Annotated in this window: 104 protein-coding genes and 4 tRNA genes (2 of these 108 only partly in view); 58 read left to right on the top strand and 50 right to left on the bottom strand. The window is 54.5% G+C overall.

The annotated features are described in order from the left end of the window. Nucleotides 1-235: the 3' portion of a hypothetical protein gene (locus tag UF64_RS11555; RefSeq protein ID WP_044828691.1), read on the top strand. It extends 764 nt beyond the left edge of the window; 235 of the gene's 999 nt are visible here — the last part of the coding sequence; its start codon lies beyond the left edge, outside the window; the stop codon is at nt 233-235. Nucleotides 236-291: 56 nt separating this feature from the next. Here UF64_RS11555 and UF64_RS11550 read toward each other — a convergent pair whose 3' ends face one another. Continuing rightward, nucleotides 292-1,173, bottom strand: a complete 882-nt coding sequence (locus UF64_RS11550; RefSeq protein ID WP_044828690.1) for a GNAT family N-acetyltransferase — start codon at nt 1,171-1,173, stop codon at nt 292-294. A gap of 380 nt (nt 1,174-1,553) precedes the next feature. Between UF64_RS11550 and UF64_RS11545 the strand changes: the two genes are divergently transcribed. Further along, nucleotides 1,554-2,717, top strand: coding sequence for an alpha-hydroxy acid oxidase (locus UF64_RS11545; protein ID WP_044828689.1), 1,164 nt, complete (start codon nt 1,554-1,556; stop codon nt 2,715-2,717). Nucleotides 2,718-2,884: 167 nt separating this feature from the next. Here UF64_RS11545 and rpsI read toward each other — a convergent pair whose 3' ends face one another. From rpsI to UF64_RS11515, 5 genes are all read right to left on the bottom strand, one after another. After that, on the bottom strand, nt 2,885-3,373 hold the full coding sequence (gene rpsI, locus UF64_RS11540) for a 30S ribosomal protein S9 (protein WP_044828688.1): 489 nt from the start codon (nt 3,371-3,373) through the stop codon (nt 2,885-2,887). Beyond that, on the bottom strand, nt 3,373-3,840 hold the full coding sequence (rplM, locus tag UF64_RS11535; protein WP_008890948.1) for a 50S ribosomal protein L13: 468 nt from the start codon (nt 3,838-3,840) through the stop codon (nt 3,373-3,375). Before rplM ends, rpsI begins: the two co-directional genes overlap by 1 nt. A 155-nt stretch (nt 3,841-3,995) precedes the next feature. Continuing rightward, on the bottom strand, nt 3,996-4,436 hold the full coding sequence (locus UF64_RS11530) for a PaaI family thioesterase (RefSeq protein WP_044828687.1): 441 nt from the start codon (nt 4,434-4,436) through the stop codon (nt 3,996-3,998). 134 nt (nt 4,437-4,570) lie between these two features. Further along, nucleotides 4,571-4,858 carry a hypothetical protein gene (locus tag UF64_RS11525; protein ID WP_044828686.1) on the bottom strand — a complete coding sequence of 96 codons (288 nt, stop codon included), beginning with the start codon at nt 4,856-4,858 and terminating at the stop codon, nt 4,571-4,573. A gap of 251 nt (nt 4,859-5,109) precedes the next feature. Next, nucleotides 5,110-6,081: a hypothetical protein gene (locus UF64_RS11515; RefSeq protein WP_044828684.1), complete on the bottom strand. Its 972-nt coding sequence runs from the start codon at nt 6,079-6,081 to the stop codon at nt 5,110-5,112. A gap of 431 nt (nt 6,082-6,512) precedes the next feature. On the opposite strand from UF64_RS11515, the gene UF64_RS11510 reads away from it, so the two are divergent. The 3 genes from UF64_RS11510 (at nt 6,513) to UF64_RS11500 (ending at nt 10,242) form a co-directional block, all read left to right on the top strand. Further along, entirely contained in the window at nt 6,513-7,307 is a 795-nt protein-coding gene (locus UF64_RS11510; protein WP_044828683.1) for an enoyl-CoA hydratase, read from the top strand. A 96-nt stretch (nt 7,308-7,403) separates the two neighbouring features. Continuing rightward, on the top strand, nt 7,404-8,033 hold the full coding sequence (locus UF64_RS11505; RefSeq protein ID WP_044828682.1) for a LysE family translocator: 630 nt from the start codon (nt 7,404-7,406) through the stop codon (nt 8,031-8,033). A 238-nt stretch (nt 8,034-8,271) separates the two neighbouring features. Beyond that, nucleotides 8,272-10,242: a methyl-accepting chemotaxis protein gene (locus UF64_RS11500; protein WP_044828681.1), complete on the top strand. Its 1,971-nt coding sequence runs from the start codon at nt 8,272-8,274 to the stop codon at nt 10,240-10,242. Between the two features lie 79 nt (nt 10,243-10,321). Here UF64_RS11500 and UF64_RS11495 read toward each other — a convergent pair whose 3' ends face one another. Then, complete coding sequence (locus UF64_RS11495) at nt 10,322-11,200, bottom strand: sulfite oxidase heme-binding subunit YedZ (protein WP_044828680.1); 879 nt, start codon at nt 11,198-11,200, stop codon at nt 10,322-10,324. 213 nt (nt 11,201-11,413) lie between these two features. Between UF64_RS11495 and UF64_RS11490 the strand changes: the two genes are divergently transcribed. Beyond that, complete coding sequence (locus UF64_RS11490; protein ID WP_044828679.1) at nt 11,414-11,836, top strand: CoA-binding protein; 423 nt, start codon at nt 11,414-11,416, stop codon at nt 11,834-11,836. Nucleotides 11,837-11,916: 80 nt separating this feature from the next. Here the strand turns inward: UF64_RS11490 and UF64_RS11485 are convergent, their stop codons facing one another. Next, nucleotides 11,917-12,570, bottom strand: coding sequence for a hypothetical protein (locus UF64_RS11485; RefSeq protein WP_044828678.1), 654 nt, complete (start codon nt 12,568-12,570; stop codon nt 11,917-11,919). Between the two features lie 170 nt (nt 12,571-12,740). Next, nucleotides 12,741-13,637 (bottom strand): OmpA family protein, encoded by an 897-nt coding sequence (locus UF64_RS11480; RefSeq protein ID WP_044828677.1) that lies wholly within the window; start codon nt 13,635-13,637, stop codon nt 12,741-12,743. Nucleotides 13,638-13,863: 226 nt separating this feature from the next. Between UF64_RS11480 and UF64_RS11475 the strand changes: the two genes are divergently transcribed. From UF64_RS11475 to UF64_RS11465, 3 genes are all read left to right on the top strand, one after another. After that, nucleotides 13,864-14,847, top strand: coding sequence for a mechanosensitive ion channel family protein (locus tag UF64_RS11475; RefSeq protein WP_044828676.1), 984 nt, complete (start codon nt 13,864-13,866; stop codon nt 14,845-14,847). A 190-nt stretch (nt 14,848-15,037) separates the two neighbouring features. After that, nucleotides 15,038-15,619 carry a DJ-1/PfpI family protein gene (locus UF64_RS11470; RefSeq protein WP_044828675.1) on the top strand — a complete coding sequence of 194 codons (582 nt, stop codon included), beginning with the start codon at nt 15,038-15,040 and terminating at the stop codon, nt 15,617-15,619. Nucleotides 15,620-15,737: 118 nt separating this feature from the next. After that, nucleotides 15,738-16,052, top strand: coding sequence for a ribbon-helix-helix domain-containing protein (locus tag UF64_RS11465; protein WP_044828674.1), 315 nt, complete (start codon nt 15,738-15,740; stop codon nt 16,050-16,052). A gap of 36 nt (nt 16,053-16,088) precedes the next feature. On the opposite strand, the gene UF64_RS11460 is transcribed toward UF64_RS11465, so the two are convergent. From UF64_RS11460 to pyk, 3 genes are all read right to left on the bottom strand, one after another. After that, nucleotides 16,089-17,072 (bottom strand): hypothetical protein, encoded by a 984-nt coding sequence (locus UF64_RS11460; RefSeq protein ID WP_044828673.1) that lies wholly within the window; start codon nt 17,070-17,072, stop codon nt 16,089-16,091. Between the two features lie 5 nt (nt 17,073-17,077). Then, nucleotides 17,078-18,595, bottom strand: a complete 1,518-nt coding sequence (locus UF64_RS11455) for a DUF2336 domain-containing protein (protein ID WP_235285038.1) — start codon at nt 18,593-18,595, stop codon at nt 17,078-17,080. 375 nt (nt 18,596-18,970) lie between these two features. After that, nucleotides 18,971-20,392 carry a pyruvate kinase gene (pyk, locus tag UF64_RS11450; protein ID WP_044828671.1) on the bottom strand — a complete coding sequence of 474 codons (1,422 nt, stop codon included), beginning with the start codon at nt 20,390-20,392 and terminating at the stop codon, nt 18,971-18,973. 286 nt (nt 20,393-20,678) lie between these two features. On the opposite strand from pyk, the gene UF64_RS11445 reads away from it, so the two are divergent. The 12 genes from UF64_RS11445 (at nt 20,679) to UF64_RS11385 (ending at nt 30,140) form a co-directional block, all read left to right on the top strand. Then, nucleotides 20,679-21,152, top strand: a complete 474-nt coding sequence (locus UF64_RS11445; RefSeq protein ID WP_044828670.1) for a dCMP deaminase family protein — start codon at nt 20,679-20,681, stop codon at nt 21,150-21,152. 285 nt (nt 21,153-21,437) lie between these two features. Beyond that, entirely contained in the window at nt 21,438-21,932 is a 495-nt protein-coding gene (locus UF64_RS11440; protein ID WP_044828669.1) for a response regulator, read from the top strand. Then, nucleotides 21,929-22,483: a hypothetical protein gene (locus UF64_RS11435; RefSeq protein ID WP_044828668.1), complete on the top strand. Its 555-nt coding sequence runs from the start codon at nt 21,929-21,931 to the stop codon at nt 22,481-22,483. The genes UF64_RS11440 and UF64_RS11435 overlap by 4 nt, the downstream gene beginning before the upstream one ends. A 283-nt stretch (nt 22,484-22,766) precedes the next feature. Continuing rightward, a tRNA-Asp gene (locus UF64_RS11425) sits at nt 22,767-22,843 on the top strand. Nucleotides 22,844-23,087: 244 nt separating this feature from the next. Continuing rightward, a tRNA-Asp gene (locus UF64_RS11420) sits at nt 23,088-23,164 on the top strand. A 186-nt stretch (nt 23,165-23,350) separates the two neighbouring features. After that, nucleotides 23,351-23,427: transfer RNA gene (locus tag UF64_RS11415), tRNA-Asp, on the top strand. Between the two features lie 409 nt (nt 23,428-23,836). Continuing rightward, entirely contained in the window at nt 23,837-25,426 is a 1,590-nt protein-coding gene (locus UF64_RS11410; protein ID WP_044828666.1) for an ABC transporter substrate-binding protein, read from the top strand. Between the two features lie 26 nt (nt 25,427-25,452). Continuing rightward, on the top strand, nt 25,453-26,520 hold the full coding sequence (locus UF64_RS11405; protein ID WP_082049713.1) for an ABC transporter permease: 1,068 nt from the start codon (nt 25,453-25,455) through the stop codon (nt 26,518-26,520). Nucleotides 26,521-26,522: 2 nt separating this feature from the next. Then, complete coding sequence (gene nikC / locus UF64_RS11400; RefSeq protein ID WP_044828665.1) at nt 26,523-27,455, top strand: nickel transporter permease; 933 nt, start codon at nt 26,523-26,525, stop codon at nt 27,453-27,455. 2 nt (nt 27,456-27,457) lie between these two features. After that, complete coding sequence (locus UF64_RS11395; protein ID WP_044828664.1) at nt 27,458-28,300, top strand: ABC transporter ATP-binding protein; 843 nt, start codon at nt 27,458-27,460, stop codon at nt 28,298-28,300. An 11-nt stretch (nt 28,301-28,311) separates the two neighbouring features. Next, nucleotides 28,312-29,076: an ABC transporter ATP-binding protein gene (locus tag UF64_RS11390; protein ID WP_044828663.1), complete on the top strand. Its 765-nt coding sequence runs from the start codon at nt 28,312-28,314 to the stop codon at nt 29,074-29,076. Between the two features lie 11 nt (nt 29,077-29,087). Further along, entirely contained in the window at nt 29,088-30,140 is a 1,053-nt protein-coding gene (locus UF64_RS11385; RefSeq protein WP_052657601.1) for a dipeptidase, read from the top strand. A gap of 11 nt (nt 30,141-30,151) precedes the next feature. Here UF64_RS11385 and UF64_RS11380 read toward each other — a convergent pair whose 3' ends face one another. Beyond that, a complete protein-coding gene (locus UF64_RS11380) occupies nt 30,152-31,186 on the bottom strand; it encodes an AraC family transcriptional regulator (RefSeq protein WP_052657599.1) in 1,035 nt (344 codons plus the stop codon). Between the two features lie 356 nt (nt 31,187-31,542). On the opposite strand from UF64_RS11380, the gene UF64_RS11375 reads away from it, so the two are divergent. Next, nucleotides 31,543-33,471, top strand: coding sequence for a primary-amine oxidase (locus UF64_RS11375; protein WP_044828662.1), 1,929 nt, complete (start codon nt 31,543-31,545; stop codon nt 33,469-33,471). A gap of 29 nt (nt 33,472-33,500) precedes the next feature. Then, nucleotides 33,501-34,277 carry a sulfite exporter TauE/SafE family protein gene (locus UF64_RS11370; RefSeq protein ID WP_044828661.1) on the top strand — a complete coding sequence of 259 codons (777 nt, stop codon included), beginning with the start codon at nt 33,501-33,503 and terminating at the stop codon, nt 34,275-34,277. Here the strand turns inward: UF64_RS11370 and UF64_RS11365 are convergent. Then, nucleotides 34,274-34,693, bottom strand: a complete 420-nt coding sequence (locus UF64_RS11365) for a hypothetical protein (protein WP_082049712.1) — start codon at nt 34,691-34,693, stop codon at nt 34,274-34,276. The two genes, UF64_RS11370 and UF64_RS11365, sit on opposite strands and share 4 nt — an antisense overlap. A 30-nt stretch (nt 34,694-34,723) precedes the next feature. Further along, nucleotides 34,724-35,149 carry an acyl-CoA thioesterase gene (locus UF64_RS11360; protein ID WP_044828659.1) on the bottom strand — a complete coding sequence of 142 codons (426 nt, stop codon included), beginning with the start codon at nt 35,147-35,149 and terminating at the stop codon, nt 34,724-34,726. Nucleotides 35,150-35,444: 295 nt separating this feature from the next. On the opposite strand from UF64_RS11360, the gene parE reads away from it, so the two are divergent. Continuing rightward, nucleotides 35,445-37,427, top strand: coding sequence for a DNA topoisomerase IV subunit B (gene parE, locus UF64_RS11355; protein ID WP_044828658.1), 1,983 nt, complete (start codon nt 35,445-35,447; stop codon nt 37,425-37,427). Nucleotides 37,428-37,606: 179 nt separating this feature from the next. Further along, on the top strand, nt 37,607-38,206 hold the full coding sequence (locus tag UF64_RS11350) for a hypothetical protein (protein WP_152630677.1): 600 nt from the start codon (nt 37,607-37,609) through the stop codon (nt 38,204-38,206). Here the strand turns inward: UF64_RS11350 and UF64_RS11345 are convergent. Together UF64_RS11345 and UF64_RS11340 are read right to left on the bottom strand one after the other, a co-directional pair. Then, the gene (locus UF64_RS11345; protein WP_044828656.1) at nt 38,203-38,964 is read right to left on the bottom strand and encodes an alpha/beta fold hydrolase; all 762 of its coding nucleotides are present in this window, start codon (nt 38,962-38,964) and stop codon (nt 38,203-38,205) included. The two genes, UF64_RS11350 and UF64_RS11345, sit on opposite strands and share 4 nt — an antisense overlap. Further along, nucleotides 38,961-39,521, bottom strand: a complete 561-nt coding sequence (locus UF64_RS11340) for a hydrolase (protein ID WP_052657597.1) — start codon at nt 39,519-39,521, stop codon at nt 38,961-38,963. Before UF64_RS11340 ends, UF64_RS11345 begins: the two co-directional genes overlap by 4 nt. A 211-nt stretch (nt 39,522-39,732) precedes the next feature. Here UF64_RS11340 and UF64_RS11335 point away from each other — a divergent pair, with 211 nt between their 5' ends. Next, entirely contained in the window at nt 39,733-41,580 is a 1,848-nt protein-coding gene (locus tag UF64_RS11335; RefSeq protein WP_052657595.1) for a DEAD/DEAH box helicase, read from the top strand. A gap of 81 nt (nt 41,581-41,661) precedes the next feature. On the opposite strand, the gene UF64_RS11325 is transcribed toward UF64_RS11335, so the two are convergent. Further along, nucleotides 41,662-42,108, bottom strand: coding sequence for an Rrf2 family transcriptional regulator (locus tag UF64_RS11325; protein ID WP_008891472.1), 447 nt, complete (start codon nt 42,106-42,108; stop codon nt 41,662-41,664). A 4-nt stretch (nt 42,109-42,112) separates the two neighbouring features. After that, the gene (locus UF64_RS11320) at nt 42,113-42,613 is read right to left on the bottom strand and encodes a GNAT family N-acetyltransferase (protein WP_044828654.1); all 501 of its coding nucleotides are present in this window, start codon (nt 42,611-42,613) and stop codon (nt 42,113-42,115) included. Between the two features lie 514 nt (nt 42,614-43,127). Here UF64_RS11320 and UF64_RS11315 point away from each other — a divergent pair. After that, a complete protein-coding gene (locus tag UF64_RS11315) occupies nt 43,128-43,607 on the top strand; it encodes an Lrp/AsnC family transcriptional regulator (RefSeq protein WP_044828653.1) in 480 nt (159 codons plus the stop codon). 114 nt (nt 43,608-43,721) lie between these two features. On the opposite strand, the gene UF64_RS11310 is transcribed toward UF64_RS11315, so the two are convergent. Beyond that, the gene (locus tag UF64_RS11310) at nt 43,722-45,059 is read right to left on the bottom strand and encodes an MATE family efflux transporter (RefSeq protein ID WP_044828652.1); all 1,338 of its coding nucleotides are present in this window, start codon (nt 45,057-45,059) and stop codon (nt 43,722-43,724) included. Between the two features lie 538 nt (nt 45,060-45,597). Here UF64_RS11310 and UF64_RS11305 point away from each other — a divergent pair. The 4 genes from UF64_RS11305 (at nt 45,598) to UF64_RS11290 (ending at nt 52,288) form a co-directional block, all read left to right on the top strand. Continuing rightward, on the top strand, nt 45,598-46,296 hold the full coding sequence (locus UF64_RS11305) for an alpha/beta hydrolase (protein WP_044828651.1): 699 nt from the start codon (nt 45,598-45,600) through the stop codon (nt 46,294-46,296). Nucleotides 46,297-46,612: 316 nt separating this feature from the next. Beyond that, nucleotides 46,613-48,313 carry a methyl-accepting chemotaxis protein gene (locus tag UF64_RS11300; RefSeq protein ID WP_044828650.1) on the top strand — a complete coding sequence of 567 codons (1,701 nt, stop codon included), beginning with the start codon at nt 46,613-46,615 and terminating at the stop codon, nt 48,311-48,313. Between the two features lie 332 nt (nt 48,314-48,645). Then, nucleotides 48,646-50,346, top strand: a complete 1,701-nt coding sequence (locus tag UF64_RS21075; protein WP_044828649.1) for a methyl-accepting chemotaxis protein — start codon at nt 48,646-48,648, stop codon at nt 50,344-50,346. Between the two features lie 133 nt (nt 50,347-50,479). Then, the gene (locus UF64_RS11290) at nt 50,480-52,288 is read left to right on the top strand and encodes a methyl-accepting chemotaxis protein (protein WP_235285037.1); all 1,809 of its coding nucleotides are present in this window, start codon (nt 50,480-50,482) and stop codon (nt 52,286-52,288) included. 99 nt (nt 52,289-52,387) lie between these two features. On the opposite strand, the gene UF64_RS11285 is transcribed toward UF64_RS11290, so the two are convergent. The 8 genes from UF64_RS11285 to UF64_RS11255 form a co-directional block, all read right to left on the bottom strand. After that, on the bottom strand, nt 52,388-52,966 hold the full coding sequence (locus tag UF64_RS11285; protein WP_052657594.1) for a YceI family protein: 579 nt from the start codon (nt 52,964-52,966) through the stop codon (nt 52,388-52,390). 1 nt (nt 52,967) lies between these two features. Further along, on the bottom strand, nt 52,968-53,522 hold the full coding sequence (locus UF64_RS11280; RefSeq protein ID WP_044828647.1) for a cytochrome b: 555 nt from the start codon (nt 53,520-53,522) through the stop codon (nt 52,968-52,970). Between the two features lie 126 nt (nt 53,523-53,648). Further along, nucleotides 53,649-54,242, bottom strand: coding sequence for a YceI family protein (locus UF64_RS11275; protein ID WP_052657592.1), 594 nt, complete (start codon nt 54,240-54,242; stop codon nt 53,649-53,651). 1 nt (nt 54,243) lies between these two features. After that, nucleotides 54,244-54,459: a hypothetical protein gene (locus tag UF64_RS20900; protein WP_052657590.1), complete on the bottom strand. Its 216-nt coding sequence runs from the start codon at nt 54,457-54,459 to the stop codon at nt 54,244-54,246. 95 nt (nt 54,460-54,554) lie between these two features. Then, nucleotides 54,555-55,004 (bottom strand): DUF2155 domain-containing protein, encoded by a 450-nt coding sequence (locus UF64_RS11270; RefSeq protein ID WP_052657588.1) that lies wholly within the window; start codon nt 55,002-55,004, stop codon nt 54,555-54,557. Nucleotides 55,005-55,012: 8 nt separating this feature from the next. Next, entirely contained in the window at nt 55,013-55,264 is a 252-nt protein-coding gene (locus UF64_RS11265) for a hypothetical protein (protein WP_044828644.1), read from the bottom strand. 149 nt (nt 55,265-55,413) lie between these two features. Beyond that, nucleotides 55,414-55,866: an outer membrane lipid asymmetry maintenance protein MlaD gene (gene mlaD, locus UF64_RS11260; protein ID WP_044828643.1), complete on the bottom strand. Its 453-nt coding sequence runs from the start codon at nt 55,864-55,866 to the stop codon at nt 55,414-55,416. A gap of 441 nt (nt 55,867-56,307) precedes the next feature. Next, nucleotides 56,308-56,670 carry an NADH:ubiquinone oxidoreductase subunit NDUFA12 gene (locus UF64_RS11255; RefSeq protein WP_044828642.1) on the bottom strand — a complete coding sequence of 121 codons (363 nt, stop codon included), beginning with the start codon at nt 56,668-56,670 and terminating at the stop codon, nt 56,308-56,310. A 918-nt stretch (nt 56,671-57,588) separates the two neighbouring features. On the opposite strand from UF64_RS11255, the gene UF64_RS11250 reads away from it, so the two are divergent. From UF64_RS11250 to UF64_RS11240, 3 genes are all read left to right on the top strand, one after another. Beyond that, the gene (locus UF64_RS11250) at nt 57,589-61,299 is read left to right on the top strand and encodes a vitamin B12-dependent ribonucleotide reductase (protein WP_044828641.1); all 3,711 of its coding nucleotides are present in this window, start codon (nt 57,589-57,591) and stop codon (nt 61,297-61,299) included. Between the two features lie 170 nt (nt 61,300-61,469). Then, nucleotides 61,470-61,561 (top strand) — tRNA-Ile (locus UF64_RS11245). A gap of 265 nt (nt 61,562-61,826) precedes the next feature. Continuing rightward, nucleotides 61,827-62,402, top strand: coding sequence for an isochorismatase family protein (locus UF64_RS11240; RefSeq protein ID WP_044828640.1), 576 nt, complete (start codon nt 61,827-61,829; stop codon nt 62,400-62,402). Nucleotides 62,403-62,837: 435 nt separating this feature from the next. Here UF64_RS11240 and UF64_RS11235 read toward each other — a convergent pair whose 3' ends face one another. Beyond that, the gene (locus UF64_RS11235) at nt 62,838-63,893 is read right to left on the bottom strand and encodes a helix-turn-helix domain-containing protein (protein WP_044828639.1); all 1,056 of its coding nucleotides are present in this window, start codon (nt 63,891-63,893) and stop codon (nt 62,838-62,840) included. Between the two features lie 309 nt (nt 63,894-64,202). Here UF64_RS11235 and UF64_RS11230 point away from each other — a divergent pair, with 309 nt between their 5' ends. Both UF64_RS11230 and UF64_RS11225 read left to right on the top strand, forming a co-directional pair. Further along, on the top strand, nt 64,203-65,030 hold the full coding sequence (locus tag UF64_RS11230; protein WP_044828638.1) for a class III extradiol ring-cleavage dioxygenase: 828 nt from the start codon (nt 64,203-64,205) through the stop codon (nt 65,028-65,030). A 46-nt stretch (nt 65,031-65,076) separates the two neighbouring features. Continuing rightward, nucleotides 65,077-65,499, top strand: a complete 423-nt coding sequence (locus tag UF64_RS11225) for a secondary thiamine-phosphate synthase enzyme YjbQ (protein ID WP_044828637.1) — start codon at nt 65,077-65,079, stop codon at nt 65,497-65,499. A 17-nt stretch (nt 65,500-65,516) separates the two neighbouring features. Here UF64_RS11225 and UF64_RS11220 read toward each other — a convergent pair whose 3' ends face one another. From UF64_RS11220 to UF64_RS11210, 3 genes are all read right to left on the bottom strand, one after another. Next, entirely contained in the window at nt 65,517-66,137 is a 621-nt protein-coding gene (locus UF64_RS11220) for a TetR/AcrR family transcriptional regulator (RefSeq protein WP_044828989.1), read from the bottom strand. A gap of 63 nt (nt 66,138-66,200) precedes the next feature. Continuing rightward, nucleotides 66,201-67,895, bottom strand: coding sequence for a phosphoethanolamine transferase (locus UF64_RS11215; RefSeq protein ID WP_044828988.1), 1,695 nt, complete (start codon nt 67,893-67,895; stop codon nt 66,201-66,203). A 94-nt stretch (nt 67,896-67,989) separates the two neighbouring features. After that, nucleotides 67,990-68,883, bottom strand: a complete 894-nt coding sequence (locus tag UF64_RS11210) for a DMT family transporter (protein WP_044828636.1) — start codon at nt 68,881-68,883, stop codon at nt 67,990-67,992. 270 nt (nt 68,884-69,153) lie between these two features. Here UF64_RS11210 and UF64_RS11205 point away from each other — a divergent pair, with 270 nt between their 5' ends. Then, complete coding sequence (locus tag UF64_RS11205) at nt 69,154-69,618, top strand: RidA family protein (RefSeq protein WP_044828635.1); 465 nt, start codon at nt 69,154-69,156, stop codon at nt 69,616-69,618. Between the two features lie 66 nt (nt 69,619-69,684). On the opposite strand, the gene UF64_RS11200 is transcribed toward UF64_RS11205, so the two are convergent. Next, nucleotides 69,685-70,539 (bottom strand): LysR family transcriptional regulator, encoded by an 855-nt coding sequence (locus tag UF64_RS11200; protein ID WP_044828987.1) that lies wholly within the window; start codon nt 70,537-70,539, stop codon nt 69,685-69,687. Nucleotides 70,540-70,665: 126 nt separating this feature from the next. On the opposite strand from UF64_RS11200, the gene UF64_RS11195 reads away from it, so the two are divergent. Both UF64_RS11195 and UF64_RS11190 read left to right on the top strand, forming a co-directional pair. Continuing rightward, nucleotides 70,666-71,286, top strand: coding sequence for a LysE family translocator (locus UF64_RS11195; RefSeq protein WP_044828634.1), 621 nt, complete (start codon nt 70,666-70,668; stop codon nt 71,284-71,286). Between the two features lie 69 nt (nt 71,287-71,355). Further along, entirely contained in the window at nt 71,356-72,264 is a 909-nt protein-coding gene (locus UF64_RS11190; RefSeq protein ID WP_044828633.1) for an NAD-dependent epimerase/dehydratase family protein, read from the top strand. 19 nt (nt 72,265-72,283) lie between these two features. On the opposite strand, the gene UF64_RS11185 is transcribed toward UF64_RS11190, so the two are convergent. Further along, complete coding sequence (locus UF64_RS11185) at nt 72,284-72,610, bottom strand: multidrug efflux SMR transporter (RefSeq protein WP_044828632.1); 327 nt, start codon at nt 72,608-72,610, stop codon at nt 72,284-72,286. Between the two features lie 252 nt (nt 72,611-72,862). Between UF64_RS11185 and UF64_RS11180 the strand changes: the two genes are divergently transcribed. Continuing rightward, nucleotides 72,863-74,053 carry an FAD-dependent oxidoreductase gene (locus tag UF64_RS11180; protein WP_044828631.1) on the top strand — a complete coding sequence of 397 codons (1,191 nt, stop codon included), beginning with the start codon at nt 72,863-72,865 and terminating at the stop codon, nt 74,051-74,053. Between the two features lie 2 nt (nt 74,054-74,055). Here UF64_RS11180 and UF64_RS11175 read toward each other — a convergent pair whose 3' ends face one another. The 3 genes from UF64_RS11175 to UF64_RS11165 form a co-directional block, all read right to left on the bottom strand. Beyond that, nucleotides 74,056-74,961, bottom strand: coding sequence for a DUF6615 family protein (locus UF64_RS11175; RefSeq protein WP_008891442.1), 906 nt, complete (start codon nt 74,959-74,961; stop codon nt 74,056-74,058). 259 nt (nt 74,962-75,220) lie between these two features. Further along, nucleotides 75,221-76,621 (bottom strand): ATP-binding protein, encoded by a 1,401-nt coding sequence (locus tag UF64_RS11170; protein WP_235285035.1) that lies wholly within the window; start codon nt 76,619-76,621, stop codon nt 75,221-75,223. Next, entirely contained in the window at nt 76,618-77,277 is a 660-nt protein-coding gene (locus tag UF64_RS11165; protein ID WP_044828629.1) for a response regulator transcription factor, read from the bottom strand. Before UF64_RS11165 ends, UF64_RS11170 begins: the two co-directional genes overlap by 4 nt. Before the next feature lie 190 nt (nt 77,278-77,467). On the opposite strand from UF64_RS11165, the gene UF64_RS11160 reads away from it, so the two are divergent. Both UF64_RS11160 and UF64_RS11155 read left to right on the top strand, forming a co-directional pair. Next, on the top strand, nt 77,468-77,770 hold the full coding sequence (locus UF64_RS11160) for a PepSY domain-containing protein (protein WP_044828628.1): 303 nt from the start codon (nt 77,468-77,470) through the stop codon (nt 77,768-77,770). Between the two features lie 144 nt (nt 77,771-77,914). Then, nucleotides 77,915-78,448 (top strand): cytochrome b/b6 domain-containing protein, encoded by a 534-nt coding sequence (locus UF64_RS11155; protein WP_044828627.1) that lies wholly within the window; start codon nt 77,915-77,917, stop codon nt 78,446-78,448. A gap of 178 nt (nt 78,449-78,626) precedes the next feature. Here UF64_RS11155 and UF64_RS11150 read toward each other — a convergent pair whose 3' ends face one another. The 5 genes from UF64_RS11150 to UF64_RS20175 all read right to left on the bottom strand — a co-directional run bounded on the left by UF64_RS11150 (nt 78,627) and on the right by UF64_RS20175 (nt 83,987). Continuing rightward, a complete protein-coding gene (locus UF64_RS11150) occupies nt 78,627-79,196 on the bottom strand; it encodes a sugar O-acetyltransferase (protein ID WP_044828986.1) in 570 nt (189 codons plus the stop codon). A 39-nt stretch (nt 79,197-79,235) separates the two neighbouring features. Further along, nucleotides 79,236-80,279: a patatin-like phospholipase family protein gene (locus UF64_RS11145; protein WP_044828626.1), complete on the bottom strand. Its 1,044-nt coding sequence runs from the start codon at nt 80,277-80,279 to the stop codon at nt 79,236-79,238. 108 nt (nt 80,280-80,387) lie between these two features. Beyond that, nucleotides 80,388-81,314 carry a hypothetical protein gene (locus tag UF64_RS11140; RefSeq protein ID WP_044828625.1) on the bottom strand — a complete coding sequence of 309 codons (927 nt, stop codon included), beginning with the start codon at nt 81,312-81,314 and terminating at the stop codon, nt 80,388-80,390. A gap of 131 nt (nt 81,315-81,445) precedes the next feature. Next, nucleotides 81,446-82,579 (bottom strand): LysR family transcriptional regulator, encoded by a 1,134-nt coding sequence (locus UF64_RS11135; protein ID WP_044828624.1) that lies wholly within the window; start codon nt 82,577-82,579, stop codon nt 81,446-81,448. Between the two features lie 229 nt (nt 82,580-82,808). After that, on the bottom strand, nt 82,809-83,987 hold the full coding sequence (locus UF64_RS20175) for a DUF3472 domain-containing protein (protein WP_152630676.1): 1,179 nt from the start codon (nt 83,985-83,987) through the stop codon (nt 82,809-82,811). A 379-nt stretch (nt 83,988-84,366) separates the two neighbouring features. Between UF64_RS20175 and UF64_RS11125 the strand changes: the two genes are divergently transcribed. Continuing rightward, the gene (locus UF64_RS11125; RefSeq protein ID WP_044828622.1) at nt 84,367-84,645 is read left to right on the top strand and encodes a CopG family ribbon-helix-helix protein; all 279 of its coding nucleotides are present in this window, start codon (nt 84,367-84,369) and stop codon (nt 84,643-84,645) included. Next, entirely contained in the window at nt 84,633-84,926 is a 294-nt protein-coding gene (locus UF64_RS11120) for a type II toxin-antitoxin system RelE/ParE family toxin (RefSeq protein WP_044828621.1), read from the top strand. Before UF64_RS11125 ends, UF64_RS11120 begins: the two co-directional genes overlap by 13 nt. A 47-nt stretch (nt 84,927-84,973) precedes the next feature. Here the strand turns inward: UF64_RS11120 and UF64_RS11115 are convergent, their stop codons facing one another. After that, nucleotides 84,974-85,927: a LysR family transcriptional regulator gene (locus UF64_RS11115; protein ID WP_044828620.1), complete on the bottom strand. Its 954-nt coding sequence runs from the start codon at nt 85,925-85,927 to the stop codon at nt 84,974-84,976. 154 nt (nt 85,928-86,081) lie between these two features. On the opposite strand from UF64_RS11115, the gene speB reads away from it, so the two are divergent. The 4 genes from speB (at nt 86,082) to UF64_RS11095 (ending at nt 89,806) form a co-directional block, all read left to right on the top strand. After that, a complete protein-coding gene (speB, locus tag UF64_RS11110) occupies nt 86,082-87,098 on the top strand; it encodes an agmatinase (RefSeq protein WP_200892671.1) in 1,017 nt (338 codons plus the stop codon). A gap of 84 nt (nt 87,099-87,182) precedes the next feature. After that, nucleotides 87,183-88,160 (top strand): ABC transporter substrate-binding protein, encoded by a 978-nt coding sequence (locus UF64_RS11105; protein ID WP_044828619.1) that lies wholly within the window; start codon nt 87,183-87,185, stop codon nt 88,158-88,160. A gap of 36 nt (nt 88,161-88,196) precedes the next feature. Beyond that, complete coding sequence (locus UF64_RS11100; RefSeq protein WP_044828618.1) at nt 88,197-88,991, top strand: ABC transporter permease; 795 nt, start codon at nt 88,197-88,199, stop codon at nt 88,989-88,991. A gap of 14 nt (nt 88,992-89,005) precedes the next feature. Next, nucleotides 89,006-89,806, top strand: coding sequence for an ABC transporter ATP-binding protein (locus UF64_RS11095; protein WP_044828617.1), 801 nt, complete (start codon nt 89,006-89,008; stop codon nt 89,804-89,806). A 219-nt stretch (nt 89,807-90,025) separates the two neighbouring features. Here the strand turns inward: UF64_RS11095 and UF64_RS11090 are convergent, their stop codons facing one another. Genes UF64_RS11090 through UF64_RS11080 form a run of 3 tightly spaced genes read right to left on the bottom strand, consistent with a single transcriptional unit; the run spans nt 90,026 to nt 98,359 of the window. After that, nucleotides 90,026-90,433: a hypothetical protein gene (locus UF64_RS11090; protein WP_052657586.1), complete on the bottom strand. Its 408-nt coding sequence runs from the start codon at nt 90,431-90,433 to the stop codon at nt 90,026-90,028. Then, nucleotides 90,430-96,498, bottom strand: coding sequence for a DUF637 domain-containing protein (locus UF64_RS11085; RefSeq protein WP_044828616.1), 6,069 nt, complete (start codon nt 96,496-96,498; stop codon nt 90,430-90,432). Before UF64_RS11085 ends, UF64_RS11090 begins: the two co-directional genes overlap by 4 nt. A 22-nt stretch (nt 96,499-96,520) precedes the next feature. Next, the gene (locus UF64_RS11080) at nt 96,521-98,359 is read right to left on the bottom strand and encodes a ShlB/FhaC/HecB family hemolysin secretion/activation protein (protein ID WP_082049711.1); all 1,839 of its coding nucleotides are present in this window, start codon (nt 98,357-98,359) and stop codon (nt 96,521-96,523) included. A gap of 733 nt (nt 98,360-99,092) precedes the next feature. Between UF64_RS11080 and UF64_RS11075 the strand changes: the two genes are divergently transcribed. The 7 genes from UF64_RS11075 (at nt 99,093) to UF64_RS11045 (ending at nt 106,213) form a co-directional block, all read left to right on the top strand. Beyond that, on the top strand, nt 99,093-102,173 hold the full coding sequence (locus tag UF64_RS11075) for an FAD-binding and (Fe-S)-binding domain-containing protein (protein ID WP_052657585.1): 3,081 nt from the start codon (nt 99,093-99,095) through the stop codon (nt 102,171-102,173). A 111-nt stretch (nt 102,174-102,284) separates the two neighbouring features. Next, nucleotides 102,285-102,698: a hypothetical protein gene (locus UF64_RS11070; RefSeq protein WP_152630675.1), complete on the top strand. Its 414-nt coding sequence runs from the start codon at nt 102,285-102,287 to the stop codon at nt 102,696-102,698. Nucleotides 102,699-103,374: 676 nt separating this feature from the next. Beyond that, nucleotides 103,375-103,605: a type II toxin-antitoxin system VapB family antitoxin gene (gene vapB, locus UF64_RS11060; RefSeq protein ID WP_033067331.1), complete on the top strand. Its 231-nt coding sequence runs from the start codon at nt 103,375-103,377 to the stop codon at nt 103,603-103,605. Further along, the gene (vapC, locus tag UF64_RS11055) at nt 103,605-104,003 is read left to right on the top strand and encodes a tRNA(fMet)-specific endonuclease VapC (RefSeq protein ID WP_044828612.1); all 399 of its coding nucleotides are present in this window, start codon (nt 103,605-103,607) and stop codon (nt 104,001-104,003) included. Before vapB ends, vapC begins: the two co-directional genes overlap by 1 nt. Nucleotides 104,004-104,128: 125 nt before the next feature. Then, nucleotides 104,129-104,257, top strand: coding sequence for a hypothetical protein (locus tag UF64_RS21070; protein ID WP_255353099.1), 129 nt, complete (start codon nt 104,129-104,131; stop codon nt 104,255-104,257). A 171-nt stretch (nt 104,258-104,428) separates the two neighbouring features. Next, entirely contained in the window at nt 104,429-104,953 is a 525-nt protein-coding gene (locus UF64_RS11050; RefSeq protein ID WP_152630674.1) for a hypothetical protein, read from the top strand. Nucleotides 104,954-105,004: 51 nt separating this feature from the next. Beyond that, a complete protein-coding gene (locus UF64_RS11045) occupies nt 105,005-106,213 on the top strand; it encodes a hypothetical protein (RefSeq protein ID WP_044828610.1) in 1,209 nt (402 codons plus the stop codon). Between the two features lie 38 nt (nt 106,214-106,251). On the opposite strand, the gene UF64_RS11040 is transcribed toward UF64_RS11045, so the two are convergent. After that, nucleotides 106,252-107,127: a LysR family transcriptional regulator gene (locus UF64_RS11040; RefSeq protein ID WP_044828609.1), complete on the bottom strand. Its 876-nt coding sequence runs from the start codon at nt 107,125-107,127 to the stop codon at nt 106,252-106,254. Between the two features lie 133 nt (nt 107,128-107,260). Between UF64_RS11040 and UF64_RS11035 the strand changes: the two genes are divergently transcribed. Continuing rightward, on the top strand, nt 107,261-108,568 hold the full coding sequence (locus UF64_RS11035; protein WP_044828608.1) for an aspartate aminotransferase family protein: 1,308 nt from the start codon (nt 107,261-107,263) through the stop codon (nt 108,566-108,568). Nucleotides 108,569-108,812: 244 nt separating this feature from the next. Here the strand turns inward: UF64_RS11035 and UF64_RS11030 are convergent, their stop codons facing one another. The 3 genes from UF64_RS11030 to UF64_RS11020 form a co-directional block, all read right to left on the bottom strand. Next, nucleotides 108,813-109,937: a metallophosphoesterase gene (locus UF64_RS11030; protein WP_152630673.1), complete on the bottom strand. Its 1,125-nt coding sequence runs from the start codon at nt 109,935-109,937 to the stop codon at nt 108,813-108,815. Between the two features lie 182 nt (nt 109,938-110,119). Next, nucleotides 110,120-111,601 carry an LA2681 family HEPN domain-containing protein gene (locus tag UF64_RS11025; protein WP_044828607.1) on the bottom strand — a complete coding sequence of 494 codons (1,482 nt, stop codon included), beginning with the start codon at nt 111,599-111,601 and terminating at the stop codon, nt 110,120-110,122. Between the two features lie 223 nt (nt 111,602-111,824). Next, on the bottom strand, nt 111,825-112,034 hold the full coding sequence (locus UF64_RS11020; protein ID WP_044828981.1) for a hypothetical protein: 210 nt from the start codon (nt 112,032-112,034) through the stop codon (nt 111,825-111,827). A 288-nt stretch (nt 112,035-112,322) separates the two neighbouring features. On the opposite strand from UF64_RS11020, the gene UF64_RS11015 reads away from it, so the two are divergent. Both UF64_RS11015 and rbbA read left to right on the top strand, forming a co-directional pair. Further along, complete coding sequence (locus UF64_RS11015; RefSeq protein WP_044828980.1) at nt 112,323-113,333, top strand: HlyD family secretion protein; 1,011 nt, start codon at nt 112,323-112,325, stop codon at nt 113,331-113,333. Between the two features lie 11 nt (nt 113,334-113,344). Further along, nucleotides 113,345-115,343, top strand: the 5' portion of a protein-coding gene (gene rbbA, locus UF64_RS11010; protein WP_044828606.1) for a ribosome-associated ATPase/putative transporter RbbA. The gene runs 770 nt beyond the window's last position; only the first 1,999 of its 2,769 coding nucleotides appear in the window; it begins with the start codon at nt 113,345-113,347; its stop codon lies beyond the right edge, outside the window.

The raw sequence follows: 115,343 nt of genomic DNA, 5'->3' as shown, positions 1-115,343 counted from the left end.
CAATCAAGAACCAAACAAATACAGTGTCCTCAGCCGGCAACAGGCCGACGACCTCATTCAACCCCACAAGGAAGGCAACAACTGGGTGGCTGAGACTTTTCTGGGAAGAAAGAACCTCTTCCCGGAACGGCCCAAGCAAGAGCACATACCCTACCCGGGATTGTCGAAAGAAACCGCTGTTCAAACAATGGGTATGCTCATCATGGCGCTCAAAAAGAATGAAAAATCATCCTGAGATGCCTGAAATTCGGAGCCTGAAAAGATCATGACCCCGAATTTCAGTTCGCACGCTTAACTCGCCACCCTCATATCCTGCTTCAAAAGCGCCAACCGATAACGCCCGACCTTCTCAAACCCCAGCGCCTCATAGGCCTTGGCGGCCGCCTCACTATCCGTTGACAGGATCGCGCGTTTAACGCCCCTTGCCCGCACAGCCAAAAGGGTTTTGGCAACAAGGATGCGGGCGTAGCCGTTTGAGCGTTCTTCGGGCGGGGTCCAGACCGGGCCGACTTGGACCATATCGGGCAAGGTTGCGTTAAAGCCCGAAAGCGACACCGCTTTGCCATCAACGATCAGGCCCCACATCGTCCGTGCGTCCAGGGCGCGCACAAGCCTTGAGGCGATTTTGCTATCAAGGCTTGGCGTGTCTTCCGCCCCCAATGCCTCGATCTCATAGGCACGCAACCAGCGAAGCAACGTGTTGCGTTCGATTTTTTCGGCATCGACCATCTGAAAATCGTCGGCCCGGGCATTTTGCGGCACAATCAGTTTGGCAAGATCAAGCTCGTAAAGCACGTCCGATGCATTGATCGCATAGGACGCGTCTGCCAGGCCTAGCTGAGCCAGCATATCCTGTGCCGGGTCGGCATCGCCAAACACCCCCGCTACCGGTTTGAGCGGATCGGCAACAAACGCCTCTGTCAGGGCGTTCGGAATGCTTGGTTGATCACCAGCCTCGACAAAGACATTACCATTGCCAAATTGCGCAATGATCGCGCTGATGCTGCCATCATTGGCGACTTCCCCGAACCAGTGCCCAGAAAGCGGATGACGGCGTCGTTCGATACCGGCAGTTCGCAGGTTCCCGCGCAGCACCATGCAGGTCGCTGCATGGTTGGCAAGGAATGCGTTTGCGGCATCAAAATCGGCGTCGTGCAGCTTTCTGTACTGCATATCGGGGGTCCCTTTCCTTGGGCTTCAGGTAATTGCCAACCTTCCGAATTGGCATAAAAAAAGACCGCTCCATTAGCGGCCCTTCACATATCGCAAGGTAATCCAACAGAGGTTCAAACGTTTATGTTTTGAAAGCTCGTCGCATCGTTCCAACCATCGGATCACACCTTGAATTTTGAAATTATCGTCTCAATGCTTTGTTATTAGCACACCCGTTCGAATTTGCGATCCTTCTTTTTAAAATTCTTTGCCACCAACATCGTCGCTCAGATTCCGGCATATAAAAACCGCAAGTCAGAAGCTGATTTTCAATTCGGTTTGCGATAACCTCCGAAACTGGTATTACCATTACCAAGCGTATCTTATTCGGAGTTAACCTCATGCCAGTGATTACCTGCGTCGAAGACCTGAAACGTATCTATAAACGGCGCACACCGCGCATGTTTTACGATTACGCAGAATCCGGAAGCTGGACCGAGCAGACATTCCGTGAAAACACCACCGACTTTCAGGACATTCATCTGCGTCAGCGTGTCGCAATCGACATGGACGGGCGCACCACCAAAAGCCAGATGATCGGCCAGGATGTCTCGATGCCTGTCGCCCTTGCCCCGGTCGGTCTGACCGGCATGCAATGTGCTGACGGCGAGATCAAGGCCGCCCGTGCGGCTGAAAAGTTTGGCGTTCCCTATACGCTGTCGACCATGTCGATCTGCTCGATCGAAGATGTCGCCGAAAACACATCCACGCCTTTCTGGCTGCAGGTCTATACGCTCAAAGACGATGACTTCATGAAGCGCCTGTTTGACCGCGCCAAGGCCGCCAAATGTTCGGCTGCGGTCATCACGGTAGACCTTCAAATGCTTGGACAGCGCCACAAGGATCTGAAGAACGGCCTCTCCGCCCCGCCCAAGCTGACGGTCAAATCAGTGACCAACATGATGACAAAGGTGCAATGGGGCCTTGGCATGCTGGGCACCAAGCGCCGCTTCTTTGGCAATATCGTCGGCCACGCCAAAGGGGTTGCCGACGCATCATCGCTGACCACCTGGACGGCCGAAGCATTCGACGTATCCCTTGATTGGGACCGCATTCGCGAATTCCGCAAGATGTGGGACGGCCCGCTGATCATCAAGGGGATCATTGATCCGCGCGATGCCCTGGAAGCACTTAATGTCGGTGCCGATGCCATCATCGTTTCCAACCATGGTGGTCGCCAGCTTGACGGCGCCCTGTCATCCATCCGGGCATTACCGGCGATCATGGATGCGGTTGGCGACAAGATCGAAGTCCATCTTGATAGTGGCATCCGTTCTGGTCAGGACGTGCTGAAAGCCTTGGCAATGGGCGCCAAGGGCACCTATATCGGCCGCGCTTATGTCTACGGCCTGGGCGCGATGGGTGAAGCTGGTGTCACCAAGTCGCTGGAGATCATTCAAAAGGAACTGGAAGTCTCCATGGCGCTTTGCGGGCGGACGGACGTTACCAAGCTTGATCGTGACATCCTGATGATCCCGCGCGATTTCTCGGACCGCTGGCAGTAACACCATCCAAACGGTTCGCCTTCCTGCACAAAACAAAAGCGGCGTCCTTCGTTTTGAAGACGCCGCTTTTTTTGTTGCCTTGAAAGACAAACCCGTAAAAAGAAAAAGCGCCACCCGAAGGTGACGCTTTTCCAAACAGTATCGCGAGCCTGTTGCCCGAAAACGACTTAACGTTTCGAGAACTGGAAGCTACGACGAGCTTTGGCGCGACCGTATTTTTTACGTTCAACTGCACGCGAGTCACGGGTGAGGAACCCACCAGCTTTGAGTGACGGACGCAGTGCCGGCTCGAACATGGTCAGCGCACGGGAGATACCGTGACGAACGGCACCGGCCTGACCGGAAAGACCGCCACCGGAAACGGTGCAAACTACGTCGAACTGATCTTTACGATCGGTTGCGCCGAACGGCTGGTTGATCACCATGCGCAGAACCGGACGTGCGAAGTAGTCTTCGAACTCACGGCCATTGACGGTGACTTTGCCCGAGCCCGGCTTGATCCAGACGCGTGCAATTGCGTTCTTTCGACGGCCGGTTGCATAGGAACGGCCCTGTGCGTCGATCTTCGGCTCCGGCAGGGTGCCTTCTGCAGCTGCAGCAACTTCGCCGCCCTGTGCCAGATCCTTGAGATCTTCAAGAGTTTTGGTGTCGGCCATTATTTGCCACTCCGCTTATTCTTTTCGTTCATAGCCGCTACGTCGAGGACTTCCGGCTTCTGAGCTTCGTGCGGATGCTCGGTACCAGCATAGACGTGCAGTTTGGAAAGAACCTGGCTGCGCAGCGGGCCACGGCTCATCATACGCTCAACAGCTTTGATGATAACGCGTTCCGGATGCTCACCGTTCAGGAGCTTGTCCATGGTACGTTCTTTGATGCCGCCCGGGTAACCGGTGTGCCAGTAGAACTTCTTGTTCTGAAGTTTACGGCCAGTCAGTTTGACTTTTTCGGCATTGACGATGACGATGTGATCGCCACAGTCCATGTGCGGGGTAAACATAGCTTTGTGTTTACCACGAAGACGGTTGGCAACAACGGCTGCAAGGCGGCCAAGGACGACGTCTTCTGCGTCGACCACGAACCATTTGCGCTCGATGTCGCTCGGTGTCGCAGTGAAGGTTTTCATTATTTCTATACTCGAAAACTGGGTTCCACGGAGGGATTGCTCCCTCGTTGAAAGTCGGCGCATTATGCCAGCATCCAACAGGAAAACAACAGGAATATTTCATTGTAAATCAATGACTTATTTTGCACGGTATTATTTTACCACACAATATTGCATTATTTTTCGGCCGGCGGCATGGCATAGGTCCCGATCACATGCGCACACAGGCTGTCATCAACTGCGGATCGAATATGGCATTCCGCAATCAAAAGCCGCCTGCCCGCCTTAAGGATTTTGGCCTCTGCAATCAGATCGCCCGGCTTCGCCCCGGACAGGAAATGCACTGTTGCCTCGGTGGTCACCGCCAGATCGGCCTTGGGTACCACAAGCCACGCCACGGCATAAAGCGCAATATCCGCCAGTGCAAAGATCGCAGGCCCGGTCACGACATTGCCCGGCCGCAGATAACGTTCCTTGAACGGCAACCGTAGAACGGCAGTGTCTTCAGACAGGCTTTCGGTGATCACTCCCATATCGCCGACAAATGGCACCTTCTCGCGCATGATGGCGTCAAAATCGGCCGGCGTCACACCGGTTGGCGTTGCGGAATTGTTCATGGCTTGGTTGGCCTCCCTCTGATGCTGCTTGGTGCAGCATCTATTGTTTCAGAAAGACAGCCTGACATAACGTTTACGTTAACGTCAATAATTTGCGCATGCGCCGCGTGGCAAACGGCACCACCTACCCGCCCCTAGCGGGTCACAATTCCAGCCACATCGGTATAGATCGCCACCACCACACACAGGATAACAATCGCCGCAATCGCAGTTGCCCCGATCCCCGGCAGGTTTTCCTTCATCCACTCAGTGATGGAGATGCGCGGTGTATCATCAGTCGGGCGTTTGAACCGCGCACGGACGGGCCCGCGCGACAGATCTCGCACAGGTTTGTCGACTTCATCATTGGATGCCCAGTGATGGCGATTTTCGGGTAGGTAAACAGGCTGGCGGTCTTCCTGACCGGTTTCGTCATACGTCATGGCGATTTCACAGCGTCATTCGCTGGCTCCTGCAACAGGGTGATTTTCACGTCACCATGATCCCGACCTGCTTTATGCAATGCCGCGATCCTGGCGCCCCCGCCTTGGATAAACTCGCTCTGACGTCCCCAAGCCTTGTCATTCTTGTCATGCAACGTGCAAGCCTGCTCTGGCCAAGCCGTCACATGATTGATTGCCTTCGTATTATGTGGGGATTAAGGCAATCGTTCGGCAAGAGTTTGACATCTGCCTTAACGGCCAAGGATTGCTGAAAACTCGTTAAAGGTCAGTACCAGCACATACCCGACCGCAACAGCCGCAATCATATAGGCCGCCAACCGTGCGATCATCTTGTTCCAGCTCAGTGGCTCGCCGGCTTCCTTGCGCGCCTTGGCCGACTTCCCGCCTGATTTTCCCTGCTTTTGCAAATGCGCCCTGCGCTTGGCATCCAGATCTTCGCGGATTGCCCAATCAGACTCGCTATCGGGCAGATTGATCCGCGATGTACGCACCTCGGCTTCCTTAAGGTCATCTACCCGGCCACTAATATCGTTCTGACCGCCATGGCCGTCTTGCGCACCCTCCTTGCCCTGAGCAACATCAAGCAAGGTTTTCCCGCCATTGAGGCTTTCGACATATTCCTCATAGGCGCTGCGTTCTTCGGCAATGGCGGCTTTCTGGGCTGCGGCATGGGCCGCCGGATCCTGCGCTCGATTGGTCTGAAGCGCGTTCGACGCCGCAGTTGACGTGCCCGCAGCCTGCCCGTCCTCGGGCAGGAACATCGACATCAGTCCACCACCGGCATTCTGGCCATAGACATAACGACGTGGATTGGCCTTGGCCGCCGCCACGGCGCGTTCCTGCTTGGCTTCGGCAAGCTTGTCGTTACGGAGCGACATTGTCGGCTTTGGCCCGGTCATGGCTGGCGGGCGAAGATCAGCCTCGATCACCGGATCGGGGTTTTCATCGCCGTCTTCGTCATCGGGATTTTTTTTGAGCTTGGGCATCAGAAAGGCCGGGATATCAAAGCCGTTCTTGAGAAGACGCGCACGCGCATCTGCGCGATATCTTTCAAGATCGCGCTCCATCATGTCCTTGCTGTCAAAACGCTTGATTGGCGTTTCGCGCACAGGCCTTGTCAGCTTGGCGGCTTCCCGGACTTTACGGGTCGAAACAAAGCGACCCGGTGCTTGTCCGCGCCGACGCGGTAAGTTCTCACTCATCCACAACCACTTGCCGAATACTTGTTATCAATCAGGCATAGAAACCAGGAAATTCGGCACATCTCCAGGGTCCAAACTCATTCACATAATCGTCCCGGTCTCCCGGATTTGTGCGGATATGCGGAGCGAAATCGCTGGAAGATCTACATCTTTCAAGATTTCGCGACAAAATAGCCCGTGCATATCCGGGAGATCCGAAGGACAACTGCTATGAGAGAAAGCCTCTGCGTCAAATTCCTTGGTCGGGGATCACCCCGATCTGCGTGCTTTTCCTTGCTTTTTCTCTCAGTTCAGTTACCGGGTCGGTTATGTGAATGAGTTTGGACCCTTGGGTTTTATTTTTAACCCATTACGTGCAATTCTACTACGATCTACCGTGTTTTAAAAATCAAAAAAACATCACGTTCATACAGTCAGCCGGGAGGAACACGATGACTGATGCCGCAACCGATACCCCGCTTGTCACCCGCACCGATCATGACGGGGTCGCCACCCTTACGATGAACAATCCCAAGCGCCGCAACGCGCTTTCCGGGGCGATGATGGCGGCCCTTCAGGACGCCTTTGATCGCATCGCCAATGAAAGTAATGTCCGTTGTGTCATCCTTGCGGCAGAAGGACCTGTCTTTTGTGCTGGCCATGACCTTAAGGAAATGAGCGGCATCACCGAATGTGATCAGCATGCCAGCCTGTTTAATCAATGCAGCGACCTGATGATGACGATTGTCAGCCTCCCACAGCCGGTGATTGCCCGCGTGCGCGGCATGGCGACGGCGGCTGGATGTCAGTTGGTCGCAAGTTGCGATCTGGCGGTTGCTGCTGACACGGCCAAGTTCGCAACACCCGGGGTCAATATCGGCCTGTTCTGTTCCACACCGATGGTAGCACTAAGTCGCAACATCGCGCGCAAGCACGCCATGCGCATGCTCCTGACCGGTGATCCGATCAATGCCGATAACGCCTTTGCCATGGGGCTGGTGTCCGACGTGGTGTCGGATGACGATCTTGTAGATCACACCAATACACTGGCGGCCGGAATTGCTGCACGATCTGGCATGACCGTCCGTCTTGGCAAGCAGGCCTTCTATAAGCAGGTCGAAATGCCGCTGTCACAGGCCTATTCCTATGCGTCTGATGTCATGACGGCAAATATGCAAAAGCATGACGCCCGCGAAGGGATCGGCGCCTTTGTCGAAAAACGTCATCCAAGCTGGCGCCACGAATAATCTACCCCATATCAGGCGCATTACCTTATGATGGTATATGCAAACGCCCCGGAATGACGCCTTCCGGGGTCAATACCGTGTTTTGGAGACCGACCCATGTCGTTTGAAATCTGGCTTGCCTTTGCTTTTGCCTGCGCTGTTGTTCTGGCCATCCCCGGCCCGACCATCATGCTTGTCGTAAGCTATGCACTCGGCAAGGGAAAACAAACCGCATGGGCGACAGTTCCGGGCGTTGCGTTGGGTGATCTGACGGCGATGACGATTTCACTTGCCGGGGCCGGTGCACTTTTAGCCGCTTCGGCAGAGGCCTTTACAGTCCTCAAACTCGGTGGGGCTGCCTATCTGATCTATCTCGGGATCAAAATGTGGCGCGAAAAGCCCGAAGCCCTGCATGACAACCCGGATGCCAAACGCAACCGCCCGTCACGCATGTTCATTCAGGCCTATATCGTGACTGCGCTGAACCCCAAGGGCATTGTCTTCTTCATCGCCTTTGTCCCGCAGTTCGTCACTGCCGGCGATCCTTTGCTGCCGCAGTTCATCATCATGACTGCGACCTTTGTCATCCTGGCTGCGATCAATGTCGCGATCTGGGCAGTAATGGCCAGCGCCCTGCGCGAACGGTTCCGCCATCCATCGGCCCTGCGCCGCCTGACCCGCGTCGGTGGCGGCGTCATGATCGGGGCTGGCTTGCTGACCGCGCTTACCCGCCGCGCTGCCGCCTGAGTAACAATCCCTCTCGGCCGATTTCCCCAAGACATCAAAACTTGCGGACAGCAAAGTTTCCGCAAGTTTTGATGATCATTTATTATTACATGTTCACGTTATAATCTGTAAATACCAGCACTTTCACGTATTCACATAACTATATATTTGAGTTTAGATAATCCCTGCAAGTTTATGGAAGACCGAATATTTACAGCTCTTCTAAAAACACAAAATGGACAGGCGGGGAAATCTGGACATGTTGAAATCTCTGAAAATTGGGCCGCGACTAAGTGCCGCCATGATCTTCATAACCTTTGCAACCGCACTGGTTATCGGACTTATCAATCTTTCCATTGAACGCGATATTGTTGCCGGCGCGGAACAACGCGAACTGCGCGCCAATTTCGAACAGTTGCGAAGTGCGCTCGACATGGAGGCCGCCCGTGCCCTTGCCATGGCAGACTTTGCTGCAACCATCCCCGCCGCCCAGAAAGCTATGGCCGATGATGACCGTGACACGCTGGCCGATATCTTTGGCCCCGGATTTGCCGAACTCAAAGAAAACCACGGCGTGCGCCAATTCCAGTTCCACAAGGCTCCCGCCATCTCGTTCCTGCGGGTTCACAACCTTGAGAAATTCGGCGATGATCTGTCTTCGTTCCGCAAGACGGTTGTTGAAACCAATGAAACGCGAAAACCGATAAGCGGCCTTGAAGTCGGGGTTGCCGGTCTTGGCATGCGCGGTGTCACACCGGTTTTCAATGGTGGCACCCATGTCGGATCGGTCGAATTCGGCCTGTCCTTCGGCCCAGCCTTCTTTGAAAACTTCAAGATGCGCTCCAACACCGATGCCGCGCTGCTGATCGACCGTGACGGCACCTATGAGGTTTTTGCCTCTACCTTCCCGGAAGGCTTCCTTGATATCAGTGCACCGGAACTGGCCGCGGCACGTAGCGGTGAACAGATCCTTGCTCCCAAGGATGCCAATGGCATCGAACTGGCTTTGATGGCCCGGCCTATTGCGGATTTCAGCGGCCAGAACCTTGGCATTGTGGTCATGGGGATTGATCGCAGTTTCTTCGCAACAGCACTAAATGACGCCACCACGCTGTCACTGGGCGTGAGCATCGTGACCCTGCTTGTTGCGCTTTTGATCGCCTTTGGCGTTAACCGGTCGATCTCTCATCCGATACGGGCCATGACCCAGGCGATGAACAAAATCGCCGGTGGCGCGCTGGAAACCGAAGTCCCCGCCAAGGACAAGAAGGACGAAATCGGCGAGATGGCCAGTGCTGTCGTCATTTTCCAAACCAACGCGCTACGCATGAAAAGTCTTGAGGCCGAACAGGCTGAAATGCGCAAGAGAAACGAGGAAGAGAAAAAGGCGCTGGGTCGCAAGCTTGCCAATGATTTTGAAAACACAGTCGGTACCATCATCGACGGCCTTGAGAGCGCCGCCCGCGACATGGATGACGCGTCACGCATCATGTCCGGCACCGCCGAAGAAACCACCCAGCAGGCAAAGATCGGCATGAACGCGGCACAGAACGCTTCGAACAACGTGGCAACTGTCGCCGCCTCGTCCGAGGAACTGTCCGCCTCGATCACGGAAATCAGCCGTCAGGCCAACCATTCCAGTGACGTGGCCGCCAATGTCTCAAACAAGGCCACAAGCACACGTGAAACGGTCGATGGCCTTGTAGAGGCATCTGCACGCATTGGCGATGTGATTGCGCTGATCAACGACATCGCGGCCCAGACCAACCTTCTGGCGCTAAATGCCACGATCGAAGCCGCCCGCGCGGGCGAAGCAGGCAAGGGCTTTGCCGTTGTCGCCAACGAGGTCAAGAACCTCGCCTCGCAAACCAGTCGCGCAACACAGGAAATCTCCGAGCAGATCGAAAGCATCCAGAACGCGACCAAGCTGTCCTCGACCGCGATCAACGAAATCACCGACATTGTCGGCGAACTCAATGAAAGTGCATCGGCGATTGCCGCAGCAGTGGAGGAACAAGGCGCGGCGACCCAGGAAATTTCGGGCAGTGTTGAAAATGCCTCTATCGGAACGAATGGCGTGACCGAAAGCATCAGCCTGGTCAGTGCGGCTGCCGTCCGGTCGACTGAAAGTGCCAATACGGTTCTGAAATCGGCCAATGAACTGATGGACTATTCGGTCAATCTCCGTCGCGAGACCAATAACTTCCTCAACAAGATCCGCACGGAATAATCAATACTCGCGGTCCACTGTCCCTGATCCGACGGTGGACCGCGTTTTATCGAGTGCGGCTGATATCTGATGGCCTTGCCTAACGCGAAGACGCACCGGCAGCCATTTTCTGTCCGCCAACAACCCGCGCAATCAAGCTCCGCACTGGTTTATCGCGCCCAAACTGGGCAATCACCCCGATCATGAGCCCGGCCAGCAACACATTCCATGCCGGGCGGAGCGGCCACATCCATTCCAGATTGGCCGCTACCACGCGATCAGCTGGAATACCCGTTGCCAAGGCGTACCACGCATATTCGATCCCGGCTGTCGCCAACCCGGCGAGTACCGCAATTGACAGCAAGGTCGTGCTCGACCGCAGCGACCAGCCCCGCCAATGGGCAAAGCGATAGAGCATCAGCCCGACAAACATTCCGGCCATCAGGGTGGCTTCGCTGACATCGATTTTTGACTGCAAAAAGAAATGCACCACGCCAAGCACGGCAATCGGATAGACCAGCTTGTGCAGGCGCACCCATTTTGCCCCCAAACGGCGCATGGCCGATTTGGTCGAGGTCGCTGTCAAAACCGCCAACCCGACCACGGCAACGAACCCGATTGTCAGGTAAATCCGCAAAACGATCTCGCTGGCGATACGGACAACATCAAGGTTCTGGCTGATGGCATAAAGCCCGAAATGGATCATCACATAACAAAATGCCGCAACCCCGATCTGCCGACGGACCTGCACAAGTTTTGAAAACCGTGTGATGCGGCGAAGCGGTGTCACCAGAAGCGTGATCAGCAAAATGCGGATCGTCCATTCACCGCTTTCAAGAATGGCTTCCTTGACCGGTATGGTCGCCCCACCCTGCGCAATCACCGGCCATAGCAAAACAATGCCCGGCACCAGAAGGGCGACAAAGACGATAAGCTTGAAAAACGAAAACCGTCCGGATGGATCAAGCCAAGGATACATTCAAACCAAACCAGTGTGCTGTCAGCGATCCCCTAGTCAAACCGCATCTGAGGACCAGCGTCACCTAAAATGCCTTCAACTTTCCGCGAGTGGCTTACCACTCTTGTCCGGCGTACCATCTGATGACGCATATCAAAGTTGCAGGACGCACCAGACAATATAACATTCCAACAACAATCATACGTATCGATCACCGAAAGCGGATGAAACCGAATGGCTGAATTTCAAAATCCCACAGATCCGGATATCAAAACCCTGCTGGATACCACAAAAACCATTGCCCTTGTCGGTGCAAGCCCCAAGCCGGAACGCCCGTCCAACCGGGTGATGAAGTTCCTGCTTGATCACGGTTACACGGTTATTCCGGTCAATCCCGGTCAGGCGGGCGGCACCATTCACGGCCAGACGGTGGTCGCCGATCTTTCCGAGATTTCGGTGCCCGTCGATATGGTCGATATCTTCCGCAACAGCGAGGATGCGGCGGGTGTCGTCGATGATGCGATTGCCATTGGCGCCAAATCGGTCTGGATGCAGCTTGGCGTGATTAATCCTGATGCCTGTGCCAAGGCCGTTGCCAACGGGATGACTGCGGTCATGGACCGTTGCCCGGCGATTGAATTGCCGCGCCTGTCCTAAATCCCGGTCGATTGAACCAGAAACTAAAAAAGGCACCGGATGATCCGGTGCCTTTTTAAATTCGATATCCTGAAACGTGTTTAGCCGCGGCGGCACTGCGCCATCAGATCCGGGACAAGTCCCTGATTGCCCATAAAGATCGGCTGCACGGCACTGGTCACAGTGTAGGCCGTAGTGTGTTCTTCAACAAGCGCGTCAAAGTGACCCGCCGTTTCAAGCACCAGCGACATCACGCCGTCCGGCTTGATACGAAGGGCAGCAAAGCCGTTGGCATATTCGGTACGTGCGCATTCATGACCAAGGATGGTGTCGAACCGCTCGACCAGCGCATAGCGCGGGTTTTCAACCAGGTCGTCACGCGATTCAACCTTGGTCGGCTTCACACCGATTTTCGGGACATATTTCGCGAAATTCGCCTGGGACTGAACGATATAGCCATCCGGGAAATAAACCGCGACATCTTCGGCAAGAAGGATTCGGTCACCGATGACCGCACCGGAACGCAGAAGTTCTTTGATACGCTTGCCCGGAATTTCGCCAGAGAACGCGTTGAAGCGCAGGGTTTTGCCATCACCACGCAGGTCTGCAAAATAACGCTCGAACGGAACGATAGGAGTTTTGTCTGCCGCACGCGCGGTCGGCAAGAAGGCGGTGGTCATTACCGCCAGTGTCGCAACTGCAAGAGCAACGCCCCCCGAGCGCTGCGAAAAGACCGACTTGATGGCCTTCAGCATATGTCCCCGCCTCTCACTTACATCAGGATTACAATCCAGAGATTATTCACATTAATCCCAAATTCAACACCTGTTTCCGCGAAAAATCGCCGGATGGTCAAAACCACATATAAAAACAACGAGGTGGCATAATGCCACCTCGTTGCCAAAGATTTCGTAAATGTCGGTGATTAGTCGACAGAAATCGTCACACGACGGTTACGCGGCTCGCGAACACCATCCGGAGTCGGGATCAGAAGATCGCCTTCACCAACGGCATCGCTTTCAATCATGTCACCTTTAACGCCACGACCGGTCAGCTCACCAAGGGCAGCTGCTGCACGACGCTCGGACAGGCCAAGGTTATAGGCAGCCGAACCCGAGGAGTCGGTGTGACCAACAACGGTGATGTCACCCATCGAGGTTGCCCACTGCTCAGCAGCGGCATCAAGAACACGCTCGGAAACCGGGGTGATTGCAACACTGTCGAAATCGAAGAAGATGGTGAACAGACGCGGCTCAGCAGCAGCAACAGGTGCCGGTGCAGCCGGCTCAACAGCGCGGAGTTCTGCCATTGCAGCTTCGAAGTCTTTCCAGCACTGGCTGATCAGCTCGGTCTGCCAGCCTTCTTCGCTTTCCTCAACCCAGCAGTCAAAGCGGGCCTGAGCAACAGCGGCGGTTGCCGGTTTCTCTTCACGTTTGCCATCGTCCAGAAGTGCGAGCAGTTCGTCACGAACAGCACGTTTCTGTGCAATTTCTTCATCCGAGAAACGCCAGTTTGCCGGATCTTCCGGAAGAACAATGGTATCACCGCTTACGCGACCGGCTTTCTTCGCGAAGAAGTCAGCGTCGAAGTAGTCATACCACTCGTCAGCTTCACGCTGTGCATAAGCAAGATATTCGGTTTTCAGCGCTTTACCGAAATCGGTGGTCGGCTCCTGCGACGCAAGCGCAGAAGAAACCGAGCTGCTGTAGGTGAACGGGTTACCACCATAAGGAACAGCGGTACCGCTGTTCTCGACGGTGCTACATGCACTCAGAAGCGCTACGCCACCAAGAGCAAAAAGAATTTTCGGACGGATCTGCATGTCTTACCCCTGTCTTAAAGGTTGTTATTCACTAACTAACTTAACACCAATGATGGTGATATTATGGTCTTTAACGAACAGAAATACGGTTTGTTCCATACACCTAGAAAGAATTGGTGATTGCATCACACTTTTCAAGCACACTCAAACCTGTAATGTTAATCCTCTCATACAGAAGTATGGTTGGCAATCAACACAATTATGACACGGAGCGAACGAGGTTCAAATGATTGAAACCGATGTAGCGACCATCACAGAAATGCTAAAGGGCTTTGCGCTTGGGTTTGGCCTCGACCTTCTCGGCGCCATCCTGATACTGATCGTGGGCTGGTGGATCGCCGGTCGGGCAGCCGCATTGGTGCGCCATTCCCTTAAGAATGCAAAATTTGTTGATGCGACTCTGAAACCGCTGGCCTCAAGCATTGTCCGCTATGCCATTCTGATTTTTGTCCTCATCGCCGTCCTGTCGAACTTCGGCGTTGAAACGACCAGCATCATTGCCGTTCTCGGTGCCGCCGGCCTGGCGATTGGTCTGGCTCTGCAGGGCACGCTGTCAAACATCGCTGCTGGCGTCATGATTCTGATCCTGCGTCCGCTCAAGATCGATGAATTTGTCGAAGCCGGTTCGATTTCGGGCACGGTCGTTGAAATCACCCTCTTCACCACCCTGCTCAAGACGCCGGATGGTGTGTTTATTTCAGCACCTAACTCGCAAATCTGGAACAGCGCGATCAAAAACTACTCGCGCAACCCGACCCGACGTCTCGATATCAAGGTCGGTATCGCCTATGACGATGATGTCGATGCAGCACTCGAGTTCCTCAAAAACCTTGTCGCTTCCGACGAACGCGTTCTCAAGGACCCGGAACCGATGAGCTTTGTCGCCACCCTTGGCGAAAGCTCGGTCGATCTGACCGCACGTGGCTGGGTTGCCACCAGCGAATTCTGGCCGACCTTCTTTGATCTGACCCGCAAGTCGAAAACGGAACTCGAAGCTGCCGGCTTCTCGATCCCGTTCCCGCAGCGCGACCTTCACATCATCGAAAGCCCGGAAACCGCAAGTGCTGCAAAGTCGGCTGCCAAACCGGCGACCAAAACCGCTGCGAAACCGGCTACGGCCAAGAAACCGGCGACCCGTTCGCGGTCAACCGCATCAAAATCAACCGCCAAAACCACAGCGGCGAAAAAGACACCAGCTGCGAAAAGCTGAGTTTTTTTTTCCAATCATCTTCTTTGCAAAAGAGGCCCGATCGGGCCTCTTTTTTTTTGTGCCTCTGCCCACCGCTCACTCCCTTACCAGCGACGTAGTACCCGGCTGTTACCCGCACCATTGCCATCAGGCGTATAGTTCCCTGCCCTTGCCCCTTAAGGGCAAATCAAAACAAGCGGGAGGATAAAATATGTCTGCGAAAAAAATTCTGATGATCACCGGTGACTATGCCGAAGACTACGAAACCATGGTGCCGTTCCAGACCCTTCTGGCCGTTGGCCATCATGTTGATGCCGTCTGCCCGGATAAAAAGGCTGGCGATACGGTGGCGACCGCCATCCATGATTTCGAAGGGGATCAGACCTATAGCGAAAAGCGCGGTCATAACTTTGCACTTAATGCCGATTTCGCGACCGCACGTGCCGAAGATTACGACGCGCTGGTAATCCCCGGTGGTCGCGCACCTGAATATCTGCGCCTGAACGAGGATGTCATTCGTCTGGTCCGCGATTTCCATGACGCGGACAAACCGATTGCCGCTGTCTGTCATGGTGCACAGCTTCTGGCTGCGGCCGATATCATCAAGGATCGCAAAATCTCGGCCTATCCGGCCTGTGCACCGGAGGTCAAACTGGGTGGCGGCATTTACGCCGACATCGACATTGATGATGCCTGTACCGATGGCAATCTGGTGACTGCCCCGGCATGGCCCGCCCACCCGAAATGGATGGCGGCCTTTCTTAAGGTGCTTGGCACCGAAATCAAATTGTAATGCATCTGCGCCCAAACGTTCATTGCGTTTGGGCGCCATTTGATTGACCATTGCGCCAACCAAAAAGAAGACCGCCGGACATCATGTAACGGTGGCACCAACAGGAAAGGCCGTCCAAATGTGTCAGATCTATTCCGGAACCGATCCCGAACTTTATCAATCTGTCAGCCGCTCCATCCGCATCAACGGTGTTGTGACCAGCCTGCGCCTTGAACTGCGCTTTTGGCAGATCCTTGATGAAATCGCCACGGGCGAAGGTTTCACAACCCCGCAGTTCCTTGGCAAAATCCATGACGAAGTCGTCGCCCAACGTGGCGACATCCCGAACTTTGCGTCACTGGTGCGTGTGATTTGCACCGTCTATCTGGAAAAACAGGCTGGCCTGCACGTTCACGTGTCAACAGATGCCACCACATCCGCGCTGCACAACTAGTCACAGCCAGGACGGCGTGAATAAAGGTCTATCTGGTTAGTTCAGCCAGGAAGAAAGCTCGCGGGTGCTAAACCCGCCGCTGGTCATGATGTTGGGTGTAGCATTACGCCGCAAGGTCGGCTCAGCCGGCTTGATGATGGTGTTGCGACGATGCATGCCCGCAGCTGCGCCGAAATCAATCTGGGATCGCCCGACAAGGTCAGCTGCCGTAATCTGCGGACCGGATGACTTGACCGGGTTGGAGGCATTGATCGGTGTCTGCGATGCCTGCGGCAATTGCTGTTTCTGCTTTGCCTCGTAAATCCAGCGCAGTTCCTGCTTGAGCGTCTGGTATTCCGGCGTATCGGGCGCAGAATTGACCTCATTGACGATCTGAAGCTTGACCATCTGCGGGAAACGATCAAGCCGTTCAAGCAGCATGAATTTCACACTCGGCCGCACGGCATCGGACCGCATCAGTTTCATCACCAGACGGCGATAAATATCGATACGCAGATTACCGTTCGAGGCCAGCTCGATGAATTCTTCGACAAACGCGCGGGCTTCCATTTTGCCATCGAGCAACGCCCGAAGGTTATTGCCCATGGCGCGGCGATATGCTTCGCGGATTTCCACCACATGATTGGATGCGCGCGTGCGCACAAGGTGGAAGGCTTCCGGGCTGAACGCGTTCTTGGTCAGAAGTTTGGCGCAATCGGCCACCAGTTCGTGTTTGGTGGCTTCCGATACGACTTCAAAGACGCCGGTAATAAGTTCCTTACACTTGGCGTGCGGCCCCATGCGGATCGCTGCTGCCAGCGCCATCGGGCTTTCCGGGTCCTTGGTCGCAATCACGGCCAGTGCCAGCGGATCGTCATATTGCATCAGGGCAAGATCATTGCTCAGCAAGTGTTCCGGCATCAAAAGACGCTGCTGCTTGGCCGCACCGGTAACGGTGAGCGGCTCGCCAGACAGATAACTTTCCTTGATGGTAAGGGCGTGTTTCAGCCCGTCATATGAGATGCCGAGATTGCTGCTCATGGCACTCAGTCCTCTTTGCGACCTTTGGATCGCCGGTCCGAGACCAAGCCTTCTAGCCCGCCGCTATTACGGCTGGAGCGCGGACGCAGACCATGACTGCGCGCAGAGTTACGAACCGAAGAGCGTGCCTTCGGGGTTTCAGCCTGGGCTGGTTCGCTTTCTTTTTCGACTTTCGTGCGCGAAGCCACCGGCTTCATGTCGCTAAAGAAATCGATGTACCAGTCCATATCGGCTGCAGCCATCGCAAAGCGGCCACCGGCCGCAGGGCTTTCAATCGCCGATTCCGGAATGCCATTGCTGATCTGCAGAACAACCGCCGCAGGTGCGGTCATCCCCGCACGCCATGCCAAGGCGGTAATCGCCCGGGCACTGCCGGAATCAAGAATCTTCGAAACCGCATTGGCACGGATTTGCGCATAATGGGCAAGTGCCTGCACAACCAGCGCATCGTCATTCCGCGACAGCGCATCAAGCACATACTGATCGATCGTCATCTTGGCATCGGATGCCTCGACAACATCATTCTCGACCATCTCATTATCGGCAATCTCGATATCCATCTCGCTCTCACGCGACGGCATCGGTGCACGGTTTTCAAAACGGGCCTTTTCGATCCGCTGACGCACAGACTGACGCAAGGCGCGCGCAACTTCGGTGCGCATACGGCCTTGTTCGACCAGGGTGTCAAACAGGGATGCCATGATGAAATGCGCGATACGGCGCTGGGCCTGACGCGAAATACGGTTCTGACCGCCCAGAATATCGTTTTGCGGTGCTTTTGGCTTGGCAGCAGCCTGCTCGGCAAAATGCGGTATCATCGGCACGACATTGCGCGGCGCATCATCAGATGACAGCAACCGGTTCAGCAACCCGCCCTTTTCCTTTTCGGTCTGCTGCTCGATCAGGCGGGCCTTTGCGGCGGCCTCAAGCTCGGCGCGTTCACGCTCGGCAGCGGTCTGAACGAATTCGCCGCGTCCGCGCATGATATCAAGGAAATCCGAGTCACTCAGAAGTTCGATATAATCGGCAATCGATACCCGGCCAATTGACTGGATATCCTGACGCAGACGGGTCGCCGCCTGACGCGTCATATAGGGGGTATGGCCAAGTTCCTGTTCGATCAGCGAAATCACCTGCGGGCGGTAGCAATCGCCCATGTTGGTGATTGCCGCAACGAACTCGTCAACCATATCGAGACGTTCGGACGGGCTCAGATCGGTCAGATGCCGACGCAGGCGACGCGCCACATCCATGCGGACGTCGCTGTCGAAATCAGGCACATCCTCGACATCGTCAAGCGCGTCCATTTCGGTCGAAAGGCGCGCGGCATGTTCGAGGCCTGTGGCATCGGCGGTATTTTCGGAAACATGTTTACGGGGAATCGCGCGTCCCTGAGCGCGACCTGCTTCAGATCCAAACGTCTCAGGTGCGATGGTGCGAACAGTGTCGGCCAGATCACGCAGCTTTGCCGAGGCTTTATCATCAAGCCCCTCATTGCCCGCATTCTTCTGCCGATTGAACATCCAACTCAGCATTATCGCAGTAATTCCCCTAGTCCCGTGCCTGGCGGCATATCGGTATCGACAATGCGATACCTTATTTTTGTATTTTGTCAGAGCAGCTTAACCGAAACTGACAGCGATACACAACCAGACAAGACGTCTAAATTTGATAGCCCAACCTCAATGGCTTCCATCCCCAGACAGAGCCTTGATTACAGAATGACTATCGACGCAAAGACTCAAAAAAACATTAACGATACAGGGTGCTATGCGCCCTCAAGCCCTTTGCGCAGAAAATACCGGGCAAAGTCCACCCTACCCTGGACAAATCCAAACAAAAACAGGCGCCCAAAAAGGACGCCCGTCTTCGAAAATCATTTAACGCGGTACTTAGCGTTAATTATTGCTGACCCACGCGATGCGCAGGATGTTGGTTGCCCCCGGGGTCCCGAACGGCACACCCGCGGTAATCACAAGCGAATCTCCCGGACCGGCGAACTCTTCGCGCTTTGCGACCTCGGTTGCAATCCCGACCATTTCGGCAAAGTTGGTCGCATCACGGGTAAAGACCGGATGCACGCCCCAGCAAAGTGCCAGGCGACGTGCGGTCTGAATCCGCGGCGTCAGGCCAAGGATCTGCACTTCCGGACGCTCACGCGCTGCACGGAATGCCGTTGAGCCGGACGAAGTATAGTTCACAACCGCTTTTGCGCCGATGGTGGTTGCCACCTGACGGGCAGCCGCACTGATCGCATCCGGGGCGTTATGCTCCGGATCCGGGCGGTTGGCGTCACGCATGCGGTAATAAAGTTCATCCTGCTCCACGCGCTTCAGAATACGGTCCATGATTGATACGGTTTCGATCGGGTATTTACCCACCGCACTTTCGGCCGACAACATCACCGCATCGGCACCGTCATAGATCGCAGTCGCGACGTCGGATGCCTCGGCACGGGTCGGCGCCGGGTTTGACACCATCGAGTCAAGCATCTGGGTCGCAACGATCACCGGCTTGCCGGCTTCGCGGCAGGCCTTGATGATGCGCTTCTGCAGGATCGGAACATCTTCCGGCGGGCATTCGACGCCAAGGTCACCACGGGCAACCATGATCATGTCCGACAGATCGACGATCTCATCAAGGTGATCAATTGCCTGCGGCTTTTCCAGTTTGGAAACGATCGCGGCACGGCCCTGAATGATCTTGCGGGCTTCGGCAACGTCTTCGGGGCGCTGAACAAATGAAAGGGCCACGAAATCAACGCCCATTTCCAGACCGTAATCCAGATCGGCACGGTCCTTGTCGGTCAGCGGTGACAGCGGCAACATCACATCGGGAAGGTTAACCCCCTTGCGGTTTGACAGCGGACCGCCGGTAATGACGGTGCATTCCGCTGACTTGTCGTCGCATTTGTCGACCTGCATGCGAAGCTTGCCGTCATCAAGCAACAGGTTCGCACCCGGCTTGAGGGCGGCATAAACTTCGGGATGGGGCAGCGCCACACGGTTCTTGTCGCCCGGCGTCTTGTCCATGTCGAATTTGAATTTGTCACCGGCGGCCAGTTCGATCTGTTCGTCAGCAAAGGTCCCGACACGAATTTTCGGGCCCTGAAGGTCCATCAAAATACCGATCGGGCGCCCGAGTTTTTCTTCGACGGCGCGGATCGCTTCAAAGCGGGCCAGATGTTCTGAGTGTTCCCCGTGCGAGAAGTTCAGGCGGAAAACATCCACACCTGACTGCACGATCTTTTCGAGGATTTCTGGCTTTGAACTTGCCGGCCCCAGGGTCGCGATGATCTTCGCCTTACGTTGACGGCGCATCGGCTACTACCTCTTGTTATTCGGTTTACACGTGATCCTTCCCGCTTCGGCCTGCATCTGCGGCGAGACGAAAAGGGTCCTGATCTGTTTCTGGGGGTATCCCCTTAATAATCAATCAGCCCCTATTTGAACAGGGACTTTTCATTAAATGCCTTTACAAAAATGTGATTTTTCTCTGGACAATTACAAGAAGCCCCTTCTTTAAAGAACGCATACCGGTGAAACATGCCGGTCATATGAAAAGATCAGACCGACCGATCCTCTGGCCCAGACAGGACCCTTTTTGATGAGCAAATGGCACCACCGCTTTCTTGGACTTGCCGCCCATATTGCAGACTGGTCAAAAGACCGCAGCACGCAGGTCGGCGCGGTTGTTATCGGCCCGAAAAAGGAAATTCGCGCGGTCGGCTATAACGGATTTCCGCGCGGGGTTGATGACGAAGTCGAAACCCGCCATCAGCGTCCGGAAAAATACGCCTATACCGAACACGCAGAACGCAACGCGATTTATAACGCCAGTTATACCGGCACATCCCTTGATGGCTGTGCACTTTATGTAACGCATTTCCCGTGCTGCGATTGCGCGCGCGCCATCATTCAGGCCGGCATCGCCGAGGTCTATGTCGACAAGTCAAAACTGACCGCCGACTTCCTCGAACGCTGGGAACAGGATATGAAGATATCGACGGAAATGTTCGAAGAGTCCGGTGTTGCCGTTAAGGTCATCGATGATGACGGCACGACCAAGCCCATGAAATAAAAACGAACTTCCCCTTTACTCTGAAAAAAAATGCCCAATATTGGGTGGGTCCGAACCGTGCGCGAGCACCAAAAACAATAAGACGCAAACGTCGTCTGTTCTATATTACACGCTGGCTTCGGGTCAGTATTTGTCAGATTTCCGGGCCGGATTCAAAGCGGTTTGGCCTTGCTGGAAACCAGACAAAGGTATAAGGATTTACGGGTCAGCAACGGGGTATGATTTGCTGCTGTATCCTCCTGAACAGCGACGCATTTCGTGATGATGCTCAGGAACCGAGGCCGGATGAACGCGAAAATAGACTTTAGTAAGATTAGTTTTCTGATCGTTGACGGGGACAAGATTTCAGCTCAGGTGGTCTATGACACGCTCGCCTATCTGGGGGCCAGTCATATCCAGCGCGTAAAAACGCCGAATGATGCCTTTGATGTTCTGCGTACCGAAAAGATTGATATCGTGATTTGCGAATGGCGCCTGCATGGCATGGATGGCCTCGAATTCCTTGATGTCATGCGCAATTCGACTAGTTCGCCCAACCGGTTCATTCCGGTGATTATGCTTACCGCGCATTCCGAACACCGCTATGTGACGACGGCGCGTGATCTTGGCATTACGGAATTTCTTGCCAAACCCTTCAATGCCAAGGCACTTTATAGCCGCCTTGTATCGGTCATCACCCGCCCGCGTGTATTTGTGAACACCGGGACGTATTTTGGCCCCGACCGACGTCGTCGACAGGTCGAGTTCGACGGTCCTGACCGTAGGAGCCTAGACGAATGAGCCATTTTGACTGGGGAAGCGGAGCCATCGTGAAGCCTGAACAACCTAAGAAAAAAAAGAATGTGCAGATTATCCCTGCACAAACTGACCTCAAACGCCGGGCTGTTAACTTCGTTAAGGGATTTGACATCAACCTGTCCCCTGAACAGCTCGAAGAACTCGAACAGGTCGTTCAGCGCAGTTCAGAAACCTTTGTCCGCGACATCGGCAAGGATCTGATGGAATGCCGCAAAACCGTGATCGCGGGTCTTGGCGACAAGTCCAAACGGCCTGAGGCGATTACGGCTGCAGGCGACCTCGCCTATTCGGTCAAGGCACTTGGCGGAACCTTCCAGTATCCGCTGATGACCCAGATCGCCAAATCTATGGAAAACTTCGTTGGCGAACGCACCACCGCCAATGAAAAACAGCTGCTTGTAATCCAGCTTCACATCGACTCGCTCTATGTCATTCTGGCTGGCCGCGTGACCGGTTTTGGTTCAACCGTTGAACAGGCAACCGTCGCCGCACTCACCAAACTTACCGAGCGCTATGAAGACCCGCGCGAATAGCCCCTCACCTCTCTGGCGTTAAACAGCAAGCTTTGCGGGCGGCAAACACGTCCCGATGAACAGCTTGCCTTGAACGCATCTTTCTTCCGCTTTTTCAAACCGACAGTCCTGTTCTTTTGCGCCGCATTCTGTGTTGCAAACGCGTTCGAACGTGCAAACTTTTGCGCGCCCGGAACGCGATCGGTTTCTACCGGCAGAAGAACCGGTTTTAAAATTGAAAAACTTGGCGAAAAACCGCTTGCGCCGCCATGAAGTGACTGCTAAAAACCGCGCCACGCACCATGCGGGTGTAGCTCAGTTGGTTAGAGCGCCGGCCTGTCACGCCGGAGGCCGCGAGTTCAAGTCTCGTCACTCGCGCCATTCCCTCCCTGATTGGGAATGACGTACAAAATAAGCGCCGCGATCTTTCGCTGGCGCTTTTTTGTTTTCCGGCCTTCCACATCACTTTCATCCCCTCGCCTACGCGCCTGTTTTTGGCTTGGCAAACACCCGCACATCGGGGCTGTCCGGCGATGTTTGGTGACCGAATTTCCGGCCCGTCTTTTTTTTGCAAAAAAGCCCTTGCCAGAGTGAACCACCCCTTATATAAACCGCGCCACACCATGCGGGTGTAGCTCAGTTGGTTAGAGCGCCGGCCTGTCACGCCGGAGGCCGCGAGTTCAAGTCTCGTCACTCGCGCCATTCCCTCCCTGATGGGAATGACGACAAAAAAAGCGCCGCGATTATTCGCTGGCGCTTTTTTGTATTTTGGCCCCTTTTTCCCTGATCAAACCGGCAAATCGCACGCACATATTTTTCTTTCGAAAATCGGTCAAAAAACACTTGCCACCATGGGGCGGTCTTTATATAAACCGCGCCACGCACCATGCGGGTGTAGCTCAGTTGGTTAGAGCGCCGGCCTGTCACGCCGGAGGCCGCGAGTTCAAGTCTCGTCACTCGCGCCATTCCCTCCCTGATTGGGAATGACGTACAAAATAAGCGCCGCGATTATTCGCTGGCGCTTTTTTGTTCCCCCCCCGAGTTCTCCCATCACATCCTTCTCATATCCTCTTGGGCGAAGCGCCAAACGCGTCTCACAACTGCAAAGCAGCAGTCAGGTCAGAAAACATTTTGTTTGGTGATTTAGACAGCAATCCTGACCGATTGGTCATTGATTAATCGTATAAATTATGCTCAGCTTCCTATCCTAAAGATGACTTACGTGCGGGCCGCCCCACTTTTGGGTCTGTCGATGATCATAAACGCATCCAAAACGGTCATGGATTCTCAGGTCTATCACCTTAAGATGCTTATTGGTTGTCTTCATTCTCAGTTTGGCCTGCAGTCCCACAACAACAAAACGGGAGGCGCATCATGCGCAAATTTATCGCAGGGCTGGTCATGGGGACCGCGCTCGCTACCGCACCTTTGATGGCAAAGGCTGAAACGCCGAAAAATGCCCTCGTCATGGCATTTGCCATTGATGACATCATCACGCTTGATCCGGCACAGATTTTCGAATTCTCCGGCGCTGAATATGCCGGTAACACCTATGACCGTCTTATCGGCTTCGATAATGACGATGTCTCAAAAATCTATGGTGTGATTGCCGAAAGCTGGGATGTCTCCGAAGACGGCAAGACCTTTACCTTCAAAATCCGTGACGGCATCGAATTCGCGTCGGGCAACGACCTGACCGCCGAAGACGCTGCCTTCTCGCTGCAGCGCGTGATCCTGCTTGATCAGTCGCCGGCCTTTATCCTCGGCCAGTTCGGTTTCACCGCCGACAACGTCAAGGAAAAGATCTACGCCACGGACGATTCCACCCTCGTCATGGAAGTCGACCAGCCTTACGCACCGAGCTTCGTGCTCTACTGCCTGACCGCAGGCGTTGGTGCCGTTGTCGACAAGGAAGAAGTCCTTGCCCACGAAGTCGATGGCGACCTTGGCCACGAGTGGCTTAAAACCAACTATGCCGGTTCTGGCCCGTTCAAGCTGAACAAATGGACCGCGGGTGAAAGCCTTAGCCTGACCGCAAACGAAGATTACTGGGATGGCGCGCCGGCAATGAAGCGCGTGATCATTCAGAGCGTCAAGGAAGCAGCAGCCCAGCAGCTTCTGCTGGAAAAAGGCGATATCGATATTGCCCGTAACCTCGAAGCCGATCAGCTGGCATCGATCTCCGGCAATGACGACATCAAGCTGCTGTCAAAGGGTAAAGGTGCCCTCTGGTACCTCGGCCTGTCGCAGAAAAACGAATATCTGTCGAACCCGAAAGTCCGCGAAGCTCTGAAATACCTGGTCGATTACAAAGGTATTTCCGAAACCATCCTGGCTGGTCGTTCGCAGATCCATCAGGCCTTCCTGCCGGAAGGTTTCCTGGGTGCGTACAACGAGAACCCCTACTCGCTTGATATCGAAAAAGCCAAATCCCTTTTGGCCGAGGCCGGTTACCCGGACGGTTTCAGCGTAACCATGGACACGCGTAACACCACCTCGATCATGGCGATGGCACAGTCGATCCAGGCTACCTGGGCACAGGTCGGCATCAATCTGGAAATCATTCCGGGCGATGGCAAACAGACCCTGACCAAATACCGCGCGCGTCAGCACGATATCTATATCGGTCGCTGGGGTCCGGACTATCAGGATCCGCACACCAACGCATCGACCTTCGCGTGGAACCCGGACAACTCCGACGATGCTGCTGCCAAGCCGCTCGCATGGCGTAACTCCTGGGATGCCGGTGATCTGACTGCGAAAACTGATGCAGCGACCCTTGAGCGCGACGACGCCAAACGTGCTGCCATGTATGTCGATCTTCAGAAAGACGTTCTTGAAAATGGTCCGTTCGTGATCATGTTCCAGGAAACCGAAATCGCATCCATGCGCGGTAACGTGAACAACTTCGTCCTCGGTCCGTCATTCGATAACAACTATTATCGTTACGTCACCAAAGACTAATCTCGACGAAGGAGACAACGGTCGTAATGTCCGCTGTTAAACGCAATAAACGGGACGGGCGCAACCGCGCCCGTTTCGCTTCCGGCCCCACGGCAACTGTCCTGCGGCTGGTCTTTTCACTTGCCATTACATTCTTTGGTCTGCTGCTTGTCACCTTCCTGATCGGTCGTGTTTTGCCGATTGATCCGGTTCTGGCAGCTGTTGGTGACCGCGCCCCGCAAGCCGTCTATGACCGCGTGCGCGAGGAAATGGGTCTCAACCTGCCCCTTTGGCAGCAATTCTTTATCTATATTTCCAATGTCCTGCAGGGCAATTTTGGCCAGTCGGTGCTGACGTCAAACTCCGTGCTTGACGATATCAAGCGCGTGTTTCCAGCAACCCTTGAACTGGCAACCCTTGCAACCATCATCGGTGTTTTCCTTGGTATTCCTGCTGGCGTTTTTGCCGCGATCAACAAGGGAAAATGGCCTGATCACGTGGTGCGCGTGATTGGTCTGGCCGGTTATTCGATGCCGATCTTCTGGTTGGGCCTGATGGGGCTTCTGGTATTTTATATGAAGCTCGATTGGGTCGCAGGTCCCGGACGCCTTGATTCGTTCTATGCCGATTTCATTGAACCGACCACCGGTCTGATGCTGATCGATACCCTGATCGAAGGCGACATGGATCTGTTCTGGAACGCTGTCTCACACATTGTTCTCCCGGCATCGATCCTTGCTTACTTCTCGCTGGCTTATATCGCACGCATGACCCGTTCCTTCATGCTCGAACAGCTTAGCCAGGAATACATCCTGACCGCACGGGTCAAAGGCATTTCCGAACATCGCATCATCTGGCGTCATGCCCTTGGCAACGTCATGGTACCGCTGGTGACCGTGATTGCGCTTTCCTATGCCAACCTGCTCGAAGGATCGGTTCTGACCGAAATCATCTTCGCATGGCCGGGCCTTGGCCTTTACATCACCAACTCGTTGCTCAACGCCGATATGAACGCGGTTCTCGGCGGCACGATCGTGGTGGGTGCAGTCTTTATCGGCGTAAACATGCTTTCTGACGTGCTCTACCGCCTGCTCGACCCCAGAGCGCGGAGATAATCATGACAACACAGACAAACACTTCGCAGACATCGCAAACCGGCCTGAAACAATGGCTGACGTCCGATACGCCAAAATCGCGCTGGCAGGCCAAATGCGGTCGCGCGTGGCTGGGCTGGATCAAATTTACCGAAAACCGCCTTGCCATGATCGGGTTATCCATCGTGATCGGGCTTATTCTGGTAACGATCTTTGCCCCGCTTCTGGCCCCCTATGATCCCTTGGCCGCCGATCTTGCCAACCGTATTCAGCCGCCCAGTGCCGATCACTGGTTTGGCACCGATCAGTTGGGGCGCGATATCCTGTCGCGTCTGATCTATGGCGCGCAATACACGCTTCTGATTGTTGGCCTTGTGGCCATTACCGCCGCCCCGCTTGGCCTTCTGGTCGGTACGGCTGCGGGCTATTTCGGCGGCTGGATTGATGCCACGCTGATGCGCATCACCGATATCTTCCTAGCCTTCCCGAAACTGATCCTGGCGCTGGCATTTGTCTCGGCGCTTGGACCGGGACTGGAAAACGCCATTCTTGCGATTGCGATTACCGCATGGCCGCCTTATGCCCGCATCGCACGTGCCGAAACCATTACGGTACGCAAGTCCGACTTCATCGAAGCCGCCCGTCTTCAGGGTGCGTCGAACATGGGTCTGATCGCTGGCCACATCATGCCGATGTGCATAAGCTCGCTTGTCGTGCGTGTCACCCTTGATATGGCGGGCATGATCCTGATTGCGGCCGGTCTTGGCTTCCTGGGTCTTGGCGCACAGCCACCGATGCCCGAATGGGGGGCGATGGTTTCTGATGGCCGTCAGTTCCTGCTTGAACAGTGGTGGGTCGCCACGGTTCCGGGGATTGCCATCTTCATCGTCAGCCTCGGCTTCAACCTTCTTGGTGACGGCCTGCGTGATGTTCTTGACCCACGTGGAGGCGATTGATCATGTCAAATGAAACCCTTCTGTCGGTCAAAAACCTCGAAGTCATGTTCAACACGCCCAAGGGCGATGTCCATGCCGTGCGTGGTGTGTCGTTCGACCTTGGCCGTGAACGGCTTGGTATTGTGGGCGAATCAGGTTCCGGCAAATCCCAGACCGGGCGCGCCATTCTGGGCCTGACAGCCGCCAACGGCAAAATCACCGCCGATCAGCTGAAATTCCACGATGTCGATCTGGCCAACCTGACGCCGAAACAATGGCGCAAGGTGCGTGGTGCACGCATTTCCATGATCATGCAGGACCCGAAATATTCGCTGAACCCTGTCATGACCATTGGCGATCAGATCATCGAGGCCTACCGCGAACACCATAAAGTCAATGCCAAGGAAGCCCGCCACCGCGCGATAGACATGCTCGATGCCGTTAAAATCCGCGATCCCGAGCGCGTGTTTAACTCTTACCCGCATGAAGTTTCGGGCGGCATGGGACAGCGCGTCATGATCGCCATGATGCTGATCCCCGATCCAGAACTGATCATCGCCGATGAACCGACCTCGGCCCTTGATGTCACCGTGCAGCTTCAGGTCATGGCAATTCTTGATGACCTTGTGCGCGATCGTGGCATGGCGCTGATTTTCATCAGCCACGACCTGCATCTGGTTTCAAGCTTCTGCGACCGCGTGCTGGTGATGTATCAGGGCCTTGTCGTCGAAGAAATCAAGGCCTCTGCCCTGCACGAAGCCAAACACCCCTACACCAAGGGGCTCCTCAACTGCTTGCCGAAAATGGATGGCGATCATTCTGATCTGCCGATCCTTGAACGCGAAGCAAGCTGGGCCGAAGGCTAAGGGGAAATCAGATGATTGAAATCAACAAACTCAATGCCTGGTTTGACGACAACCACGTTCTCAAGGATGTCGACATCAAGGTGCCGAAAAACGGCTCCTTCGGGCTTGTCGGTGAATCGGGTTCGGGCAAATCAACGGTGCTGCGCACCATCACCGGTCTGGTCGATGACTGGGAAGGCGAAATTCTTGTCAATAACAAGGAACTCGGCCCCAAACGCGACAAGGCTTTTTATCGCCTTGTGCAAATGGTGTTTCAGGACCCGTTCGGATCGCTACACCCGCGTCACACGATTGACCGCATCCTGACCGAGCCGGTTAATATCCACGGACTTGGCGATTCTGATGCCCGCGTCGTGCAGGCACTCGAACAGGTCGGGCTCGATAACTCGTTCCGCTTCCGCTATCCACATCAGCTTTCCGGTGGCCAGCGCCAGCGTGTCGCGATTGCCCGCGCCCTGATCCTTGAACCCAAGATTCTGTTGCTTGATGAACCGACCTCGGCCCTTGATGTGTCAATTCAGGCCGAAGTGCTTAATCTGCTCAGTCGCTTGCGCCGGGAGCTTGGCCTGACCTACATTATGGTCAGTCACGACCTCGCCGTGGTGGCGCATATGTGCGACGATATTGCCATCATGAACCATGGCCGCATTGTCGAACGCGCCAGCGCCACCCAGTTGGCCGAAGGCACGCTTGAACATCCCTACTCGCAACAGCTTTACAAGGCTGCTGGCGGTTATGACCGCGCCGTTATTGACAGTTTTGTCGACTGGGACTGACCGGAGAAACCATGACTTCCGCCACCACGCTTAGCTTCGCAACACCCTTCGCACCGGCTGACAGCAAACTGACCAACTATCAGCGCAAGCATATCCCGGCCTTCACCTGGGATGCCCATGCGTGCCTGCCGCTTGATGAAAAGACACCGGCAGACCTGCTTGATACCTACGTCGCGGGTCATGTCGATTATGTCTGTGTGAATGTCGGCATGGATATGAACAGCGTTGCCCATATCCTGCGCGTGATCGCGGCCTTCCGCGCCAAGATCGCCGCCCACCCCGACAAATACATGCAGATCGAAAGTTTCGATGATCTGGCAACCGCCAAATCCAAGGGGCTGCTCGGTGTCGGGTTTGATCTTGAAGGTTCGGTCATGCTGCAAGACATGCCCGAAATGGTGCCGGCCTTTGCCAAGCTTGGCGTAAAACAGATCCACTTTGCCTATAACCGCAACAACTCGGTCGCCGGTGGCTGCCATGATGTCGACATCCCGCTGACCGATCTCGGTGTTGAAATGGTCAAGGCCGTGAACAATAGCGGCATGATCATGGATTGCTCCCACACCGGGCGGCGAAGCTCGCTTGATATCATGCGGGTGTCATCCAAACCGGTCGTCTTCAGCCACGCTAATCCCAAGGAATTGGGTGGCCACGAACGTTGTGTTGATGATGAACAGATCAAGGCCTGTGCCGATACCGGTGGCGTGATCGGCATTTGCGGTTTCCAGCGTTTCATCAAATCCAAAAACGCCCCGGAAGTCCCCGACATGATCCGCCACATCAAATATGCGGTCGATCTGGTCGGGATTGACCATGTCGGCATCGGGCTCGATACCATGCCCTCCGTCGCCGGCACCAACGACTTCCCCGATGGTGTGGACAAGGATTACTACTGGCCCGCCGCAAGCGGCTATGGCCCGGCTGCCGGTGGGGCTGCAGTATTCGATCCGCGCAAACTCCCCGCCCTTGCCGATGCCCTGATCTCGATCGACTATTCACCCGATGACGTCGATAAAATCATGGGCCAAAACTTCCTTCGCGTTGCCAAGGCAAGCTGGTCTTAAGCCAGCCCGCGCTATAGGCCCGCACTGGTCCGGGACAGTTCACGTCTGAATTGTCCCGGCGATGTGCCAGTCATCGCCTTGAAGCCGCGACTGAATGCTGACAGCTCGCTATATCCCAGATGCTCTGCGATATCAGGGATCGGAAGGTCGGTCAGGCGCAGCATGTCACTGGCGATGCCGCCGCGTACCTCTTCGCGGATTTTGCGAAAACTTGTGCCTTCCTGATCAAGCTCGCGCTGGAAGCTGCGCAGGCTCATGGAAAATTCATCTGCCGCGTCATGAACATCAATCTGACGGTGGCGGCACAGTGTCGCGACGATCCAGGCCTTGGTCGCAGTCGGTAGATCGACATTCTGTTTCAGGCGTTCGGCCCTGGTCTGGAATTCATTGACCAACTGCCAATGCCGTTCGGGGTCGGCGTTTTTCATCGGTTTATTTAAAAGGGTTGCTGGCAGGAAAAGCGCATTTTCACGCTGCCCCAAACGCACCGGACATTTGAAATGATTCTGAAAAATGCCTAATCCACGGTCATTTCTGTGTTCAAAATCAATGCAGTTTGGCTGCCAATCCTCACCAAGGGCTGCTGATAACAGCGAATGAAAGGACGCTTCGCTGAAAATCGCATCCTGCGTTCGGGTGCGAACCGCATGCTCGGCAATACGGTAAGAAAGCTTCGCCTGACCATCCTCGACCGACAGTGAGAATGACGTGCTGCCCTGAAGCGTCGGGAAAAAGCGCGCGAATTTTTCAAGCCCGTGCCCCAGTGTCGGCGCGCTTAAAACCATCTCGGCATGTTTGCCCAGACCACGATAACCCCATGTATCGCCAAGGAATAATCCCAATGCCGGATTGTTGGTCGCGTCCGATGCCAGCTCCAACATGGTGGTGAAAATCATCAACGGCGTTGATTGCGGCGACATGAAAAGCCCCGCCCCAGCAAGTCCCGCGCGCGCAGAAAGCCCGACATGATCGATGCCGGACTCACCAAGCATTCCCATCACGCTGTTTAGAACCGAACGGTCAATGGCACCCGAAACACGTTTCATGGGTTATCCATTCCATGGGCAGTTACGAATTCAACGCATTCAATTGATGTGCCAATTGAACGACACCTGCCTACCTGACGCCAGCCGCAGCGATCATTTTGGCACCAAATGTCAAATACAGACCGGCGCGCTTTGGCTAGCGTTTTAGAAATAGAAAAATACAAAATCGCCGATCAGGGAAATCGCGCTCATTCGACATCCCCCGATGGTCAAACGCGTTTTTCGGCAATTGCCTGAAGTCCAGGGAACAACGTCCATTCAAAGCCCCTCCGCGCCACCAACGCGGTTGCAATTGCCTGTGCCCGGCCGGGATTGATCCGGCTTGCGATCAGACACCTTCATCAGGGAGAAAAAGAATGGATAAATGTTGCAGCAGTGAAAAGGTCGAAATCACCCACCCTCTTCAGCCCCTCACGGCCGAGGAAATCATCAAGGTCGCCGAAATCGTCCGTGCCGATCCGCCTTACGGCGAAAACACCCTGTTTGAAACCATCGAACTGATGGAACCCGAAAAGGATGAGCTGGCCGATTTCCAGCCAGGCGATGCGATTGCGCGCAAGGCACGCGTCAATGTGTTCGACGCCACCAAGGTCAGTGTCACCAAGCTTGTCCTTGATCTGGAAGCTGCAAAAATCATCTCGGCCAAGGAAATGCCGGGCAAGCGCCCGATGATCCAGCTTGAACAGTTTGTCGAGATCGAGGAAATCGTTTGTTCCGACCCGACCTTTATCGCAGCCTGTAAAAAGCGTGGCATCACCGACATGTCGATGGTTTGCGTTGATCCATGGTCGGCGGGAAATTTCGGCAAACCGGGCGAAGAAGGCCGCCATCTGGCCCATATTTTTTGCTGGCTGCGCAAACGCGAAAATTCCAATTTCTACGCCAACCCGATCGAAGGCCTGAACGCGGTTGTCGATCTGCTATCCAAGGAAGTTATTCGGGTTGATGATTATGGCGGTGCGCCAATCCCCGAGGCCGAAGTCAATTACGAGGCCGACTTCTTCGAAGAGGACGAATTCCAGCCCAAAGCCAAACCGATCAATGTCGTTCAGCCCGAAGGTGTGAACTTCAAAATGGACGGCAACAAGATCACCTGGCGCAACTGGGAACTCGTGATCGGCTTCAATGCCCGTGAATCACTCACCCTACATGACATCAAATTCAATGGTCGCCCGATTATCCACCGCGCCTCCATCGTTGAAATGACAGTGCCCTATGGCAGCCCGGATAACGGCCATTATCGCAAGAATGTCTTTGATATCGGCGAGTATGGCATTGGCAAGCTGGCCAACTCCCTGACACTGGGCTGTGATTGCCTTGGTGTGATCAAATATCTTGATGTCACGCTCAACACCATGAATGGCGAACCCTGGACGATTGAAAATGCCATCTGCATCCACGAAGAAGACGCTGGGTTGCTTTGGAAACACATGGATTTCCGTACCGAACGCACCGAAAGCCGCCGCAACGCCAAGCTGGTAATCTCCACCATCTGCACAGTCGGCAACTATGAATATGCGCTTTATTGGTACCTGTTCCTGGACGGCATGATCGAATTTGAAGTCAAGGCGACCGGCATCATCAATACCGCTGCCTGCCTGCCCGGTGAACCCGGCAAATACGCCGTTGAAGTCTCCCCGGGTGTTGCCGGTCAGATCCATCAGCACATCCTGTGTGCCCGGCTTGATATGGCAATTGATGGCTATGGCAACAGTCCGGTTGAATGCAACACCTTTGCCGAGGAACCCGGTCCGGAAAACCCCTATGGCAACGCGTTCTTTGAAAAGGAAACGGTTCTCGAATCCGAACTGGCAGCAGCCCGCAAAACCAATCCGGCTTCACAGCGATACTGGAAGGTCGTCAATCCCAACAAGCTTGGCAAAACCGGCCGCCCGGTCGGCTACAAGCTTGATGCCACCAACTGCGTGACGCCGTTCATCAATCCGGAATATCCATCGGGCAAACGCGCAAGCTTCATTGAAAACCATGTCTGGTTCACCGCTTACGATCCAGAGGAACGCTTCCCCGCCGGTGATTTCATGAACCATTCCGATGGTCGTGGCGGGCTAAGCGATTTCATCAAAAAGGACCGTGCGCTTCATAACACCGACCTTGTCATGTGGCATGTCTTTGGCCTGCATCATCAGGTCCGCATGGAAGATTTCCCGGTTCAGCCCTGTGTGACCACCGGCTTCAAGCTGATGCCGATGGGCTTCTTTGATGGCAATCCGGGCATCAACCTGCCACCGGAAAAGAACGATGCCAGTTGCCCGGCAAAATGCTGATCTGATTTTGGCACTCAGGACATGACATCATGTCGATCCATTATGTGATTATCAGTGGCCTTTTGCTGGGTCTTGCCAGCAGCCTGCATTGCGCGGGGATGTGCGGGGCAATTGCTTCGAACATCCTTGCCGCAGGCGGCCTGCATAAGGGCCCTGCCAACCGGCAATTTCGTGCTCTTGTTCTGATGCAGGCCGGGCGGAGCACGACCTATATTCTTGCCGGCCTTCTGGTCGGTGGAATTGGTGGCGCGTTTGATGCCGTGCTGGTCACCGCTAGCTGGCAACCGGTCTTGCGCGTCATTGCCGGGATGGTCGTGATCTATTCCGGTATGGCAGTTATCGGCATAGCCCCGGCACTCCACCGCCTTGATCGGCTTGTGCCGAATTTCCTGTTTCAAGCCGCCTTGCGCCCGGCACTTGCCAGCATTCCAACCAGTGGATACCGACAACACACCACGCAAACACCCAATACCGCGCCCTTTGCACTCCGGGCTGGGCTTGGCAAATTCTCAGTCGGTGCCGCCCTTGGCCTGACACCCTGCGCGATGGTCTATAACGCGCTTCTGACCGCGATGATGAGTGGCACGGTTGCCAAGGCCGGATTGTTTATGGCGTGCTTTGCTATCGCCGCTCTGCCCGCCGTGATCCTTGCTGCTCTTGGCATCAGCTTGCTGCAACGATCCGCCAACCGCGATCATCTAGGTCGTCTTGCGCGTAGGACGATTGGCGTCGCCCTGATTTTGGTTGGGGTGTTTACATTGGCGGAACCGGCCATGGGCCTGATTGCGCTCTGTCTGCCGGCTTAGTTCGAAACGCTCACCGACTGTCCGGCTTGCTTTGGCAATTCAAGATACAGTTCTGCTCCACCAAATTCATGCACCAGATCGCCAGTCCGTAGGGTAACGCCGGTAATATCGCTTGGGATCGACACACCGGACAAAGACCGGGTAAAGGGCTGCTCATTGACATGCGGATGGGCCAGAACCCGCTCGCCCAACACCGCACCATCCGGCCCGATCACCTGCCAGACATTGGCATAATGATCCCATCCGGTATCCTCATGTGCGACCGTGACATCAAACCGGTAAGTATCGCTGCCGGTTTTGGTCGCCTTGGCGGCCACCACATCGGCCTCTCCGGCCTCGGCAAGCATGGGAAATAAGAAAGCCCCGCCGACAAGAACCAGGCGGGTCAACATGGCGGACACGGCTCGGTTCTGCATGGCGGGGCTCCTGAAACTGTTTGGGATCGCTTAGACGTCTGCCTCGTCCTTGCGGACCGGGCGCGGGCGGCCTTCGGCATCAATAGCGACAAAGGTGAATGTTGCTTCGGTCACCTTGATGCGCGGCGGCTGGTTCTTGCGCAGCACCCAGCTTTCAAGATGCAGCACCATGGATGTATTACCGATCTTCTCGATATCGCCATAGACGCAAACCGTATCACCGACATAAACCGGGCGATGGAATGTCATGCCATCAACCGCGATGGTCGCAACACGGCCTTCGGCAATCTGACTGGCCAGCACGCCACCGGCAATATCCATCTGCGACATCAGCCAGCCGCCAAAGATATCTCCACTCGGGTTGGTATCTGCGGGCATGGCAAGGGTTCGGGTACACAGATCACCGCGCGGCATCGTACTTTCCGCGAAAAGGGCTTGCTCTTTATCTGTCGCCATCAGGCTCACTCCTGTTTGCGACACGTCTGTTTCGACATGTCATTTTTTTATTGGACCTCCCGGTCGCGGTTTTCTGCATCCGGTCTTTGCTAAAATATGGTCGGATTTGGCGACCACCACTTGCATTGGATTCAAAAACACATTTTTATGGTCGGTGCGCACCGATCATCTGGTACGAACCGATAAAGATATGGTACTCGTTTAGCGCCGAGGCTTCCAAGCCCAGAATATCGAAGAACAGATATACGGTATTGGGCCTTGTTTTAACACAATAAAAGAAGTTGCGTTCCGGGGCATGACCGACCTTTTTGAAGATTCAAACCAGTCCACCGACAAAGCCTATTCCGCCAAGGATATTGAAGTTCTCGAGGGCCTCGAGCCCGTCCGTCGACGCCCCGGTATGTATATCGGCGGCACCGATGATGCTGCCTTGCATCACCTGGTCGCGGAAATTCTCGATAACTCGATGGACGAAGCGGTCGCAGGCCACGCCGATTGGATCGAACTGGAACTGCAGCCGGATAATACCGTGCTGGTGCGCGATAACGGGCGCGGCATTCCGACCGACCCGCATCCGAAATTTCCCGACAAATCGGCCCTTGAGGTGATCCTGACGACGCTCCACTCCGGTGGTAAGTTCTCGGGCAAGGCCTATGAGACCTCGGGCGGTTTGCACGGTGTCGGTATGTCGGTGGTGAACGCGCTGACCGAGAAATTCCGCGTTGAAGTCTGCCGTGATCGCAAGATGGTGTTTCAGGAATATTCCAGGGGTACCCCGCTCGGTCCGCTGCAGGATGGCGGCGCGATCAACAATCGCCGCGGCACCACGGTTATCTTCAAACCAGATCCCGAGATTTTTGGCGCGCGTGCGAAGCTTAAGGCAGCGACCATCTTCCGCATGGCGCGCTCCAAGGCCTATCTCTACAAGGGTGTTGAAATCCGCTGGTCGGTTGACCCGTCGCTTCTGACAAGTGACGACCCGACCCCTCAGCAGGAAGTTCTGAAATTCCCCAACGGTATTCTCGATTACCTTGAGATGACCCTTGAGGGCCGCGAACTGGTCACGGATCGTCCGTTCGCGGGCGAAGCCAAGTTTTCCGACAGTGCCGGTCGCGTCGAATGGGCGATTGGCTGGCCGGAAAGCGGTGAAGGCTATTTCCATTCCTACTGTAACACGGTCCCGACCCCGCTTGGCGGCACGCACGAGGCTGGCTTCCGCTATGCACTGACCAAGGCAATCAAGGCCTATGGCGATATGCTCGGTCAGAAAAAGGCCGCAGCCATCACAGCAGAAGACGTCTTTGGCGGCGGCTGCATCATGCTGTCGGTGTTTATTCCCGATCCGCAGTTCCAGGGCCAGACCAAGGAAAAGCTGGGCACGCCGGGTGCCACCAAACTGGTTGAAACCGCGGTACGTGACCACTTTGACCACTGGCTGACAGGCGACACCGAAAACGCCAAGCGTCTGCTCGAACGCATCATCCTGCGTGCTGAGGAACGTCAGCGCCGCAAGGAGAAAAAGGAAACCAAGCGTCAGTCGGCCACCCGTCGCCTGCGTCTGCCGGGTAAACTTGCCGACTGTTCGCGTTCGATCGCGGCTGGCACTGAAATCTTCCTGGTGGAGGGTGATTCCGCAGGTGGTTCTGCCAAGCAGGCCCGTGACCGCGAAACCCAGGCTGTCCTGCCGCTGCGTGGTAAGATCCTTAACGTGGCTTCTGCCACCCGCGAAAAGATGATGGCCAACCAGGAAATCAAGGACATGATCGAGGCCTTTGGCTGCGGTTCAGGGTCCGATTTCCGTCTCAACGATCTGCGTTATGAACGCATCATCATCATGACCGATGCTGACGTCGATGGTGCTCATATCGCATCCCTCCTGATGACCTTCTTCTATCAGGAAATGCCGGGCCTGATCGAAAGTGGCCATCTCTACCTTGCGATGCCGCCACTTTATCGCCTGACGCAGGGTGGCAAATCGATCTACGCCATGGATGACGCCGAAAAAGAAACCATCCTCGAAACCGAGTTCAAGAACCCGAACAAGGTCGAGATTTCCCGATTTAAGGGTCTGGGTGAAATGCCCCCGGCCCAACTGCGTGAAACCACCATGGCGCACAAGAAACGCACCCTTCTGCGTGTGACCCTGCCCGATGCAGCCGAACCCGATGCCCGTGGTCAGACCAAGGATCTGGTCACCCGCCTGATGGGCAAAAAGCCGGAGCTACGCTTCCAGTTCATTCAGGAACATGCCCGCTTCGTCGAAGATATCGACGTCTGATCAGCACACGAAACCATCAACAAAACCCGGCCTTCGCGCCGGGTTTTTTGTTTACTGTTCAATGACGAAACAACGCCCATCCGAAAAAATCCGCCCAATCGCGTGACTTCGGCAATTTTCAGACAATATTCAGGGGTATGCTCCTAACACTGATCAAAGCTCCCCAAGGGATTGTTGTTATGAAACCGCGCATTGAACTCCGCTCCGCCGTCAAAGGCACGATATCAATTGCTGCAGCTGCAAGTGGCCTTGTGCTTCTGGCCGGATGTAATATCGCAGCGATTGAGCGCGCCCACTACGAAGTCACCGAAGTGCAAAGCTTCAAGACCGCAGGTGCGCCAAGCCGGGTGATGATGCTCGAAATCGTTGATGCCAGTAACACTTTCACGGATGATTTCTGGAGTGCGGCCATGTCCAATCATGGTTATCCGCCACGCCTAAGGTTCGTGACCGATCCAGCTGACATCGAAGACGGCGAAACCATCAAACCCGAAAGCCGCATGGTTACCGTCGTTAATCCGGAACAATCCACCATGCGCGGCAAGCTTTGCAGCGATCCCAAATCTCTCCCTGTTGATGAAACAGCCGATACAATCACTGTTCGCTTTGGCTTCTGCGTTGGGGACAAGATCATCTCGGAAACCCGCGCCCACTTCAACAAAGCGCAATTTGCCGAACAGGTCGAAAACAATGCAGATACAATCAACTACCAACTATTCCCGCGTCACTTGCGCAACAATGATGACCGTTACTGCAGCCCGTTCCTGCCAAGTTGCTAACGCCTAAGAAGTTCGGCTAGTGCTTGGGCAAAGACCATAGGCTGCTCGAGCGGTGCGTAATGCCCGGCACCGGAAATTTCCTGATACGTCGCACTGGGGATGGCATCTGCCATTTCCCGGTGGCTTTCCGGGCTGATGATCCGGTCATGCGTGCCAACGATGACACTGCACGGCACATTCACATTACCCAAGTCCGCCATGCTGTCCGGACGCATGGCAACTGCGTGGTTCTGGCGTTCGAAAACACCTACTCCGCAATCATCGCCCATCTTGGTGATCAGTGACACCAGCGCCGCATCATCGCGGTTATCGGGATGCAGCATTTCATCAAGCATCCCGTCATTGACCGCCACAAACGGCTCCTTGGCCGTGACAATACGCGACAGCAATAACCGCCTTCGGCGCACCGCATCGCTGTCTGCCGTCGCCCTAGTATTCACCAGCATCAGGTGACTGATCCGCGCGCCAGCCTGCCTCAGGATTTCCAAGGCGGCGTAGCCCCCCATCGACATGCCCGCCAGCGCAAAGCGATCCGGTGCGACTTCCAGCACCGCACGCGCCATCTCCTCCACCGTGTCCTGATCGAACAATTCGCAAAATACGGGCGTGATCGCACGCTTTGAGGCACCCGCTAAATCCTCATAGGCCGCTAACGCCGGATGCCACATGCGTTGATCGGCCAACATGCCCGATAAAAACACAACGGGCACGCCATCATCATAGGCGTGCCCGGTCAGTTGTTCTGAGGTCGAACTCATTTAATCAGCGCACTCAATTCCTTGAATTCCGGCGTGCCGGCCACCCGAAGCCATTCAAACATCACGCTTTCACGGGTCACAATCTTCGCCCCGGCATCACGCATGCGCTCAAGGCCGAAAATCTTGTCCTGCTGGCTGCGCGATGTCACCGCATCAGCCACAACATAAACCTCGCGCCCCCGCTCGATCAGATCCATCACGGTCTGCAGCACGCAAACATGGGTTTCCATGCCAATGACCACGACCTGATCACGCCCCGGGTTTTCTTCCATCTTGTCGATAAAGCCGTCAGCCGGAATGGCCGAAAACGCCACCTTGGAAACAACGTTGCCGCCCTTGGATGTATCGCCCGGCTTTTCAAGCAGATCGACAATCGGCTTGGCTGTATGTCCCAACCCCTTGGGATACTGTTCGGTGACGATCACCGGCACCTCAAGACGATTGGCGCATTTCACCAGAAAACAGCAATTGGCAATGATCTGATCCGGGTCTTGGCAGGCCGGATAGAGTTTCTCCTGAACGTCGATTATCAGCAAACTTGAACGCGTTGCATCCATCAGCACCGGTTTTCTCCCCGAATATTGTTCGTAAAGATAAGTTACGCTGCCAAATTGTTGCAAACAAGCCTCTCAAACACCTCAGAATGGGTTTTCAAAGCCATTTACGCGGCGTTTTTCTTGACTTAATTAAGGCTTGGCTTTACGACGCAATCAGATTTTTAGCGATCTGCTTAACCTTAACGCATTTCATTGCGGGAAAACGAACCATATGAATTTCGCCGATCTCGGTCTGAGCGAAGATATCCTCAAAGCCGTCTCTGATGCCGGCTACGACACCCCCACCCCGATCCAGGCCCAAGCTATTCCGTCGGTGCTGATGGCACGCGACATTCTGGGCTGTGCGCAAACGGGCACGGGCAAAACGGCCAGCTTCACCCTGCCGATGCTTGATATCCTCCATCATGGTCGCGCCCGCATGCGGATGCCGCGTTCCATCATTCTGGAACCGACCCGCGAACTGGCAACCCAGGTCGCTGCGAACTTTGACACCTATGGCAAGTATATCTCGCTGTCCAAGGCACTGATCATTGGTGGCGAATCTGCAGCTGAACAAAGCAAGGTTCTTGAAAAGGGGGCCGATGTCATCATCGCAACCCCGGGCCGCCTGATCGACACGTTCGAGCGCGGCAAGCTTCTGCTTTCTGATTGCAAGCTGCTCGTCATTGACGAAGCCGACCGCATGCTCGACATGGGCTTCATTCCCGACATCGAAAAGATCGTCAAGATGCTGCCAACGCAGCGCCAGACGCTTTTCTTCTCGGCGACCATGCCCAAGGAAATCAAACGCCTTGCCGACAAGTTCCTGTCCAATCCCAAGGAAATCACGGTATCCCCGCCCTCTACGATGGCGACCACCGTTGAGCACAAACTCCTTGTCATGGACGACTTCGACAAGCGCGAAGCCCTGCGTCAGCTGATCCGCTCCGAGAATGTCAAAAACGCCTTTGTGTTCTGTAACCGCAAAAAAGACGTCGACATTCTTTATAAATCGCTGACCAAGCACGGCTTCAATGCCGGCCGCATGCATGGCGATCTGGCCCAAAGCGAACGTACCGAAACGCTGGCAAAGTTCAAATCGGGCGACATCACGCTTCTGGTTTGCTCCGACGTTGCCGCACGCGGCATTGATGTTTCTGACGTATCGCACGTCTTTAACTTCGACGTTCCCTTCAACGCCGAAGATTACGTCCACCGTACCGGTCGTACTGGCCGTGCTGGCCGCGATGGCAAGGCCTTTACCCTTGCCGTGCCCGAAGACGGCAAACTGGTCGCTGCGATCAATAAAACGATCAACATGGACATCCCGCTGACCGAGATTGACGGCATTGAAACGCTGGAACTCGACTTCACCGGCAAGAAGCGTCGCAACAAGAAAAGCCGTAAGTCCAACAGCCGCGATGACAAATCTGCGCGTCCGGCAAGATCCGACAACAAGTCGGACAAAAAGGACGTGGCAGAAACCAGCAAGCCGGCACAGGCCGAAGCACAGCCGCAGAAAGAAGCCGATAGCGCACCTGCATCAAAGGCTCCTGCCCGCGAAGCACGGAACAACGATCGTAATAATGATCGCGGCAACAACCGGAATGATCGCAACAACCGGAACAACCGCCGCGACCGTGATGACCGCGACGACAAACCGGTTATTGGCTTTGGCGATCACGTGCCAAGCTTCCTTCTGACCGAAGTTCCGGCTTCAAGCCTTGGCAAAAAGCCCGAGGCAGAAGAAGAAGCACCCAAAAAGGCCGCCGCGTCCAAGCGCAAGCCAGCTGAAAAGTCGAAATCGACCGCTGCCAAAAAGCCGCGCCGTTCGCCCAGGAAGAAAGCCGACGAAGCCCCGGCCGAGGACGCAGCACCAGTCGCTGCTGAAGCAACCGAGGCACCGGTAGAAGCCGCAAGCGAAGCAACGTCCGAGGCCGCACCGGCCAAGGAAGTCAAAAAGCGTGCTCCGCGCCGTCCGCGCAAAAAGGCTGCCCCAAAGGCAGAGGCAGCTGAAGCTTTTGAAAGCGCCCCGGAAAGCAACGAAACCGCTCCGGCCCCGACCGAAAGCGAAAGCTAAGCTTTTAACGACGCAATTTAAAAGGCCGTCAGAGTGATCTGACGGCCTTTTGTGTATCTGTGCTTTGGTCTGGCGGATGCGTTAAACCGCGCGGAACAATCCGGTGGATGTCGGTTTTTCCGGGCGACGCTTGCGCATCAATTTCAACATCGTCTCGATCGTGATCGACAGCAACGTCGCATGGGTGATCTCTTCGATCTCATCCATCACCATGCTCAGGGCCGCACCGGCATTGGTATTCTGCACGATGCTGTTGGATGGGCTTGTGCCGACCTCCTCAAACAGCTGCACCACATCCAGAAGTGTCGTGCGCTTGGCATTGCCACAGAAACGATAGCCACCACCAGCCCCACGGACCGATTCAACAAGCCCCGCCCGGCCCAGATCGCGCAGGACCTTTGCCAGATGGTTGGTCGAAATATTGTACCGCTCGGCAATTTCCGATGCCGAAAGCTGGCGGTCAGTATCTTCGGCCAGTTCCAGCACGGCATAAAGGGCAAACAGCGTTGCCTTTTGCAAGGACATCATCGGCTTATTCCCCCTCTTCCATATCTGTTTCCAGCTGGATGAACGGCCCGGCCATCATCCCCTGTGCGCGGAAGAACGACATCAGGTCGGTTGCATCGCGCGGGATCATGGTGCGGATCTTGGTCACACCGGCATTGCGGAAACAGCGGCAGATTTCGTTATAAAGGATCGTACCGATACCCCCCATGCGAAGGTCCGGCTCGACACTGACCGTGCCGACCCAGCCGCACGGGACGGAATTGAATTCCCATGAGCGGACTTCACCAAAAATACAGCCCAAAAGAGTGCCGTTTTCCTCTGCTATCAGGAAGAAACGGGAATCCTTGCGGTTGCCATAACGGGTAAAAAGATCGTCCCAGTAATCCGGCTTGCGCAGTCCCGTGGTCCGGTCATCAAGATCGACAACATTGGCAAGGTCTGCCTCGACTGCCGGACGGATATTGATTTTATGCTCGCCAATGGTAACCAGGTTATATCCCGGCGTGTTTTGCGCAGCGTCCACCATACGTGCCTTTCAGTATATCGGCTGCCAATGCCCCATCATGTCAGATCAGATCAGATCATATCAGACAGTGTCAGCCTCCCCCGGCTCCCGACAGGAGAATAACCACAATCGAAATAAGTAAATTGGTACGATTATACTACACTGCCCGGATGGCACACGGCAATGATAAGTTCCGCTGCAGGTGCGAGCGTTACGGCCCGAAACACAAGCATTCCAAGGAATTGAAGGACATACTTGCATTCCCCGATTCATGCAAGTCTCCTACATATCCTTGGCAAACTTTTGATACACAAAATCTGTTGCACCGCACCCCGACCATATACAGGATGAGGTGGTAAAAAATACCCTGACACGTGACGCAAAGATTGACAGAAACGCGAAGTCATGGCTTATCGCGCAGCAGGAATTATGTACGCTCGGTCGGGAATTTGGCAAAATCCACCCCACCGGGATGACAGTTCCAAAGGGCGGATTTCGGCCCGGTTTCTTATCGACCAAAGGAGTGTGGCACGCCATGGCGCGCAACGGTTTCGACGCAATTGATCGTAAAATTCTTCGTGAAATTCAGGAAGATGGCCGTATTTCCATGGTTGAATTGGCAGACAAGGTCGGCCTGTCCGTTTCTCCCTGCCTGCGCCGTCTGCGCAAGCTCGAAGAAAGCGGCGTCATCCGCAAATATGTCGCCCTGCTTGATCCGGCCCATCTGCATCTTGGCGTCAATGTCTTCGTCACCGTGTCCCTGACGCAGCATGACGAACCGTCACTGCGCCGCTTTGAAAGCGCTGTGCAAGAACATCCGGAAATTGTTGATTGCTACGCCATGGTCGGCAATCAGGACTATATGATGCGCATCGTCGTGCCGGACCCGGCCGCCTATCAGCGCTTCCTGTCCGAAGTAATGATGAAGCTGCCCGGTGTCGCCAACATGAAATCAAGCTTCACCCTGCACGAAGTCAAAAACAGCACCACCCTGCCGGTCGCTGAAGCCGACTAACATCATCTGGATGCCTGTCTACACGGGTATGAACCAGAAACCAGATGGTTTGGCACCGTCATCCCCGTGAAGGCAGGGACCTCGATCAGCACGTTCCCAAACCTGAAAAGCGCTCTACGCCACAGCGTGACGCTGTGCTGGAATGATCGTCGGGAATAGCACGGCCAGGGTAAGCCCGCGCAGCAGGAAGAACCCGTTAAACGCCGCCCACAGCAAATGGTTGCTGTCCATCACAACCGCACCCCAGGCAAACCCGGCATAGATCGCCACCGACAGCAGCATCATGTTGCGCCAGTGTTTGGTCTGCATCGCGCCCAGAAATACCCCATCAAACTGGAAGCCCAGAACGCCAGTCACCGGCAGCACCACCGCCCACATCATATATTCATAAGATGCCGTGCGGACTTCTGGAATGCTGGTCAGCGCATCAATGACCCACGGCCCGGCAAGTGCAAACAGTGCAGCCATAACCACCGCGGAAACGATCCCCCACACCGTCGTCTTGCGCACCGCCCACAGGAACTGCTTGCGCTTTTCCGCACCATAGGCCTGCCCGACAAGCGTTTCGGCCGCATGGGCAAACCCATCAAGCGCAAATGATCCAAACATCAGGAAGTTTTGCAAAACCGCATTTGCTGCAAGGGTCACCTCGCCAAACCGGGCCGAGAAACTGGTAAACAGCGCAAAGGCCGATGTCAGCGCCATCGTCCGAATAAAGATATCACCATTGATTTTCATCAGCCGGGCCAGCTGGGCACGATCCAAAAGCCCGATCCCGCGCCATGACCCGCCAAGCCGTTTCAGATGCGGCTGCATCAGGAACCAACCCAGCACCACACCGGAATAATCGGCAATCACCGTGGCGCCGGCCACCCCGCGCACATCCCAACCGAACCCCTGCACAAACAGGATATCGAGAACGATGTTGAGCGAATTGAGAACCACCTGAAAGATAAACACCGCCCGGCTGTCACGCATGGCAAGCAGCCAGCCCAGCATGCAATATTGCATCAAGGTCGCCGGTGATGCCCAGATCCGCACATGGAAGTAATCACGCGCCGCGGCCTCGACCGCGGGTGTTGGCGCAATCAGGGTCATGGCCAACTCGATAATCGGCCATTGCAACACCATCACCGCAAGCCCCGCGACAACCGCTATCAGGGCCGCGCGCGCAAAGACCGCGCGCACGCCATTGGCATCGCGCCTGCCATAGGCCTGGGCTGCAAGACCGGTGGTCGCCATGCGCAAGAAGCCAAAGCTCCAGAACACATAGGAAAAGATCAGCGCGCCAACCGCGACCGCCCCGATATAATGCGGGCTATCAAGATGCCCGACCACAGCCGTATCCACCGCGCCAAGCAACGGGACTGTCGCGTTGGACAAAATAATCGGCAGGGTCAACGCCAAAACGCGTCGATCACCCTTGCCGAACCAGCGGCGCGTGCGGTTCATATGGACCTCGGGTTATGGATTATGCTGCGGGGCATCCGGCGAACCGGAAGAAATCTTGTGGCACAGAATGCCGGACGGCAAAAGACGCGTTTTACTGACTGGCTGTCCAAAAAATCCACATCGTTAACTTTTTGCCTCGCCTCATTCAGCTTCTGCGCGAATTCACCTAGAAATGCGTATCACCTTGCACGGGCACTTCTGGGATTTTCCAAACAGGTGGATTGAGGAATATCAATTAAGTATTTGTTTTTATGCGCGAATTTCAAACACAAAATATCCTGATCCTTTAAATTAGAAAACCCGCAGAATTTATACCAAGGCACAGAAAACCGAGACCAAACCTGCCGACAGTCACGTTTTAGGTCGCGATTTTCGCAAAAACCGGTTTTCCATCCACAAAGTTATCCACAAGCCATGAAAGCTTGTGGGTTTCCGCCAAACGTCCCGCAGCGAAACCTTCGGATTCAGCACAAAAAATGCTGGTGGTCGGGGGGCTGCATTGCTAAGCAAGTGCAAAGGGAAAATCAGGAAAGCACGTATGAGCACCGACACATTGTTATCTGGTCCGAACATTCCGGCGGCATCGGGCACCACCAAAAGCGTTGTCATTTTGCTGCATGGCTATGGCGCCGACGGAAATGACCTGATCGGTCTGGCGCCGCATCTGGCACGCGCCCTGCCCGACACGGCATTTTACTCGCCCAACGCGCCTTTCCCGTGCGAAATGTCGCCGTTCGGGCGTCAGTGGTTCAGCCTTGCTGAATATGATCCGGAATTCCTGCGCCGCGCGCCTGAAACCATGTCTGGTGCGCTTGCGGCCATGGCCGAAGGTGCGCGCAAAAGTGCCGCCTATGTTGATGGCTTCATCGACCACGTCATGGAAACCCATGGCGTTACTGCCGACAAGGTCGCACTTGTCGGCTTCTCGCAAGGAACAATGATGTCGCTGCAGACGGCCCCGCGCCGTGAAACTCCGATCGCTGGCGTTGTCGGCTTCTCTGGTGCCTTACTCGGCGAACAAAGCTTTGGGGCAGAAATCAAATCGCGCCCGCCGATGGTGCTGGTCCATGGCACGGCTGATCCGGTCGTCCCGATCGAGGCATCCCGCCTTGCCAAGGAGACGCTCGCGGCCAACGGTATTGATGTCAGCCTGCATGAACGTCCTGGCCTGCAACACGGCATCGACGAAGAAGGGCTTGGCATCGCCGTCGAATTTCTCGGCAACAGATTGCGCTGATCAAAAATTAGTGCCTCGGCAAGAGATATAGAAAAGCACCTTATCTTGAACGTAAGGTGCTTTTTTTTCTGCCTGATCGTTCCAACATAATAGCAGCATCGCTTGATTTATCGCGCTCAATAGCCGTGCAGCAATTAACAAAATCCCTCTTTGGCAGTGCCTTACACAAATTCAACTTGCAAAAAATTGGTGCAATCCACGACAACAAAACTATACTTTTTGGCATTATTACTCCTTTAAATTATACCAAAGACAACATTTCTGCATAAGTTTGTGCGCTTCGGCGCAAGGAAACGCAAGAAAACGGGAACCGATCATGCTTCAGAACATACGAATTGGTCAAAAAGTCGCCAGTTTGTCGCTGCTGTCTCTGCTCGCCTTGCTGGCGATTGCCGCACTTGAACTTCAAACTTTCCGCAGCGGGATGCTCGAAGACCGCAAAGACAAAATTCAGACAACTGTTTCAATGCTAGTAACAGCTGCCCAGTCCTATCAGGACCGCGTTAACAGCGGCGAACTTTCCCAGGAAGATGCAGTGACAGACTTCTACCGATGGAGCACGGCAGCACGCTTCGATGACGGCACCGGCTATTTCTTTGCCTATGACGAAAACGGGATCAACAAGCTCCATGGTGCGAAACCGTCGCTAAACGGCACGGATATGAGTCAGGTTAAAGACCCTACGGGTAACTTCATCGTTCAAGATCTTCTTGCTGCGGCTCAAAATCCCGGCGGAGGCTTCTTCTCCTATTTCTGGGCAAAGCCCGGTGAGCCCGAGGACAAGCTGTTCGAGAAACTTTCCTATTCCGCTATGCTCCCATGGGGCGATGCAATCGGCACCGGCATCTACATTGATGATGTGGATGCCGCGTTCTGGGAACAGACCGTTTTTGTAATGGTAATCATTGCAATAGTTGTTGCCCTGATGATTGCATTCTCACTTGCGATAGGCCGTAACATTACAGGTGGCCTGAACAAACTCTCAACCCGTATGACCGAAATCGCTAATGGCAACCTTGAAGGCGAGATCGAAGGTCAGGACCGTGGCGACGAAGTCGGCGACATGGCCCGCACCGTCGTTGCCTTCCGTCAGCAGGCCGTGGATAACCAGGAACTCCAGAACCGTCAGAAGCAACTCGAAGCCCAGGCCGACAAGCAACGCCGTCAGGACATCACCGACATGGCCGACAGCCTTGAAGGCCGTGTCAAAGGTCTGATCCGCGCGATTGCCGGCTCCATCACCGAGATGAAAACAGCCACCTCTTCGATGGAAGAAGCCAGCAACACCAACAGCTCGCTCTCTGCTGCTGTGGCTTCTGCCACCACCCAGACCTCGACCAACGTCCAGACCGTGTCTGCCGCAACCGAGGAACTGACAGCATCAAGTGACGAAATCGCCCATCAGATTTCCCAGTCGGCCGAAATCGCCAATCAGGCCAACGAACAGGCCACCCGTACCAACCAGACCGTCACCGGTCTGGCCGATGCGGCGCAAAAGATTGGCGACGTTGCCAAGCTGATCGGCGACATTGCCGAACAGACCAACCTGCTGGCCCTTAACGCCACCATCGAGGCAGCCCGTGCCGGTGATGCAGGCAAAGGCTTTGCCGTCGTCGCAAGCGAGGTCAAAAACCTCGCCAACCAGACCGCCAAGGCGACCGAGGAAATCAATCAGCAGATCCTGTCTGTTCAGAACGAAACCGGCGAAGCGGTCGAGGCGATCCGTCTAATCTCTGAAACCATCGCACAGGTTGCTGACAGCTCGACCGCGATTGCTGCTGCTGTTGAAGAACAGCACGCGGCAATCGGCGAGATTTCCCGCAACGTTCAGCAGGCAGCGGACGGCACCAGCGAAGTGTCCCAGCGGATCGAAACGGTAAATGAAAACGCCGGTCGCGTCTCCTCGGGCACCAGCCAGCTCGCCCAATCAGCCGAGAAGCTTGTCGAAGAAGCACAGTCGCTTGATGAAGCGGTTGAAAGCTTCCTTGCTGATCTGCGCAAACGTGCTACCGACTAGACTACACCTTCATCGATACCATCCAAAGGGCTGGGGCGAAATGCTCCAGCCTTTTTTTGTTTTTTGACAAGAGGATGAAATGGCTTTTGCCGGATTAGGTTGAACGCCTCCCAACTCATTCTGGCAGCGAGAAAGACTGATGAATAGATACTGTGAATGCACCTTCCCTGAGCAATTCTCACTTATGCCAGAATGTGCAACTCCAAACATTTAGATAAACTCAATTTATCTCGCATGAGCAGCTCAAACAATCTTGATACCGCACCAAACCATCCCCAAGTGCTCCCTTAAAGTATCGCTACCTATCTATTTTATACGTAGGAAATCTGCATATGCTGAGAAATATTAAGATCGGTCGCAAAATCGCGTCGATTGCATGTCTAGCCTTTATAATTATCATGACCCTGTCTTTGGTTCAGCTTTTCAATCTGCGTAGCAATCTTGTAGACGACAGAATGGACAAGATTAAAACTGCGACAATGACGTTAGTAACGGTCGCACAGGAACTTCAAGACAAAGTGGCCGCAGGAACATTATCCCAAGATGATGCGATAGCGCAGTTCTATGAGATTGCAAGGGTTGCAAACTATGACGGCGGAACAGGGTATTTTTTGATTATTTCTGAAGATGTCATCATGAAGATGCATCCTAAGGCACCGCAACTAAATGGAAAAGACGTTTCAAAACTTGGGGATGCAAATGGCTATTTGATGTCTGTTGACCTTGTAGCTCAAGGCAAAAAGTCCGATGGCGGCTATACGCGATATTTCTGGACAAAACCCAATCAACCCGAAGATCAAAATTTTGAAAAAATATCTTATTCAAGACAACTTCCGTGGTCCGACATTTTAACAACCGGAGTCTATGTAGATGACATTGAATCTAAATTTTGGGAAAATGCACTGCTTATTTTGATAATTGGCAGCGCTCTTTCTGTTTTACTCTTTGTAATCGGCTATTTTATCGGACGCGATATTACTGCACCTCTTTCACGGCTCTCACAACGCATGGAATACATCGCTCGTGGAAACCTTGAAGGTAATATTGCGGATCAGGAGCGCGGTGATGAAGTCGGCGACATGGCACGCACCGTGGTGTCCTTCCGCGAACAAGCGGTCGAGAACGTCAAGCTTCAGGAAAACCAGCGTGCGATGGAACATCAGGCCGAGGAAAATCAGCGCAAGGCCCTAATGGAAATGGCCGATTCTCTTGATGCCAAGGTCAAGGGCCTTATCAGCTCGATCTCGAAATCGATCAAGGACATGCAGTCCGCGACCGATGAGATGCGTGACGCAACCAACATGAACAGCGAACTGTCAGCGGCTGTGGCCTCCGCCACCACCCAGACATCGGGCAACGTTCAGACCGTGTCTGCCGCGACCGAGGAATTGTCGGCTTCCTCAGATGAAATCGCCCAGCAGATCGCAAACTCGGCCAACATCGCCAACCGCGCCAATGACGAAGCCACGCGTACCAATGAAACGGTGACCGGCTTGTCCGAGGCGGCCCAGCGTATTGGTGACGTCGCAAGCCTGATCGGTGACATCGCCGAACAAACCAACCTGCTGGCGCTTAACGCCACCATCGAGGCCGCTCGTGCTGGTGATGCTGGCAAAGGCTTCGCCGTCGTCGCGAGCGAGGTCAAAAACCTCGCCAATCAGACCGCCAAGGCGACCGAGGAAATCAACCAACAGATTCAGGCCGTTCAGAACGAAACCAGCGAGGCCGTCGATGCCATCCGCCGGATTTCCGAAACCATCGCCCAGGTCGCAGACAGCTCAACTGCAATTGCGGCTGCGGTCGAAGAACAGCACGCCGCCATCGGAGAAATCTCGCGCAGTGTGCAACAGGCCGCTGACGGCACACGCGAAGTTTCCGAACGGATCGAGACCGTCAATGACAATGCTGGCAAAGTGTCTTCGGGTACCAACCAGCTTGCCAGCACTGCCGAAAAACTGGTTTCTGAGGCCGTCGCCCTTGATAACGCGGTCGAGGCCTTCCTCGATAACCTGCGCAAAAGCGCAATGAAGTAAGAACGACAAATCCATACCATACTTTTGGAGGGCCGAGACATTTACGTTTCGGCCCTTTTTTTCTGTGCGGAGCATTCCCCAAAAGCTCCTTTAGAAACAGTTTGTTACAAAATGTCTAAAAATTGCACGCCAATTGACAATTGCATTAGAATCACTCAATTTTTCTCTTGCGACCTACACCAACGTATATCATCATTTAATTATATTATGCTTTTTTGGGAGTGGCATTTGGGGGATAAAAATGCTGGGGAACTTACGAATTGGCTACAAAATTGCGGCCTTGTCTATCATTGCATTATTGGGAGTTGTTGCGATTGCGGCATTGCAGCTCGCGGAACTCAGAAGCTCACTTCTTGACGATAGAAAAGAGAAAATTCGCTCGACGACAGAATATGTCGTTTCAATCGCACAGCACTACCAAGACAAAGTCTCCGCCGGAAAACTGTCCCAAGACGAAGCGATATCGCAGTTCTACGAAATCGCTGGATCCGGCAGATATGACGGCGAAATCGGATACTTTTTTGTGTTTGCGATTGATGGCATGACAGAAATGCATGGCGCCAACCCGGCACTGGTCGGAAAGAACCTAGATGGCCTTCAGGATTCAAACGGCACCAACTTCATTCGTGAACTGATTAAGGCCGGCAACAAACCAGGTGGTGGTTTTTCCTCCTACCTATGGCCCAAGCCTGGCGTGGACAAGGAACTGACTTTTGAAAAGCTCTCCTTCGCGCACCCCCTGCCTTGGGGGCCTGTGATTGGTACCGGCATCTATATTGATGATGTAGACGCAGCCTTTCGTGAAGAGGCCACTTTCATAATTTCTATTGGTGTGGTCATTCTGCTGATTATGAGCATCGTGGGCATCGCTATTGGTAAAGACATTACCGGTGGACTAAAGACCTTGGCGGCACGCATGCGCATCATCGCGACCGGCGACCTCGAAGGCAGTATCGAAGGCCAGCAGCGCAAAGATGAAGTTGGTGACATGGCCCGTACCGTCGTGTCCTTCCGAGAACAGGCACTTGAAAACGTCAAGCTGCAAGAAAATCAGCGCGCGATTGAGGAACAGGCAGAAGCAAATCAGCATAAAGCTGTTATGGAAATGGCTGATTCTCTTGATACCAGGGTTAAGGGCCTGATCAGCTCAATCTCGAAATCGATCAAGGACATGCAATCGGCCACCGATGAAATGCGTGACGCGACCAACATGAACAGTGAGTTGTCGGCGGCGGTCGCCACTGCGACAACCCAAACATCCGGCAACGTTCAGACGGTGTCTGCCGCAACAGAAGAACTGTCTGCATCCTCTGATGAGATTGCTCAACAGATTGCCAATTCTGCGACTATTGCCAGCCGGGCAAACGAAGAAGCCACCCGCACTAATGAAACGGTTACCGGGCTTTCTGACGCAGCCCAACGTATCGGCGATGTCGCAAGCCTGATCGGTGACATCGCCGAACAGACCAACCTGCTGGCCCTTAACGCCACCATCGAGGCCGCCCGCGCCGGCGATGCTGGCAAAGGCTTTGCCGTGGTGGCGAGCGAGGTCAAAAACCTCGCCAATCAGACCGCCAAGGCGACCGAGGAAATCAACCAGCAGATTCAGGCCGTTCAGAACGAAACCAGCGAGGCCGTCGATGCCATCCGCCGGATTTCCGAGACCATCGCCCAGGTAGCAGACAGCTCAACCGCGATTGCGGCTGCGGTCGAAGAACAGCACGCTGCCATCGGCGAAATCTCACGCAGTGTGCAACAGGCAGCTGACGGCACGCGCGAAGTTTCCGAACGCATCGAAACAGTTAATGACAATGCCGGCAAAGTGTCGTCGGGTACCAACCAGCTTGCCAGCACTGCCGAAAAACTGGTTTCTGAGGCCGTCGCCCTTGATAACGCGGTCGAGGCATTCCTCGATAACCTGCGCAAAAGCGCAACCAAATAAGCGCACCTCAAAACAACAACCGACACGACACGCGCAAACAAAGCCGCCCCGGATCATCTCCGGGGCGGCCTTTCTTTTAACGCGTTAGCACAGCGCAGCTTACGGGCGCTTGGCTTCGATCTCGATTTCAATGGTCACCGGATCGCCAACTTGGGACGTATCGGCCCACTGGCCCTGCCCGACGCCAAAATCGGTGCGGTTGATGGTGACCGTGCCCTTGGCTTCGGCTTCGTTGCCTTTGATCTCAAGATCGAACGGCAGGGTCACTTCGCGGGTCACGTCACGGATCGTCAAATCCGCAACCGCTTCATATTTTCCCGGTGCGATTTCACTGAACGACTTGGTGGCGAACTTTGCGGTCGGCCATTGTGCCGCGTCAAACCAGTCAGGTGAAACGATCTGGCTGTCGCGATCGCCATTCTCGGTATCGACCGACGCAATATCAATCAGCACCTCGACCGAAGAACCGGCCAGATCATCGGGGGAAAACACAATCTCGGCGGTGAAGGATTTGAATTCGCCTTCGAACTCGGCACCAAGCTGCGTGCCCTTGAATTCGATTTCGCTGTCATTGGCCTCAACCACCCATGGATCGGCCGCATGTACAGCGCCTGAGAAACCGGCAAGAGTAGTGGCAACAGCCAGTGCGGGCAGCATTTTGCGTTTCATCTGAGACATATCAGTTTTCCTTGATTTTGCCGGGCAACATGCGGCGCAGCGTTGTGTCGCGATCCCAGAAATGATGTTTGAGTGCGGCCAAAATATGGACACCGACCAAACCGGCAATCGCCCAGGACAGCAACCAGTGTGCTGTGCGCAATGTTTCAAACAGTTCCTGATTGGGTGACACAAGGTTCGGCAGGGTAAACAGACCAAAAACACTGACCGGATAGTTCGCAGCAGATGACATGGTCCAGCCCGTCAACGGCATGGCAAACATCAGCAAATACAAACCCAGATGCCCGGCCTTTGCCGCCAGACGTTCAATCTGCAAGTCACTCAGTTCTTTGGGGGTTTGTTCGCTGTGGCGCCAGATCACGCGCAGGATCACAAGTGCCAAAACCGTCACACCAAGCGACTTGTGGCGCGAAATCCATTCAAGTTTCTCCATACCCAGCGGCAGGAAATCCATATACCAGCCGATGGAAAATACGCTGATCACCAAAAGCGCCATCACCCAGTGGATGGTCTTGGTCACCGCGCCAAAGGCCTGTTTCGTACTCCGAAGTGTCATAACCGGCTTCCCTCACTGCCAGCCCGGATTTGCACCGGGTCCTGCCCAATCTTCACCGGGCCTGAAATATGATGTGCGCTGCAACACATTGACCACAGCGCACACCAGAAATCGACAACAGGCCGATTATTTCTGCTTTGCGAACTCGGAAGAGATCTGCAGAGCAACGTCGTCGCCAACGCCACCGACAAGGTAGTTCATGCCGTATTCAGAACGGGTCACGGTACCGGTCGCCGAGAAGCCGACAACTTCGTCGCCAGTCATCGGGTGCTGACCTTCACCGGTCAGGGTGACGTCAAGAACCAGCGGCTTGGTTTCGCCAAGGAAGCTCAGGTTACCGGTGACGGTCGCGGCATTGTCACCAACCAGCTCAACCGAGGTGCTGGTAAACGTCGCGGTCGGGAAGCTTTCAACATTGAAGAAATCAGCGGTCTTCATGTGGTTATCAAGCGCTTCAACACCGGTGTCGATCTGGTTGAGATCAATGGTGATGGTCGCCGAAGACGCTGCCGGATTTTCACGATCAAGGGTCAGCTCACCGGTGGTGCCGCCAAAACGACCCTGGAAGTTCGAGAAGCCAAGGTGGTTGACGATGAAGATGACGCTGGTGTGGGACGGATCAAGCGTATAGGTGTCTGCCGCCTGGGCGGAGAAAGCCGCACCCGAAAGACCAGCAGCAACTGCCAGCGCAACGCCGGCTTTTTTAATCGACTTAAACATTTTAATTTCCCTCATGTTCACAAGGTGCAGGCAAACGCTGCACCGCAATAAATCGTGAACCGAGGATGACAGGCACACTGCTTCCCCTCAAGCCAGCGAAACCGCAACATATATTTTCGCATATAGAAACAATCACAAAAACATCTGCCATATTCTTGACAATTTGGGCCCAATCACCCTGCTCCCACTGACCATGCAGATAAGAGTTTTCCGCCATTTGTCGGTATTCGGCACGACCCACCCAACAAAAAAGCTGACCGCAATTGCGATCAGCTTGTTTCCAATCCGGGCCGGGTCCGCGTTGGGCCGACCTTATGGCTGTTCCGGTGCGGCCTGACCTTGCGGTGCGGATTCGCCGCCTTCGCTCTGGGCATTGGCCGGATCAAGGCATTCCTTAAGCCACACATCATAGACAGGATGTTCAAGCGCTGACAAACCCGGGCTTGATGCAAACATCCAACCCGAAAACAGCGGGGCGCGCGTCGCATTGCCATCATCACGAATGTCGGCAATATCAAGGAAGGTCGCACTTTCCGGGCGCTCTTCCGGTGGGGTTCGGTAACAGGCATCGACCCGAATTTCGAGTGTACCAAACCGCGTGACCTGTCCTACCGGCACTTCAAAGGTCGAAATCCGGGCAGTGATTTTATCAAGCCCCTGCAGCTGGGCAATCGGGGCCGGGCGATAATCAAGCGCCGAAGACGCTGTTCCGATCATTGCACATGTCGAACAAATCGCGGCAATCGCAAAGGATCGTTTCATTGTGGTCTTCAGTCCTGTTTGTCGCTTTTATCGTCGGTATGATACGGATTGTGCAGTTCGGCCACCAGATCGCGCATCACATTGCGGAACTGTTCTTCGTCACAGCCCATCAGAAGCGCATCTTCAAGCGCATCCTGCATGATCTCGCGCAGTTCGCCGAAATTGTCATTGAGAACCTTGATCTTTTCCACGCATGAAAGTGGCGAGCCATCGCTGGCCTGCCAGGTGGGGAAATGATCAACATTTTCGGTCTTTTTCATCAACCGCTCCGACATTCTGCGCAAGACGGATATTCGGTAAGCTTACCCTGCCCTTGCGGCGTATCTGGTATCTGCAGCGCACCTTGGTGCGCAAACCGGGCAAAATCATGGCCGACCAAAATGACGGCCATCCACGATCATCCGGTCAATCAATTATCGCTGCTGGTCGAGGAATAGATAACCTGACCAATCAGGTCCTCAAGGTTTACCGAGCCTTGCGTAAACTCGATCTCGCCACCGGCTTCGATCATGTCGATATCCCCGCCCGGCTCAAGGGCGACAAACTTGCCGCCCAGCAACCCATCGGATGCAATCTTGGCAGAACTATCAAGCGGCAGCGCCAGATCCGGCTGCACCGACATTCTGACAACCGCCATATAGGTATTGGGATCAAGTTCCTGTGCCGTCACCGTGCCGACCTTGACCCCGGAAACACGGACATCATTGCCCACAACAAGACCGTCAATCCGGTTGAAGCTGGCCATGATTTCATAGCCTTCCACCGTATTGATCCCGGCGCGTGAATAGGAATAGGCCGCAAATCCGACCGCAACTGCGATCACGGCAGCACCGGCAATGGTTTCAATCAGTCTGTTGCTCATAGACCTTATCCGTTCTGTATCTCTTTGAGACTTAGGGTCAGGACCCGTCAATTTGGTTTGAATGGTTCATCGGATTTGTGCGGATACGCGGAGTAAAATCGCAGGAAGATTTCTATCTTTCAAGGTTTTACGACAAAGTAGCCCGTGCAAATCCGATGAATCCGAAGGACAGACGTTATATTTGCAAACTCCGACGTCAAACCCCTTGGCCGGGACACAGGCCCGCCCTGCAGGCTTTTTCTTGGATTTCACAAATATAACGTCTGCCATTCAAATCAAATTGATGGGTTCTGACCCTATACTGTATTGCCCCGACCCGAAAAACAACCACCCAAACGACAACGGGTCAAAACGGGCACTGCGAAACACAAAACACGTCATAAACACAAACGGGCGCGAGTTGCCCCGCGCCCGCCTGTTATCGGAATTCTTTGGGTCTGATCAGCCTTCCGGCGACCATGCCTGGTAATCGCCGGTCGCCGGTGCACGCTTGCCACCACTATATTCGTGGCCTTTCGGGCGATAGGCATGTTTGGTGCCGGTCAGGTTCGGCAGATGCTCTTTCTGCCAGTCATAACGGTCTTCGGCCTTGTCAGACAGCGGCGCATCAACGGTGTAATGCAGCCATGCATGCCATTCAGCCGGAACTTTCGAACCTTCGACCACGCCTTTGTAAACAACCCAACGCTTGGTGCGGCGACCTTTTGCCGGAGTCTTTTCGGTGTAATAGGTATTGCCGAAACGGTCTTCGCCAACGCGCTTGCCAAACAGCGCGGTATAAATACGGGTGCCGACGGTGGCCATGTTGAGTCTCTCTCCAGATCTGGTGTATCCGCCCAAATTTCGGGAAGGCGGCACAGGGCACATGGTAGGTATCCCTGCCAATCAAGTGACTTATATGTCGTGATGTTCGTGGAAAGTCAATGTTTCAGGGCCTGCTTACAGACATTACCCAAGACAAATCCGCACTTCATGTTGGCATCACCAGATCAGTGTCCATCACGGGGTGAAAATTGCCCTGCAAAACAACCCACAACTGCTTGTGGGGCGACGACTCTTTGATACCCCTACATCTGGGGGCTTTATCCACCCCGTTATCCACAAACCGCCCCATATATGTAGTAGGCCAGGAGCCTTGCTATCCCTGCATTTCCGCGACCATTTAAAAGAAGACTTTAACATAAATATCAAACTGTTATCATTGGCTTCCATGCTAGGAAAAACAACGAGCCGCACTGTTTTCAGCTTCGCACTGGAAATGGAATGAAAACGGCGTTAGCTTGATCCTGCGTTGTGTGGCTTTACCTCGTTGCCACACAATATGTAGTCCGAGTCTTAGGACCGACACACAATCACACTGCGACACAAGCCGCAGTTTTCCGGGCCTTCCGGACCGATTCAGAGATTGTTAACGAGAATCCCACCAGCATCGAATCAGCAAGACAGCAACTGACCCACTAGATGTTGTGGTAAAAATCACTGTCAACCACAAAGATTAGTGGACTGTGGCGAAATTTTGCCGTTATATTCCTCCCCACGGACCGGCTGGTTCCAAGGGGGGACCACACCACCGAATACCCATAATTGCGAAGCTCTGGAAATGCCGGAAAATATCGGCGTCAGGGGCAGCGCAAGAGCATTGAGCAAACTATATAAAGTCAGGCGATGTTGGCGCATCACCCGAAAGCGCCCTGTCACGTCTGATCACAACCGGAGCAGACCATGCGGATCACCAGAAAATTCACTCAGGAAGGTGTCAGCCCTTACGCCGACATCGAATTTCGTAAGTCCTCTTCTGTCATCAAAAACCCGGATGGTTCCGTCGTTTTTGAGATGAATGACGTTGATATGCCCTCCTCCTGGTCGCAGGTGGCGAGTGACGTTCTGGCACAGAAATACTTCCGTAAGGCCGGAGTTCCGGTTGCGCTCAAACCGGTAAAAGAAAAGGACGTTCCGTCTTGGCTGTGGCGTCAGACCGCTGACACCGCCAAGCTCGACAAAATGCCGGCTGAAAAACGCTACACCAGCGAAACCAGCTCGACCCAGGTCTTTGACCGTCTGGCAGGCACCTGGACCTATTGGGGCTGGAAAGGCGGCTATTTTGATGCCGAATCCGATGCGCAGGCATTCTTTGATGAAATGCGCTACCAGCTTTCCCACCAGATGGGTGCGCCGAACTCTCCGCAGTGGTTCAACACCGGTCTGCACTGGGCATATGGTATTGATGGCCCGGCACAGGGTCACTCCTATGTTGATTACAAAACCGGCGAACTGACCAAATCGGCCAGTGCGTACGAACATCCGCAGCCGCATGCCTGCTTCATTCAGTCCGTTGCCGATGACCTGGTCAACGAAGGCGGCATCATGGATCTCTGGACCCGTGAAGCACGTCTGTTCAAATTCGGTTCGGGTACCGGTTCTAACTTCTCCAACGTGCGTGGCGAAGGCGAAACCCTGTCGGGTGGTGGTCGTTCTTCTGGTCTGATGAGCTTCCTGAAAATTGGTGACCGTGCTGCTGGCGCGATCAAGTCGGGTGGTACCACCCGCCGTGCTGCGAAAATGGTTGTTGTCGATATCGACCACCCGGACATCGAAGAATACGTAAACTGGAAAGTCGTCGAAGAGCAGAAAGTTGCTGCCCTCGTCGCTGGTTCCAAACTGGCTGAAAAGCACCTGACCCAGGTTCTGGCTGCCTGCACCAACTGGGACGGTGCCGCGGACTCCGAAGATCGCTTCCTGCCGCGCGCCAACCCGCAGCTCAAAGAAGCTGTGCTGGGCGCACGCGCTGTGATGATACCGGATTCCTATATCAACAAGATCATCGAATTCGCCCGTCAGGGCTTCACCGAAATCAGCTTCAAAACCTATGACACCGATTGGGACTCCGAGGCATACCTGACCGTTTCCGGTCAGAACTCGAACAACTCTGTTCGTGTCTCGAACGACTTCCTGCAGGCTGTTCTCGATAACGGTGACTGGGAACTGATCCGCCGCATCGACGGCAAGGTTGCCAAAACCATTTCCGCTCGCGATCTGTGGGAAAAAGTTGGCGAAGCTGCTTGGGCCTGTGCTGATCCGGGCATCCAGTACGACACCACGATCAACGAATGGCACACCTGCCCGAACTCGGGTCGCATCAACGCGTCCAACCCGTGCTCGGAATACATGTTCCTTGATGACACCGCATGTAACCTCGCATCGCTCAACCTGATGAACTTCCGTTCTGACGATGGTGGCGTCGATATCGAGGCATACGAACATGCTGTCCGTCTGTGGACCGTTGTTCTCGAAATCTCGGTTCTGATGGCACAGTTCCCGTCCGACCGAATTGCCGAGCTTTCCTATCGTTACCGTACCCTTGGCCTTGGCTATGCCAACATCGGCGGCCTGCTGATGAGCATGGGTATCTCGTATGACAGCGACGAAGGCCGTGCGATTGGTGCGTCCCTGACCGCCATCATGTGTGGCGTTTCCTATGCGACCTCGGCTGAAATGGCCAGCGAACAGGGTGCGTTCCCGGGTTATGCTAACAACGCACAGGAAATGCTGCGTGTCATGCGCAACCATCGCCGTGCCGCTTACGGCGAACAGGAAGGCTATGAAGGCCTGTCGATCAACCCGGTTCCGCTGGTTGCTGCTGACAGCCCCTATGCCGATCTTCCGGTTGCAGCCCGCGCTGCCTGGGACAAGGCGGTCGAGCTTGGTGAAAAGCACGGCTACCGTAACGCCCAGACCACCGTTATCGCCCCGACCGGCACCATCGGTCTGGTCATGGATTGCGACACCACCGGTATCGAGCCGGACTTCGCACTCGTGAAGTTCAAAAAGCTTGCTGGCGGCGGTTACTTCAAGATCATCAACCGTACCGTTCCGGTAGCACTTGCAACGCTCGGCTACACCGAAAACCAGATCCGCGACATTGAAAAATACGCGGTTGGTCATGGCACCCTGGTTGGTTCGCCGGCAATCTCGCACGAAGACCTGAAAGCCAAGGGCTTTGACGACGAAGCACTTGCCAAGGTTGAAGGTGCCCTGAAGAACGCATTTGACATCAAATTCGTCTTCAACAAATACACCTTCGGTGATGACTTCTGTGTCAACACGCTGGGTCTCGATGCCAAGGCGATCAACAGCATGGACTTCAACATGCTCGCGGCCCTCGGTTTCGACAAAAAGCAGATCGAAGCAGCCAACACCTATGTTTGCGGTTCGATGACGCTCGAACAGGCCCCGCATCTTCGTGAAGAAGACCTGCCGGTCTTTGATTGCGCAAACCCGTGCGGCCGTATCGGCAAGCGTTACCTGTCGGCTGAAAGCCACATCCGCATGATGGCTGCGGCACAGCCGTTCATCTCGGGTGCGATTTCCAAAACCATCAACATGCCGAGCAACGCAAACATCCAGGATTGTAAAGACGCTTACATGCTGTCCTGGCGTCTGGGCCTCAAAGCCAACGCGCTCTATCGTGATGGCTCGAAACTCAGCCAGCCGCTCAACTCCGCATTGGTCGAAGAAGACGATTACGCAGATCAGCCGACCGCTGCCAAGGCAGCTCAGGCATCCGAGCAGATCGTCGAGAAAATCATCGAACGCGTCATTCGTGGCGACCGTCGCTCCCTTCCGGGCCGCCGCAAAGGCTACACCCAGAAGGCCACCGTTGGCGGTCACAAGGTATATCTCCGTACCGGTGAATACGAAGATGGCAAGCTTGGTGAAATCTTCATCGACATGCACAAGGAAGGCGCTGCTTTCCGCTCGCTGATGAACAACTTCGCAATCGCAGTGTCCATCGGCCTGCAGTATGGCGTGCCGCTCGAAGAATATGTCGAAGCCTTCACCTTCACCCGCTTCGAGCCGTCCGGCATGGTTTCCGGCAACGATGCGATCAAGATGGCAACTTCCATCCTTGATTACATGTTCCGCGAACTGGCGATCTCCTACCTTGGCCGTAACGACCTCGCCCACGTTCAGCCGTCCGACATCCTGCCGGATGCGGTTGGCGAAGGTGTTGCCGAAGGCGACCTTGGCGAAACCGCCGAGAAAGCTGGCGATCAGGCGATCGAAACCATCCGCAAGGTGGCATCTTCCGGCTTTGTGCGTCGCAACCTCTATGTTGTTGATGGCGGCGCCCCGGCCGAGGAGCGCGTTCTCGAGGTGAAATCAACCGGCACCGACGGTCATGGCCACAGCCATACCCCGGAAACGGCAAGCACCACCACGGTGACCAGAACCACCACGACCGAGGCTGCAGCGATCCTGTCCACCAGCGAAGAAGTCATCGCCAAAACCGATGCCAAGATGGACCAGATCCGCGAAGCCCGCATGAAAGGCTATGAAGGCGACGGTTGCCCGGATTGCGGTAACTTCACCTTGGTGCGTAACGGCACTTGCCTCAAATGTGACTCTTGTGGCGCGACCACCGGTTGCTCCTAAGGGTCCCGGCCCTACCGAACACCTGATCTGATCAGCAAACCGGCCGGGCTTTCCCGGCCGGTTCTTTTTTTTGCTGACTGATCATCAAGCCAATAACAGGCAACCCTCAAGTACAACTTGACCGCGAAAAATAAAATAATTAGCCTATTCAAACTTCTACGTCCAAGATGGGTAGCGTGGCCGAGTGGTTTAAAGCACCTCATTGATAATGAGGCGGGCGTTTGGAACCGCCCCGTGGGTTCGAATCCCACCGCTACCGCCACCAATTTATTGGTCATCTATGCACGAGAAGACTTAGGGCGGCGTTGGTTCCATAACGTCGCCCACCCTTTTAAAGTCAATCTTCTTGAAATTTTAAAGTGTAGACATTATTATCACTGTTATGATTGGTCGTTCCAACTTGCTTAACAGCATGGATTAATCATTTGAGAACTAGTTTCTCTTCCGAGATAAATCTCGGTGGCGGTAGCGAAAACACCATAGCCCGCTCTGACTTTGTCAGAGCGGGCTAATTATTAAAGCCTAAGATGCATTTTAACTTTAGTCATTCTGTTCAAAATACAGCCCTGATAGTCCTTGATGTGCAAAAGGCCATCGATAACCCGCGCTGGAACAGCAAAAACAATCCGGGCTATGCCGATGTGATTGCAAAGCTGCTGGCAGACTTCCGTGCGGCCAGCCTGCCGGTGATCCATGTCCGCCACGAAGAAGCCAACCCGGCTTCAAGCTTTTATGTCGACGGCCCGGGACAACCGTTCAAGGACGAAGCCCTGCCGATTGATGGTGAAACCGTCATCGCCAAGCAACAAAACTGCGCCTTTGTCGGCACAACACTTGAAAAGCACCTACATGATCGCGGGATCAAACGCCTGATCTTTACCGGAGTCGTCATCCACAATTCGATGGATGTCACAATCCGCATGGCCCACTGCCTTGGTTTTGAAAACTGGCTGGTGCTTGATGCCACCACAGCCATTGATGTCACCGATGCCAATGGCAGGACCTTCGTGGCCCAGGACGTGTTTGATCTTTATGCAGCTGTTCTGGCCTCGGAATATTGCCAGCTCACCAAAAGTACTGACGTCATCGCGGCCTTTCCCTGATCGAAAAACGCACCCAAAAACAGTGTTTTGGCACAGCTGGTCAATAATCCGGCACGCCAAGCATAATCCTTCGCGCAGGCCCGGCTATTCTCAAGCATGGGTACAAACCGCTGATCATGTAGATCAGTCATGCGGAGGATGTGATGAATTCATCCGGAACAACTCAATCGGACTTTCAACAGGTCGGCGTTTCATTGCAGCCGGAACGTTCGACGTCTGTCCAGTCTCACCCTCTTCCTGTTGTGATTATCGCGCGTGATACGCCGGATCTGGGCGGCTGTTTCACCAAAACGTCGTCGTGCCGTTCAAGGCCGTGATTTGATCTGTGCGCAAAGTCCATCAAAGCGCATGGAAAACGAAATAGATGAAGGGGACAAGATACTCGCGTCCCCCCCTCGCCTGATCGCAAGCTCCGTCGATCAGGCACCAGAGCCTCTAGGCAAGCGTATGCAGCCAGTTCTCATAGCGCTTGTCGAGTGCCCCTTCATCAAGGTGGCGTGCGTGCGGCGTAACACCTGCACGCACATCGCCTGGCGTGACATCGTATTTGGCGCGGAAGGCCCGGATAAAGCCGGCATCGGTTTCATATCCGCATTCCAGTGCGATGTCATAAATAGACCGTCTGCGCTGCGTCGGATCGCCCAGAAGTTTAAGGGCGTGGCGAAGCCGCATGTCGCGCAGATACTGGTTCACCCCGCCATGCTGTTTGAACAGGCGGTAAAGGCTGGATCGCGACAGGCCAAGGTCATCGGCCGCCGTTTCGGCATTCAGGTCGGGCGAGAGAAGACGCTCGCGGAAAAACCGCCGGATCATCACGCCCTTTTCGATGTCCTGACGCATTGCCTGGGTCGCGTTGGTTTCGCCCGTTGCACCATTCAGGCAGGTCGACAACATCATAACGATGGTTTGCTGGATGACAGATATCTGACCGTCGTCCAGTTGATCAATATAACGATGCATCGACAGGATCTGGTTAAACAACATCCCGACCAGCGGGTCGCGCTCGGAAAGAAAACGCAGATTGTGGTCTTCCGCATTGCTCAGATGATCCTCGACCAGACGCCGGGGCAAAAACAGATGAACGGAATTGAACTGTTCGCTGGCCTGGGCTTCGGTGCGCTGCGAAAGATCAAGCAGCAGCAACCCGCCGGGCTTAAGGACATCCCCTCCAATACCGATATCGGATTTCACCCCGCCATCGGTGTAAAGCTGGACATTATAGTGATCCATGCCGTCTGCTGCGATCATCTGCGAGGTGCGCGAGAAGCTTTGTGAGCAGCTTTGCGCCTCGACCATCATCAGGTCGCGATGGCGCCAGGAATCAAGATCGGCAACAAAGCCATCGGCACGCGTGCGACGGTCCGCATCAACGCTATAGATGCAGTTGATGCTTTCTTTCCAGATCTCGAACTGTGTTGCGCTGAGCAAATCACGCAATGAAAAACGCGATCGCTCAAGCGCGGCGCTTTTGGGTTCTGTTTGTTGCGTCATACCTTGACAGGCAAATTCAGAAAATAACTATGTAGCCAGAGTGCGCCTGTTTTCGTTGGTTTTCAAGGACCTTAACATTCGAACACCATGATGTAAGAGACATGCTCAGATAAGAACCAATCGAGAATTGGCTCAAAGCTGCTGTCGTCATTGCCGAATGTTTCGCTCCTTGTTTCCTGCTAAAATGTTTCCATACAGAGAACAAAAACAGCAAATGGCAACAGACTGTTGCCAAAACGCGACTGGCCAATATCGGATCGGAAGCGCATATTCTCATCAAGTGATTTAGCAATCCGATGAGGTTTACCCATGCCCCAGACATCCGCGACTACCGGCAGCACCGCAAAAAGCCTTGCGCCGATCTTTATTTCCCACGGGTCCCCGATGGTGGTGGCGCGTCAAAGCACGCCGGCCTTCCACTTCTTTGTCGATGAACTCTCGAAAATGACCGATGGCGTGCGCGCCATTCTGATGATTTCCGCCCACTGGCAGGCAGCAAGCCCGACGATCTCGACCGCCGCCAAGCAGGAAACCATCCACGATTTCTATGGCTTCCCGCAGCCGCTTTACGATCTGCAATATGGCGTCGAAGGTGCACCGGAACTGGCGCGTGAAATCGCCGAGGAAATCGGCATTGATACCGATGCCAAGCGCGGCCTTGATCACGGTGCATGGATGCCGATGTATCTTGCCCGCCCCAATGCCGACATCCCGGTATTTCAGCTTTCCATGCTGGGACGCGGCAATGCGCGCGACCATTATGAACTGGGCAAGAAACTGCGCAAACTGGGCGAAAAAGGCATTCTGGTCCTTGCCAGTGGTGCCATGACCCATAATCTGCGTGCGCTTGATTTCAACGAAGGCCCGCCGCAGACCTGGGCGACCGACTTCACCGACTGGATGCTGGACAAAATCGAAGCCGGCGATATCGATGCCCTGCTTGATTATCGCGACACCGCCCCGGGTGCCAAAATGGCCCATCCGGAGGACGACCATCTGATGCCGCTTTATGTCGCGCTGGGTGCCGCCCCTGAAGGCTTTGCCGCCAAAGTCCTGCATAACAGCTACGAGTTCGGCAACCTTGCCATGACAGCCCTTCGCTTCTACGATCAGGATGAGCTCAAAACTGCGGCCTGATGGAACAATCTCTTGATCCCGTCCGGCCCCAAGCCGGACGGATATCATGCTTTCGCAAGATCAGATCACCCTTGAACTCACCACCAGCGGTCAGGGACTTTATGAGGTCACCGAACCGATCCAGTCATGGGTGGCCAGTACCGGTCTTGCACGCGGGCAACTGACGATCTTTGTCCGCCATACCTCGGCCAGCCTGACCATTCAGGAAAACGCCGATCCCGATGTCCGGCTTGATCTTGAAACCTTCTTTGGCCAGCTGGTGCAGGAAAATCCCAGCCTCTATCGCCATACCTGCGAAGGCCCGGACGATATGCCCGCCCACATCAAATCGGCCCTGACCGATGTGTCCCTGACCATCCCGGTCTCCAACAGCCGCGCCGTTCTTGGCACCTGGCAGGGCGTATATCTGTTTGAACACCGCCGTGCGCCCCATACGCGCAAGGTCACCCTGCATCTGATCGGCGAATAGGCCCGTTCTGCTTTGGACTAGGCCGCCTCTTTGCCCCCGGACACCCAAAGGCCTTTCACCTGAATTTCAAGCAGCTCGCGCAAGGTTGCGCACATGTCCTCGCAATCAAAATTCTGCGTGCTGAAATGCTCGTGAATGGTGAACAGAAACAGCGCGATCAGGGTCTTCTGAATCAAATAAGGCGGCAAATCCGGGTTCAGCTCCCCCGAAAGCTGCGCCTCTTCAATCAGGGCCTGAACAGCAGCAATCAGCCCGCTGCTTTCCATGACGGAGTGCACGGCCCCCTTTCTGGGCGAAAAGACAATCTGCTGCATGATCACCTGCCACAAACCGGGATTAAGCCCGACCTGCGTAAAGCGATATGACGCGACATGCATGACTTTATCGACAAAGGACCATTCCGGATCCATCGTATAAAGCCCCTTTTCAATCGCCTCTGCCATCTGCTCGCCAACACAGCAAATCAGCAATTCTTCCTTGGTCGGGAAGTGATTGAAGATCGTGCCTTCCGCAACCCCGGCCTTTTTGGCGATCTCTCGCGTTGGCACGGCATCAAAGGTCCCACTGCAAAAGCATTCCCGCGCGGCGGCAAGGATTTTCTGGCGGGTTTCTTCGCGTTGCGCAGTCCGACTATTCATCAACATCCCCTGATATGAGCACACTCACTGAGTATACTCATTTAAATCAGAAGACAGGATGAGTCAATTCCGAGCGAGATCTGCTGACTGCTCAAGCGCTGCCTGCATCACAGGCCCGCGACACGCCGCAAAGATGTCTGTCCCCGACCGATAAAGCCCGGTCGATACATGCATGGCGCCCAGCACGGTGGAAAACAGATTGTCGTGTGAAAAATGCCCTGCCTGCGCCAACTCCGAAAGGCAACCGGTCTCAATCCGGTTGTCCTTGGCATAGCCATCCGACATCCAGATCATCATCGGCACCTTGGTCTGTTCCGACGGTGCGAGAACGTAGGGCGCGCCATGCAGATACAATCCCCCCTCGCCCAATGACTCTCCATGGTCTGAAACATACAGCAGCACCACATTGTAATCGGCTTCGTAGGATTTAAGCTTTTCGGTCAGTTGGGCCACGACATAGTCGGTATAGCGGATCGTATTGTCATAGGTATTGATCAGCTCTTCAGCGTTGCAATTTTCAATATCACTGCGCGGGCAATCGGGGGCAAACGCCCGGTGTTCATCGGGATAGCGCTTGTAATAGGTCGGCCCGTGACTGCCCATCAAATGAAAGGCAATCAACTGGTCATGCGGTTTGTCGGATGCGACTTGCCCGTCAAGATCGCGGAGCATCACCGCATCAAAACACGTTCCCAAAACGCAATCGTCGGGGAAGTCATCAGGCGAGATCTCGATCTGCGACACTCGGTCACACACCCCTTTGCAGCCCTCGTCATTTTCCTTCCACAGCACATCAACCCCCGCATGCCCCAGCACATCCATCAGGCTTTCGCTATGGCGCGCGACCTCGCCGTCATAACCGGCATGATCCATCGGCGAAAACATGCAGGGCACCGAAACCGCCGTTGCCGTACCGCACGATGACACATCCTGAAACGCCAACATGCCGTCAATCTGGCTGGTAAAAGGCGATGTCGGGCGGTCATAGCCATTGGCGGCAACACTTTGCGCGCGCGCGGTTTCGCCGATGATCAGAAACATCAATGTCGGCTTTTCCCGGTCTTCCAGAACCACCTTGCGGGCATCCTGCCCGATGGCGCGAAACGGCATATCGGCATAAAGATAGCGCCGCTTCACAAGCTGGATCGTACCGGTAATGTAGTTGGACGGCACGATCTCCTTGCCCAGCACCTTGTTGTTGCGCCCGACCGATGCGTAATCCTTGAAATAAAGCCCCCCGATCCCGCCAAGGACGAGCAACGGCACCAACATCAAAACCACCCGCTGCCCAACCCCGCGCAAAACGGTTTTCGGGAACTTGAGCGGCACAAGGATCAGGAGTACGGCGGGCAAAATCCCGGTCACCGCAAACCACAAAGCTGCCTGCAGATTGAAATAGGAAAGCGCCTCGCCCTGATTGGTCTCGACCACGTTTTCGATCATGCCGCGATCAAACACGATGCCGTATTTCAACATCGCATAGTGCGCAAGCGCCCCGGTCAGGATCAGGAAAACAAAGAACGGCTTAAACAGATACCGCCAGGAAAACGGCGTAAACACCAGCAGCGACGCACAGATCAGAACCACCGGCGCGCTTATGGCAAAGCCGGTATCATAATCGCCAAGCCCCGCCAGAATGCTGTAAAAATGCCCCAGCACCTTCCAGTTCAGAACCAGCGTGAAATAAACCGCCAGCGCCAGCAAACAATATCGATAATCAATCGGTGAAAGGCGTAAAAACGAACGATGTCGCGGCATCCGGGTATCCTTGGGGCAATGAACCATGCCCCACGCATACCGCACGAACCTGACAGCAAACTGAAATCATTCGGAATATGTATAAGCCCGCCCGTCAGGCGGCCGCGCGTGCCCGCTTGCTTGCCCGCAGCCCCAAAAGGCTGTGAATGACAAGGGTCGTGATCACCACCGTCCCGCTGATCAATGTCATTTCGTCGGGCACTTCATTGACAAACACCCAGACCAGAAACGACCCAAAGATCGCTTCATTGAGCATGATCAGGCTGACTTCCGCCGCCGGAATTTTGCGCGATGCATGCGCAATCAAAAGGAACGACACCGGCAACACCCAGAAGCCAAGCAGCAGCATCCACACCCAGTCCGCACCAACTGGCGAGAACGGCGCGGAACCTGGCAGCAGGACAAGTGTCACAATAAACGCACCAAACAACATGCCCTTGATCGCGTCAACTTCCGGCTTGGCACCCAGCACATTGAAATAGCCCGCCATACAGATCGCAGCCCCAAGGGCCAACATATCACCCAGCGCATTCTTGCCACCAAACCCGGCACTGAACAGGCCCAGAAGTGCTACAAACACCACAACCGATGCCACCCAGGTGCGGATCGGTTGGCCGCGCTTAAAGATAAACACGCCGATTAACCCGGCCAGAAGCGGGGTTGCGGCAATAATGATCAGGGTATTTGCCGCATCGGTATTGCGCACCGAAAACATGAAAAGCGTGCAGGTCCCGCCGTAAAACAGCCCGGTCAGCATTTCAAACCGGCCGGGAACAATTGACTGCCAAACGCCCTCACCGCGCTTGGCCCCGTGCCAAAGTGCGACCAGCAACAGGGCGACGGTCAAAAAGCCCAGCCGCCAGAACGCGGTCGTAAAATCATCGGCCTCGATCAGACGCAGCAAAAGCGCATCGGGCGACAGGATCACAACCCCCAACAGGGCTATCCAGCCACCATGCACATTTTCCAACCGGTCCTTGAATGCCATCTGATCTGTCCTTCACCCGGCTGTCGCCTCATCAAATCCACAAAAAACAAAGCAGCGCGTCCTTGAACGTGCTGCGAACAACCTATTGTTGCGGGGCTTTCCCCTTATGGCAATTCGATTTTTCTCAACTGTTCTTGAAGACAGCAAAGCCCCTTGCCTGCCCACAGATCAGGCGATTGCAGCGATACAAAGAAACTGTTTTGTTTACCCGCCAACCCCGATAAGTTGGGGACAAATTTGAACATCTGCCAAGCAAAAGGATGGATCATCATGGCTGGTAAAATCGACGCCCATCTTGCCGATCTCGGCATCACGCTTCCGACCGCGACCGCCCCGGTGGCGAACTATGTACCCTATGTTGTCTCCGGCAATCTGGTTCATATCTCCGGTCAGATCACCATGGAAAATGGCGAGCTGAAATTCGTTGGCAAGCTCGGCGCGGACTATGATGTCGAAACCGGTCAGAAGGCCGCCCGTCTTTGCGCGCTCAACCTCGTTGCACAGCTCAAGGCAGCCATCGGCGATCTCGACAAGGTCACCCGCGTTGTCAAACTGAACGCATTTGTCAATTCCGCCCCGGACTTCACTGATCAGCCCAAAGTCGTCAATGGTGCGTCTGACACCATGGTCGAAATCTTTGGCGATGCCGGCAAACATGCCCGCTCGGCCGTTGGCGTTGCCGCCCTACCGCTGGGTGTTGCTGTCGAGATTGATGGCATTTTCGAAGTCGCCTGATCTTTCGATCCGTCGCACAAATTCCGCACCGACCAGCATCGCTGGTCGGTGCTTTCTTTTGCCTGTTTACAATTGATGAAAGTGGCTGCGCACCATCCCGGCAAAGACATCGCGCACTTCATTATGCGCCCCGGTCTTTTCCATCAGGCTGATTGCATATTTTGGAAGTTCCGGTAATTCATCCCCGCCCCGCAATGCTTCAAGCCCGTCGGGAATGGTGCCGACCAGAAACGCCGTGACTGACAAATCTGATCGCACAGTTGCCGCGGTTGCTTCGATATTGCCGCTTTCAAACACGCTGCGCCAGGCAATCCCGGCCCTATCAAGGCCATCGATCACGGCGGGCCGAAACGCGCATTCCCGACTGACCAGTGACACCGGAAGCGGGCGTTTTGTCTGCGCCTTGCCCGACTTCGCACCGACCCAGACAAGTGGCGCCACCAGCAGGCAATCGCCCGTGATCTGACCAACCGGCTCCTCGATCAGGGCAATGTCGACTTCACCATTTTGCACGAATGTCTTCAGTTCCGGCGAACTGTGACAGCGCAGCGAAAGCTCGACCCCCGGATACTGATCGCAAAACTTGCGAAGCGGTGTGCGCATGAAGCTGCCAACAAGGTCATAGGGGATGCCGACGGTCAGCTTGCCGACATAGCCATCATCACGCATTTCCTGCCAGATCTCGTCATTGAGCACCAACATCCGCTGCGCCTTGCGCAACAACTTCTCCCCGTCCTGCGTCAGGTGCAAACCTTTGCGCGTGCGTTCAAAAAGCGCGCGCTCAAACTGGGTTTCCAGCCGTTTGATCTGCTGGCTTATCGCCCCTTGCGTCAGGTTAAGCATCTCGGCTGCACCGGTCATGCTGCCAGTTTCTGCCACAGTCACAAAGGCGCGCAACACCGCCACATCAAGGTTTCGCATCACATCCCTGCCGCTCACACCACAGCATTACACATTGTAATGCTGCTCATAATGAACATTCGATTTCCTAATGCAAAGATTTGTTTTCTCATGATCTTCGCCCCTCGCGCCACCTTAGGACCCCGAATGTTCGAAACTCTCCTGCCCGTTTTGTCCTTTACCATGGCCGCTGCCCTGTCCCCGGGCGGCGCAACCACCCTTGCCACCGCATCCGGTGCGCAATTCGGCTTTCGTCGTTCTGTGCCGTTTATCCTCGGCATTTCAATCGGCATGCTGACCTTGGCGGCGGCTGGTGCGCTTGGACTGGCCAATTTGATTCAAACCTTTCCGGCCATCGAACTTGTGACCAAACTGATCGGAACAACCTATCTTTTGTGGCTGGCGGTCAAAATCGCCATGGCCCCACCGCCACCCACGGCCCAAACAAGCCCCCTTGAACAGGACACGAATTCAGACAGCAAACCGATCCCGTTTCTCGGGGCCTTCGGCTTGCTCTGGCTCAACCCAAAAGGCTGGGCTGTCACCATCGGCGCTGCCGCCTCGTTCTCTGCCATCACCCAGGACCCAACCGAACTGGCCATGATCCTTGGCGGTGCCTTTGCCTTTTCGGGTATGCTGTCGATGGCGCTCTGGTGTTCGCTGGGCTTCAGCCTGTCGCTGTTACTCACATCCGATTGGCAATGGCGGACAGTCAATGTGACGCTCGGTGTGCTTCTGATTGCCTCTGTCATTCCGATGTGGCTTTAAAAATCGCCTTGACCTCAACCCCGGTTGAGGTCGGACAAGGATCGCACCTTATCCAACCGGGGAATTTAAATGCGCGTCTTTGTTACCGGTGGCACCGGCCTAATCGGCTCGGCCATTATCGAAAACCTGATCGCTCACCAGCACCAAATCTTTGCGCTTGCCAGATCGCAGGCCAGCCGCATCTTGCTAACAGATCTCGGTGCAACCCCGATCATGGGCGACATCACCGATCCCGCCGCGTGGGCCGGAAACTTGCCCGCCATCAATGCCATCATTCACACCGCCTGCACATTCGGGGATGACATGGCGGATACGGATCGCATCCTGCTTGATCACCTGATCCCCGCCGCCCGCCAGATGCCGGGCCGTGTGCGGTTCCTCTATACCGGCGGCACATGGTTGTTTCCCCAAACCAAGCCAAATGAAGTAATTAATGAAAGCGCTGCGTTCGATCCCTTGCCAGACTTTGAATGGATGTGTGCGGGCATCGACCGCGTGCTTGGTGATGATGGCATTGACGGAATCATCATCCACCCGGCCTGCGTTTACGGCACCGGCCGCCACGGCCATTACGGGATGCTGTCGCGTGATATCGAAACCGCACGGACCGACAACCGAGTGACAATCATCGGTGCGCCGGACATCACCCTGCCCATCATCCACAACGATGATCTGGCTGATCTCTATCGGTTGGCCCTAAGCCACGCCAAACAGAGATCATCCTGGTTTGGTATAGGCATCAATGGCGTGCCCCATCAACGCCGCGCCCAACTGATCGCGACACATTTCGGCGGTGACGACTGCCAGATCGAGACCATCACCACCCAAACCGCCATGGACCGCCTTGGCAGTTGGGCAGCCGGTCTTGCCCATCATCAGGTCATGGAAAATCACGCTGCCATGCGCGATCTCGGCTGGTCACCAATCCATCAAAACATCGCAGCCGACATCCAATCGATGGCAAAGCCCGGTTTCTAACGCGCCAATGTAAACGCCATTAACTTTCAGTGCTGATCGATTTCAGGCCAACCACACCGCCAATGATCATCAGAAGGAACACGGCCTTAAGGGCCGTCATCGGTTCCTTCAGGAACAACCATCCGATCATCGCGACCGAGGCCGTGCCAAGCCCGGCCCACACCGCATAGGCGGTTCCGACCGGAATGATGCGCAGCGTCATCGACAGCACCCAGAAGCTCAGCCCATAGACGCCAAGGCTCAGAACCGTAAAGCGCCAATCGGTAAATCCGTTGGAGAATTTCAGCGATATCGTCCCGATCACTTCAAGGCTGATCGCAACAATCAGATATACCCAGGCGAGCATCTTTGACGTCCTTAACTGTAAGGGGTGGTGGCGGTTGGCATCCCCAAAATGGCCCAATTTTCCCCATGGGGCAATCCCCGCGCCCAACCCTATTCCCGCCCGACAAAATCGCCTTGCTGTAATCTGGATCAAAACGGATGGCAAAACCGTTGCGTATAGTCCCCTGACAGGGCACATTGCCCGACACGTTTTGCAGGCGATGGCAGCACGGATGCTTGCGCCATCCCGGCCCAAGAGACAGGATAAACAGTCATGATCGAAACCGATATTCTGATTGCAGGCGGCGGCATCGCCGGAATGAGTGCTGCGGCACGTTTTGCGGCAGACGGCCATCAGATCGTGATTGTCGACCCGGCCCCTTCTGATATCGGCGAAGGCACGGATCTGCGCACCACCGCTTTTCTGGAACCGGGCATTGAGACGCTTAAAAAAGCCGGCGTCTGGGATGCCATCAAACCGACGGGTGCGGAACTGCGCGTCATGCGGATTGTCGATGCTGGCGGTGCAGAGCGCACCCCGCGCGAAACCGCCGACTTTGATGGCTCTGAAACCAAGAACGGCTTCTTTGGCTGGAATGTCTCGAACAAGGCCGCCCGTGTCGCCCTGATGGCGCGCCTGGCGAAGCTTGATAATGTCGATTTCCGCTTTTCGACCACCGTGACCGCATTCAAAAGCACTGCGCGCTTTGGCGAGGCAACGCTTTCCGATGGTCAGACGGTCCGGGCAAAGGTCGTGATTGCAGCTGATGGTCGCAACTCATCGCTGCGTGACATGGCTGGGATCAAATACAAGCGCTGGGCTTATGATCAAAGCGCTCTGGTCTTTGTCGTTACCCATGACAAACCTCATGACAGCATCTCGACCGAAATCCACCGCACTGGCGGCCCGCTGACCCTCGTCCCGATGCCAGATTTGAATGGCAAGCCCTGCTCGTCGGTCGTCTGGATGGTCCCGGCAAGCAGTGCCGATGAACTGAACGCCATGAGTGACGAGGCCTTATCCGCCGAGATCACCAAGGACACCATGAACCTGTTTGGGCCCCTCACGGTCGCAAGCCCACGCGCCGTCTGGCCGATGATCTCGCAAGTGCCATCGCGCCTGATTGCCGCCCGCCTTGCCTTGATCGCGGAATCCGCCCATGTCGTCCCGCCGATTGGCGCACAGGGACTGAATATGAGCCTGCATGACATCGAAACCCTGGCCGAACTGATGGCCAAGGCCAAACTGCATGGCGAGGATATCGGCGCAACCCCGCTTCTGAAATCCTACGAACGCCGCCAGTTGCCCAAAACCGTCATGCGCGTCGGCGGCATCGACCTTCTGAACCGCGCATCCATGTTCGAACCTAAAACACTACGTGACCTGCGCTATGCCGGCCTCACCGCCATCAACCGCATCGGCCCGCTACGCAAACTCGCGATCAAGGTCGGGGTGGGTAAGTAACATTACCTAAGTGATGAATCAGAAATAAAGATCACTGAAGTTCCCGCATCCTTTTCTCCGACCGGCTCTCCGTCTATCAAGCTCCGGATATGCGGTGGCAACTGTGCGGACAACTTGGGCATCGGAATTGAGCTTTCGACCTCTTTCTTCTCGATTTCCGTTTGAGCGAGACTTTCAATTGTATTTTCGCGACACTTACGGACCACATTGAGAATATCTGTTGGCGTTGGAATAGATGATACAATTATTGATTGCTCAATACTGTCCGTCGAACCAACCGACAGAGCCATTGCTCGACCAATAATGCCCCTTACTCGAAGACCAAAACATAATAGCGTTGATAGCGGAAAAAATTGAAGATGAAGCTCCTTTAAACTTTTCATTTTTGACGGTCTTGAAAGTTTTGCTGCGCGCTTCACACGACTATTCATAAAGTATCCATCTACAACATTGACTCCCTGCAATTGATGAGCTCCAGCTTTGCGGGCTAGCTCACACGTATGTTTCGTGTTGTAAATGAGATAATACGGATACGTTGAGCCTGCAGATGTACTTGCACACTTGATCAAAACATCCGATTGCAGTCTTTTTGTGCCTTTCGTGCGATGGAACAACTCTCGCACGCTGTGCCTCTTCCAGTACTTACCACGACCAAAAGACCGCTTCGCCTGTATAACAAGCCTGAAATGCAGATTGGTAGCTATATCATAGTACACCAGCTCCAAATCAGCACCGGTGTTCACCTCGTCAGAAAAATCAACAATGACGTTTCTGCCGCAAACACCTAATATCCCTCCAACGAGTAAATCTGTAACCGTCTCCTCTCGAAAGCGTCGGCTTAATTTGCGCTCTTTCTCAAGAAATCCTTCTACTTTCTTTGGAAAATTTCGAGAAAACGTGCACAGCATAAGAAAACCTTCTGACTTACAACAAGAAGCAAACACCACCCTAGATTGTATATCAAAAAAGTGACACTAAAAACCTTAACCTTACAGTCCCAAAAATCAGAACCGTCTTCTGATTTTTGGGACTGTAAGGTGATTGGTGGAGAAACGAACAGTAGCTCACGCGCCAGTCTTGTATTGTCAGGGAAGTTACCCTTACCCCTAGTCATCCGATCACCCCGCAGCCTTCTGGATATTGGCGGCTGGATGAGGTTTATGAGCATTAGCTTTGATGCAACCGAAGCTCAGCCATGAAGCCGTCCGTATGGTCGGGCCGTGGGGAGTAAAGCTTGAGCTCGGATTTGGTATTGCGCGCGATCGCCTCAACAATCGCCAACCCCAATCCCGAACCGTCGGCCTTGTTGCTCGATCGTTTGAACCGGGTGGTCAGTTGGCTGAGTTCTGCCGGGCTAACAGGTGTGCCGCCGTTTGACACCTGCAAGATACGATCCTCGACCACGCGGATCTCGACCGGCTCTTCATCCCCGCCATATTTCAGGGCATTTTCGATCAGGTTGCGCATGCAGATCGCAAAGGCATCAAGGTCGATATTGGCCGAAAGCGTTGCCAGATTGTCCGCATCAAAGCGGATATCGGCCCCGTCAATCCCGGCCCGTCTGAGGTCTTCAATCACCAGATTAAGGGTCGGGCCAAGATCCTGATTATGTCCGGTCGGGCTAAAGCCACCGCTTGATTCCGCACGCGCCAGCTGCAGCAATTTCTCCGCCAATCGCGAAAGACGTTTAAGCGCCTCTTCGGTCTGAACCGCACGTTTGCGGCTATCATGCCCTTCTGGCAGTTCCAGCACCAGTCGCTGCGTTTGCGCCAGTGCCACCGCGATTGGCGTGCGCAGCTCATGGGCGCTGTTGGCGGTAAAGCTGCGCTCGACACTGAGCGCCGCCTCAAGCTTGCCCATCAGTCGGTTGACCGCCGTGACGATGGTATTGATTTCCTCGATCGGGTCGTCCTGCTCGATCGGGGTCAGGTTACCCTCCCCACGTGCCTCGATCTCGTTGCGAACCTGGCGCACCGGGCCAAGCGCGCGGGTGACACTATAAACCACCGCCAAAATCGTCACCGGGATCAGGAAGATCAGCGGGGTGAATTGCGACACCACGGTTTCAATGATCGCTTCATTGCGATGTTCGGTCGGTTCGGCCACCTGCATGAACATGTCGCCATTGCCGGTCACACTGGTATAAACGCGGACCTTATCACCATTGCTGAAACCGGGCTTGAGCGGCGTATCAAACGGCGTTTCCGGCGCGTTTTGGGAACGCAGCAAAACTTCGCCATCCGCGTTGCGCAGCTGATATTGCATGAAGTCATCGAAATCGTCGAAATCCTCGTCATAGTCACTGTCGTCACCCAGCTCGACGTCAAACCCGGGCTCGGGCAGCACAACGATTTCGCCTTCATCCTGATGATTTTCCAGATAATCAATCACAAGGGTTGATGCCCGGCGCGAGGTTTCAATAAGGGCGGTGTCCGCTCCCTCTTCCATCTCGTGGCGTGCGGTATAGGCCGCGAACGCAGCACCAATCACCCAGAACACCGCAACGATCACCGTCAGGCGTTTGGTCAGGATAAACTGAAGACTGTTTTGCGCCCTGATCTTCATCATCCGTCAACCCGATAGCCGACACCGCGCACGGTTTTAATCACTTCCTTGCCTAGCTTGCGGCGCAGGCGGCTGACATAGACCTCGACCGTGTTGCTTTCAATCTCCGCACCAAATTCATAAAGCGCTTCTTCAAGCTGACGTTTCGATAAGGTCTGGCCGGGCCGTTTGACCATCTGATCAAACAGCGCCCATTCGCGCGAGGTCAGGTCAACCTGCACCCCGTCGCGCAAAACCGACCGCCCGGCAAGATCAACCTCGACCCCGCCATCAAGCTCGACAAACGGATTGGGATTGCCGCTATAACGCCGCGACACGGCCGCCAAGCGTGCAGAAAGCTCATTCAGATCAAACGGCTTGACCAGATAATCATCCGCCCCGGCATTAAGCCCCTCGATCCGGTCTGAAATCTGATCCTGTGCGGTCAGGATAATGCACGGTGTCGCCGATCCCTTGCGACGCAAATCGCGCAACAAATCAAGCCCCTTGCCATCGGGCAGGTTCAGGTCAAGCAGCAACACATCATAGTTGGTTCCGCGCAGCATGATCTCGGCATCGACAACGCTTGCGCTGTGATCAACCGCCTCGCCAGCCGCCAGCAAATGATCGCGCACCGCGTCTGCCAGCATCATTTCATCTTCGACCAGAAGAATACGCACCCCAACCTCACATCCGGCTTTATGTCAACGGGTCTGCCCCGGCTCACGACCTAAGCTTGCATCCTGACAATAAGCTGAACGACGCTGCGTGTCTTTTTCAGTTTGCTGTCAGGAACGCACGGCAATATCGGCGACGCTCAAAGAAATTTTTCCATTTTGTGCCCTCACAATCTTATGAAGGAACCGAGCCATGAAAAACACTGTTTTCCCGAAAGCTGCCCTTGGCGTCTTTGCCGCTGCCCTGCTGGCGACCACCACCCTTGGCCTGACCACCAATACCGCACAGGCAAGCGATGACTATTGCAACGTGCCAAAAGCCGAATGGCAGAGCATGGATGCGCTGAAAGAAAAGCTCGCCGCTGACGGCTGGGACGTGCGCAAGATCAAGGAAGACGAGGGCTGTTTTGAGGTTTACGCCATCAAGGCCGATGGCAAGAAGGTTGAGGCCTATTTCAACCCGGCCACCTTCGAGATCGTCAAGGAAGACGACTGATCAATAAAGGCCTCCCTCGGCTGAGTGCGGCCCTGAGCAATGCTGTCCCCTGGCCCCGTGCCTGCCTGAACGGGTGCCCTTGCTCAGGGTCGCCTCCCCGAACCTGTTTACCTGACAAAACCCGCACCATCAGGAGCACGCATCATGTCTGTCAAAGTATGGGACCCGTTTGTCCGCCTGTTTCACTGGGGGCTGGCTGCAAGTTTCGTCATCGCCTGGATCACGGCCGATGAATGGGACAGCCTGCATCACTGGGCCGGATATGCCGCTGGCGGCCTGATTGCGTTACGCCTTGTCTGGGGCCTGATCGGTACGCGCTATGCCCGCTTTACCCAGTTCATCAAAAGCCCTACGGCAACGCTTAAATATCTTGGCGATATCCTGCGCGGCACGGAATCCCGCTATCTCGGCCATAACCCGGCCGGGGCAGCCATGATCATCGCCCTCATCCTCGCCATGGCGGGTTGTGCGCTGACGGGCTGGATGTACACCACCACCATGTTCTGGGGATCCGAATGGGTCGAGGAAACCCACGAGGCACTGGCAAACGGCCTGCTGTTCCTGGTGCTGCTTCATGTCGGCGGCGTGATCCTGGCCAGCCTGCGCCATCATGAAAATCTGGTGCGCGCCATGGTTACGGGGCGCAAACGCCGCCCGGCCACAGACGATATCTCCTGAACGAGTTTTCCCGCTCAACGCTTACCCTGTGACATCCTCATTGAAGGTTGTCCCAACTTGGAGCTCGTGATGAACTCCGTGGCAACCGCGTCCACCCCTGGCCAGTTGCCTCTTTTTTTTGCCCGTCATTCCCGCGCAGGCGGGAACCCGGACACAGCAGCCTTAAGCAAAAAACGGTTTACCGCCCAATCGCCTTGGCCGGATTACCAACAACTGTGGTGCCCGCCGCAACATCACGCGTCACCACCGCCCCGGCACCAATGATCGCCTCATCGCCGATCGTAATGCCCGGCAGAATAATCGCCCCGCCGCCGATCCAGACATTGTCGCCAATCGTCACCGGCTTGGCGATTTCAAGATGCTGTTTGCGCAGTTCCGGATCACGATGATGGTCCGCACAATAAATCTGCACATTCGGGCCCAGCATCGAATGCCGCCCGATCTTCACGGGCGCGGTATCAAGAATCACACAGCCGACATTCAAAAACACGTCCTCGGCCAAATGAATATTGATGCCATAGGCACAATGAAACCGCGCCTCGATCCGCACATCATCCGCACAAGCCGCAAACAACGCCCGCAACTTCGGCCCGATATTGCCGCGTTCCGCCGGATAAAGCACGCTATGCTCATGACACGCTTCAAGCGCCTTGTGGCGCAACAAGGTGATTTCCGGATCAAGGCAGGAATACCATTCACCGGCCTGCATTTTTTCCAGATCGGTTTTAGGCTTGGGACTTTCAGACATCAGTGGCGCTTTCAAGGTGGGACGAGGCGAACGAGTATATCAGATATAGTCAGGCGCAAACTGCTCAAGATCAAGCGTCGGGCGCTTGCCGATATCGCCGCGATGGGCCTCAAGGAATGCGCCTGTCGCCTCGCGTCCCTTGTCGCGCAGCATGGTCATGAAATCCCATTCCGCATTCATCTTGGTCGTGTGATCAAGCTCCAGCATCACGTCACTGACGATCAGATGCATGCGCATGGTGCCCCAACTGCTGGCTTCGCATTGATGGGGTGGCATGTCCTTGCGGATCACCGACATCATGCGCAGTTCCTTGACCAGGCTGCTGTTAAACGAAATCTCGTTCAGCCGACTTGAAATCTCGTGCGAGGTTTTCGGAATGCCCGGGCGTTGCACCGGGTTGATCTGAACCAGAACCGTGTCATTGGCCGAACATTCCCGCACCAGCGGACCAAGGCTTGGATTGCCGGAATAGCCCCCGTCCCAATAAGGCACGCCATCAATCTCGACGGTTTTATAGATGTTGGGCAAACAGGCAGATGCGAGGAGCACATCAAGGCTGATATCGGGGTTGCGAAACACCCGCGCCTGCCCGGTTTCAACATTGGTCGCGGTGATGAAAAGCTTGGTCGGGCTTTTGTTCAAAAGATCAAAATCAACCACATCATCCAAAAGCCCCGCCAGCGGATTATCCCCGACCGGATTCAAATCATAGGGCGAGAACATTTTGGCGGACATATCAAGCCACTGATACATCGGCGAATTGCCAAGCGACCAGTTGCCAAACAAAACATCGATCGGGGATCGCTGAAGCGGGCTGAACCGCGCGGCCTCGGAAACAGCTGACCAGAACCGCTCAAGATCCTCGCGCGCGCCCTCATGACCGCCCTTGCAAAAGCCCGACGTCACCACGGCCGCATTCATCGCACCCGCCGATGTGCCTGAAATCGCCTCAATCTCGATCTCTTCATCCTCAAGCAACCGGTCCAGAACGCCCCAGGTAAACGCCCCGTGCGATCCCCCGCCCTGCAGCGCCAGATTGATCTTCTTGCGGGGCTTTGACGCGTTCTTCGTATCCGTGCTCATGCCATCTCCTGCGACCGGGTCATCATGTCAGGCTTCTCGGGTCTGCACCCTGGCCATGATATGTCGCAAACAACCCGCTCTGCCAGTGATGAAATCACGTGAGGAAAATCAAGTCGTCCCGTCCTGCGCCTTTTTCGTCTTGTCCTGCGCCTTGCCGCCGGTGCCCTTGAGGTTCGCCACCTTGCCCAGCAAATCAAACCAGAACGGCGCCCCCAGACTGATCGCCGCAACCGTGATCAGCCAACCAATGATGGACTTAAGCCACTCCGTACCGGTGAAAAACGCGCAGACATTCGCTTTGAAAGTCGCTTCTTTCCATCCAATCGGAAATGACTTCAGTGCATCGATGTTCTTCGGCTCAAGCGCGCTCACATCCTCCATCTTTGCCGCCACTTCCGCCTGCGCAGCAATCTGGGTGCGTAGTGCCTCATTCGTCCAAAGCGCCTCAGCAACATGAATAGTGCTGGCATTGGTCGCGATCACGACAACCCCGGAGATGATCAGAATGAACAGCTTGACCTTGCGCTTGTACCACCCCGAAATCCGGGTCATCCCTTCGTCAAACCAGCTCGCCAATTTCTCCTGCAACTCAATGGCCACCTTCTCACCATCGGTCACCAGTGCAGTCAAAACAGCAGCAAGGTCGTCATCATCCTTCTTATCGGCAACATCGCGCCCCGCCCCTTGCGGCAGCTTAGCAATCAGCTCTCGTACTTCCTTGGCTTTTAGCGAGACAAAGGACTTGCCATCTTGGTTCTTCGCCAGAACCTCAAGCAACACAGTGCTGAGTGTTTCGGGCGCAATATAGGATGGAAGTTGGTTATCTTTCCGCGACAGGTTCTTGATCAGGGGATGGGCATAAACCGCCTTGGCGTATTTGTCCCCGACCAGCCGCTTGATCCCCTCCTCTAGGTTGGTTGACCTCAACCCAACCAAACTCGCAACCCATTCCTGCGCGGCCGAAGCCACCAAACTCAAAGTCACATAGAAAAAGATCAACCCCAACGCGACATCAATCACCGGATGCTCAAACATAACAACGTCCCCCGAAACCTTCCCAAAGGCAGGGTACCATTATATCAGAATTATATCATTGATTGAATAAATATAACTTAAATCAATCATTGATGATTGGCACTATTAAACTCATTGACGACGAAGTCAGCTCAATACCAAGTCAAACTGGCCGGAAGGTCCTGCTTGGGGGCAAGCGCAATCACCTGATCAAGGAACAGCCGCGCAATCGGTGACAGGCTTTTGCTTTTACGGGTGATCACCCCGATATGGCGATGGCGTTCCGGGGTGGTGAGTGGCACGAAGACCAGCTTTTCGGGGGCTGCCATATCCGACACCTTTGCTGCCAGTTCCGGCAGAACCGTGATCCCTACACCCTCGGCGACCATGGCGGCCAGAGTGATGGTGTTCGATGTTTCGACAATCGGACGCGGCAGGATCGGGCCGGTTGCGCCCAGCGCGATATCGCTGTCTTTCTTGGCCTCATTACCGCCCTTCGGATCAAGCGATTTCAGCACCTTTTCCTCGGCCCGCATTGCCTTTTGCGCCCGGGCCAAAACCGTTTTCGCCGCCGGAATGCCTGCCGCCACCGCATCGCGCACCGCAGGACTTAGAACCGGCATGGTGTCCGAAGCCAGATCGCTGGTCACTCCGGGCTGTGCCATCAGCGCGCCGGTGCCTGATTCCGGCCCCAGCCCGACAAGCTTTTGGCCCGATAAATCCGACCAGCGCAAAACCGACTTTTGGGCAAATTCATGATCGGCCCGGCACAGCACGCCAAACCGGTCGGAAAACAGCGGGCGAAAATCGACATCCGGCAACGCCTGCCATTCCCCGGCGATGCCGAAATCGGCAGCATTATTCGCCACCGCCTCATGCACTTCACCGGCATTGCGTTCATCAAGCCGAATACGTGCATCGGGATGGGCAGCAACAAATTCGGAAATCACGGCGGGCAAAATACGCGTCAGAACCGAGGGCGCGGCCGCAATCGTGATCTTTCCACCAACCCCCTTGGACAGCGCATCCAGATCGCCAAGTGCCTCCTCAAAATCGGCCAGCAACCGCCGTGCAATTGGCAAGAACCGCTCGCCGGTCTGGGTCAGCGCAACCTGTCGTGTCGTGCGATCAAAAAGGGCGGCCCCGGTCACATCCTCAAACTGGCGAATGGTCGCGGTAACCGCAGGCACGCCAAGACCCAACACCCCGGCCGCAGCGGTAAAATTCCCCTGATCGGCAACTGAGACAAACACACGCATATGACGGATATTAAGCGATGACAGCATGGTCTTGATGATCCGTTTCGGTTAACTCCCCTGCCCGATCAAACCATAACGCCCAAATGGTATTGGGGAAAAGCGTTATTGGACTGCCCCGCCAATGCGGTTTCTTCATCAAGCATTTTCGTCGGCACAGTCTGAATACCTACTTTGGGCATCCCCTAAGTAGGTATTCAGAGTTGAAACGAGCAGCCACATAGAGACAGTCCGCTACGGAACCGCCCAAACAATCGCACTAATTGCTATATGGAAGGCAACCACACACTCTTTCAGCACCAGGAACTGCTGCGCCATTCTGTGTATCCGGAGAGAGCAAATACCAACTCTTCGGAGGATAAACATGACAACCTAGCCCCTCGCTCGGGTTGATACGGGTCCCAGCTTCCACATTCGGATACCCAAAAAATGTCACCAACTCATTGCAATTATCTATCTGCCCGCCTTGCTCAGGAGCTCCAAGATATGGCAAAGTCGTTGCGCTACTTCCTACTCCACCCCTTGTGTAGGTGAGTGGCGCGGAACATTCTGATGGTGACGGCAATGTCTGCTGAGAAGAACATACCTGATCACAAGATTGACCTGATTGCCCCAGAAAATAACATGCTGTTTTACCAAAAGTTCCTTTTGGAATCCCGCCAAGCGGGCATGTGAGCATCTCATATTGAGTTTTATCTTCGGATACAAATACCCTGAACGGGGTTTGCTCATACGCGGAGGGTGCGATTTCAGCCTTGATTGAGCCACCATTCATAGTTGGCTGGCTCCAAATAACGCGTTGTGGAGAATAAGCACAATTCCCACGTGACTGCTGCCCCCCGAAAACTTCTCCCCAGCCTACACTCCATTTCCCCGGATTGATTGATCCGTTCGGTCTGTTCTGGTTGAAAATTGAACCGATCTTGGTCTCAACGTCGGTTGTGATATCCTTTATGTAGAAAGTCCACCAGCCGGATTCATTCTTACCTGCAGGCGGCTGAGACCAAATACGCAATCGGTACTCATGCCCGACAACCCAGTCGAACGGCACGATAATTTGTGCCCCTGGCGCTCCATCACCTGCACCTTGAGTTGCCTGACAACTCTTCGCAGGCACATCGCAAACGACATTGCCCGGATCGACTTTCGTATCTTTGTCATAAAAAATCGAAAATATCGCGCCCCGCTTGCCATCCTGCCATTGCTGAAACCCCATATAGAGCGTATTCGCGCTTTCTTGATTTCCGACATAAAATTGATGCGACCAAAAAAAACCGCCAAAGGCGGGATCAGGAAGCGTGTCAACCTTAAGATGCTGATCAAGGTTATAGGCACTACCATCAGGCCAATTGTAGCTAACGTTTGCAAAAGCAGCTGCATCCGACGTCAAGCGAAAGGTAGCAAGCAGCATAACGGCCAACATAAAGAAAACCTTCACAACACCCTCCTAAGAACAACAAATATCAATATGTTAAACAACAACTCTGAACGCTAAAGAGAACCAAGTTCCCGATAGAACACGCAGCCGAAGTTAAGAGCATTTTACATTAGGCTTTCCCGATGATCAACTAATGGTTGATTATGGTAAATCACAAATACAATTTTTACTTGACAATCCTGACGTTCCACTCCTCGTTATGAGAAATTTTGTAGTTTGTCAGTGCTCTGACAAAAAAGGGGCCATCCCCTTTTTCCAGCCCCCTTTTTTCAATAGCAAAGGAGCGACCTGACAGGACTGGACCTAGACAAAACGGCCAGAAACGCGATATGGTAGCGAAAGGTATTACCTTTTGGTTCGAGTTGGTTCAGAGGCGCACATGGTATCTGCAACGTCCATCAAGCTTGATGATGACATGAAAGGCCGCGTTCGGCACCTTGCCGAAGCCCGTCAACGTACATCGCACTGGATCATGCGCGAAGCGATTTCGCAATATGTTGAACGCGAGGAGAAGCGTGAGGCACTGCGGCGTGACACGAAGCAGGCGTGGGAAGAGTTCCAGGAAACAGGCCTTCACGCAACCGCTGAAGAGGTTGACCGCTGGCTGGAAAGCTGGGGAACGGACGATGAATTGCCAGCGCCCGAATGTCACAAGTAAGATTCGCACCGGCAGCCATTCGGGACCTGCAACGGCTCCGTGAGTTTCTGCGCACGAAAAATCCTGATGCCGCGCGCCGCGCCGGGGAAGCCATCCGTCAGGGCCTGAGGGTGCTTGGCGCGCACCCAAATCTTGGCCGGCTGATCGATGACCTTCCTGAAGAGTTTCGGGAATGGCTTATTGATTTTGGTGACAGCGGATATGTCGCACTATACCGGATTGACGGGGATACAGTGACCATTCTGGTCATCCGCCATCAGCGCGAAGCAGGATTTTATTAAGGTCCACACCGCCTAAACAGATATCCTGAGCAGCTTCCGCCTCTAACTCATTTCTTATCGAGCGTCGGCGGCACGGTCTTGATCGCGGTCACGGTCGGATGGACTTCGATCAGGCATTCGCGAAACACGCGCGCCATGCGTGACATCACCGATTGCGGGAAGTTGGCGACACACATGCCAATCTTGAAGCTGAGAAGATCGGGCCGCAATGCGCGCATCTCGCCACGCTCGACCCATTGCCGGGCAAAGTGGGTTGGCAGGAAGCTTACGAACTTGCCGCTTCGGATCAGATAGGCCAGCCCTTCCATGTCATAGGCTGTTGCACTGGGCGGATGTTTGAACAGCGACTGAAAGGCGAGTGCAACCGAATAGCCGCGCCTTGCGTATTTCTGTTCGGCCAGTTGTTCGATTGGCATTTTTTCATGGGCGGTTTCAAACAATGCATGATCCTTGCCGCAATACATTGTCTGTTCTTCGTGGAAAAGCTGCTGCATCTGGATCGCGGCATTCATCGGCTGGTTTGGCATGACGGCGATTTCCATCTGCCGACTTAAAAGTGCATTTTCAATCTGGTTGGGCGAGACAACCACAAAGGTCGGATGCACACCGGGGGCGCGTTCGTTAAACAGCGCAATCGCCCGATCCAGTTTGCAATTAGGGTTTTCAACCATCGCATCGACAACGCCAATGCGAAGCTCCCCGACCATATTGCCGCGGATCGCCCCGACCTCGGCGCGAAATGAGTCGGCGGCCGCAAACAGTTTGATCACCTCGCTATAGATCTTCTGCCCATGTTCGGTCAGCGAAAAGCCCGACCGACCGCGCCGACAAAGCTTAACCCCCAAGCGGGTTTCAAGGGCGGCCATCTGGGTGCTGATGGTGGAGCGCGAGATACCCAGATCATCCTGGGCGGCGGTAAAGCCGTTGCTTTCGACGATGGTGCGGAAAATCCGCAACTGGCGGAAATCCACGTCACTCAGCGGTGGCAGATTGACAGACATCGGGCGCAAACCTTTGCGAAAACGATACGTTGAAAAAATCCGACGTTTAGTTTGAAAGTTTCATATTATTGAACGCGTCCCCGCATGGCAATCTTTCGGCACGCTTTGAACCATTCCAGTGCGCCACCGCGCCATCGCCTTGAGGGACGACCACATGAGCAACGACACCGACAAGCCTGATACCGCATCAGGCATTTCCTTTGTTCCGCCCTCGGCGATGACCCTGCCGCGCTATGCCGGCGTGGCAAGCTTCATGCGCGCCCCGCATCTTTCAATATCCGACCCGGCCTGTGCCGCGGTCGATATCGCACTCCTTGGCGTGCCATGGGACGGCGGAACGACAAACCGTCCAGGTGCTCGTCACGGACCGCGACAGTTGCGTGATCTTTCGACCATGATCCGCCCGAAGCATCCGGTCACCGGCCAGAACCCGTTTGAAGACCGCAACATCGCCGATCTCGGTGATGCACCGGTCAATCCGGCTGACATCATGGATACACTCGAAAGCGTCACCGGCTTTATCGCCAAGCTGAAAGCGATGGGCATCAGCCCGCTCAGTGCTGGCGGGGATCACCTGCTGTCCTATCCGATCATCAAGGCGCTGGCATCTGATGGCCCGATTGGCATGGTGCATTTCGATGCCCATACCGACTTGTTTGACAGCTACTTCAACGGCTTCAAATACACCCACGGCACTCCGTTCCGCCGTGCGATCGAGGAAGGCTACCTTGACCCGCACCGCGTGGTTCAGATCGGCATTCGCGGCACGATGTATGACGGCGAAGATGTTGAATGGGGCCTTGAACAGGGCGTGCGCATCATCCGCATGGAAGAGGTTCTTGAACGCGGCATTGATCAGGTCATGGCGGAGGCGCGCGACATTGTTGGGCGCGACAAAACCTATGTCAGCTTTGATATCGATGCGGTTGATCCGGCCTTTGCACCGGGCACCGGCACACCGGAAATCGGCGGTTTTAGCAGCCGCGAGGCCCAGAAAATGATCCGTTCTCTGGGTGGGCTTAATCTTGTGGGTGCTGACCTTGTTGAGGTTTCCCCACCGTTTGATCCTTCGGGAGGAACAGCCTGGCTTGGCATCTCGCTCATGTATGAATTGCTGTGCGTGCTGGCCGGGGCGAAAGCCACCAGTAACCCGAACCGAAAATCGGGCTGAGGCAATCCGAAAAGACGACGAAATCAAAAGAATACAAAAGACTAGAAACACATCAGAGAGCATCTCATACCGGAGACATCACCTATGAAACGCATTCTATCGAAAATCTGCCTGTCGGGTGCGGCACTCGCAACCGCCTTTTCCCTTTCCACCGCCGCCTCGGCCGAAACCCTGACCATCGCGCATTCGACCTGGGTTGGCTATGGCCCGCTTTATATCGCGCAGGAAGAAGGCTTCTTTGAAGAAGAAGGCCTTGATGTTGATCTTGTCGTCATGGAAGACGTCAAAACCCGTATGCCGGCCCTCGCCGCTGGCCGGATTGATGTTGCCGTGACCACGATTGATACGGTGCTGGGTTTTTACACCGATGATCATCCGCTGACCTATCTATTTGCGCTGGATGATTCACGCGGCGGCGATGGCATTGTTGCCAATTCCGACATCACCTCGATCACGGATCTCAAGGGCAAGAACGTCGCCTATACCGAGGGGTCTGTTTCGCAGTTCTTCCTGAGCGTGCTTTTGAAAAACAACGGCATGAGCCTTGCTGACGTCAATTCCATGAACATGTCGGCTGGTGATGCCGGTGCGGCCTTTGTCGCCAAGCGCGTTGATGCCGCTGTGACCTGGGAGCCGTGGCTGACGCGTGGCAAGGACACCGAACATGGTCATCTTCTGATCGACAGCTCCAAGGCACCGGGCCTGATCACCGACATCGCGGTGACCACCACCGAAACCCTTGAAGCCCGTCGTCCGGAAATGGAAGCCCTTTATCGTGCATGGGCCAAGGCAATTGCCTGGCAGCAGGAAAACGAAGAAGCAGCCGATGCCATCATGGCAAAGGGTGTTGGCGGCTGGCTTGAAGACCCGGCGGTCTTTGCCGAAACCCGTGCAGGCATCGCGTTTTATGATGCGGCCATGAACAAGTCCTTCATGGATCCGGCCAACGAAGACGGCATTGTTGGCACCATCGCCAACGCCATGACGCTTGGCAAGGAAGGCGGTCTGTTCTCGCTTGATCTCGATCCGGCAAGCATGCTCGCTTCCGACATCGTCAAGTAACGCAACGCCAAAACAAAGACTTAAAGAGCAAGCATCATGTGGACCAGATCGCTATTTTCACCCAAGACCGATATCGACAGGTCGACCTATGTCACCCTGTCGCTGATCTCGGTTGCTATTGTCCTGGCCCTGTGGTGCTTGCTCACCTATGGCGGGATTACGCCCAAGGACTTCCTTGCCGCCCCGCATGAGGTGGTTCAAGCCGGCATCAAACGCATTGCCAATATGTCGCTGTTTGAACATATGTGGGCAAGCCTTGTTGTCATCCTGTCGGGCTTTATCCTGGCCTCCGTCTTTGCCGTGCCGATCGGCATCCTGATGGGCAGCTTCCGGGCGGTGCAAGCGTTGATTGAGCCGATCACAGGCTTCATGCGCTATATCCCGGTTTCCGCCCTGATCCCGCTTCTGATCCTGTGGATCGGCATCGGGATCGAACAGAAAATCATGGTGATTTTCCTCGGCACCTTTTTCCAGCAGCTCATTCTGATTTCCGATGTTTCAGCCCGGATTTCCAAGGATCTGATTGATTGCGCCTATACGCTGGGTGCGGATCGCAGACGGGTTGTCACCCGCGTTCTGGTGCCGGCATGTATGCCCGGCGTCATGGATAACCTGCGGGTCACCATGGGCTGGGCCTGGACGTATCTTGTCGTGGCTGAACTGGTCGCGGCCGATACCGGCCTTGGCTATATGATCCTGAACGCCATGCGCGGGCTGTTTACCGATGTGATTTTGCTTGGTGTCTTTACCATCGGCATCTTGGGCCTGATCACCGACTTCTTCTTTAAATGGGCACGTCGACGCTTGCTGCCCTGGTCTGCCGATTTTTAAGGGGCGATACAGTCATGAGCATGCTTTCTCTTCGTGACATCACGGTAAGGTTCGAACCCAAGGGCAAACCAGCAGTTCTCGCCCTTGATGACGTCTCGCTTGATGTTGCCAACGATACCTTTTCCGTCATTGTCGGCCCGTCGGGCTGTGGCAAATCCACCCTGCTTCGCCTTGTTGCCGGGCTTGAAACCCCGACATCGGGTCGCCTTGAACTCGACGGCGAGCCGATCAATGGCCCGTCGGCCGATCGCGGCATGGTGTTTCAAAGCTACACCCTGTTTCCCTGGCTAACTGTGCGTGAAAACGTCATGTTCGGCCCGAAGCTCAAGGGCCTTCCGAAATCCGAATGCGAAGACATCGCCGACGATCTGATCAAGGCCGTTCACCTCGACGGGTTTGAAAAATCCTATCCCAAGGAGCTTTCAGGCGGCATGCGCCAGCGTGTGGCGCTCGCCCGGGCACTCGCCAATGATCCGCGCATTCTGCTGATGGATGAACCGTTTGGCGCGCTTGACAGCCAGACCCGTCAGATGATGCAGGAACTGCTGCTTGATGTCTGGCAGACCCGCCGCAAAACGGTGCTGTTCATCACCCATGACATTGACGAGGCCATCTTCCTTGGCGACGAAGTCCACGTGATGTCCGCGCGCCCCGGCCTGATCAAGCAATCGCTTGATATCAGCATTCCGCGCCCGCGTCACATCGATGCGCTGACCAGCCCGGAATTCATGGAGTATAAGCGCACCATCCTGTCGCTGATGCATGACGAGGCAATCAAAGCCGAAGACGCAGCCAACCAGCGCAAGTCGGCGTAAAACGGCGCGCACAGCCACAAAACGCTCAGTTTAACGGGCACGAGCAAACACCTGCCTGACCTTGCCACCACCCGCCAGGCTCAGGCACAGGGAATGTGCGGCACACAGCAAACCCCGCACATTCCCGACTTTTATGGACATAGTAAAGCGAAAAAAGTGAACGCCTTAAAGGTGCCTAAAAATAAACCTATCCGCTTTTTTCCTATATGCTAAAGACTTTCATGTCCTTCGCACTATCTGAGACATGTCACGCCACTTTATATCTTTGGGGAACGGTTTAGACTCAAAAAATGCCCTGAAAACCGCCACAACATCTTCAATGAACAACACCTCATCAGGCTCCATAGTCATGTGACCGCCACCAAACATGAGAGTCTGTTGTCCTTTGAATGGGACCTTTGCCACCTCAAGATATGCTCGCCAATGCCTATCGCTTGGCTTTTCACGCATTTCCATTACGCAGCTAACCCCACCGCCTGCAACTTGTAGGTAGGATCCATCCGTTTTCGTCAAGCTAGCATATGATTGTGGCCCATAGCTTTTCAAACCGCGAAGCACTTTTTCGACCTTTGAAAACTCGTGAACTTGTGCAGGCTTTTTCTTTTCAACTTCAAGAAGCATTTTCATGGCAAATATATCGTAATGTTTCCAACTACAGTTTCACCAGCCAATTTTCCGACACCGTCGGCACCGAACTGATTGATGTACATGTCATTGAAGTCTTGCTGAGGCGTTTTAGTTGCCCCACCACTCTTGTATTCTATTCCCCATAATTCACCACTGTCAGTGCGAACGACTGCATCATAGCGCCGATTTCCAACAGCCCCACTGACAGTCAGTTCTTCACCCACTACATCGAATCCGTTGTCGCGCAAATACTGGGTATATTCCTGAGCAGATTTCGTCCCTGGAGAAGGTAGCCCTCCCTGACTTGCAAATTTCCCGTCCGGCGTCCTAAAGCTTCCATCGGGGTACTCACGAATTGGAACACCGTCTGCCGTATTGGGTCCACTTATACCATCATTCTTATGGCTTGCAATTTTACTGAGCAGATCATCAGCCTTATCCGTCAGCCCTGCCTTGCGAGCGAGTTCATAGGACTTTTCAAGAATTTTGAGTTTGCCCACAGAAACATCAATGACCACATTTAGGCCAGCTTCTAGGAGGGCATCTTCAAACTGCTCATCGGTCAGTTCACCATTGATATAAGCATCAACCAGCTCATAGGTCGTTGTCGCATTGTCATACAGCTCATAAGCCGTCCAGGCGACCATCGCCCCCTGGAACAGCAACACCACGGCGGGCAGGATGTTGTCTGCTGCGACACTCTCGCCCGCATCGGCCCCGATATAGACCTCGTTACCGCTGGTCGCGATCAAGGCCGCCGCCGCCGCACCGGCAAGACGCCCGACATCCACTCCATTCTGGCGCCACTCCTCAAACATGGCATTCATGGTGTCGCGTTGTTCTGGCGTGATCTCTTCGGGTTTATCCAGGTCAATCTTGGTAAAGTTCTGAATTTCTTGAAGTTTGCTTTCTTCGGTCATCCACTGATAGAGCTCGGCTGATACCGCGCCACCAACACCTCCAGCAGCACCGGCGGCACAACCACCGGATTGCGAAATCTCGCCACGCGCACAGCCCAATGCTGCATGGGCAACCTTGTGCCAAAGCCAGGTTCCCGGATCGACACTTGTTGAGCCATCGGCGTTAGTGGTCATCATCTCCTTGTATTCGGCACCAATTTCAGCCGCCAGCGATGCGCCAATCGTGCTTGCCGCCGCCAGACGCAAATTGCCGACCAGAGTGTCGCTAAAATCAGCCCCGGTAATCGCGCTGTCTACGCCAGAGCGGATGAGACCGTCGATACCGTTTTCCAATAATGTCGTTACAAACTCCGGGCTATCCCCAAATGCTCCGAGCTCAAACGTATCAAGGTTGATTGCATCTGTGGCGCCAGCGGTCAGCGCACTAACTACGATGCCACGGAGTGTGTTACTGGAGAAGATAGACTGAAAAGCCCCGCGCATATCACCCGAAACGGCCCCATTCGCAATCGAGGTCGCTGCCGTTGCAGCAACACTGGCAAGGGCGGCATTGACCATGGTCATGGTCGTCAATTGAGCGGCTGTCCCCGCATATGTTATGCCATTAAAAACTGCTGTTTGCAGAGCTGTGGTGGCACCAGCCTCAAGGGCAGCCGCACCAACAAGGTTGGCTGACAATGCCGCTGTCGCCCCCGCGGTAATAATCGCCGTTGCAATGGCAATAATCGCCATCGCCCCGCCACCAAGGCCAGAGCTTTGCTCGTACCAGGTTTCGTAGATCTCCTCGACGCCCTGCCAGTCGACATTCTCCATACCTTGCAGCTCGGCAAGGTATTCAAGGCCCGGCGCATCGGCCAACTGTGCGATGTCGGTGGCAAAATCGCCGGTAGAGCGGTATTCAACCACAACCCCGCCCGGGCTTTCGATGACGAAATCACCGCCCGATTCAAGGATCGCATGACGGACCACTTCCTTTTCGTGACCATATTCCGTCATTGTCCATTTAAGGGTGCCGCCCTCATATTCCGAAACCGACAGGTAATCGCGGTCCTTGTCGGTCAGAAGCCACAATTTGGCATCCGGATCGGCAAATGGTCCCTTGCCAACACTGATGTTCAAATCGCCCCCGGCCGAAACCCGGCTGGCACGGATGGTGGTATCCGATCCCGACTGCGTGGTCAGGTCGGTCAGCGAGGTGATTTCAGTTCCCTTGACCTCGGTCAGATCGCGGATTTCCGTGCGCGAACTCGATCCGCCGAACATGCCGCCGAAGCGACCTGTTTTCTCGACCTTGTGTTCGCGATGATGCTGCTCCTGAAGCGACGTGATCGTGAGACCACCAAAGGCGGTAATATCAATATCGCCGCCGCTTTCGATTTCGGAGCCTGCAATGCCAATATTGCCCATGGCATTGAGCGACATGTCATCGCCACTCGACAGCACGCTTTCCTGATAGGTCAGGTGATTTTCCGTCAGGCTTTCGGACTTTTTCTTGCCAAAGAAACCGCCGCCACCAGAGCTGGATTTATAGGAATAGCTTGAATTTTCCATACCTGCCGTAATCGACAGGTCGTTATAGGCCATGACATCAAGCTTGCCGTCGGCAGAGACAGTAGACGCCACGATCCCGACATTCGTGCCGGTCATAGCGACATTGCCGCCAGCATTGATCGCCGATGTCAGGAGGTCTTCCGAATGCGCCTTCGACGATGATTTACCGGCACTTTGCGAATAGTCATAAACATTGCGCGCCGAGCCGACCAAAAGGTCACCGCCCGCTGCCAGTTTGACATCGCCACCAACATTTGCCTCGGTCCCGACGACCGAGACGTCATTGGCCGCCTCAACCGTCAGGTTGCCGCCAATGTTAAGCGTGCCGCCCTGATGGGTAACAGATGTTCCACTGCCACTGCCGGTTTTGACGCGTTTGGTCGTGTATTGTTCGCAATCGCCATCATTTGACGAGCAATTTGGATTGCGAACACGGACATCGGAATACAATTCCCGTGTGAAATTGGTTGTTTCCTCAATGGTTTCAACCAAAACATCGCCACTGTCACTTTTAAGCGTGACATCGTTTGCAGCATCGACATCCACCGCAGCGAGGCGGACTTCCTGATCCCCCGAAAGGCTGATATCGCCATCCGATTTCAGATCGCCGCGTTCAAGATCAATCCGATCAGCAGTAATTGTCGTTTCGCTGTCACTGACAATCTGCCCACCGCCAATTTGCTTGACCTCACCGGCAGCAATATCGACCTTGTCAGCCGAAATCAGCGCCCCGTTGCGTTGATCAAGGAAGGCTGTCACGGCAGAAAGTGGCTTGGCCCCATTATCGCTTGAGGTCGGAAGAGCCAGCGCAAGTTCAAGCTGTTCACTGATCACGTCATTGCGTGTCTGACCAGCACCATCCCCACCCAGCAGTTGGGCCGTGCGAATTTGCTGGGTTGCCCAAGCCTGACGTACGGTGGGGTCATTGGAAGACAGAACCTCAAAGGCCCGCAATTCGTTCTGTTCGATCAGCGGTTCAAAATCAAGTCGGCTGAACAGATACGGCGATGACATAAAGGCATCGAGCTCCCCGGATTCCGGGGTTTCGAAATTCTCGTGTGCCTCTTCAAGAACCTCTTCGAGCTCAGCGATCAGGTTAACCAGGGTTGAGGTTGCAGCCCCTGGTGTAGAGGTTTCCGGTGTCGGCGCGACAGTGCTTGTGGAAGGTTTGGGAACCTCTGCGTTCAGACGGTTGCTTGTGCTTTGAAGATGCACACCGATATCGGCCAGCAACTGAGACGCACTTCGGCTGCCGATCGTCATGTTCTTGAGTGAATCGGTCACCGAAATGTTCAGGTTTCCATGCGCCTGAATCACACCGCCAAATGTATCGGCAAAATCAAGAACACCTTCGTGGCAGGTGAAACAACCGCGTTTATGCACTTCGTGGCGGGACTGACTGGCCCCAAACGATGTGTTGGTCAGGTTTTCTGCGGTAATATCCAGATCACCTGCTGCCTGAATAGCGCCATAGACGTTGTTGATATTTTTGGCTTCGAGCAGGATGTTCTTGCCTGCTTTGAGTTCAGCCAGAACGCCATCGTCATTCAGGGTATCCTGGGTGATCGTCACCAGAATCGTATAACCTGCGCCGGAACCGGCACGAATGGAATTCCACAGATTGCTGATTTCCGGCAGGACGGCCCCATCCTTGACATAGGATGGATTAAGGGCTGCAAGCGTATCGGCACTTATGCCCTGACCTGACGACAAGCTTTCCCAAAGGGCGAGATATTGAGGAAGATACTCAGCCTTGATAGAGCCGGGCTCAGGACCTTCGACAACCGGTTCCGGGTCTGCCGGTTCACCGGGCTCCGCCCCGGCCCCACCCGGTTCCGGGGCTTCAGGCTCGGCAACGACTTCTTCAACACGCGCGGTATCAGCCATAAGGTCACGCATGAATTCAACAAGCGACGGCACCCCTGCCTCGGACGCCTTACCTGACAGACGCCCAAAATATGTGACCCAGGAAGAACCAAGCGTCTTTCCATCCGCTCCAACTGCCGATGCCTGCAAAAGGACCAGAAGCTCCGGGTCAAGTTCCGTCGCGTTGCTCAACTCGTCAGAGAACAGCTGTTCCCAAAGCGCGACATAGCTTTCGGTATATTCCGGTCGTACTGTGCCGTCTTCAGCAAGGTATGTCGCAGAAACCAGACGGCTTTTGATATCACCATTCGGGTTAACCGGGCCCGGCGTCTCATAGAACTGATAGATGTTGTCCTTGATATTTGCCGTCGGCGCAGTGCCCTGGTTGACGATATTCTCGGCCTTGATTTCAAGGTCGCCGCCAAACGCTTCAATACGGCCATTGCGGTTCAGGACATAATCGGCACGGCCATTCGCAGCATCTGTTGAACCGATCGTGACGTTGTTATTCGCCCAAAGAATACCGCCATCATTGCGGACATCCGGTGCGTCAATATCAAGATTGCCGTAGGCCGCAACAACACCATTGTTTTCAACGCCGATTCCGGCCTTGAGAAGTGTGTCACCTTCCGAGCGGATCATGGCTGTTTTGCCCGATTTGATTTGCTCGTCGGCTTCAAGGCCGACGGCGCCCCCCGAATTCAGCTCGCCGTTATTGGTGATATTCTTGGCTGCAAGATTAAGATCGCCCGCAGACTTTACGCTGCCAGCACCCTCAAAATCATCGCTCGTGGTGATTGTTGTCTCGGCACCCGATGAAACTTTCGACGCAGCTCCGAAGCTGATCTTGCCATTGGTATCAAGGGTAAGGTTGCCAGCCGATGCCGCAGCACCATTCATGTTAACCCCAACCCCGTCATCGGTGGCGATGAGGCTGATGTAATCGGCATACATACCGCCGAGTGCTGCCACATCCAGCGCCACTTCTGGCACCGCACCGCTGCCAGCAATTTCTTCATGAGTCAGGGAGGCATAATCAACCGCATTACTGCCCGTGATGACATTCAGTTGCTTTGCCCGAAGCTTTGCGGCATCGCGAATGGCAACTGTTCTGGCAATCAGGTCGATCTGATCACTGGCCTGATTGCCGCTAACCGCATCAAGGCCCGTACCATTGATCAGAATATCGCCGCGGGTCACATCAAAGCCGGCAAGTTCCCCTGAACCGTTGATGCTGGCGGCCCCTGTCGAAAGGGTTGTTCTGCTGGTATTGATAAAGCCGCAGCCATTACAGGTGATGCCATTCTCGTTGACGATGACAAGCTGCGCCTTTTTGCCTGCGACTTCCAGAAGTCCATTCATCTGGGAACGAGACCCGCCAATGATCTGATGAAGGATCGTTGACGCTTCCTGTCCGGTCTTCAGGTTCGGGTTGCCTTCGATATAGCCTTTTTCGAGCTGGGAATAGGTTATCGTCGCAGAGTTGTTATCAATTGCGCCGCGCGTGGGAATTTCGAAACTGTTATGAATGTTGTTCGACAGGCCCTTGGCGTTGGGCGTATTGATATTATAGATCGTCAATCCGTTTCTCGACTGGTCAACAGCGGACCGATCCGTGTTTGCCGCCTGTTGTGCCCCCGCAACAACAGGGGATAGCGTGTAAAGCACGGCTGCAATCAAAGCTGAACTTTTCTGAAGACCCGGCAAAAGTTTGCTGATGTACTGCATGATCTATGTCCCAACGGCCCCGTTAAAACGAAAAAGACGCTTGCGCGTATCTGATTATTCCTGAATCCGTGAAGGCTTCGGGACACTTAAGCGCCCGGGCGACAACCAGATCCAGATTGAAAATTCCAAGGAAGTTGACGCGCACGCCGGCAGATGCACCTGCCAGAAACGGGGCGTCATAGGTCTCTCGGTCATCCTTGCTGAGTTCGACGTAACCGGCGTCAAGTCCAAGCACGATGTCCAGGCTGGCATCTTGATCCTGAAATGCCCGGTAGCTGAGGTCATTGCGCGTCGAAATGCCCGACCGTCCGGAAAGACTGTCTTCGCGAAAGCCACGGATACTGAAATATCCGCCGCCAATGGCGAACTTGTCGGAGCTCCCAAGATTATCTTCCGAATATTGACCGTTGACTTGGTGGCTTAACCGCAACAGCCCATCGGCGAAGCTGGCTTGCAGTGCAGAGCTTGCGGTGAAGAGCAATGGCTCTGGGTCAATGTCGGCATCCAAAGGCGGCTCCGCCCCCAGCACGTTTAGCCCACGAATGGCGTTAATGGACCAATCGTGGTAGCCGTTTTCAAAATTGAAACGCCCATTCACGCCAAACTTGGATTTGGTTTTAAATCGCCTTTGAACGATGACTTCGAATTCATCGAGGAAGTTTCTTGATCGGGATGTTTCGATACCGGCAACGGCATAGAACTTGGAAGATTCCCCACGCCAGATAAGGCGTTGCAGGTCGGCAGACACCCAGTGACTGCGACCGTAGACAGATAAGTCCTCATTGATTGCCGGTAGAATAAATCCATATTGGCTATATCCTGCACCAACGCTGACACTCCAGTTTCCGAACGGCACAAAGTAGCTTCCGCTTGCCGTTCTGGAGTATGTATCGCTCGACGTTAAACCCTTCACCGTGGAAGAAGCGTTCAGCTGGACTGTATCGTTAAGATTTAGCAGGTTGTCGTAATACAGATTTCCACCGGTTTTTCGACGCCCGGTGTTTTTATAACCAAAGTTGTTGAAGGTCAGCGTCCCGCCATAAGGTCTCTCATTCACCGCAGAAAGACGAATGATCGAGTTCCCCTGCCGTTCTCCGGGATAGAGCTTGAACTTTCCTGATTGGGAGCGCGGAGAGTTGAAGTTTTCCAACGCTTGCTCGATCTCGCGCAAGTTGACGACATCCCCCTCGCTTGAGGGAAATGCCCCCATAATCCGTGAATCCGCACCGTCGCCTGACTCGTAATCAAAGCCCTCAATACGTCCGGGAATAATCAGGACCTTGAGAAGGCCGTTTGAAAGATCCTGTTCCGGTAAATATACGCGTGTCGTGATGTAGCCGCGATCAGAGTAGAACGCGTTCATCTCATTCAAATAGGCGTTGAGATCATTAAGATTGACGCATTTGCCATTCAGTCGGTCGAAGTTGTCGGGCACAACATCGAAACCGTCCAGACCTTCAATCTCTGTAGACTTAATTGCAAAGCAAGGCTGATCTGTGTCGTCCGGAACGGTGGGGGCAGACGTTTCCGGTTGAAGTCGGATATCGGGCCTGCGTTGTGGCTGTCGCCCGAAGTCCCAGTCTCGCTGTTGTTGGCGCAACTGTTCTTGATCAATGGATTTGTTTACGGCATCCGGAACGGTTTGAGCGTATGCCGTAACAAGAGACATAGAAGCAAAGAGCAGAGCCCCTACCCATATGAAACAACGACCGGATAGTCGACGTACAGACAACTCAACCCGGTCACGAGTGGGTTTTGGTTGCTGGCTCTGACGACCATGTATGGCGACCTTCGAATTCATCGTACTTAGCGACCGCACCCGATAGAGAAACTGGATGGTTACATCAGATTTTTCTGACATAAATGACTGATCGTCATTTTTATTCGCTAAGACAAAACTCAGAAACCGAAAGTGATGGCTATCACAGATAAGCCACAATCAGCTGATAAATATTCAACCTCAAATAACCATAGGTTTTTGATGACTATACCTTTCAGGTCTACACCTAAACCAAGGAAGTAAACCCAAAGAAGAATGCCTGACCGACGTTCACGAATGTGGAATAATTCCGGGTACTGCAGTCGCTATCGCACTCGTACGTATGCGCCGTTTTCAAGGCAAGTATCTCGGCCCGCGCACCTGATTGCACTGCCCTTTTGCCGTCAGGCGACTGCTGCTCCCTCACCCACCAACCGAATACAGTGCCTGATGCAACCATTGGGCGTCGTTTGCAGGTAAATACTGGCTATGGAAGACCGGTATTCAGGACCTAATGGCGGATCGAGATTGATCTCGATATTGAGGCAAAACGCTGTCCATACCCGGCGCACATATTGCAGCTGGAATTTCGGGCAAAACAATTTGCATGAGGATTGAAAACGCCGCTTCCGGCGACTTTTTGACGGGTGGCTTTCAGCATCCTGCCGGACACCTCGATTATTCACTTATTTTGAATAATCTTTCGGAATTTTCGATTTGTCTATTCAATCGCGATCAGGTCAAATGGGCGGCATGCCATTTCGGGGTCCGGCCCGCACCGGAGATCCCGCCCATAAGGCATATGATATTATCATACGAATATTGAGAGAGCCTGATGTCCGTTTCTGCCCCGGCTGCCACCCCGGTTACGAATGCTTCGAATAAAAGCGTGATTTCGAAATTGCCGGCCCTGACCCCGGACCGGTCGCTGGACAGTTTGACGCTGGGGTTCCTCAAAACGCTGGAGGCCGAGGGCAAGTTTGAGGGCGAAATCCATGCCGATTTCCCGACCCGCCTGATCCATGCGACCGATAACAGCGTGTATCAGGTGATGCCAACCGCCGTCCTGCAGCCCAAAACCCGTGATGACATCAATGTCGTGATGGAAATGGCAGGGCGGGAGAAGTTTTCCGAGGTCAAAATCACCCCGCGGGGTGGCGGCACCGGCACCAATGGTCAGTCGCTTAATAACACCATCATTCTTGATACCTCCAAGCACCTCAATCGCATTCTGGGCTTTGATGCCGAAAAGGGCCTGGTGCATGTCGAGCCGGGTGTGGTGCTTGATCAGCTTAATGCCTGGCTAAAGCCACATGGCTATTTCTTCCCGCCGGCAGTGTCGACAGCAAGCCGCGCCACCGTGGGTGGCATGATTGGATCGGATAGCTCCGGCAAGGGATCGCGGATTTATGGCAAGACCAGCCATTACATCCATGACATGACCACGGTGCTGATCGATGGCACGGATTTCAATACCCGTGCGATGAGCGCAGTTGAAGCCAAGGACACCATGGAACGCGCCGACCGTGTCGGTCAGCTTTATAAAAAGGTCCATGACGAAATCGCACCAAGGCGGGATCAGATCAAATCAACCTTCCCGGAAATGAACCGGGGGCTTACCGGCTATAACCTCAAGGAAGCGGTGTCAGATTGCGGGGACATGAACCTGTCGTTTTTGATTGCCGGGGCCGAGGGCAGCCTTGGCATGGTCAAGGAAATCACCTTCCACGTCATTCCGCTGCCAAAGCACAAGGCCGTCACCGTGGTCCGCTATGACAGCTTTGACAGTGCCCTTCGTCACGTCAAAACGCTGGTGCAGTTTGACCCCGTCGCGATTGAAAGCATTGATGACAAGGTCATGAAACTGGCCGAGCAGGATGAAAGCTGGCACATGCTGGGAAAGCTTCTCGGCACGGAAAACAGCAACACGCCGACACGCGGCTTTAACGTCGTCGAGTTCGTTGGCGAGACGGAGGCCGAGGTTAGCGCCAAACAAGCCGAACTCAAATCCTACCTCGATGCCAACCCGACTGAAGACTTTGTACCCATCGGCTTTGTGCAGGCGACCGACCCTGCGCAAATTGCTGCCATCTGGTCGATCCGGGCCAAATCCGTGGGCTTGCTTGGCAACCTTGAAGGCAAACGCCGCGCCACCCCGTTTGTCGAAGATACGGCCGTGCCGCCGGAAAACCTTGCCGATTTCATTGCCGAGTTTCGCGCGTTACTCGATGCCGAGGGGCTTGATTACGGCATGTTTGGCCATGTCGATGTCGGCTGCCTGCATGTCCGCCCGCTGCTTGACATGATGGATGAAGAGGACGAGGCCCGCATCCGCCGCGTTTCGGACGCGGTGGCAGACCTCACCAAACGCTATAACGGCCTGATCTGGGGCGAGCATGGCAAGGGGTTCCGCGGCGAATACTCCCCCGTTTATTTCGGGCCGGAGCTTTATGACGTTCTGCGCCGCATCAAGGAAGCGTTCGATCCCGAAGGGCAGCTTAACCCCGGCAAGATCGCATCGCCCTATTCCAAAAACACGCCGATCACGGCGATTGACGAGGCGCCGATGCGCGGCCAGTTTGACCGCCAGATCGAGGATGCGCTGCGGGATGAATACCTCAACGCGACGCGGTGCAACGGCAACGGAGCGTGCTTTAACTGGGATCTGATGGATGCCATGTGCCCGTCCTATAAGGTCACGCGATCACGCGTCCATTCGCCCAAGGGCCGGGCCGGAATGATCCGCGAATGGATCCGCCAGTTATCCGTGGGCACCGATCCGATGAACAAGGATTTGGCCGTCATCAATGGCCGGGATTTTTCCCATGACGTCTATGAGGCGATGGCCGGTTGCCTGTCGTGCAAGGCGTGTGCAGGGCAATGCCCGGTCAAGGTCGATATCCCGGAAATGAAATCCCGGTTCCTTGAGACCTATCACACGCGTTACAAAAGACCCGTAAAGGACCATGTGATTGCCTCGCTTGAGAGCATGGCACCCCTTTTGGCAAAGGCGCCGGGCCTGTTTAACGCGCTGCAATCGATCCCGCCGATGCCCTGGATTTTCAAACGCTTCATCGGGCTTACCGATTTGCCGAAACTGCACGGCCAAAGCCTTAAGTCCGGTCTGCGTCAACGTGGCATTGGGAAGTTCAAACAGGCGGAACTGGATGGGCTTTCGGCGGATGAAAAGGCCAAGTCGGTGATCCTTGTGCAGGATTGCTTTACCACGCATTACGATACCAACGTGATGCTGGCCCATGTCGACCTGTTGCAACGCCTGGGCTACCGCGTTTTCGTGCCGCCCTACCGCCCCAATGGCAAGGCGATGCATGTGAAGGGGTTCCTGAAACGCTTTGACTATCAGGCGATGCAAAATGACATCGTGCTGGGCAAAATCGCGCAATCGGGCGTGCCGATGATCGGGATCGAGGCCAGCGTGACCCTGACCTACCGGCAGGAATACGCCCAGCGCCTTTCAAACCGCCCGGACTACCGCGTGCATCTGTTCCATGAATGGCTGGCGGCCGAGATCGAGCACGGCCGCCTCACCCCGCCGAAAATTGATAACGGCGTTAACATGAATACGCCCGCAAGCCTGTTCCCCCATTGCACGGAAAAGACGTCGCTTCCCGATGTCGGTGTGAAATGGCAGAAAATATTTGACGCGTTCGGGCTCAAGATCAAGACGGAGAAAACCGGCTGCTGCGGCATGGCCGGCGTCTATGGCCACGAAACCCGCCACCAGGAAACGTCGCGCGAGCTTTATGATCTGAGCTGGAAAAAGAAGGTTGATGCGACGGGTGCAGCAAACATGCTGGTGACCGGCTATTCCTGCCGCTGTCAGGTGGATCGCTATGAAGGCGTCAAGCCGCAGCATCCGGTGGAGTATTTGTTTGGGGCGCTTCGTATAAAGTGAGTTAAGCAAAAAGATACACGTAACGCCCTGCTCTTATGGGCAGTAGCCCTTTCGCAGTTTGACATTATTATGAAGCCCAACTCCACACGTACTGGCTTGGAAATCATATAGATGGCGAATGAGTGCGTTTGTAAAAATAGTAAAGCACATACTTACATTGAAGTTCGTTGTGTTGCATGTGCTGGAAAAATAGGGCGCATGCGCGTTCCCAAGCCATTTCTCACATTGGCGATTGTAACTTCATTGTCCGCTGCCGGTGGAATATGGGCAGAGAACGCGATTCTGCAAAATCGCTTACCAATGGAAGAAGAGTTCGCCCTTATTTCGGCATGTGTTGAGACGGAAACCCTGCGCTCTGACTTACCGGTTTCTCAACGCGCCAAAGTTGAGCAAGAGGTAATGGAACTGTGTATTTGCACGTTTTCTAACGCGTTAAATACCGCCCCTGACATTTCGGAGGCATCGTTCCAAACCGCTGTCAAGGATAGCTTTAAACAATGCAGGGAGGATGACAGCTGGTTTTAACCGTCATCCTCTAGCTTATTTACTTGCCTTTAGGTGGATTATTTCCACGACCGCCACCGGATTTATTCCCGGTTGTTGACGGACCATTTACAGGTTTATTCCCAGCGGATTTAGCCATTTTCTAGGTTCCTAAGTTGGTTGAAGTTGGGCATGGTCATCGACCAATCAACATATACGAGGGTGGTCGGGGACATTTGGGGACAGCTTCGGGAAATGGGTCGTCAAATCTTAGTGTCAGATCAAATACAGCGCTTACTTAGCGAACACGGGCTTTCAATTAGAGAGTTCTCGGACATCATTCTAGGCATTGAGACTGATTGTGGCCCAGAGGGGCTTGATGCCCGAGAACGGGAACGCCACTACGCGACGGTTAAGAAAAGTCTTCAACGAAACTCCGCTAAGCTAGTTCGATACAAAGACATTTTGCTGGATCATCTTGAATGTATACCTGGCACGAAGAGAAGTTTGGATCGCGAAATGACCAGAGAGCGGCAAAAAAGCGCTCCTAAACAGTTCAGGGACATCGCACAAAGCATCGGCAGCGACATTCGGGACTACGTATCCGAAAAGTACTCTGAGGAAGACTAACGCCTCGAATCTTTCGTGTATATACATTTGACATATACCAAATTAAACCGCACAATGCCTGACAACTCACCCGCTTATGGAGGCATTCATGACTCAGGCGTCCGTATTTCTAAACAACAAGACACAGGCCGTTCGCTTGCCCAAGGATGTTGCCTTTCCTGAAGGTACAAAAACGGTTGAGGTGATTTCGGTCGGGGTGACGCGCGTGATTGTGCCGAGCGATCATTTGTGGGACACATTTTTTGACGGACATGCAGTCAGTGATGACTTTATGGAAGATCGCAACCAGCCCGCCATGCAGGAACGGGAAGCGCTGTAATGCTGCGCTTTATGCTGGACACCAATATCTGCATCTATGTGATCAAGAACCGCCCGCCGTCCTGCCGGGAGAAATTCACCACCCATAGCGGTGCTTTGGCAATCTCTTCGGTCACCATGGCCGAACTGATCTATGGCGCGATGAAATCCGCCAAGCCGGAGAGCAATCTGCGCACCATCGAGGAATTCGCCGCCCGCCTGACCGTGCTTGATTTCGATACCAATGCCGCAGGTCATTACGGCGAAATCCGGAGCAATCTTGAAGCCAAAGGCACCGTCATCGGCCCCTATGACATGATGATCGCCGGACATGCACGCAGTCACGGACTGATCCTTGTCACCAACAACATCCGCGAGTTTGAGCGAGTGGATGGGTTGCGTTTGGAGAATTGGGTTTAGGTTACGGCTGCGTAACGGGAAACTTCGTGCGCAACTTGTGATCCTTCCCTAGAAAAGGGACAGTTCCCTTTTTTGCAAAGGCGACATTCTTCAAAAATAAATCTGTCCCCTTTTTTCGCGAACGCATGCGCGCGTCCGTTGGTGAACACCGCAAGATCATCAAGGCGCTGCGTGACAATGACGCCGAAGGGGCACGTCGCGAAACGAAGCCCCGTGTGCGTAACACTGCGCGCTATGCCGGACTTCAGACGTAACCTTACCCACCGCCGCCTGCCGACATCTTGGTAATTTGCTCGACAAACATGACCATGACCGGGCTTCGCAAAGTCTTAGACCTTTTCCCCAAGGTCACCTTTTCACATCACAACATCTTCCTGAATTGCGTCGTTGCTGTGGGTACAAACCGCTGCAACGGAGCGCGATCAATGCTGAAAGATTTCAATACGGAATGGAATGCCATCTGGAAGATCAGTGATGGCTTGCAAACCGGTGTGGAGATCAAGGATAGCAAAACAACCATTCCCGATCAGATCAGACTGCTTAAAGAAGAAGTAACCACCTATCAGCAGTTGGTTGACGCATGTGGATCAGTCAAAAAGGGGGATGATCCCATCGCCCTGCTGGCGAAGATCGAGGAAAGTTTTATTGCTGTCCAAACGATTGAAGAGGTTTTGCTGACTTTGATCGACTTGCAGATTGACGCCAATAAAACAGCCCCCAAAGGGGCATTGATGCGTCCATCCAGCTATCCCAGCACGCTTTACAACCCGACACTTGAAAAGCTTGGCACCGAGCTCAGCTCCGTGGTGGCAGCCATGCAGGCGGACCTGTTGGCCGCTGGCTTGAATACCGAGGTCGAGACGGCACAGGAAAACATGGCGGGTGTATCGATCAAACCCAAAGTCACCGAAGCCAAATTCACCGCCCCTTCCTGGTTCAAAACCAAATAAGGCACGTGCTGCAACGCGATCATCAAACACAATTGAAGATGGGTTCACGTCATGAATTTTGCCACCGCACATAACGCAATCACATTGCCGATCCCTTACAACCAGAACAGCCCGGCAGACCAGAACTCTGTCTCAACTTTTATCAACAAGTTATTCCAAAACGGTACGGGTCAGGTGCGCAATCCCACCGCGATGACAAACGGTATTCTGGCTGCTGCTCAGGCTGATCAACCCGGTTACTGGCTGATTGATAATGCGACCCAGGCGGCAATATTGGAGCTTTGGTTCACCATCTGGACCAACCATGTGCTTGGTATAGCAAACACTCCGACAAATGGCGTTCCGGCGACCACACGCGCCACGGATATTGCCCTGTTTGAAAGTATTGCAGCCTATGTACAGGCCAATCATTCGGCATTGTATGTTCCCGATATTACGTATCACAGCCCGGTCGCGGGTCCGAATTCAGCACCGGTCTATGATATCGACGGATATGAGCGCGCCGATCTTTTTCTGACAAACACGGAAATTGCGCAGCCAAGGGGACTGGCGGCAGCACAAAAGCAATTTAATATTCTTGCTTTCCTTGAACTGTTTGCAACAGGTGCGCATTTCGTTGCGATCAACTCGGTTGATGATATCCCATTCGGAACACCGCCCTCGTTCCTAGATATGTTCAAGGAAAACGGTGCACTTTATGAGAAGACCAGCACCGCATATATGCATTCGCATTATTCCGGGGCAAAAGGCCTGACCAATATCGGTGCCGGATATGCCTATCCCAATGATATCGGCGGATCGACCACAGGCACCATGCTTGGCGGTTATATCGGCGCACGAACCGGCAGTACTTTAAGAACCATATTCGGTGCAGCCCTTGGTGCACTTTCTGATGCAATCACCGCAGATGACGCGCCAACTCCTTGCCCGTTTGTATGCTCCTTGCTTGCCGGGAACACGTCCTGGCTTGCACCGAACACCTTCTTCCAGCTTGAAGGTTGGCCTGGTATATTGTCGCGCGGATTTGGGGCAAAAGGACGCCACGGACAGGATTTTTCCGTCCATCAAACAACAAAATGGAATATCGCAACCTACGGCGCCTCACCGTTTAGCGAGAAGCGTGGCACGACTGTTTTTCTTGCGCCGAACAACTGGAACCCGGTTCAGTCTGTGACGACGTGGACGCAATACGCTGGCAGTAAAACACTGCAAGGTTGGTATGATACGAACCTGATCCGCCCGACTGCCAATCTGCTTTAAACACACCAGTTTTGGGTACCGGCGGGATTATCTGCCATTCACAAAAACGGCAGCATCTTGGTGATGTGATCGGCGAAGGCGTCGGTCGCAGGCGTCGGATTGAGTTCTGATGTGATGACGCGCAGGCCCAGTTTGGGCAGTGGTGGTAGTGGGGATTTGAGGATGAACAGGTCGCTCGGGACGGCCTTTTGCATCATGACGCTGATGGCAAGGCCTGAGCGGGTGACGGCGATCAGGCCAGCCAGGCTGTTGCTGGCATAGGCGATCTGATAGGGCAGTTTGGCTTCGTCCATGGCGTCGCGGGCCGAGCGGTGATCGAGCGAATTTGCCGCGGCGAGTGCCAGCGGGATCGGGGTTTGTGGCCCGGTATTCTGATTGAAATCATGGAGTTCGAGGGTGGGTTTGCTGCCGACCCAGGCGAGTTGTTCGGTGCGGATGAAGTCGCCCCCGTTTGCGATGTCCGGGGTCGAGACCAGCGCCATGTCGATCTGGCGGGCATGCAGGAGTTTTTGCAATTCCGGCGTCGGGGCCGAAACCACGCGGATTTCGATATCGCGATGGATGGCACCGAAGCTTTTGAGCAGGGCTGGGAAAAAGGCGATCAGGTAATCTTCCGGGCAGCCAAAGGTGATCGCGCCGCGCAATCCCTGATCGGAGAAGCTTGAAACCGCATCATCATGCAGGCGCAGGATGCGTTCGGCATAGCCCAGAAAACGCTCCCCCGCCCCGGTCAAGCGCACACCGCTGCCCGAGCGGTGAAACAGGCTTTGACCGAGCGCATCTTCAAGACGCTGTATCTGCATGGTGACAGTTGATTGGGTGCGCCCGACCTGAATGGCGGCGGCACTGAGTGTGCCGGCATGGGCGGCACGGACGAAGGTTGTCAGCAATTTGAGATCAAGCAGCGCCTGCATGCGGGGCTCCGTTGGTTGATGATATCAATATTTTTGATATCGGAGTGCAAGCATTATCAATTTTACCGCTTGCGCGCCACAAGATAGGCTTTTCCCATCACATCAAGCGATCAACACAGGGAAAAGTGAAACCATGTCACGCAATGACGATGCTGCCTTTTGGGAAAGCGCCAACAATCACCTGATCCGCTATGGCAGCCCGTTTGATCCGGCGATCATTGAGCGCGCCAAGGGATCATATGTTTATGATGCCGATGGCCGCGCGATCCTTGATTTTACATCCGGCCAGATGTCTGCGGTTCTGGGCCATGGCCATCCGCGCATTGTCGAAACCGTGCAGCGCCAGGTCGAAACCGTCGCACATCTGTTTAGCAGCATGCTGACCCGCCCGGTGGTGGAGCTTGCCGAACGGTTGGCCGCCCTTGCACCCGGATTGGAAAAGGTTCTGTTCCTGTCGACCGGGGCCGAAAGCAACGAGGCCGCCATTCGCATGGCAAAGCTTGTTACCGGCAAGCATGAGATCGTGGCCTTTTCCAAAAGCTGGCACGGGATGACCGGGGTCGCTGCATCGGCGACCTATAGTGCCGGGCGCAAGGGATATGGTCCGGCCGCGGTCGGATCGTTTGCCATTCCGGCCCCAAATGCGTTTCGCCCGCGCTTCAAGCATCCTGACGGGTCGCTTGATTGGCAGACGGAGCTTGATGATGCGTTTGAGCTTCTTGATGCGCAATCGACCGGCAATCTGGCAGCATTCGTTGCCGAGCCGATCCTGTCGAGCGGCGGGATCCTTGAACTGCCGAAAGGCTACCTCGCAGCGCTTAAGAAGAAATGCGAAGAGCGCGGCATGCTTTTGATTTTGGATGAGGCGCAAACCGGAATCGGGCGTACCGGCGACATGTTTGCGTTTCAGCGCGACGGGGTCACACCCGATATCCTGACCCTATCGAAAACCATCGGGGCTGGCTTGCCGCTCTCGGCCGTCATGACGACGCCCGAGATCGAGCAGGCAGCCTATGAAAAGGGTTTCCTGTTTTACACCACCCATGTGTCCGACCCCCTGCCCGCCGCGGTTGGTTTGACGGTTCTGGATGTGGTGCGCGATGAGAAGCTTGTGGCGCGCGCCAAGCAAATGGGCGCGCAGCTTTATGAAGGCCTGTCTTCCATCAAGGATCAGTATGCCTGTGTGGGCGATGTGCGCGGGCGCGGCTTGCTTCTGGGGATGGAGATCATCAAGGAAACCGGTAATCGCGCGCCTGACCACGAAATGGGGGCGGCCATCATGGCGGAGGCCTTCAAGCGCGGGCTGAGCATGAATATCGTCAAGATGCCGGGCATGGGCGGCGTATTCCGCATTGCCCCGCCACTGACCATCAGTTCCGAGGAACTCGATAAGGGTATTTCGATCATTGGCGATGCCGTGAAGGCGTGTGTTTCGCGCTAACGCCTACACCATCCACTCCAACAAATTCTCGCCCCTCCCCTTGTGCCACCATCACAAGGAAAACGGCGTCCCGAGCAATCAGGACGCCGTTTCTGTTTTCGATCATGAAGCCCCGTCATTCCGGGCGCAGACCCGGAATCCGTCGCTTGGGCCACCGATGCCCACCGATATAGATTCCCGTACCCGCCTTCGCGGGCACAAGCTCTGCGCGGGAATGACGACGAAGGCAAAGGCGTGTTTCTGATCAGCCCTTGCGGAGCGTGATGACGGTGAGTTCGGCGGGCACGCCGACGCGGATGGCGAAGCCCGGCCATTGGGCGGTGCCGTTATTGACGTAAAGCTGCATGTCGCCGATGTCATACATGCCAGAGACAAAGCCGCCATTCAAAAGGGCGACGATATTGTCAAAGATGGCGACCATGCCGCCGTGGGTATGACCGGAAAGCTGCAGATCGACACCAAGCGGCTCTGCATCACGGGCCATTTTTGGTTGATGATCCAGCAGGATGATGGGTGCGTTTTCCGGGCTGCCTTCAAGCGCCTTGGCGACATCGGGTTCGGGCCGGTTGGTACGATCAGCACGCAAGTCAGTGACCCCGGCGATGGTGAGCTGATCGCGCCCACGCTCAAGAACGATATGCGCGTTCTCAAGCGTCAGCATATTGAGCCCACCATAGTGGTTCATCCAGTTTTCATAGCCGAAATAATATTCATGATTGCCCGGAATGGTGATGACGCCATCGGGTGCCTTAAGGTCATGCAGCGGTTGGACATCGTCATAGCGCAGCGGCAATTCACCATCGATCAGATCACCGGTAATCACGATCAGATCGGGTTCAAGCGCGTTGGTTTTTGCCACAACCTCGGCCACCCAGGGACGCTCATAAAGTTTGCTGATGTGAAGATCGGTGAGCTGGACCATACGATAGCCGTCAAACCCGTCGGGGAGACCCCGGATGGTGACATCCATTTCCTTGACGTCAGGCACGCGCATCGATTGCGCGACACCAAAGCAGGCCAGTGCGATGGCAGCAAAGGACATGATGGTGCGCAAAACGACCGGGCCGTGCACCTTGCGACGCAGGATCACCCAGCGCAGCAGCAAGCCGATCAGGTCATAGGCCAGCTGGAACCACAGCAGGAAGAAGATCACGCCGAACGCAACATTGACCGCCACCACAATCGGTTGCGGGAATTCGGGAACGAACATGCTGCCAAAGGCGATGCGGGCATAAAGGTGATGCTGCGATCCGATCACCAGCAAAACTGCAAAAGCGATCTTGGCCCAGCGCGGCCAGGCCAGATGGCGCACATGACGCAACAGAACATATAAGCAGGCAAGACCAACGACGACGTGAAACAGAAACACGGAACAAACTATCCTTTAAGAAAAATTCAGGCGCAATATAGCCGAAACGCCGGCAACAATCCCCGCCAAAGTAGCCGATATTTATGAGGGGGCTTCATAGGTTCTATTGGTGAGAGAAAGAGGAAGGCAGAACAGTTGTTCAAGTTTAGCGGTCGCAGAACACAACGGATATCTTCGCAACCTCAAATCTTGCAATGCTTATATGGACGTCCAAAGACTGTTGCCTCGAGCTTACCCTTAGGTTTTTCCGCTTGCCGCTTTAGTTCTTCATTTTGCATTGCTAGAACCACGTATATTATCGCTTCTCTTGCCAACTTCAACATCCGCAAGGCTTTAGCCTCGAAATCATCAATCTGAACTTGCGTCGTTATGTTCTTGCTTCCAGCAAACGCCAAGTATTCATGGAATGTCAAAAAACGATGTTCCATAGCATTTCTGTATCGTGCGAGATCACGCGCATCGGGTTCTGTAGCATCTCTGAAACCAGAATCGCTTTTGTAGAGGTCTGCACGGATTGAGTACAAACCAGCCAAAGGCGAACTCATGATCTCCGCGATTTTTGGATGGGATTGTTGTCGGTCTTTTGGGTCTTGGAACAACTTTGAAAAGTTCAGATCGCGTTCAGAATGGCCAAGTTCAAAATAATCGTTCAAGAACATCGCGACCTTATCAAGTATTGAGTATCCTGATCGAAAAGCGGCTTTTAACTTCTCCACGCGAGGGCCAAATATTCCCCCATCGTAATGATCGAACAAAGTTACATCTTTCAGCATATATCTGGCTTCAGGCAGCGCCATCGCCTCGTACAGCAACCCTCGGGCTCCAATGTACTCAGATTTTATGACATCGAAGAACTTTGGAAATCTAGGCTCATCTCGAATTCCATAGGAATGAGGCGGCAAGTGCATAACATCGCGAGCTGCTAAAGGCCAATGCCCCAAATCATTTAGCGGATTAATAAAGAGCTTTCTCGTGGCAGCCCAATCGCGAAACCGTACTTCTCTCTTAGATGTCCTTTTAGGGTAAGGGTCACTCCGATAAGGGAACCCTTCATCGCACTGATTTAAATACTCATTTAAATTAGAAAGATACTTGTCGAAGTAATCTCTTGCGATCTCCTCACCTTGAAACCAAAGCCCCTTTTTAATACCGGATGAGAGATGGCTTCGAGCTTCCCGTAAAACTATGTCAGTATGACCAGGGTCGTGCAGCAGTTTTGCATAAGAGAGCAAGCAACAGCCAATATGGCAAAGAGCCATCCCAAAGTCAGGAACGTGCAGCAAGGCAAAATTCAGCTGATCAATAGCATCAACAATCCTACCGGTCCTACTTAACGCTATTCCAAGATTGGTTCTCGACCTAGCGCGTGGAATTGGATTACTCCACAAAAAGGATGGGTGACAAATCGACCTACGAAGATAAAGAATCTCACCAAATCTAAGTGGGTCATTCCACCACTCTTTGGCATCGCCCTGGCACTTCCGAATGCCGCCGTACGCATTGGCAACACCATAAAAAAATAGTGCGTGACTATCTTCAGGTATCTCCTTTAGCAACTCAGATTTACGCTCAACAAAAGCTCGCAAGCCTTCTTCATTCTCTTCGTCAACATCCCTGTCAATCTGCTCAAATAACGTTCTGATCTGTTCAGTTTCATTACTCATTGAGTTCTCAGAGTTCCGCAGAAACGCTCACCCAGATCGAAAATCAGGCACTGTTTAAGCACAGTATTCACGACCACGTTTACACAAAGATCCGCTCCGCACATCATTTATCAAACCCACTGTTCAGAAACGATCAGTGAGGACATTAAGAAAGCCCGCGCCGAGAGATACTTAGACAGTTATTATGTACGAATTACTGTCCCCAGCCCCGACTGAATTTAAGTTATTCCAATCGATGTTTTTGCTTGGAGACGTATGGATGAAACTCTGCATGTGTCAAACGAGCTTTATCTAGGTCTTTTTTCAGCTCTTTCCCCATCACCACTAGTATATCCCGATTACCTTCAGTTTGACGTTTGTCAACTTTTCTCAGGTGATAGTTCAACTCATATTCTTCGGAAAAGTTGACATAATCATGATCACTTATGGCCATATGAACCCCCATCTAAACTAGATATTGAACATTAGAAAACACGCTATAATAAGGCAAAACAGGGATAAAATTCCACCCTTAATTGTGTACATAATTCCAAGCGCCCTCGAAAAAAGCGCTTTGCGCAACATCAATGCCCGGAGCGAAACAATCACCTAGGATCATTCCAGAGAATGTTGCGTTGCAAAGAGATGTGACATTTGGTCAGATGGTTTGACCATCATTGAAAAACCCATCCCGGCCTGCCAATGCCCTGCCTTGGTCCGCCCCCCGATACCGGAGAATGGAATGAAAAGCTTGCGTGCTGTGTTGATCGTGCTTGTGGTGATTGTCGCTGCTGCCGGGGGTGGATATGCCTATTGGCAGTCACAGCAATCCGAGCTTCCGGAATTCATCGCATCGGGCAACGGGCGGATTGAAGCCGAGGAAATCCGGGTTGCGACCAAATATGCCGGCCGGGTCGAAGAAGTTCTGGTCGAGGAAGGTGATCAGGTCACGCGTGGACAGATCCTGGCCCGCATGGATACGGCCGAGCTGATGACAAGCCGTGCGCGTGCGCGCGCCGAAGTCGCGGCCGCCGAACAGGGCATTGCCGAGGCCGAAGCCCAGATCGTGCAGCGCGAGAGCGAGCTTTCCTTTGCCGAGCAGCAGCTTTCACGCGCTGAAGAGCTTGTGAAAAACAACAACATTTCCCAACAGGAAGTCGATCAGCGCCGTGCCGATCGCGATATCGCCAAGGCGGCCCTGACAGCAGCACAAGCGCGCCTGACCAGTTCGCGATTGAATGTTGCGGCGTCATCAGCCCAGCTTGAAGGCATTGAAGTTCAGATTGATGATTCGGTCCTGAAGGCACCACGCGATGGCCGCGTGCAATATCGCCTTGCCGAACCGGGCGAGGTTTTATCGGGTGGTGGTCCGGTGATCACCATGATCGATCTGACCGATGTCTATATGAATGTGTTCCTGCCGACACGTCAGGCCGGTCTGGCCTTTGTCGGCAATGATGCGCGGATTATCCTTGATGCCGCGCCAAGCGTTGTCATCCCGGCCAAGGTATCGTTTGTCGCCGATGATGCGCAATTCACCCCGCGCGAAGTCGAAACCCGGGCCGAGCGCGACAAGCTGATGTTCCGCGTCAAGGTGCGGATTGATCAGGAACTGCTTAACGAGCACCTCAAACGGGTGAAAACCGGCCTTCCGGGGGAGGCCTATATCATGCTGGCCGATCACAATGACTGGCCGAATGAATTCACCCCGAATGTGCCTGATGACGCGACCCTGCGTCAGACCGCGCAATAGAGTACCCCACCATGGTGGAAAACACCGATCACGTTGATCAGATCGCCGTAAGGCTTGAAGGCGTCTCGCACCGCTATGGCAAGGTCGCAGCGCTTGACGGCATCAGCCTTGAAATTCCGGTGGGCCAGACGGTTGGCTTTATCGGCCCGGACGGGGTCGGTAAATCAAGTGCGCTTGCCCTGATATCGGGTGCGCGCAAGGTGCAGGATGGCACGGTCGAGACGCTTGGCGGATCGATGACGGATGCCAGGCACCGCAACGCGATCCTGCCGCGCATTGCCTATATGCCCCAGGGGCTTGGCAAGAACCTTTATATGGATCTGACAGTGCGCGAGAACCTTGAGTTTTTCGGCCGCCTGTTTGGTCAGGGCAAACGTGAGCGTGATGAACGCATTGCACGTCTGGTTGAGGCGACCGGACTTGATCCCTTTACCGAGCGCCCGGCGGGCAAGCTTTCGGGGGGGATGAAGCAGAAGCTTGGGCTTTGTTGTGCGCTGATCCATGACCCGGACATCCTGATCTTGGACGAGCCGACCACCGGTGTTGATCCGCTGTCGCGTCAGCAATTCTGGCAACTGATCGATGCGATCCGCCAGACGCAAAGCAAAATGACGGTTCTGGTGGCGACGGCCTATATGGATGAAGCCGCGCGCTTTGACCGGTTGATTGCAATGAATGACGGCAAGGTGCTGGCGAGTGGTACGGCCGATGAAATTCTTGAACGCACCGGATCAGACACACTTGAGGCCGCCTTTATCGCGCTTCTGCCGGAAGAACAGCGGCGTGATCACCATGAACTGAATATCCCGGAGCGCACCATTCATGGCGACACGCCAGCGATTGTCGCCGAGCATCTGACCAAGAAGTTTGGCGACTTTACCGCCGTGGATGATGTCAGCTTCCGGATCGAGAAAGGCGAGATTTTCGGATTTCTCGGCTCCAACGGTTGCGGCAAGACCACGACCATGAAGATGCTGACCGGGCTTTTGAATGCGTCCGAGGGCATGGCGGAATTGTTTGGCAAACCGGTCGATGGGCAGGACATCGCACTGCGCAATCGGGTTGGCTATATGAGCCAGGCCTTCTCGCTTTATTCCGAACTGACCGTGATGCAGAACCTTGAGCTGCATGCGCATCTGTTTCACATCGCGAAAGACAAGATCAAACCACGGATCAAGGAGCTTTCCGAGCGGTTCGGCCTTGGCCCCTATCATGATGATCTGAGCGAACGGTTGCCGCTTGGCGTCCGTCAGCGCCTGTCGCTGGCAGTTGCGATCATTCACAATCCGGAAATCCTGATTCTGGATGAGCCGACATCGGGCGTTGATCCGGTGGCGCGTGATGGGTTCTGGGAATTGCTGGTCGAGCTTTCGCGTGATCAGGGGGTGACGATTTTCATCTCCACCCACTTCATGAACGAGGCGGAGCGCTGCGATCGCATTTCACTGATGCATGCCGGCAAGGTTTTGATCAGTGATACGCCAGATGCGATCACCAAGGGACGTGGCTGCGAGACGTTGGAAGAAGCGTTTATCAGCCATTTGGAAGAGGCCGACGGCGAGGACGGGCAATCCACCCCCGCCCCTGCCCCGGAAGATGCATTGAGCGCGTCGAATGGTGATCAGGCCAACTGGAAACCGGCGCATGCGTCGCTGTTCAGTTTCCGGCGGTTGTGGGCCTATTCGCTGCGTGAAACCATGGAACTGGTCCGCGATCCGATCCGTTTGATGTTTGCCCTGATTGGCACCGCGATCCTGATGCCGGTCTTTGGCTGGGGCATTACATTTGATGTTGAAAACCTGACCTATGCGGTTCTGGACCGTGATCAGAGTGCGGAAAGCCGGACCTATACCGAGAACCTGTCGGGATCGCGTTATTTCGAAGCACAAGAACCGCTGACCAGTATTGATGATCTTGAGGCAAGGTTGCTTGCGGGCGAGATCACGCTGGCGATTGAAATTCCGCCGGGGTTTGGACGCGATGTCGGGCGCGGCAGCAGCCCGGAGATCG

Source organism: Thalassospira sp. HJ, from assembly GCF_000948415.1.
Classification (GTDB): Bacteria; Pseudomonadota; Alphaproteobacteria; order Rhodospirillales; family Thalassospiraceae; genus Thalassospira.
Note: the sequence above shows the minus strand (reverse complement) of the source record. Positions and strands in the feature narration are given on the sequence as shown.

Excerpts from the sequence above, each read along its gene's own strand:
- UF64_RS11285 (WP_052657594.1), bottom strand. The coding sequence starts at position 52,966 with ATGTCTCAGATGAAACGCAAAATGCTGCCCGCACTGGCTGTTGCCACT.
- UF64_RS11445 (WP_044828670.1), top strand. The coding sequence starts at position 20,679 with ATGAGCAAATGGCACCACCGCTTTCTTGGACTTGCCGCCCATATTGCA.
- UF64_RS11475 (WP_044828676.1), top strand. The coding sequence starts at position 13,864 with ATGATTGAAACCGATGTAGCGACCATCACAGAAATGCTAAAGGGCTTT.
- UF64_RS11490 (WP_044828679.1), top strand. The coding sequence starts at position 11,414 with ATGGCTGAATTTCAAAATCCCACAGATCCGGATATCAAAACCCTGCTG.
- UF64_RS11305 (WP_044828651.1), top strand. The coding sequence starts at position 45,598 with ATGAGCACCGACACATTGTTATCTGGTCCGAACATTCCGGCGGCATCG.
- UF64_RS11455 (WP_235285038.1), bottom strand. The coding sequence starts at position 18,595 with ATGTTCAATCGGCAGAAGAATGCGGGCAATGAGGGGCTTGATGATAAA.
- UF64_RS11120 (WP_044828621.1), top strand. The coding sequence starts at position 84,633 with ATGTCACAAGTAAGATTCGCACCGGCAGCCATTCGGGACCTGCAACGG.
- UF64_RS11020 (WP_044828981.1), bottom strand. The coding sequence starts at position 112,034 with ATGGCCATAAGTGATCATGATTATGTCAACTTTTCCGAAGAATATGAG.
- UF64_RS11385 (WP_052657601.1), top strand. The coding sequence starts at position 29,088 with ATGACTTCCGCCACCACGCTTAGCTTCGCAACACCCTTCGCACCGGCT.
- UF64_RS11075 (WP_052657585.1), top strand. The coding sequence starts at position 99,093 with ATGTCCGTTTCTGCCCCGGCTGCCACCCCGGTTACGAATGCTTCGAAT.
- UF64_RS11360 (WP_044828659.1), bottom strand. The coding sequence starts at position 35,149 with ATGGCGACAGATAAAGAGCAAGCCCTTTTCGCGGAAAGTACGATGCCG.
- UF64_RS11155 (WP_044828627.1), top strand. The coding sequence starts at position 77,915 with ATGTCTGTCAAAGTATGGGACCCGTTTGTCCGCCTGTTTCACTGGGGG.
- UF64_RS11015 (WP_044828980.1), top strand. The coding sequence starts at position 112,323 with ATGAAAAGCTTGCGTGCTGTGTTGATCGTGCTTGTGGTGATTGTCGCT.
- UF64_RS11465 (WP_044828674.1), top strand. The coding sequence starts at position 15,738 with ATGTGTCAGATCTATTCCGGAACCGATCCCGAACTTTATCAATCTGTC.
- UF64_RS11080 (WP_082049711.1), bottom strand. The coding sequence starts at position 98,359 with ATGTCAGAAAAATCTGATGTAACCATCCAGTTTCTCTATCGGGTGCGG.
- UF64_RS11200 (WP_044828987.1), bottom strand. The coding sequence starts at position 70,539 with ATGCGAAACCTTGATGTGGCGGTGTTGCGCGCCTTTGTGACTGTGGCA.
- UF64_RS11210 (WP_044828636.1), bottom strand. The coding sequence starts at position 68,883 with ATGGCATTCAAGGACCGGTTGGAAAATGTGCATGGTGGCTGGATAGCC.
- pyk (WP_044828671.1), bottom strand. The coding sequence starts at position 20,392 with ATGCGCCGTCAACGTAAGGCGAAGATCATCGCGACCCTGGGGCCGGCA.
- parE (WP_044828658.1), top strand. The coding sequence starts at position 35,445 with ATGACCGACCTTTTTGAAGATTCAAACCAGTCCACCGACAAAGCCTAT.
- vapC (WP_044828612.1), top strand. The coding sequence starts at position 103,605 with ATGCTGCGCTTTATGCTGGACACCAATATCTGCATCTATGTGATCAAG.
- UF64_RS11150 (WP_044828986.1), bottom strand. The coding sequence starts at position 79,196 with ATGTCTGAAAGTCCCAAGCCTAAAACCGATCTGGAAAAAATGCAGGCC.
- UF64_RS11135 (WP_044828624.1), bottom strand. The coding sequence starts at position 82,579 with ATGCTGTCATCGCTTAATATCCGTCATATGCGTGTGTTTGTCTCAGTT.
- UF64_RS21070 (WP_255353099.1), top strand. The coding sequence starts at position 104,129 with ATGCGCGCGTCCGTTGGTGAACACCGCAAGATCATCAAGGCGCTGCGT.
- UF64_RS11325 (WP_008891472.1), bottom strand. The coding sequence starts at position 42,108 with ATGATGTCCTTGCAAAAGGCAACGCTGTTTGCCCTTTATGCCGTGCTG.
- UF64_RS11485 (WP_044828678.1), bottom strand. The coding sequence starts at position 12,570 with ATGCTGAAGGCCATCAAGTCGGTCTTTTCGCAGCGCTCGGGGGGCGTT.
- UF64_RS11345 (WP_044828656.1), bottom strand. The coding sequence starts at position 38,964 with ATGAGTTCGACCTCAGAACAACTGACCGGGCACGCCTATGATGATGGC.
- UF64_RS11495 (WP_044828680.1), bottom strand. The coding sequence starts at position 11,200 with ATGTATCCTTGGCTTGATCCATCCGGACGGTTTTCGTTTTTCAAGCTT.
- UF64_RS11100 (WP_044828618.1), top strand. The coding sequence starts at position 88,197 with ATGTGGACCAGATCGCTATTTTCACCCAAGACCGATATCGACAGGTCG.
- mlaD (WP_044828643.1), bottom strand. The coding sequence starts at position 55,866 with ATGAGCAACAGACTGATTGAAACCATTGCCGGTGCTGCCGTGATCGCA.
- UF64_RS11195 (WP_044828634.1), top strand. The coding sequence starts at position 70,666 with ATGTTCGAAACTCTCCTGCCCGTTTTGTCCTTTACCATGGCCGCTGCC.
- UF64_RS11025 (WP_044828607.1), bottom strand. The coding sequence starts at position 111,601 with ATGAGTAATGAAACTGAACAGATCAGAACGTTATTTGAGCAGATTGAC.
- speB (WP_200892671.1), top strand. The coding sequence starts at position 86,082 with ATGAGCAACGACACCGACAAGCCTGATACCGCATCAGGCATTTCCTTT.
- UF64_RS11440 (WP_044828669.1), top strand. The coding sequence starts at position 21,438 with ATGAACGCGAAAATAGACTTTAGTAAGATTAGTTTTCTGATCGTTGAC.
- UF64_RS11145 (WP_044828626.1), bottom strand. The coding sequence starts at position 80,279 with ATGAGCACGGATACGAAGAACGCGTCAAAGCCCCGCAAGAAGATCAAT.
- UF64_RS11410 (WP_044828666.1), top strand. The coding sequence starts at position 23,837 with ATGCGCAAATTTATCGCAGGGCTGGTCATGGGGACCGCGCTCGCTACC.
- rplM (WP_008890948.1), bottom strand. The coding sequence starts at position 3,840 with ATGAAAACCTTCACTGCGACACCGAGCGACATCGAGCGCAAATGGTTC.
- UF64_RS11230 (WP_044828638.1), top strand. The coding sequence starts at position 64,203 with ATGCCCCAGACATCCGCGACTACCGGCAGCACCGCAAAAAGCCTTGCG.
- UF64_RS11320 (WP_044828654.1), bottom strand. The coding sequence starts at position 42,613 with ATGGTGGACGCTGCGCAAAACACGCCGGGATATAACCTGGTTACCATT.
- UF64_RS11240 (WP_044828640.1), top strand. The coding sequence starts at position 61,827 with ATGCATTTTAACTTTAGTCATTCTGTTCAAAATACAGCCCTGATAGTC.
- UF64_RS11185 (WP_044828632.1), bottom strand. The coding sequence starts at position 72,610 with ATGCTCGCCTGGGTATATCTGATTGTTGCGATCAGCCTTGAAGTGATC.
- UF64_RS11205 (WP_044828635.1), top strand. The coding sequence starts at position 69,154 with ATGGCTGGTAAAATCGACGCCCATCTTGCCGATCTCGGCATCACGCTT.
- UF64_RS11140 (WP_044828625.1), bottom strand. The coding sequence starts at position 81,314 with ATGTTTGAGCATCCGGTGATTGATGTCGCGTTGGGGTTGATCTTTTTC.
- UF64_RS11070 (WP_152630675.1), top strand. The coding sequence starts at position 102,285 with ATGGCGAATGAGTGCGTTTGTAAAAATAGTAAAGCACATACTTACATT.
- UF64_RS11190 (WP_044828633.1), top strand. The coding sequence starts at position 71,356 with ATGCGCGTCTTTGTTACCGGTGGCACCGGCCTAATCGGCTCGGCCATT.
- UF64_RS11215 (WP_044828988.1), bottom strand. The coding sequence starts at position 67,895 with ATGCCGCGACATCGTTCGTTTTTACGCCTTTCACCGATTGATTATCGA.
- UF64_RS11505 (WP_044828682.1), top strand. The coding sequence starts at position 7,404 with ATGTCGTTTGAAATCTGGCTTGCCTTTGCTTTTGCCTGCGCTGTTGTT.
- UF64_RS11530 (WP_044828687.1), bottom strand. The coding sequence starts at position 4,436 with ATGAACAATTCCGCAACGCCAACCGGTGTGACGCCGGCCGATTTTGAC.
- UF64_RS11375 (WP_044828662.1), top strand. The coding sequence starts at position 31,543 with ATGGATAAATGTTGCAGCAGTGAAAAGGTCGAAATCACCCACCCTCTT.
- UF64_RS11265 (WP_044828644.1), bottom strand. The coding sequence starts at position 55,264 with ATGAAAAAGACCGAAAATGTTGATCATTTCCCCACCTGGCAGGCCAGC.
- UF64_RS11090 (WP_052657586.1), bottom strand. The coding sequence starts at position 90,433 with ATGAAAATGCTTCTTGAAGTTGAAAAGAAAAAGCCTGCACAAGTTCAC.
- UF64_RS11040 (WP_044828609.1), bottom strand. The coding sequence starts at position 107,127 with ATGCAGGCGCTGCTTGATCTCAAATTGCTGACAACCTTCGTCCGTGCC.
- UF64_RS11085 (WP_044828616.1), bottom strand. The coding sequence starts at position 96,498 with ATGCAGTACATCAGCAAACTTTTGCCGGGTCTTCAGAAAAGTTCAGCT.
- UF64_RS11315 (WP_044828653.1), top strand. The coding sequence starts at position 43,128 with ATGGCGCGCAACGGTTTCGACGCAATTGATCGTAAAATTCTTCGTGAA.
- UF64_RS11170 (WP_235285035.1), bottom strand. The coding sequence starts at position 76,621 with ATGATGAAGATCAGGGCGCAAAACAGTCTTCAGTTTATCCTGACCAAA.
- UF64_RS11115 (WP_044828620.1), bottom strand. The coding sequence starts at position 85,927 with ATGTCTGTCAATCTGCCACCGCTGAGTGACGTGGATTTCCGCCAGTTG.
- UF64_RS11280 (WP_044828647.1), bottom strand. The coding sequence starts at position 53,522 with ATGACACTTCGGAGTACGAAACAGGCCTTTGGCGCGGTGACCAAGACC.
- UF64_RS11510 (WP_044828683.1), top strand. The coding sequence starts at position 6,513 with ATGACTGATGCCGCAACCGATACCCCGCTTGTCACCCGCACCGATCAT.
- UF64_RS11405 (WP_082049713.1), top strand. The coding sequence starts at position 25,453 with ATGTCCGCTGTTAAACGCAATAAACGGGACGGGCGCAACCGCGCCCGT.
- UF64_RS11235 (WP_044828639.1), bottom strand. The coding sequence starts at position 63,893 with ATGACGCAACAAACAGAACCCAAAAGCGCCGCGCTTGAGCGATCGCGT.
- UF64_RS11275 (WP_052657592.1), bottom strand. The coding sequence starts at position 54,242 with ATGTTTAAGTCGATTAAAAAAGCCGGCGTTGCGCTGGCAGTTGCTGCT.
- UF64_RS11470 (WP_044828675.1), top strand. The coding sequence starts at position 15,038 with ATGTCTGCGAAAAAAATTCTGATGATCACCGGTGACTATGCCGAAGAC.
- UF64_RS11460 (WP_044828673.1), bottom strand. The coding sequence starts at position 17,072 with ATGAGCAGCAATCTCGGCATCTCATATGACGGGCTGAAACACGCCCTT.
- UF64_RS11435 (WP_044828668.1), top strand. The coding sequence starts at position 21,929 with ATGAGCCATTTTGACTGGGGAAGCGGAGCCATCGTGAAGCCTGAACAA.
- UF64_RS11095 (WP_044828617.1), top strand. The coding sequence starts at position 89,006 with ATGAGCATGCTTTCTCTTCGTGACATCACGGTAAGGTTCGAACCCAAG.
- UF64_RS11045 (WP_044828610.1), top strand. The coding sequence starts at position 105,005 with ATGAATTTTGCCACCGCACATAACGCAATCACATTGCCGATCCCTTAC.
- UF64_RS21075 (WP_044828649.1), top strand. The coding sequence starts at position 48,646 with ATGCTGAGAAATATTAAGATCGGTCGCAAAATCGCGTCGATTGCATGT.
- UF64_RS11390 (WP_044828663.1), top strand. The coding sequence starts at position 28,312 with ATGATTGAAATCAACAAACTCAATGCCTGGTTTGACGACAACCACGTT.
- UF64_RS11335 (WP_052657595.1), top strand. The coding sequence starts at position 39,733 with ATGAATTTCGCCGATCTCGGTCTGAGCGAAGATATCCTCAAAGCCGTC.
- UF64_RS11310 (WP_044828652.1), bottom strand. The coding sequence starts at position 45,059 with ATGAACCGCACGCGCCGCTGGTTCGGCAAGGGTGATCGACGCGTTTTG.
- UF64_RS11255 (WP_044828642.1), bottom strand. The coding sequence starts at position 56,670 with ATGGCCACCGTCGGCACCCGTATTTATACCGCGCTGTTTGGCAAGCGC.
- UF64_RS11050 (WP_152630674.1), top strand. The coding sequence starts at position 104,429 with ATGCTGAAAGATTTCAATACGGAATGGAATGCCATCTGGAAGATCAGT.
- UF64_RS11525 (WP_044828686.1), bottom strand. The coding sequence starts at position 4,858 with ATGACGTATGACGAAACCGGTCAGGAAGACCGCCAGCCTGTTTACCTA.
- UF64_RS11160 (WP_044828628.1), top strand. The coding sequence starts at position 77,468 with ATGAAAAACACTGTTTTCCCGAAAGCTGCCCTTGGCGTCTTTGCCGCT.
- UF64_RS11380 (WP_052657599.1), bottom strand. The coding sequence starts at position 31,186 with ATGAAACGTGTTTCGGGTGCCATTGACCGTTCGGTTCTAAACAGCGTG.
- UF64_RS11370 (WP_044828661.1), top strand. The coding sequence starts at position 33,501 with ATGTCGATCCATTATGTGATTATCAGTGGCCTTTTGCTGGGTCTTGCC.
- UF64_RS11035 (WP_044828608.1), top strand. The coding sequence starts at position 107,261 with ATGTCACGCAATGACGATGCTGCCTTTTGGGAAAGCGCCAACAATCAC.
- UF64_RS11545 (WP_044828689.1), top strand. The coding sequence starts at position 1,554 with ATGCCAGTGATTACCTGCGTCGAAGACCTGAAACGTATCTATAAACGG.
- UF64_RS11250 (WP_044828641.1), top strand. The coding sequence starts at position 57,589 with ATGCGGATCACCAGAAAATTCACTCAGGAAGGTGTCAGCCCTTACGCC.
- UF64_RS11480 (WP_044828677.1), bottom strand. The coding sequence starts at position 13,637 with ATGCAGATCCGTCCGAAAATTCTTTTTGCTCTTGGTGGCGTAGCGCTT.
- UF64_RS11270 (WP_052657588.1), bottom strand. The coding sequence starts at position 55,004 with ATGAAACGATCCTTTGCGATTGCCGCGATTTGTTCGACATGTGCAATG.
- UF64_RS11105 (WP_044828619.1), top strand. The coding sequence starts at position 87,183 with ATGAAACGCATTCTATCGAAAATCTGCCTGTCGGGTGCGGCACTCGCA.
- UF64_RS11365 (WP_082049712.1), bottom strand. The coding sequence starts at position 34,693 with ATGCAGAACCGAGCCGTGTCCGCCATGTTGACCCGCCTGGTTCTTGTC.
- UF64_RS11220 (WP_044828989.1), bottom strand. The coding sequence starts at position 66,137 with ATGAATAGTCGGACTGCGCAACGCGAAGAAACCCGCCAGAAAATCCTT.
- UF64_RS11515 (WP_044828684.1), bottom strand. The coding sequence starts at position 6,081 with ATGAGTGAGAACTTACCGCGTCGGCGCGGACAAGCACCGGGTCGCTTT.
- UF64_RS11125 (WP_044828622.1), top strand. The coding sequence starts at position 84,367 with ATGGTATCTGCAACGTCCATCAAGCTTGATGATGACATGAAAGGCCGC.
- nikC (WP_044828665.1), top strand. The coding sequence starts at position 26,523 with ATGACAACACAGACAAACACTTCGCAGACATCGCAAACCGGCCTGAAA.
- UF64_RS11225 (WP_044828637.1), top strand. The coding sequence starts at position 65,077 with ATGCTTTCGCAAGATCAGATCACCCTTGAACTCACCACCAGCGGTCAG.
- UF64_RS11550 (WP_044828690.1), bottom strand. The coding sequence starts at position 1,173 with ATGCAGTACAGAAAGCTGCACGACGCCGATTTTGATGCCGCAAACGCA.
- UF64_RS11340 (WP_052657597.1), bottom strand. The coding sequence starts at position 39,521 with ATGGATGCAACGCGTTCAAGTTTGCTGATAATCGACGTTCAGGAGAAA.
- UF64_RS20900 (WP_052657590.1), bottom strand. The coding sequence starts at position 54,459 with ATGGCGGAAAACTCTTATCTGCATGGTCAGTGGGAGCAGGGTGATTGG.
- UF64_RS11350 (WP_152630677.1), top strand. The coding sequence starts at position 37,607 with ATGAAACCGCGCATTGAACTCCGCTCCGCCGTCAAAGGCACGATATCA.
- UF64_RS11395 (WP_044828664.1), top strand. The coding sequence starts at position 27,458 with ATGTCAAATGAAACCCTTCTGTCGGTCAAAAACCTCGAAGTCATGTTC.
- UF64_RS11300 (WP_044828650.1), top strand. The coding sequence starts at position 46,613 with ATGCTTCAGAACATACGAATTGGTCAAAAAGTCGCCAGTTTGTCGCTG.
- UF64_RS11175 (WP_008891442.1), bottom strand. The coding sequence starts at position 74,961 with ATGCTGTGCACGTTTTCTCGAAATTTTCCAAAGAAAGTAGAAGGATTT.
- UF64_RS11180 (WP_044828631.1), top strand. The coding sequence starts at position 72,863 with ATGATCGAAACCGATATTCTGATTGCAGGCGGCGGCATCGCCGGAATG.
- UF64_RS11500 (WP_044828681.1), top strand. The coding sequence starts at position 8,272 with ATGTTGAAATCTCTGAAAATTGGGCCGCGACTAAGTGCCGCCATGATC.
- rpsI (WP_044828688.1), bottom strand. The coding sequence starts at position 3,373 with ATGGCCGACACCAAAACTCTTGAAGATCTCAAGGATCTGGCACAGGGC.
- vapB (WP_033067331.1), top strand. The coding sequence starts at position 103,375 with ATGACTCAGGCGTCCGTATTTCTAAACAACAAGACACAGGCCGTTCGC.